This window comes from Aestuarium zhoushanense (genome assembly GCF_056431045.1).
In genome coordinates, this window is sequence record NZ_JBWKMA010000023.1 from 754,425 (window position 1) to 860,308 (window position 105,884).

Annotated in this window: 111 protein-coding genes and 2 tRNA genes (1 of these 113 only partly in view); 59 read left to right on the top strand and 54 right to left on the bottom strand. The window is 55.7% G+C overall.

The window, feature by feature from the left end:
• Window positions 1-100, bottom strand: partial view of a phosphoglycerate dehydrogenase gene (gene serA, locus AC07ED_RS15455; protein ID WP_105236038.1) — the 5' end (the start) only. 1,496 nt of this gene lie to the left of the window's left edge; only the first 100 of its 1,596 coding nucleotides appear in the window; its start codon is at window positions 98-100; the stop codon falls past the left edge of the window.
• A gap of 74 nt (window positions 101-174) precedes the next feature.
• Window positions 175-1,320, bottom strand: coding sequence for a phosphoserine transaminase (locus tag AC07ED_RS15460; RefSeq protein WP_105236037.1), 1,146 nt, complete (start codon window positions 1,318-1,320; stop codon window positions 175-177).
• 223 nt (window positions 1,321-1,543) lie between these two features.
• Between AC07ED_RS15460 and serB the strand changes: the two genes are divergently transcribed.
• The 4 genes from serB to rlmN all read left to right on the top strand — a co-directional run bounded on the left by serB (window position 1,544) and on the right by rlmN (window position 5,169).
• Window positions 1,544-2,419 (top strand): phosphoserine phosphatase SerB, encoded by an 876-nt coding sequence (gene serB, locus AC07ED_RS15465; protein WP_105236036.1) that lies wholly within the window; start codon window positions 1,544-1,546, stop codon window positions 2,417-2,419.
• Window positions 2,420-3,181, top strand: a complete 762-nt coding sequence (locus tag AC07ED_RS15470; RefSeq protein ID WP_105236035.1) for a TSUP family transporter — start codon at window positions 2,420-2,422, stop codon at window positions 3,179-3,181.
• A 174-nt stretch (window positions 3,182-3,355) separates the two neighbouring features.
• The gene (locus AC07ED_RS15475) at window positions 3,356-3,883 is read left to right on the top strand and encodes an invasion associated locus B family protein (RefSeq protein ID WP_067547363.1); all 528 of its coding nucleotides are present in this window, start codon (window positions 3,356-3,358) and stop codon (window positions 3,881-3,883) included.
• A gap of 104 nt (window positions 3,884-3,987) precedes the next feature.
• Window positions 3,988-5,169: a dual-specificity RNA methyltransferase RlmN gene (rlmN, locus tag AC07ED_RS15480; RefSeq protein ID WP_105236034.1), complete on the top strand. Its 1,182-nt coding sequence runs from the start codon at window positions 3,988-3,990 to the stop codon at window positions 5,167-5,169.
• A gap of 16 nt (window positions 5,170-5,185) precedes the next feature.
• Here the strand turns inward: rlmN and AC07ED_RS15485 are convergent, their stop codons facing one another.
• Window positions 5,186-6,034, bottom strand: a complete 849-nt coding sequence (locus AC07ED_RS15485) for an LOG family protein (RefSeq protein ID WP_105236033.1) — start codon at window positions 6,032-6,034, stop codon at window positions 5,186-5,188.
• An 86-nt stretch (window positions 6,035-6,120) separates the two neighbouring features.
• Between AC07ED_RS15485 and dapD the strand changes: the two genes are divergently transcribed.
• Together dapD and AC07ED_RS15495 are read left to right on the top strand one after the other, a co-directional pair.
• Window positions 6,121-6,948, top strand: a complete 828-nt coding sequence (dapD, locus tag AC07ED_RS15490; protein WP_105236032.1) for a 2,3,4,5-tetrahydropyridine-2,6-dicarboxylate N-succinyltransferase — start codon at window positions 6,121-6,123, stop codon at window positions 6,946-6,948.
• Between the two features lie 379 nt (window positions 6,949-7,327).
• Complete coding sequence (locus AC07ED_RS15495; RefSeq protein ID WP_105236419.1) at window positions 7,328-7,663, top strand: hypothetical protein; 336 nt, start codon at window positions 7,328-7,330, stop codon at window positions 7,661-7,663.
• Window position 7,664: 1 nt separating this feature from the next.
• Here AC07ED_RS15495 and AC07ED_RS15500 read toward each other — a convergent pair whose 3' ends face one another.
• The gene (locus tag AC07ED_RS15500; protein ID WP_105236031.1) at window positions 7,665-8,744 is read right to left on the bottom strand and encodes a Hint domain-containing protein; all 1,080 of its coding nucleotides are present in this window, start codon (window positions 8,742-8,744) and stop codon (window positions 7,665-7,667) included.
• A complete protein-coding gene (locus tag AC07ED_RS15505; protein WP_105236030.1) occupies window positions 8,741-10,324 on the bottom strand; it encodes a Hint domain-containing protein in 1,584 nt (527 codons plus the stop codon). The genes AC07ED_RS15500 and AC07ED_RS15505 overlap by 4 nt, the downstream gene beginning before the upstream one ends.
• Before the next feature lie 277 nt (window positions 10,325-10,601).
• Here AC07ED_RS15505 and dapE point away from each other — a divergent pair, with 277 nt between their 5' ends.
• The 3 genes from dapE to AC07ED_RS15520 all read left to right on the top strand — a co-directional run bounded on the left by dapE (window position 10,602) and on the right by AC07ED_RS15520 (window position 15,378).
• Complete coding sequence (gene dapE / locus AC07ED_RS15510; RefSeq protein ID WP_105236029.1) at window positions 10,602-11,750, top strand: succinyl-diaminopimelate desuccinylase; 1,149 nt, start codon at window positions 10,602-10,604, stop codon at window positions 11,748-11,750.
• A 95-nt stretch (window positions 11,751-11,845) separates the two neighbouring features.
• Window positions 11,846-14,104 carry a ribonuclease R gene (gene rnr, locus AC07ED_RS15515; RefSeq protein WP_105236028.1) on the top strand — a complete coding sequence of 753 codons (2,259 nt, stop codon included), beginning with the start codon at window positions 11,846-11,848 and terminating at the stop codon, window positions 14,102-14,104.
• A 92-nt stretch (window positions 14,105-14,196) separates the two neighbouring features.
• Window positions 14,197-15,378: a lytic murein transglycosylase gene (locus AC07ED_RS15520; RefSeq protein WP_105236027.1), complete on the top strand. Its 1,182-nt coding sequence runs from the start codon at window positions 14,197-14,199 to the stop codon at window positions 15,376-15,378.
• Here the strand turns inward: AC07ED_RS15520 and AC07ED_RS15525 are convergent.
• From AC07ED_RS15525 to mbfA, 5 genes are all read right to left on the bottom strand, one after another.
• Window positions 15,375-15,857 carry an RNA pyrophosphohydrolase gene (locus AC07ED_RS15525; RefSeq protein WP_105236026.1) on the bottom strand — a complete coding sequence of 161 codons (483 nt, stop codon included), beginning with the start codon at window positions 15,855-15,857 and terminating at the stop codon, window positions 15,375-15,377. The genes AC07ED_RS15520 and AC07ED_RS15525 overlap by 4 nt on opposite strands.
• Window positions 15,858-15,975: 118 nt before the next feature.
• Window positions 15,976-17,307 carry a S41 family peptidase gene (locus AC07ED_RS15530; protein WP_105236025.1) on the bottom strand — a complete coding sequence of 444 codons (1,332 nt, stop codon included), beginning with the start codon at window positions 17,305-17,307 and terminating at the stop codon, window positions 15,976-15,978.
• Window positions 17,308-17,315: 8 nt separating this feature from the next.
• Window positions 17,316-18,437, bottom strand: a complete 1,122-nt coding sequence (locus AC07ED_RS15535) for a murein hydrolase activator EnvC family protein (protein ID WP_105236024.1) — start codon at window positions 18,435-18,437, stop codon at window positions 17,316-17,318.
• Window positions 18,434-19,957, bottom strand: coding sequence for a 2,3-bisphosphoglycerate-independent phosphoglycerate mutase (gpmI, locus tag AC07ED_RS15540; protein WP_105236023.1), 1,524 nt, complete (start codon window positions 19,955-19,957; stop codon window positions 18,434-18,436). The genes AC07ED_RS15535 and gpmI overlap by 4 nt, the downstream gene beginning before the upstream one ends.
• A gap of 90 nt (window positions 19,958-20,047) precedes the next feature.
• A complete protein-coding gene (gene mbfA / locus AC07ED_RS15545) occupies window positions 20,048-21,025 on the bottom strand; it encodes an iron exporter MbfA (RefSeq protein WP_105236022.1) in 978 nt (325 codons plus the stop codon).
• A 160-nt stretch (window positions 21,026-21,185) separates the two neighbouring features.
• Between mbfA and AC07ED_RS15550 the strand changes: the two genes are divergently transcribed.
• Both AC07ED_RS15550 and AC07ED_RS15555 read left to right on the top strand, forming a co-directional pair.
• Window positions 21,186-21,365: a hypothetical protein gene (locus AC07ED_RS15550; RefSeq protein ID WP_105236021.1), complete on the top strand. Its 180-nt coding sequence runs from the start codon at window positions 21,186-21,188 to the stop codon at window positions 21,363-21,365.
• A 64-nt stretch (window positions 21,366-21,429) separates the two neighbouring features.
• On the top strand, window positions 21,430-22,047 hold the full coding sequence (locus tag AC07ED_RS15555; RefSeq protein ID WP_105236020.1) for a TetR/AcrR family transcriptional regulator: 618 nt from the start codon (window positions 21,430-21,432) through the stop codon (window positions 22,045-22,047).
• A 51-nt stretch (window positions 22,048-22,098) separates the two neighbouring features.
• Here the strand turns inward: AC07ED_RS15555 and AC07ED_RS15560 are convergent, their stop codons facing one another.
• Window positions 22,099-23,211: an S-(hydroxymethyl)glutathione dehydrogenase/class III alcohol dehydrogenase gene (locus tag AC07ED_RS15560; protein ID WP_067547314.1), complete on the bottom strand. Its 1,113-nt coding sequence runs from the start codon at window positions 23,209-23,211 to the stop codon at window positions 22,099-22,101.
• Window positions 23,212-23,327: 116 nt separating this feature from the next.
• Between AC07ED_RS15560 and AC07ED_RS15565 the strand changes: the two genes are divergently transcribed.
• Window positions 23,328-23,627 (top strand): I78 family peptidase inhibitor, encoded by a 300-nt coding sequence (locus tag AC07ED_RS15565; protein WP_211096412.1) that lies wholly within the window; start codon window positions 23,328-23,330, stop codon window positions 23,625-23,627.
• Window positions 23,628-23,868: 241 nt separating this feature from the next.
• Window positions 23,869-24,207 carry a DUF2794 domain-containing protein gene (locus tag AC07ED_RS15570; protein ID WP_105236018.1) on the top strand — a complete coding sequence of 113 codons (339 nt, stop codon included), beginning with the start codon at window positions 23,869-23,871 and terminating at the stop codon, window positions 24,205-24,207.
• Here AC07ED_RS15570 and AC07ED_RS15575 read toward each other — a convergent pair whose 3' ends face one another.
• From AC07ED_RS15575 to AC07ED_RS15585, 3 genes are read right to left on the bottom strand one after another with little or no spacing between them, the layout of a single operon-like run.
• Window positions 24,208-25,011, bottom strand: a complete 804-nt coding sequence (locus AC07ED_RS15575; RefSeq protein ID WP_105236017.1) for a C40 family peptidase — start codon at window positions 25,009-25,011, stop codon at window positions 24,208-24,210.
• A gap of 1 nt (window position 25,012) precedes the next feature.
• Window positions 25,013-26,383, bottom strand: a complete 1,371-nt coding sequence (locus tag AC07ED_RS15580) for a leucyl aminopeptidase family protein (RefSeq protein WP_478242413.1) — start codon at window positions 26,381-26,383, stop codon at window positions 25,013-25,015.
• Between the two features lie 49 nt (window positions 26,384-26,432).
• Entirely contained in the window at window positions 26,433-26,714 is a 282-nt protein-coding gene (locus AC07ED_RS15585) for a hypothetical protein (RefSeq protein WP_478242414.1), read from the bottom strand.
• Window positions 26,715-26,973: 259 nt separating this feature from the next.
• On the opposite strand from AC07ED_RS15585, the gene AC07ED_RS15590 reads away from it, so the two are divergent.
• Complete coding sequence (locus AC07ED_RS15590) at window positions 26,974-27,621, top strand: carbonic anhydrase (protein WP_105236014.1); 648 nt, start codon at window positions 26,974-26,976, stop codon at window positions 27,619-27,621.
• 578 nt (window positions 27,622-28,199) lie between these two features.
• On the opposite strand, the gene AC07ED_RS15595 is transcribed toward AC07ED_RS15590, so the two are convergent.
• From AC07ED_RS15595 to hemN, 4 genes are all read right to left on the bottom strand, one after another.
• Window positions 28,200-29,222, bottom strand: a complete 1,023-nt coding sequence (locus AC07ED_RS15595; RefSeq protein WP_105236013.1) for an aspartate-semialdehyde dehydrogenase — start codon at window positions 29,220-29,222, stop codon at window positions 28,200-28,202.
• A 75-nt stretch (window positions 29,223-29,297) separates the two neighbouring features.
• The gene (locus tag AC07ED_RS15600) at window positions 29,298-30,476 is read right to left on the bottom strand and encodes an MFS transporter (RefSeq protein WP_105236012.1); all 1,179 of its coding nucleotides are present in this window, start codon (window positions 30,474-30,476) and stop codon (window positions 29,298-29,300) included.
• Window positions 30,477-30,478: 2 nt separating this feature from the next.
• Window positions 30,479-31,027 carry a GNAT family N-acetyltransferase gene (locus AC07ED_RS15605; protein WP_211096411.1) on the bottom strand — a complete coding sequence of 183 codons (549 nt, stop codon included), beginning with the start codon at window positions 31,025-31,027 and terminating at the stop codon, window positions 30,479-30,481.
• Window positions 31,028-31,082: 55 nt separating this feature from the next.
• A complete protein-coding gene (hemN, locus tag AC07ED_RS15610; RefSeq protein WP_105236011.1) occupies window positions 31,083-32,438 on the bottom strand; it encodes an oxygen-independent coproporphyrinogen III oxidase in 1,356 nt (451 codons plus the stop codon).
• Window positions 32,439-32,507: 69 nt separating this feature from the next.
• Here hemN and fnrL point away from each other — a divergent pair, with 69 nt between their 5' ends.
• Window positions 32,508-33,245, top strand: coding sequence for a transcriptional regulator FnrL (gene fnrL / locus AC07ED_RS15615; RefSeq protein ID WP_105236010.1), 738 nt, complete (start codon window positions 32,508-32,510; stop codon window positions 33,243-33,245).
• Window positions 33,246-33,276: 31 nt separating this feature from the next.
• On the opposite strand, the gene AC07ED_RS15620 is transcribed toward fnrL, so the two are convergent.
• A complete protein-coding gene (locus AC07ED_RS15620) occupies window positions 33,277-34,119 on the bottom strand; it encodes a universal stress protein (protein WP_105236009.1) in 843 nt (280 codons plus the stop codon).
• Window positions 34,120-34,299: 180 nt separating this feature from the next.
• On the opposite strand from AC07ED_RS15620, the gene ccoN reads away from it, so the two are divergent.
• From ccoN to ccoS, 8 genes are all read left to right on the top strand, one after another.
• On the top strand, window positions 34,300-35,895 hold the full coding sequence (ccoN, locus tag AC07ED_RS15625) for a cytochrome-c oxidase, cbb3-type subunit I (protein ID WP_105236008.1): 1,596 nt from the start codon (window positions 34,300-34,302) through the stop codon (window positions 35,893-35,895).
• Between the two features lie 12 nt (window positions 35,896-35,907).
• Window positions 35,908-36,633, top strand: a complete 726-nt coding sequence (ccoO, locus tag AC07ED_RS15630; RefSeq protein WP_105236007.1) for a cytochrome-c oxidase, cbb3-type subunit II — start codon at window positions 35,908-35,910, stop codon at window positions 36,631-36,633.
• Window positions 36,634-36,645: 12 nt separating this feature from the next.
• Entirely contained in the window at window positions 36,646-36,840 is a 195-nt protein-coding gene (locus AC07ED_RS15635; RefSeq protein ID WP_105236006.1) for a cbb3-type cytochrome oxidase subunit 3, read from the top strand.
• Window positions 36,837-37,769, top strand: coding sequence for a cytochrome-c oxidase, cbb3-type subunit III (ccoP, locus tag AC07ED_RS15640; RefSeq protein ID WP_105236005.1), 933 nt, complete (start codon window positions 36,837-36,839; stop codon window positions 37,767-37,769). Before AC07ED_RS15635 ends, ccoP begins: the two co-directional genes overlap by 4 nt.
• A 269-nt stretch (window positions 37,770-38,038) precedes the next feature.
• The gene (ccoG, locus tag AC07ED_RS15645; protein WP_105236004.1) at window positions 38,039-39,466 is read left to right on the top strand and encodes a cytochrome c oxidase accessory protein CcoG; all 1,428 of its coding nucleotides are present in this window, start codon (window positions 38,039-38,041) and stop codon (window positions 39,464-39,466) included.
• Window positions 39,466-39,933 (top strand): FixH family protein, encoded by a 468-nt coding sequence (locus tag AC07ED_RS15650; protein WP_105236003.1) that lies wholly within the window; start codon window positions 39,466-39,468, stop codon window positions 39,931-39,933. Before ccoG ends, AC07ED_RS15650 begins: the two co-directional genes overlap by 1 nt.
• A gap of 2 nt (window positions 39,934-39,935) precedes the next feature.
• Window positions 39,936-42,113, top strand: a complete 2,178-nt coding sequence (locus tag AC07ED_RS15655; protein WP_105236002.1) for a heavy metal translocating P-type ATPase — start codon at window positions 39,936-39,938, stop codon at window positions 42,111-42,113.
• Between the two features lies 1 nt (window position 42,114).
• The gene (ccoS, locus tag AC07ED_RS15660; RefSeq protein WP_067547259.1) at window positions 42,115-42,273 is read left to right on the top strand and encodes a cbb3-type cytochrome oxidase assembly protein CcoS; all 159 of its coding nucleotides are present in this window, start codon (window positions 42,115-42,117) and stop codon (window positions 42,271-42,273) included.
• 55 nt (window positions 42,274-42,328) lie between these two features.
• Here the strand turns inward: ccoS and AC07ED_RS15665 are convergent.
• The 7 genes from AC07ED_RS15665 to leuC all read right to left on the bottom strand — a co-directional run bounded on the left by AC07ED_RS15665 (window position 42,329) and on the right by leuC (window position 48,854).
• Window positions 42,329-42,405 (bottom strand) — tRNA-Pro (locus AC07ED_RS15665).
• A gap of 62 nt (window positions 42,406-42,467) precedes the next feature.
• The gene (locus AC07ED_RS15670; protein WP_067547256.1) at window positions 42,468-43,445 is read right to left on the bottom strand and encodes a DMT family transporter; all 978 of its coding nucleotides are present in this window, start codon (window positions 43,443-43,445) and stop codon (window positions 42,468-42,470) included.
• 129 nt (window positions 43,446-43,574) lie between these two features.
• Window positions 43,575-44,681, bottom strand: coding sequence for a 3-isopropylmalate dehydrogenase (gene leuB, locus AC07ED_RS15675; protein WP_105236001.1), 1,107 nt, complete (start codon window positions 44,679-44,681; stop codon window positions 43,575-43,577).
• 74 nt (window positions 44,682-44,755) lie between these two features.
• Window positions 44,756-45,802 carry an endonuclease/exonuclease/phosphatase family protein gene (locus AC07ED_RS15680; RefSeq protein WP_158664557.1) on the bottom strand — a complete coding sequence of 349 codons (1,047 nt, stop codon included), beginning with the start codon at window positions 45,800-45,802 and terminating at the stop codon, window positions 44,756-44,758.
• On the bottom strand, window positions 45,685-46,515 hold the full coding sequence (locus AC07ED_RS15685) for a hypothetical protein (protein ID WP_105236000.1): 831 nt from the start codon (window positions 46,513-46,515) through the stop codon (window positions 45,685-45,687). Before AC07ED_RS15685 ends, AC07ED_RS15680 begins: the two co-directional genes overlap by 118 nt.
• 327 nt (window positions 46,516-46,842) lie before the next feature.
• On the bottom strand, window positions 46,843-47,448 hold the full coding sequence (gene leuD, locus AC07ED_RS15690; RefSeq protein WP_105235999.1) for a 3-isopropylmalate dehydratase small subunit: 606 nt from the start codon (window positions 47,446-47,448) through the stop codon (window positions 46,843-46,845).
• Window positions 47,448-48,854 carry a 3-isopropylmalate dehydratase large subunit gene (leuC, locus tag AC07ED_RS15695; protein WP_105235998.1) on the bottom strand — a complete coding sequence of 469 codons (1,407 nt, stop codon included), beginning with the start codon at window positions 48,852-48,854 and terminating at the stop codon, window positions 47,448-47,450. Before leuC ends, leuD begins: the two co-directional genes overlap by 1 nt.
• Before the next feature lie 385 nt (window positions 48,855-49,239).
• Here leuC and rsfS point away from each other — a divergent pair, with 385 nt between their 5' ends.
• Genes rsfS through AC07ED_RS15730 form a run of 7 tightly spaced genes read left to right on the top strand, consistent with a single transcriptional unit; the run spans window position 49,240 to window position 53,883 of the window.
• Entirely contained in the window at window positions 49,240-49,611 is a 372-nt protein-coding gene (gene rsfS, locus AC07ED_RS15700) for a ribosome silencing factor (RefSeq protein WP_231924726.1), read from the top strand.
• Window positions 49,612-49,615: 4 nt separating this feature from the next.
• Window positions 49,616-50,086, top strand: a complete 471-nt coding sequence (gene rlmH, locus AC07ED_RS15705; RefSeq protein ID WP_105235996.1) for a 23S rRNA (pseudouridine(1915)-N(3))-methyltransferase RlmH — start codon at window positions 49,616-49,618, stop codon at window positions 50,084-50,086.
• 58 nt (window positions 50,087-50,144) lie between these two features.
• Window positions 50,145-51,071: an AEC family transporter gene (locus tag AC07ED_RS15710; protein WP_105235995.1), complete on the top strand. Its 927-nt coding sequence runs from the start codon at window positions 50,145-50,147 to the stop codon at window positions 51,069-51,071.
• Between the two features lie 13 nt (window positions 51,072-51,084).
• Window positions 51,085-51,912: an S-formylglutathione hydrolase gene (gene fghA / locus AC07ED_RS15715; protein ID WP_105235994.1), complete on the top strand. Its 828-nt coding sequence runs from the start codon at window positions 51,085-51,087 to the stop codon at window positions 51,910-51,912.
• The gene (locus AC07ED_RS15720; protein WP_211096410.1) at window positions 51,909-52,355 is read left to right on the top strand and encodes a YaiI/YqxD family protein; all 447 of its coding nucleotides are present in this window, start codon (window positions 51,909-51,911) and stop codon (window positions 52,353-52,355) included. The genes fghA and AC07ED_RS15720 overlap by 4 nt, the downstream gene beginning before the upstream one ends.
• Before the next feature lie 2 nt (window positions 52,356-52,357).
• Window positions 52,358-52,978: an HAD-IA family hydrolase gene (locus AC07ED_RS15725; protein WP_105235992.1), complete on the top strand. Its 621-nt coding sequence runs from the start codon at window positions 52,358-52,360 to the stop codon at window positions 52,976-52,978.
• The gene (locus AC07ED_RS15730) at window positions 52,975-53,883 is read left to right on the top strand and encodes an ornithine cyclodeaminase family protein (RefSeq protein ID WP_105235991.1); all 909 of its coding nucleotides are present in this window, start codon (window positions 52,975-52,977) and stop codon (window positions 53,881-53,883) included. The genes AC07ED_RS15725 and AC07ED_RS15730 overlap by 4 nt, the downstream gene beginning before the upstream one ends.
• Here AC07ED_RS15730 and AC07ED_RS15735 read toward each other — a convergent pair.
• On the bottom strand, window positions 53,880-55,115 hold the full coding sequence (locus AC07ED_RS15735) for an MFS transporter (RefSeq protein ID WP_105235990.1): 1,236 nt from the start codon (window positions 55,113-55,115) through the stop codon (window positions 53,880-53,882). The genes AC07ED_RS15730 and AC07ED_RS15735 overlap by 4 nt on opposite strands.
• Before the next feature lie 137 nt (window positions 55,116-55,252).
• Here AC07ED_RS15735 and zapE point away from each other — a divergent pair, with 137 nt between their 5' ends.
• On the top strand, window positions 55,253-56,326 hold the full coding sequence (zapE, locus tag AC07ED_RS15740) for a cell division protein ZapE (RefSeq protein ID WP_105236416.1): 1,074 nt from the start codon (window positions 55,253-55,255) through the stop codon (window positions 56,324-56,326).
• A gap of 33 nt (window positions 56,327-56,359) precedes the next feature.
• Here the strand turns inward: zapE and AC07ED_RS15745 are convergent, their stop codons facing one another.
• From AC07ED_RS15745 to accD, 4 genes are all read right to left on the bottom strand, one after another.
• Entirely contained in the window at window positions 56,360-57,277 is a 918-nt protein-coding gene (locus AC07ED_RS15745) for a LysM peptidoglycan-binding domain-containing protein (RefSeq protein ID WP_105235989.1), read from the bottom strand.
• Window positions 57,278-57,298: 21 nt separating this feature from the next.
• A complete protein-coding gene (locus AC07ED_RS15750; protein ID WP_105235988.1) occupies window positions 57,299-57,934 on the bottom strand; it encodes a rhodanese-like domain-containing protein in 636 nt (211 codons plus the stop codon).
• A gap of 369 nt (window positions 57,935-58,303) precedes the next feature.
• Window positions 58,304-59,581 (bottom strand): bifunctional folylpolyglutamate synthase/dihydrofolate synthase, encoded by a 1,278-nt coding sequence (locus AC07ED_RS15755; RefSeq protein WP_105235987.1) that lies wholly within the window; start codon window positions 59,579-59,581, stop codon window positions 58,304-58,306.
• Window positions 59,582-59,590: 9 nt separating this feature from the next.
• The gene (accD, locus tag AC07ED_RS15760; RefSeq protein WP_105235986.1) at window positions 59,591-60,496 is read right to left on the bottom strand and encodes an acetyl-CoA carboxylase, carboxyltransferase subunit beta; all 906 of its coding nucleotides are present in this window, start codon (window positions 60,494-60,496) and stop codon (window positions 59,591-59,593) included.
• Window positions 60,497-60,627: 131 nt separating this feature from the next.
• Here accD and AC07ED_RS15765 point away from each other — a divergent pair, with 131 nt between their 5' ends.
• The 5 genes from AC07ED_RS15765 (at window position 60,628) to AC07ED_RS15785 (ending at window position 65,597) form a co-directional block, all read left to right on the top strand.
• Window positions 60,628-61,203 (top strand): dihydroxy-acid dehydratase, encoded by a 576-nt coding sequence (locus AC07ED_RS15765; protein ID WP_158664556.1) that lies wholly within the window; start codon window positions 60,628-60,630, stop codon window positions 61,201-61,203.
• Between the two features lie 97 nt (window positions 61,204-61,300).
• The gene (locus AC07ED_RS15770) at window positions 61,301-62,059 is read left to right on the top strand and encodes a DUF6478 family protein (RefSeq protein ID WP_245918089.1); all 759 of its coding nucleotides are present in this window, start codon (window positions 61,301-61,303) and stop codon (window positions 62,057-62,059) included.
• 14 nt (window positions 62,060-62,073) lie between these two features.
• Window positions 62,074-62,439, top strand: a complete 366-nt coding sequence (locus AC07ED_RS15775; RefSeq protein WP_105235983.1) for a hypothetical protein — start codon at window positions 62,074-62,076, stop codon at window positions 62,437-62,439.
• Window positions 62,440-62,511: 72 nt separating this feature from the next.
• Window positions 62,512-64,533: an NADPH-dependent 2,4-dienoyl-CoA reductase gene (locus AC07ED_RS15780; RefSeq protein WP_105235982.1), complete on the top strand. Its 2,022-nt coding sequence runs from the start codon at window positions 62,512-62,514 to the stop codon at window positions 64,531-64,533.
• Window positions 64,534-64,691: 158 nt separating this feature from the next.
• Window positions 64,692-65,597 (top strand): LysR family transcriptional regulator, encoded by a 906-nt coding sequence (locus AC07ED_RS15785; protein ID WP_067547198.1) that lies wholly within the window; start codon window positions 64,692-64,694, stop codon window positions 65,595-65,597.
• A 31-nt stretch (window positions 65,598-65,628) separates the two neighbouring features.
• Here AC07ED_RS15785 and AC07ED_RS15790 read toward each other — a convergent pair whose 3' ends face one another.
• The gene (locus AC07ED_RS15790) at window positions 65,629-66,525 is read right to left on the bottom strand and encodes a cation diffusion facilitator family transporter (protein WP_105235981.1); all 897 of its coding nucleotides are present in this window, start codon (window positions 66,523-66,525) and stop codon (window positions 65,629-65,631) included.
• Between the two features lie 67 nt (window positions 66,526-66,592).
• On the opposite strand from AC07ED_RS15790, the gene AC07ED_RS15795 reads away from it, so the two are divergent.
• Window positions 66,593-67,018: a MerR family transcriptional regulator gene (locus AC07ED_RS15795; protein WP_105235980.1), complete on the top strand. Its 426-nt coding sequence runs from the start codon at window positions 66,593-66,595 to the stop codon at window positions 67,016-67,018.
• On the opposite strand, the gene AC07ED_RS15800 is transcribed toward AC07ED_RS15795, so the two are convergent.
• The 4 genes from AC07ED_RS15800 to AC07ED_RS15815 all read right to left on the bottom strand — a co-directional run bounded on the left by AC07ED_RS15800 (window position 67,007) and on the right by AC07ED_RS15815 (window position 69,938).
• Complete coding sequence (locus tag AC07ED_RS15800) at window positions 67,007-67,867, bottom strand: OmpA family protein (protein ID WP_478242424.1); 861 nt, start codon at window positions 67,865-67,867, stop codon at window positions 67,007-67,009. The genes AC07ED_RS15795 and AC07ED_RS15800 overlap by 12 nt on opposite strands.
• A gap of 62 nt (window positions 67,868-67,929) precedes the next feature.
• Window positions 67,930-68,496, bottom strand: coding sequence for a peroxidase-related enzyme (locus tag AC07ED_RS15805; protein ID WP_478242426.1), 567 nt, complete (start codon window positions 68,494-68,496; stop codon window positions 67,930-67,932).
• A gap of 3 nt (window positions 68,497-68,499) precedes the next feature.
• Entirely contained in the window at window positions 68,500-69,219 is a 720-nt protein-coding gene (locus AC07ED_RS15810; RefSeq protein ID WP_105235978.1) for a GNAT family N-acetyltransferase, read from the bottom strand.
• Complete coding sequence (locus AC07ED_RS15815; RefSeq protein ID WP_105236414.1) at window positions 69,216-69,938, bottom strand: competence/damage-inducible protein A; 723 nt, start codon at window positions 69,936-69,938, stop codon at window positions 69,216-69,218. The genes AC07ED_RS15810 and AC07ED_RS15815 overlap by 4 nt, the downstream gene beginning before the upstream one ends.
• A 41-nt stretch (window positions 69,939-69,979) precedes the next feature.
• Between AC07ED_RS15815 and sfsA the strand changes: the two genes are divergently transcribed.
• The 3 genes from sfsA (at window position 69,980) to AC07ED_RS15830 (ending at window position 72,777) form a co-directional block, all read left to right on the top strand.
• A complete protein-coding gene (gene sfsA / locus AC07ED_RS15820; RefSeq protein WP_105235977.1) occupies window positions 69,980-70,690 on the top strand; it encodes a DNA/RNA nuclease SfsA in 711 nt (236 codons plus the stop codon).
• A gap of 59 nt (window positions 70,691-70,749) precedes the next feature.
• Window positions 70,750-71,562, top strand: coding sequence for a type I methionyl aminopeptidase (gene map / locus AC07ED_RS15825; protein WP_082959376.1), 813 nt, complete (start codon window positions 70,750-70,752; stop codon window positions 71,560-71,562).
• Window positions 71,563-71,730: 168 nt separating this feature from the next.
• Window positions 71,731-72,777, top strand: coding sequence for a TRAP transporter substrate-binding protein (locus AC07ED_RS15830; protein ID WP_105235976.1), 1,047 nt, complete (start codon window positions 71,731-71,733; stop codon window positions 72,775-72,777).
• Window positions 72,778-72,819: 42 nt separating this feature from the next.
• On the opposite strand, the gene AC07ED_RS15835 is transcribed toward AC07ED_RS15830, so the two are convergent.
• The 3 genes from AC07ED_RS15835 to AC07ED_RS15845 are packed head-to-tail and all read right to left on the bottom strand — an operon-like array spanning window position 72,820 to window position 75,232.
• The gene (locus AC07ED_RS15835; protein ID WP_105235975.1) at window positions 72,820-73,461 is read right to left on the bottom strand and encodes an HAD family hydrolase; all 642 of its coding nucleotides are present in this window, start codon (window positions 73,459-73,461) and stop codon (window positions 72,820-72,822) included.
• Window positions 73,458-74,021 carry a 16S rRNA (guanine(966)-N(2))-methyltransferase RsmD gene (rsmD, locus tag AC07ED_RS15840; RefSeq protein WP_105235974.1) on the bottom strand — a complete coding sequence of 188 codons (564 nt, stop codon included), beginning with the start codon at window positions 74,019-74,021 and terminating at the stop codon, window positions 73,458-73,460. Before rsmD ends, AC07ED_RS15835 begins: the two co-directional genes overlap by 4 nt.
• Window positions 74,018-75,232 carry an NAD(P)/FAD-dependent oxidoreductase gene (locus AC07ED_RS15845; RefSeq protein ID WP_105235973.1) on the bottom strand — a complete coding sequence of 405 codons (1,215 nt, stop codon included), beginning with the start codon at window positions 75,230-75,232 and terminating at the stop codon, window positions 74,018-74,020. Before AC07ED_RS15845 ends, rsmD begins: the two co-directional genes overlap by 4 nt.
• Window positions 75,233-75,318: 86 nt before the next feature.
• Here AC07ED_RS15845 and AC07ED_RS15850 point away from each other — a divergent pair, with 86 nt between their 5' ends.
• Window positions 75,319-75,807: a peroxiredoxin gene (locus AC07ED_RS15850; RefSeq protein WP_105235972.1), complete on the top strand. Its 489-nt coding sequence runs from the start codon at window positions 75,319-75,321 to the stop codon at window positions 75,805-75,807.
• A 37-nt stretch (window positions 75,808-75,844) separates the two neighbouring features.
• Here the strand turns inward: AC07ED_RS15850 and AC07ED_RS15855 are convergent, their stop codons facing one another.
• From AC07ED_RS15855 to AC07ED_RS15875, 5 genes are read right to left on the bottom strand one after another with little or no spacing between them, the layout of a single operon-like run.
• Complete coding sequence (locus AC07ED_RS15855; RefSeq protein ID WP_105235971.1) at window positions 75,845-76,690, bottom strand: mechanosensitive ion channel family protein; 846 nt, start codon at window positions 76,688-76,690, stop codon at window positions 75,845-75,847.
• Complete coding sequence (locus tag AC07ED_RS15860; protein WP_105235970.1) at window positions 76,690-76,956, bottom strand: 4a-hydroxytetrahydrobiopterin dehydratase; 267 nt, start codon at window positions 76,954-76,956, stop codon at window positions 76,690-76,692. Before AC07ED_RS15860 ends, AC07ED_RS15855 begins: the two co-directional genes overlap by 1 nt.
• The gene (locus AC07ED_RS15865) at window positions 76,956-78,128 is read right to left on the bottom strand and encodes a GNAT family N-acetyltransferase (protein WP_105235969.1); all 1,173 of its coding nucleotides are present in this window, start codon (window positions 78,126-78,128) and stop codon (window positions 76,956-76,958) included. Before AC07ED_RS15865 ends, AC07ED_RS15860 begins: the two co-directional genes overlap by 1 nt.
• A 31-nt stretch (window positions 78,129-78,159) precedes the next feature.
• Entirely contained in the window at window positions 78,160-78,909 is a 750-nt protein-coding gene (locus AC07ED_RS15870; RefSeq protein ID WP_105235968.1) for a glycerophosphodiester phosphodiesterase family protein, read from the bottom strand.
• On the bottom strand, window positions 78,909-79,370 hold the full coding sequence (locus tag AC07ED_RS15875) for a RidA family protein (protein ID WP_105235967.1): 462 nt from the start codon (window positions 79,368-79,370) through the stop codon (window positions 78,909-78,911). Before AC07ED_RS15875 ends, AC07ED_RS15870 begins: the two co-directional genes overlap by 1 nt.
• Before the next feature lie 263 nt (window positions 79,371-79,633).
• On the opposite strand from AC07ED_RS15875, the gene AC07ED_RS15880 reads away from it, so the two are divergent.
• From AC07ED_RS15880 to AC07ED_RS15890, 3 genes are read left to right on the top strand one after another with little or no spacing between them, the layout of a single operon-like run.
• Entirely contained in the window at window positions 79,634-80,368 is a 735-nt protein-coding gene (locus AC07ED_RS15880) for an MlaA family lipoprotein (RefSeq protein WP_245918088.1), read from the top strand.
• Complete coding sequence (locus AC07ED_RS15885; RefSeq protein WP_105235966.1) at window positions 80,368-80,961, top strand: MlaC/ttg2D family ABC transporter substrate-binding protein; 594 nt, start codon at window positions 80,368-80,370, stop codon at window positions 80,959-80,961. Before AC07ED_RS15880 ends, AC07ED_RS15885 begins: the two co-directional genes overlap by 1 nt.
• Complete coding sequence (locus tag AC07ED_RS15890; RefSeq protein WP_105235965.1) at window positions 80,961-81,308, top strand: hypothetical protein; 348 nt, start codon at window positions 80,961-80,963, stop codon at window positions 81,306-81,308. The genes AC07ED_RS15885 and AC07ED_RS15890 overlap by 1 nt, the downstream gene beginning before the upstream one ends.
• Before the next feature lie 18 nt (window positions 81,309-81,326).
• On the opposite strand, the gene AC07ED_RS15895 is transcribed toward AC07ED_RS15890, so the two are convergent.
• Window positions 81,327-82,382, bottom strand: coding sequence for a saccharopine dehydrogenase (locus AC07ED_RS15895; protein ID WP_245918087.1), 1,056 nt, complete (start codon window positions 82,380-82,382; stop codon window positions 81,327-81,329).
• Entirely contained in the window at window positions 82,357-83,001 is a 645-nt protein-coding gene (locus AC07ED_RS15900; RefSeq protein ID WP_105235964.1) for a histidine phosphatase family protein, read from the bottom strand. The genes AC07ED_RS15895 and AC07ED_RS15900 overlap by 26 nt, the downstream gene beginning before the upstream one ends.
• 276 nt (window positions 83,002-83,277) lie before the next feature.
• Here AC07ED_RS15900 and AC07ED_RS15905 point away from each other — a divergent pair, with 276 nt between their 5' ends.
• From AC07ED_RS15905 to AC07ED_RS15935, 7 genes are all read left to right on the top strand, one after another.
• Complete coding sequence (locus tag AC07ED_RS15905) at window positions 83,278-85,248, top strand: AMP-binding protein (RefSeq protein WP_105235963.1); 1,971 nt, start codon at window positions 83,278-83,280, stop codon at window positions 85,246-85,248.
• Between the two features lie 15 nt (window positions 85,249-85,263).
• Entirely contained in the window at window positions 85,264-86,082 is an 819-nt protein-coding gene (locus AC07ED_RS15910; RefSeq protein ID WP_105235962.1) for an ABC transporter ATP-binding protein, read from the top strand.
• An 11-nt stretch (window positions 86,083-86,093) separates the two neighbouring features.
• Window positions 86,094-87,089: a branched-chain amino acid ABC transporter permease gene (locus AC07ED_RS15915; RefSeq protein ID WP_105235961.1), complete on the top strand. Its 996-nt coding sequence runs from the start codon at window positions 86,094-86,096 to the stop codon at window positions 87,087-87,089.
• A gap of 2 nt (window positions 87,090-87,091) precedes the next feature.
• Window positions 87,092-87,340: a hypothetical protein gene (locus tag AC07ED_RS15920; protein WP_105235960.1), complete on the top strand. Its 249-nt coding sequence runs from the start codon at window positions 87,092-87,094 to the stop codon at window positions 87,338-87,340.
• Window positions 87,340-88,416, top strand: coding sequence for a branched-chain amino acid ABC transporter permease (locus AC07ED_RS15925; RefSeq protein WP_105235959.1), 1,077 nt, complete (start codon window positions 87,340-87,342; stop codon window positions 88,414-88,416). Before AC07ED_RS15920 ends, AC07ED_RS15925 begins: the two co-directional genes overlap by 1 nt.
• A gap of 105 nt (window positions 88,417-88,521) precedes the next feature.
• Complete coding sequence (locus tag AC07ED_RS15930) at window positions 88,522-89,814, top strand: ABC transporter substrate-binding protein (RefSeq protein ID WP_478242435.1); 1,293 nt, start codon at window positions 88,522-88,524, stop codon at window positions 89,812-89,814.
• 62 nt (window positions 89,815-89,876) lie between these two features.
• Window positions 89,877-90,695: an ABC transporter ATP-binding protein gene (locus tag AC07ED_RS15935; RefSeq protein ID WP_067547116.1), complete on the top strand. Its 819-nt coding sequence runs from the start codon at window positions 89,877-89,879 to the stop codon at window positions 90,693-90,695.
• Here AC07ED_RS15935 and AC07ED_RS15940 read toward each other — a convergent pair.
• Entirely contained in the window at window positions 90,692-91,549 is an 858-nt protein-coding gene (locus tag AC07ED_RS15940; RefSeq protein ID WP_478242437.1) for a hypothetical protein, read from the bottom strand. The two genes, AC07ED_RS15935 and AC07ED_RS15940, sit on opposite strands and share 4 nt — an antisense overlap.
• A gap of 145 nt (window positions 91,550-91,694) precedes the next feature.
• Here AC07ED_RS15940 and AC07ED_RS15945 point away from each other — a divergent pair, with 145 nt between their 5' ends.
• Both AC07ED_RS15945 and AC07ED_RS15950 read left to right on the top strand, forming a co-directional pair.
• Window positions 91,695-92,912, top strand: coding sequence for a phenylacetate--CoA ligase family protein (locus AC07ED_RS15945; RefSeq protein WP_105235956.1), 1,218 nt, complete (start codon window positions 91,695-91,697; stop codon window positions 92,910-92,912).
• 10 nt (window positions 92,913-92,922) lie between these two features.
• Window positions 92,923-94,584 (top strand): peptidoglycan-binding domain-containing protein, encoded by a 1,662-nt coding sequence (locus AC07ED_RS15950; protein ID WP_478242439.1) that lies wholly within the window; start codon window positions 92,923-92,925, stop codon window positions 94,582-94,584.
• Window positions 94,585-94,615: 31 nt separating this feature from the next.
• Here AC07ED_RS15950 and AC07ED_RS15955 read toward each other — a convergent pair whose 3' ends face one another.
• The 3 genes from AC07ED_RS15955 to AC07ED_RS15965 all read right to left on the bottom strand — a co-directional run bounded on the left by AC07ED_RS15955 (window position 94,616) and on the right by AC07ED_RS15965 (window position 96,258).
• Window positions 94,616-95,785 (bottom strand): DVUA0089 family protein, encoded by a 1,170-nt coding sequence (locus AC07ED_RS15955; protein ID WP_478242441.1) that lies wholly within the window; start codon window positions 95,783-95,785, stop codon window positions 94,616-94,618.
• A 202-nt stretch (window positions 95,786-95,987) separates the two neighbouring features.
• Window positions 95,988-96,113, bottom strand: a complete 126-nt coding sequence (gene ykgO / locus AC07ED_RS15960) for a type B 50S ribosomal protein L36 (protein WP_008231708.1) — start codon at window positions 96,111-96,113, stop codon at window positions 95,988-95,990.
• A 70-nt stretch (window positions 96,114-96,183) separates the two neighbouring features.
• Window positions 96,184-96,258: transfer RNA gene (locus tag AC07ED_RS15965), tRNA-Val, on the bottom strand.
• Between the two features lie 151 nt (window positions 96,259-96,409).
• On the opposite strand from AC07ED_RS15965, the gene AC07ED_RS15970 reads away from it, so the two are divergent.
• Window positions 96,410-97,267 (top strand): N-formylglutamate amidohydrolase, encoded by an 858-nt coding sequence (locus AC07ED_RS15970; protein ID WP_478242442.1) that lies wholly within the window; start codon window positions 96,410-96,412, stop codon window positions 97,265-97,267.
• On the opposite strand, the gene AC07ED_RS15975 is transcribed toward AC07ED_RS15970, so the two are convergent.
• A complete protein-coding gene (locus AC07ED_RS15975; protein WP_105235955.1) occupies window positions 97,268-98,521 on the bottom strand; it encodes a DNA polymerase IV in 1,254 nt (417 codons plus the stop codon).
• Between the two features lie 66 nt (window positions 98,522-98,587).
• On the opposite strand from AC07ED_RS15975, the gene AC07ED_RS15980 reads away from it, so the two are divergent.
• Window positions 98,588-99,004 carry an NUDIX domain-containing protein gene (locus tag AC07ED_RS15980; RefSeq protein WP_105235954.1) on the top strand — a complete coding sequence of 139 codons (417 nt, stop codon included), beginning with the start codon at window positions 98,588-98,590 and terminating at the stop codon, window positions 99,002-99,004.
• A 56-nt stretch (window positions 99,005-99,060) separates the two neighbouring features.
• Here the strand turns inward: AC07ED_RS15980 and AC07ED_RS15985 are convergent, their stop codons facing one another.
• The 3 genes from AC07ED_RS15985 to AC07ED_RS15995 form a co-directional block, all read right to left on the bottom strand.
• Window positions 99,061-99,312, bottom strand: coding sequence for an orotidine 5'-phosphate decarboxylase (locus AC07ED_RS15985; protein ID WP_478242444.1), 252 nt, complete (start codon window positions 99,310-99,312; stop codon window positions 99,061-99,063).
• A gap of 186 nt (window positions 99,313-99,498) precedes the next feature.
• A complete protein-coding gene (pyrF, locus tag AC07ED_RS15990) occupies window positions 99,499-100,203 on the bottom strand; it encodes an orotidine-5'-phosphate decarboxylase (protein ID WP_478242445.1) in 705 nt (234 codons plus the stop codon).
• Between the two features lie 67 nt (window positions 100,204-100,270).
• Entirely contained in the window at window positions 100,271-100,402 is a 132-nt protein-coding gene (locus tag AC07ED_RS15995; RefSeq protein ID WP_478242447.1) for a hypothetical protein, read from the bottom strand.
• Window positions 100,403-100,614: 212 nt separating this feature from the next.
• Between AC07ED_RS15995 and clpB the strand changes: the two genes are divergently transcribed.
• The 4 genes from clpB (at window position 100,615) to msrQ (ending at window position 105,550) form a co-directional block, all read left to right on the top strand.
• A complete protein-coding gene (clpB, locus tag AC07ED_RS16000; RefSeq protein WP_105235952.1) occupies window positions 100,615-103,230 on the top strand; it encodes an ATP-dependent chaperone ClpB in 2,616 nt (871 codons plus the stop codon).
• 112 nt (window positions 103,231-103,342) lie between these two features.
• A complete protein-coding gene (locus AC07ED_RS16005) occupies window positions 103,343-103,951 on the top strand; it encodes a LysE family translocator (protein WP_105235951.1) in 609 nt (202 codons plus the stop codon).
• A 109-nt stretch (window positions 103,952-104,060) separates the two neighbouring features.
• The gene (msrP, locus tag AC07ED_RS16010) at window positions 104,061-104,948 is read left to right on the top strand and encodes a protein-methionine-sulfoxide reductase catalytic subunit MsrP (RefSeq protein WP_105235950.1); all 888 of its coding nucleotides are present in this window, start codon (window positions 104,061-104,063) and stop codon (window positions 104,946-104,948) included.
• The gene (gene msrQ, locus AC07ED_RS16015) at window positions 104,948-105,550 is read left to right on the top strand and encodes a protein-methionine-sulfoxide reductase heme-binding subunit MsrQ (protein WP_105235949.1); all 603 of its coding nucleotides are present in this window, start codon (window positions 104,948-104,950) and stop codon (window positions 105,548-105,550) included. Before msrP ends, msrQ begins: the two co-directional genes overlap by 1 nt.
• Window positions 105,551-105,884 lie beyond the last annotated feature (334 nt).

Here is a 105,884-nt window from a genome sequence, read left to right on the forward strand (position 1 = left end):
TGCCAAGCTGAGGCTGGAAGTCGACTTCAAGACCGCGATCTTTGAAGATCTGAACGGCTGCGGGGGAGAGTTCGTCGGAAATAAGAACTTTGGGGGCCATGATGGGGCTCCTTTGTTTGTGGGCATCTGCCCGAAAATGGGGGGTAAGGGCGCGGTTAATCGCGCCCCGCAAGATTACGCTTGTGCTTCGATTTCGGCTTCGAATGCCCACTCGAGCCACGGAAGCATTGCTTCGATGTCCGAGGTTTCGACGGTTGCACCACACCAGATACGCAGACCAGCAGGCGCGTCACGGTAGGCACCCACATCCAGCGCAACACCCTCTTTCTCGAGGCGTTTTGCTACGGCCTTGGCAAATGCAGCGCCGTCTTGGATGCGGTCGTCGGTGAACTTCAGGCAAACCGAAGTGTTCGAGCGAATGTCGTCGGAAACAGCAAGGTTGGCGATCCAGTCGCGAGTTTCGCAGAAGTCCCAGATGGCCTGAGCGTTGGCGGTCGAACGTGCGATCAGTGCATTCAGGCCACCGAGGTTTTGCGCCCATTTCAGCGCAACAAGGTAGTCCTCAACAGCCAGCATCGACGGCGTGTTGATGGTTTCACCAACAAAGATACCTTCGATCAGCTTGCCGCCTTTGGTCATGCGGAAGATCTTTGGCAGCGGCCATGCAGGAACGTAAGTTTCGAGGCGTTCAACAGCGCGTGGGCTGAGGATCAGGATGCCGTGGGCACCTTCGCCGCCCATAACCTTCTGCCAAGAGAAGGTCACAACGTCGAGTTTGTCCCAAGCGAGGTCCATCGCGAAAGCAGCGGAGGTCGCATCACAAATGGTCAGGCCAGCGCGGTCCGCAGGGATCGCATCGCCAGACGGCAGGCGAACGCCCGAAGTGGTGCCGTTCCAAGTAAAGACAACGTCGTTGTCAAAGTTCACTTTGGTGAAATCGACGATTTCGCCATAAGCAGCTTTGTGAACGTTTGCGTCTAGTTTCAGCTGTTTCACCACGTCGGTGACCCAGCCTTCGCCGAAGGATTCCCAAGCGACCATGTCGACGCCACGAGCGCCGAGCATCGACCACATGGCCATCTCAACAGCGCCAGTATCAGACGCTGGAACAATGCCGATGCGGTAGTCGGCGGGAACGCCGAGAATTTCACGGGTGAGGTCGATTGCCTCTTTCAGCTTCGCTTTGCCAACAGCAGCGCGGTGCGAGCGACCCATCGGGGCGTCGGCGAGCATGTTGAGTTCGAAGGCTGGAATCTTGGCGCAGGGGCCGGAAGAAAAACGCGCATTTGCCGGACGCGTTGCCGGAGTCTCTTTGACCATTTCTGGTACCCTTTCAGATAAGCGCCTCTCGTTGGGGAGAGGTGTCCCGCTGCTGGACATATGCGGCAGTGCAGAAAGCTGCAATGGGGAAAATGACGCTTGATTTCGGCAAAAGGTCGTAATTGGACCATCCGCGACTACTATCGGAAACTTCGGACCTGCTTGGCAGCGGCTTAGGGATATGCGAAACGCTAGCAAAACCAGTCGTAACCGGAGCTGTCCGATGTTCACCGTCACCCTTCTTTGTGCGCCGTCCGAGCGGAAAATCGAAACGCCATTGGTGGAATCGCTCCGTAATGCGTGGGGCGGCGGCGACGCGATCTGGTTGTCGGTTGATGAGGCAGCGGAGTTCGAAGTGCCTGTAGAGCCGTCGAATTTTTGGGATGTTTGGTCCGACCTGCAGTCGAATGGGATCGATTTGGTGATCCAGCCGACCGAAGAACGTCGCAAAAAGATGCTCCTTGCCGATATGGATTCGACGATGATCCGTCAGGAATGCATCGATGAACTGGCCGCCGAAGCTGGCGTAGGTGAACGGGTCGCAGACATCACAAAGCGCGCGATGAATGGCGAGTTGGATTTCAACGGCGCACTGGAAGAGCGTGTTGGCCTTTTGGCAGGGTTGGATGAGGCTGTTATCGGACACGTTCTGAATACCCGCATCACCCATATGCCAGGCGGTTATGAACTGGTGCAGACAATGAAAGCACAGGGTGGTTATGCGGCCTTGGTGTCTGGCGGATTTACCGCGTTCACATCACGCATCGCTGCAGCGTTGGGGTTTGATGAAAACCGTGCGAATACCTTGATTGCCGAAGATGGTAAGCTGACAGGCAAGGTCGGCTATCCAATCCTTGGTCGCGAAGCCAAAGTTCAGGCGCTGGAAGAGATCACAGCGCGTCTGGGTATCTCAGAGGCCGATGTGATTGCCGTTGGTGATGGTGCAAACGACCTCGGTATGCTCGGTCGTGCGGGCACTGGCGTGGCGCTTCACGCGAAGCCAAGTGTGCAGGCAGAGTGCAACGTTCGTATTAACCACGGCGATTTGACCGCACTCCTCTATCTTCAGGGGTATAAACGCAGCGAGTTTGTATCCTAAGTGCTAGAACATTCTGTCGAACTTCTCGTTCTGCTTACCGGCGCTGCGTTTGTGGCGGGCTTTATCGATTCGATTGCGGGCGGTGGTGGATTGATTACCATTCCTGCGCTGCTGATAGCTGGTCTGAACCCGATTACGGCACTCGCAACGAATAAGGTCCAAGGTCTATTTGGCGCAGGTATGGCCGCGATTAACTATGCGCGGGCTGGGCATGTGAACCTGTTGGCCCAAATGCCCTCAGCGTTGATGTCATTTGCAGCATCGATCGCAGGTGCGTTGCTTGCCTCGTTCCTACCAACGGACGTGATCCGTTTGGGCTTGCCCGTTTTGCTGATCGCAGTCGCGCTCTTCTTTGCATTTAAACCCGGTTTGGATGATCTGGATCGAGTGCAACGCATCAGCCCAGCTCTGTTCATGATCGCGTTCGTGCCCGTAATCGGGTTTTATGATGGCCTCCTCGGGCCAGGCACGGGGGCGTTTTTCATGCTCGGTTTCGTCGCCTTGGGTGGCTATGGCGTGCTGAAAGCGACGGCGCATACAAAACTACTGAACTTCGCATCTAACGTGGGCGCGACGCTTGCCTTTGCGTTGGTGGCTAAACCGCTCTGGGTGACGGGGCTATGTATGGGCGCGGGGCAGATGGCGGGGGCTTATCTGGGCTCCAAACTGGCAATGAAAGTCGGCTCGCGCGTTATCAAACCCGTTCTAGTGATCGCCTCTACAGCGATGGCGATTAAGCTGATTTGGGATGCAATGGCCTGAGTTCGGGGTAGTCAGGCGGGAATCCGCACAATTTCGTGCGCCAATAGGACTTTCCCATAGGCCTCTTTTCTTGGTAAAGATACAACATCGAGAGAATAGATCCGCTGGCGGAACGGTGACGGTAGAGCATCGGGCGAGTGGAAGAAGAGGCAAAAACAGCTTGGAGGCTGTCTAATGATTTCTGGAATGATGCGTGCGGCAGTTGTCGCTCTTGCGCTCGGTACGGCTAGTGTTGCTGTCGCGCAGGACTCTGACAATCGCGTAGCCGCCAACACCGACTGGAGCGTCTTCGAGGGCAATGATCCGCGCGAATGCTGGATCGTTTCGGCACCCAAAGAGACAGTGAACACACGCGATGGCAACGTGGTTGCGGTGCGCCGTGGTGATATCCTGCTCTACGTTTTCTTTAAGCCCTCTGCTGGTCTGAATGGCCAAGTGGTGTTCACGGGTGGGTATCCGTTCGCAGGTGAATCAACTGTGAAGATGGAAATCGGTGGACGCGAGTATGATCTCTACGTTCAGGGCGAAAACGCTTGGCCTGCTAATGCCGAAGCCGATGCACAGATTGTTGCGGCGATGCGTGCTGGCTCTGAAGCGGTCCTGACAGCGCGTTCCGCACGCGGCACCGTAACCAAAGATAGCTTCTCGCTTTTGGGTTTCACGGCGTCGCTGGAAGAGGCTCAGCGCCGCTGCGCTGGTTAATTTCGACCCGCTGCACCATTATTTGACTTATATTGGGGCGGAATTCTTTTGAATTCTGCCCCGAATCCTATATGAGCGCCCATCTACCCGCACCCGAGGCTGCTATGACCGCGACTGCTCCGATTACCCAAGACGTCCTGACAATCCCCCGCAAACTGCCGGAGGGAGCCAAAAACCTTGCTGGCATGACCCGCGAACAAATGCGTGAGGCATTGATCGAAGCAGGTACGCCCGAGAAGCAGGCCAAGATGCGCCTCAATCAGGTGTGGCAGTGGGTCTACCACTGGGGTGTGACCGATTTCGACGTCATGACCAACCTGTCCAAAGACTATCGCAAGATGCTCTCTGAGAATTTCGTGATTGAGCGTCCTGAGTTGGTGACAAAGCTCGTGTCCGAGGATGGCACCCGCAAATACCTCGTTCGTATTGCGGGCGGCCACGAGGTCGAGATTGTCTACATTCCTGAGGAAGGCCGCGGAACGCTGTGCGTGTCTTCCCAAGTTGGCTGCACGCTGACCTGTTCGTTCTGCCATACGGGCACGCAGAAATTGGTGCGCAACCTCACGGCCTCTGAGATCGTTGGTCAGATCATGCTGGCGCGCGATGATTTGGATGAATGGCCCGAGCCAGGCACTGGCACTGGTGATGATGGCCCACGTTTGCTGTCTAACATCGTTCTGATGGGCATGGGCGAGCCGCTCTATAATTTCGAAAACGTCCGTGATGCGATGAAGATCACCATGGATGGTGAAGGCATCGCACTGGGCCGTCGCCGCATCACGCTGTCGACCTCTGGTGTTGTTCCCGAAATCGCACGGACTGCCGAGGAAATTGGCTGCCTTCTCGCGGTATCGTTCCACGCAACGACCGATGAAGTGCGCGATAAGCTCGTTCCAGTGAATAAAAAGTGGAACATTGAGACCCTGTTGGACGCACTTCGCGAATATCCGAAGGCGACGAACAGCGAACGGATTACGTTTGAATATGTGATGCTCGACGGTGTGAACGACACGTTCGAGGACGCCCATCGTTTAGTCAAACTGCTCGACGGTATTCCAGCCAAAGTGAACCTGATCCCGTTCAATGAATGGCCGGGTGCGCCGTATAAACGGTCGTCGAACAACCGTATCCACGCGTTTGCGCGGATCCTGATGGAAGCAGGCTACGCGTCACCGATCCGTACGCCGCGCGGTGAGGACATCATGGCCGCCTGTGGTCAGTTGAAATCCGCCACGGAACGGGCTCGTAAATCACGCGCTCAGATCGAAGCAGAAGCGGGGCTCTAAAGCCCCGCACATTCGGTCAACGTCCCGGGATAGACCCGCGCTTTTGACCCACGTTTTCCCAATTTGCGAGCGCGTCCATCGCCTCTTCGGCTGTTTCAACATAGCGGAAGAGCGCCAAGTCTTGATCCGAGATGGTGCCCGCGTCAGCGAGCGCATCCCAGTTTATGATCTTTTCCCAGAATTTCTTACCGAAGAGTAAGAATGGAACTTGCTCCATTCGACCTGTCTGAATCAGGGTCAAGCTCTCGAACATTTCGTCCAAGGTGCCGAAACCGCCTGGGAACACGCACACCGCTTTCGCGCGCATCAGGAAGTGCATCTTCCGTATGGCGAAGTAGTGGAAGTTGAAACACAGTTCTGGCGTCACGTACTGATTTGGTGCTTGTTCGTGCGGCAGGACGATGTTCAATCCGATTGATTTACCGCCTGCCTCAGCCGCGCCACGGTTGCCAGCTTCCATCACGCCCGGACCACCACCAGTGACGATGACGTTCTCATGGCCCCCATTTTTCAACGAAAGCTCGGTCATCATGCGGGCAAAGCGACGTGCTTCATCGTAGTATTTCGATAGATCAGAGAGCGTCTGCGTCCGCGCCGTTTCTTTGTTTTCGGGCGCTGGAATCCGCGCACCACCGAACAGAACGATCGTTGATTCGATCTGAGCTTCGTCCATCGCCAACTCTGTTTTCAGGAGTTCGAGTTGCAGGCGGACAGGGCGGAGATCTTCGCGACACATGAAATCGGTGTCTGAAAACGCCAGTTTGTAGGTCGGCGACCGCGTTTGCGGAGTGTCAGGGATGTGTTTGGCGGCCTGACGGTCTTCTCCTGAGTGGCGAAGGGGGTGGCGTCGGTTGTCGTCTCTCATCGGTCGTGCCTTTTATTGCTCTTTGGGGGCGAAACGGTCTATAGCCCCACGGAAGGTTCAAACCACATCTAACACCGAGAGGCCACATGTCGAACGTCCAGCTCGAAGCTGCCATCGAAGCCGCGTGGGAAGCCCGCGATACGATCACCCCTGCGACCACGGGCGAAACCCGTGAAGCGATTGAAGATACGTTAAACGCGCTTGATCGCGGTGCGCTGCGTGTTGCCGAACGTCAGGATGACGGCAAATGGCATGTAAACCAGTGGGCGAAAAAGGCCGTGCTCTTGGGTTTCCGTATCAAGGATATGGAGCTTCAGTCTGGTGGTCCGCAGGGTCACAGCTGGTGGGACAAGGTCGACAGCAAGTTCAAAGGTTGGGGCGCTGAAGACTTCCAAGCGGCTGGCTTCCGTGCTGTTCCGAACGCAGTTGTTCGTAAGTCTGCGTACATTGCAAAAGGCGTCGTTCTGATGCCATCCTTCGTGAACCTCGGTGCACACGTAGGTGAAGGCACTATGGTTGACACATGGGCGACTGTTGGGTCGTGCGCACAAATCGGTAAACACGTTCACCTGTCGGGTGGCGTAGGTATCGGTGGCGTTCTTGAACCCATGCAGGCTGGCCCGACCATCATCGAAGATAATTGCTTTATCGGTGCGCGTTCGGAAGTCGTCGAAGGCTGTATCATCCGTGAAGGTTCGGTTCTGGGCATGGGCGTTTACATCGGCCAATCGACCAAAATCGTTGATCGTGAAACGGGTGAAGTTTTCTACGGCGAAGTGCCGCCGTATTCGGTCGTCGTCTCGGGTTCGATGCCGTCTAAGAACGGTATCAACTTGTACTGCGCTGTGATTGTGAAACGTGTGGACGAACGCACACGTTCGAAAACAGGCATCAACGAACTCCTGCGCGATTAATTATCTTTCGCATATTGAGTTTAGGGCGCGTCCATTTTGGGCGCGCCTTTGCTTTTGTCGCGGCCATAAAAAAGCCCCGCGAGCGGTAGCTTGCGGGGCAAAGTCGTGACGTGGGCGTGACGGAGAGTCACCCGCGTCTCTGAAAGACTGAAGCGACACCACATGCGAATGAAGTGTCTCGACACACGCATTAGGGGCTAAATAGGTGAACAGGTCTATTCACCTAAGGGTTATTTTCGGGGATCATTTGAGTAGGTTTTGCCGATTTTCGCGGTGCAAAAGTATAATGCGGTTTGCGGCGCCACTTGAAAATCATCGCGTTCGCAGTCAAACGATCTCAACCGTTAATCATGCGCCGAACAAGGCAAGGGGGGCCGAAATGGTCAAAAAAGACACCAAACAACAGGTCTACACCCTTTTGGTTCAGGTCGGTCGCAAAGAGGGTGACGGTCTGCCAGATGGCAGCACTGGCGCCGCGCTGATGTGCTATTCCAGCGGTGTTGATGAATCTGAAGCCGTCCGCGAAACGGTTGCGATCCTAAAGCAGGCCGACCTCAATCCGCTGGACGTGACGGGTTATGGCACCTTGGATGAACGTCTTGCCGAAGGTCACGATATCGACGAAGACGAACAGGAACTGATGCAGCGCGCGCTTGAAGAAAACAGCGTGATCGTCGCGCAGATGACCCCGTTCTTTGACGAGAACGACGCCTGATCTAGCGGTTCGGGATCAATACAGCTTCGAAATTTCTGAGATGCTGCAGGTCAATTGATGGGCCTGTCGGTAGCAATTCCTGTGGCACGTCGCGCAGGATGCCGTGCTGACGCATTGCAGCGTTTTGGCGGAATGGTGCAGGGTCGAGGCTGGTCAGACGAACACCTGTAAGTTCGAGGACGTCATGGCGGTCGAGCATGACATGGTAATACGTCACAAGATCGCTCTGACTGGTGGCCAGAACCTCGCGTCCGTCTGTCAGGTGGCCAACTTCAGTCAGCACATATTCTGTCAAGAACAGGTATTCGATTTTTGATCCGCCGAGTTCGACATGCTGGCGTGGACCGATGATTAAATCGGTTCTCGCTCCGTAATAGGGTGCGCGAATAATATGTGGTGTGAACATACCGCGGGCAGGCAGCGTTTGCGTGGCGATTGATCGGATCTGAGCCGTTTCTCCATCTGCAGTGACAACCGTTGCCCCTGGTTTCAGTGTTTCAAAACGGACGTGGCCGTTGGGTGTTTCGATGATCGATTGGCCCGAGAGGGTCGCGGGCGGCCCGACAGGTTCGATGCTATCGGCAATCGCAACGAATGTAGTTGCCGCGTCCAGCTGGGTTGCTTGGGGATGTATGCAAATGCGGTCCGCATCCCGAAAACACAGCGGGATCGGGGCAAAGAGATCACAGCAATAGAACTCATTGGTCGAGGTTAGGACAGCCAACAGACCCTTGCGGGCTGGTGCGTCCCATGTGAACCAGATTGCGGCGGTGCCTTTGTGGGTATGTAGGTCGGTTTTCAACGCAAAATCTGCGGTGACCTGTCCCTGCGCCATCAGCAACCGCAAGGTCCCATCGGGGTCCAGCGTCAGCCTTAGGGCGCTGTGCCAAGGTGTATTCGCCGCAAACCGCAACATATTCCGCCTGACCTTGTCGGGGTCGTGGATGGTTTCGATAAGCAGCGTGCCCTTGGCGATCGGGGCATCGGCTGAAACCCGTCTCCCCTTGGTTCGATCACCGATTAACCCACTGGGGTGAAACCGCTGGGTACCGTTGTGATCGCGCAGGCCGATCCAACTCATGCAGCGGCCTCTGCAAGGAGGCGAGCCTCATACGATTTTAGCGAAAGTCGCGCGGCAGGGCCGTGTTTCATTCCAGTCTCTGGCGTCAATTCTGGGAACAGCGTGCAAATTTCTTCGAGCACTTCTGGGTCGAATTGATTTGTTGCCTGCGGGCCGGGGTGGAAACTCTCTGTCGGAAGCCCTTCGGAATAGACGACTTGATGGCGGTCAAACAGGATGTGGTGGTAGGTGACCGTTCCGCCTTCAACGTGGCGAATGGTTGATCCGTTCACCAAATCGCGCGCTTTGACTAACACCTCTTCTTCGCCAAAGAGCAGTGCGGCCAGCGGGTCCCGCATGAGAACACGGTGCTGCGGTGATACCATTAACGCGTCGTGCTCACCGATTGCATTCGCTTCGATCAGGACGGGTGCCATTTTCCCTGTGGCTTCGACTTCGCGATTGCCGATCCAGCGTAAAGGCTGCGGGCCTTCGTCCATGGTGAGGACCATGTCACCAATGGAAAGGTCTTCGACCGGCACCATACCCCGCGTTGTGGAAATCAACGTGCCAGAGACAAAACAGGGAATAACGTCAAGGTTGACTATACCCGTCGAAGTTCCGACGACAGTCGAACCGTCCAAGGCGTCAACTTGGTAGGTAAAGTTGACTGCTTCCCCGTCGCTATCGGCAACAACCGTGATTGTGCCGTTAGCGTTTAAAGTGATCGTTTGGCCTGTTGTCAGTGTGAGTGTGCTGCCTGCCGTAACCGGAACACCGTTGATTTCTGTGATCTGAAGGGTGCCTGAGGTGGCGTTCGTATCGTTGCCAAGCAGGTCAAACGTTTTGGTTCCGTTGGCATACATCGACACATCATCAGTCACGGCGATGAGGGTCGTTTGACCTGAATCCGCAGCGATCAGGATGTTTGAGTCGTAGCTGCTGTCACCAACGTCCGCGATCCCGATCTTAATCGTGTTCAAGATGTTGGGATCGACGGGAATGTTCAGAGTCATGGTGACGGTAAAGCCATCCATTTCCGTATTGTATTGGTCTTGGGTGTTGTCGACGTAAAGGTTGGAACCCGTCGGTCCACCTACGTTGTTCACAGAGGTCGTGCCGTCCCCGATCGATAGGGGAACGTGGACACCATTGACCCATACGCCCACGGCGTCGTTGAACGATGACGTGGTGTATTCTGGAAATTCTTCGGACGCGAAAACAAAGCTCAGCGTTAGTGTGTCGCCTGTCGGGATAAAGCTTACATCTAGCCAAGCCGCATCGTAGGTCGAACCGCCGCTAATCGCGTTGAAGTCGGCGTCATTGTTGACGCCAGACGTGTTCGTTGTGGTGCTGGTGGATGTGTTCGATTGCCATCGGTTCGACGTGGTAAAGCTGGAGGCTTGACCCGTAGACAGGATGACACCCGTGTCTGACGGCGCGACACCGCCAGTGAGATCACCGTTTGTGTAGATCGCAGATGACCTGTTGTCGCCCGTGTAGGAGGCGGACACCACTGTGACGCCATCGCCGAAAATTGTTTCGGCCATCTGCATGGCGCTCGCACCGGTGTTGTAACCGATTTCGACTCCACTAACCATTTTTGCCTCAGCTCTCTGCCAAGGTCAGCGCATGCTTCAAGACGGACACAAAATCCGAACTCTATAAATGTGGCTTTACTGCTCGCCACTGACCATCTTGGGGTCTGCCCTGCCTCGGGTCTCTATTTTGCGACAACCATAACCTGTGCAAAGATTTTTTGTTAACACTTTTGTATAGGTAAATTTACCCATGTGGCATTTTTGTGTTCCAGTCGCCACATTCGCCTGATTGCATCGCCTTTGGGGCTTGGGTAGGGCTGGTGCAAAGGAGACGCTCATGACTGCACCTATCGATCCCGTTGATCTTACCGCTCAACTTGTCCGCTGTCCCTCTGTGACGCCCGCCGAAGGTGGCGCTTTGGTGCTGCTCGAAGAGCTATTGAGTGCATCTGGATTTGACTGCACGCGCGTGGACCGTGGCGGAATTTCGAACCTATACGCGCGATGGGGCCGTAAAGGGGCGAACCGCACGTTCGGGTTCAATGGTCATACGGATGTCGTACCATTGGGTAATCGGGACGACTGGACCGTTGATCCTTTTGGCGCAGAGATCAAAGACGGGTTCATGTATGGTCGCGGTACGACGGATATGAAGTCTGGCGTTGCGGCATTCGTGGCTGCGGCTATTGATTTTGTGAAACAAACGCCGCCCGATGGCGCGATTGCGATCGCCATCACAGGTGACGAAGAGGGTGATGCCGATGATGGCACGGTCGCTCTTTTGGATTGGATGGATCAGCAGGGTGAATCCATGTCGGTCTGTCTGGTTGGTGAGCCGACCTGCCCGAACGAAATGGGCGAAATGATGAAGATTGGGCGCCGCGGATCGCTGACGGCATGGTTCACTGTGACAGGCGTTCAAGGTCACTCGGCCTATCCGCATCGCGCGAACAATCCTATCCCTGCGCTGGCGCGGCTGGTTGACCGTATGTCGTCGCATGAGTTGGACAGTGGCACCGATCACTTTGATCCATCGACGCTGGCTTTCGTCACAGTCGACACGGGCAACCCCGCGACGAACGTGATCCCTGCGCAGACCCGCGCTGCGGTAAACATTCGCTACAACGACCTTCATACCGGTGAAAGCCTGACCGCTTGGATGCAGGGCGAAGCCGATAAGATCGCCGTAGAGTTCGGCGTCAAAGTCGATATGCGCGTGAAGATCTCGGGCGAAAGCTTTGTCACGCCTCCGGGTGAGTTGTCGGATCTGGTGTCAAAATCGGTTCAGGCTGTGACGGGCAAAACACCCGAGCTATCGACTTCGGGTGGCACGTCGGATGCGCGGTTTGTCAAAAATCACTGTCCCGTGGTCGAGTTCGGCCTTGTCGGGAAAACAATGCATCAGGTGGATGAACGTGTCGCGGTTGACCAGATCGGTCAGTTGAAATCCATCTACACCCGAATTCTGAACGATTATTTCGGCTGATCCCTGACTTTCGCAAGACGTTAGATCGGGACCAGAGTAAGGTTTCATCAAAGAAGGCGGGTGCGCTGTGCCCCGTCTGGTGTTAGGGCTGTCGCATGACACGTATTCCTTCAAAAGAGGAAATCCTCGAATGGATTTCCACGAACCCGACCCTCACAGCTAAGCGCGATATCGCTAAGGCCTTTGGCATCAAAGGCTCTGCGCGGATCGATCTCAAACGCCTCTTGCGAGAGTTGGAAAATGAAGGTGCGCTGACCAAGCGTCGGTCGTCGTATCGCGACGCTGAAAAACTACCGCCCGTTGCGGTGCTCCAAGTGATCGACCCTGATCACAACGGTGACCTGTGGGCGCGTCCGCTTGAGTGGCGTGGTGATGGTGCGATGCCGCGCATCCTCATGATCCAGCGCGATACGGATCCCGCTTTGGCACCTGGCGACCGAATTTTGGGTCGGATGACCGAGGTTAAAGGCGAGGACTACGATTACACTGCGCGCATGATCCGTCGGGTTGGGACAAACCCGTTGCGGATTGTCGGTGTATTTCGGCAGAGCCACGAGGGTGGCCGTATAGTCCCCATCGATAAAAAAGCCGACAAACAATGGATCGTTCCAGAGGGCGCGACCGCAGGGGCCAAGGACGGCGAATTGGTCGAAGCAGAGCAGAGCGGCCCAAAAGGGCGGCTTGGCCTGCCAAAAGCGCGCATTATTGACCGACTGGGTGACCCATCAGCACCCAAAGCGGTCAGTCTAATTGCGATCCACCAACACGGCATTCCCGACGCATTTCCTGACGATGTGATCGCGGAAGCGGACAGCGTTAAGCCAGCGGAACTCAAGGACCGCACCGATCTGCGTCATCTGCCGCTTGTCACTATTGACCCAGCCGATGCTCGCGACAGGGATGACGCGGTCCTAGCAATTCCAGATAGTGATCCCGACAACGAAGGCGGTTTCTATCTCTGGGTCGCGATTGCCGACGTCGCTTATTACGTGCGCCCGAACTCCGCCTTGGATCGTGAGGCGCGTAAGCGCGGAAACTCGTCTTATTTCCCTGATCGTGTTGTCCCGATGCTGCCTGACCGTCTGTCGGGTGATCTATGTTCGCTGCATGAAGCCGTTGATCGCGCTTGTATGGCCGTCGAGATGCGGATCGATGCTGAGGGACGAAAGATCAGCCATAGGTTCGTGCGCGGATTGATGCGGTCGGCGGCCTCTTTGGCCTATGAAGAGGCACAAGCCGCCATCGACGGCATGCCGAATGAGAGAACAGGTCCGCTCCTCGAGCCCGTTTTGAAGCCTCTCTACGCCGCCTATGAAGCGTTGAAGAAGGCGCGTGCGGTGCGTCAGCCTCTCGAATTGGACCTGCCTGAACGTCAGATCGTGTTGAATGACGCGGGCGAGGTCACGTCGATCGCGTTCAAAGAACGGTTCGATGCGCACAAATTGATCGAAGAATTCATGGTGCTGGCGAACGTTGCCGCCGCTGAAGAACTGATCAAACACCGCACGCCGTTGTTATTCCGCGTGCACGAAGAACCAAGCCCCGAAAAGCTGGACAGCCTACGTGAGGTCGCACAAGCAAGCGGTCTGGTGCTGGCCAAAGGTCAGGTTTTGCAGACCCGCCACCTCAACCAACTGCTCCGTCAGGCTGAAGGTACGCCGCAGGATGAGTTGATTAACATGTCGACCCTGCGGTCGATGACGCAGGCCTATTACGGGCCGAATAACTTTGGTCACTTTGGCTTGGCACTGCGCAACTATGCGCATTTCACCTCGCCGATCCGTCGATATTCCGACCTCATCGTGCACCGTGCTCTGATCAAGACGCATAAATGGGGCAATGATGGTCTCAGCGATTGGGACATCGAAATGCTCGAAGCGACGGGGCAGCAAATCAGCGATACCGAACGCCGTTCGATGATCGCTGAGCGCGATACGACTGACCGTTATCTCGCCGCGTTTATGAAAGACCGCGTTGGGACGGAGCTACCTGGCCGTATCAGTGGCATTCAAAAGTTTGGCGTTTTCGTGAAATTAGATGAAACTGGCGCAGACGTTCTGGTGCCTGTGCGTTCACTCGGGAGCGAATTTTTCCACTATGATGCCGAAGCCCAACAGCTCTTTGGGTCGCAGTCGGGCATGGTCATCGGCCTTGGCCAACGGGTCACTCTGAAATTGACCGAAGCCGCGCCGATTTCCGGTGGTCTTGTCGGCGAAATTATCTCGATCGATGACTTCATCATGCCGAAGGGCCCAATGCGCGGTGGCCGTGGCCGACCTGTTCGACGCAAAGCGAACGCTGCCAAGAAGAAAGCCGATAAGGTGCGCCGTAAGGTGAAACGAACGCGTAAGTAGATCGGCGTAATCTCGCAGGTCTCTGAGGCTTTTGTTGTAAGTTTTCAGGAGTGATCTACCTTGAAGCTAGGTTTCAAGGTGTGAGTAGTCCTATGGTTTTGTCCCGTCGCGCGATGGTTTTGGGTGCTTTGTCTGTGCCGAGTTTGGCCTATGCGCAAAGCGGTTTTGACGGCTGGGTTGCCAGTTTCAAATCACGAGCGCGTTCGCGGGGTATATCCCAACGAACCATCGACGCGGCCTTTGCAAACGTTCGCTATAACGCCGAAGTGGTCGAGCGGGATCGCAATCAGGCGGAGTTTCAGCGCGAGATTTGGGACTACCTCGACCTTGTTGTGTCGGAGAGCCGCGTCACTAATGGACGCAGGGCGTTCCGCGACAATCGCCGTCTGTTGGCCGAGATTGAGGATCGTTACGGGGTTCCCGCTGCGATCGTTTGTGCGATTTGGGGGATGGAAAGCGCATATGGCGCCCGTCGCGGTGACATTCCAGTGATAGAAGCAATGGCCACTCTTGCTTATGACGGACGGCGCGGTCGGTTCTTTGAGCAACAGCTGATGGCAGCGCTGCGCATCCTTGAGGCTGGCCATGTTCGGCAACGAGATTTCGTGGGCAGCTGGGCCGGCGCGATGGGTCATACTCAATTCATCCCGACAAGCTTTGAGGCTTATGCCGTCGATTTTCGCGGTGATGGACGGCGGGATATTTGGTCCGATGATCCGACTGACGCTCTAGCATCGACGGCTGCTTACTTGGCGCGCTTCAATTGGCGAGGGGGAATGCCTTGGGGCGTCGAGGTGCGTTTGCCATCCACTTTCAATTTTGCTCATGCGGGACGCAGCACCATGCGGATGCCGTCAGAATGGGCGCAGCAAGGTGTTGTTGGTGTCGATGGGCGAGCAGTTCCTGATTACGGGTCGGCAGGGTTACTTTTGCCAGCAGGCGCGCGTGGCGTCGCGCTGATGACATTCGCGAATTTCCGAACGATTGAGCGCTACAACGCATCCGAGGCCTATGTGATCGGCGTCGGGCATTTGGCAGACCGTATTGCAGGGGGCGGTCCGTTTGTTGCGTCGTGGCCCCGTGGCGATCGTGGTTTGACCTCTGCTGAGGCTGCAGAATTGCAGCGACACCTGAATGCTGCGGGGTTTAACGCTGGGTCTGTAGACGGCAGGCCGGGACCGCAGACTAGGGCAGCTCTTAGGGCATGGCAGAGCAGCGTGGGGTTACCTGCGGATGGGCGCCCAACGCTCCATATGCTTGAACGACTGCGTTAGATTTTGGGGCCGAGTTCAGCAAGCACCTGTTCATAAACGGCACGTTTAAACGGGACGATGGAGGCCACAACGTCAGCGGGATCGATCCATTTCCATTGGGTGAACTCTGGATGCTCGGTCGCGATGTTGACCTGATCATCTGATCCGTTGAAGCGCAGCAGGAACCATTTCTGTTCTTGCCCTTTGTAACGGCCTTTCCAAATGTTCGGGACCACATCATGCGGCAAATCATAGGCAACCCAGCCTTCGGTTTCGGCATCGACGGTCACGAGGTCAGATGTAACGCCCGTTTCCTCCCACAGCTCGCGCAAGGCGGCGTCACGTGGGTCTTCACCTTTGTCGATGCCGCCTTGTGGCATTTGCCACGCATCTTGATCGCGGTCGTTGCGTTGACCGACAAAAATCCGCCCCTCTTGATTGACAAGCATAACGCCCACGCAAGGACGGTAGGGGAGTGCAGCAATCTGTTCAGGGGTCATCGGAGGAGCCTTTCAACGGTTTGGCAAAGTCTATCGCGCGGCCACCATAAGGCCAAGCAGACAAACGAAAAAGGGCAGCACGATTAGGTGCTGCCCTTGGGTTTAGAAGAGCGCGAAATTACTCGCGATTGCCTAGTGCGCTCAATCCTCGAAGGATGTCGATTGCGTAGGCCAACTGGTAATCCTCTTCGCGAAGGGCTGCCGTTGCTTCGGCGCGAGCTGCGTCTTCTTCGATTTGGCGGATTTCGTCTTCGGTCAGGCTATCGTTGTTCAGCGCGCCGCGCAGGTCTGCTTCGGACCGCATGTTTGGTGTATCCTCGGTTACCTCATCTGCAGGGCGCGGGCGCGGCTGTTGAACGATGATGTCTGGTTGGATGCCGAGCGACTGGATCGAGCGGCCCGACGGCGTGTAGTAACGTGCTGTTGTCAAACGCATTGCGCCATCATCGCGCAGCGGCATGACGGTTTGTACCGAACCTTTGCCAAACGATTTGGTGCCGACCACGATCGCGCGGCGGTGATCTTGGAGCGCACCTGATACGATTTCCGATGCGGATGCAGAACCGCCGTTGATCAGAACAACGATGGGCATGCCATCAGTGATGTCACCTGGCGTCGCATTGTAGCGGTCGCCGTCAGCCGCGTTGCGGCCGCGGGTCGATACGATTTCACCAGCATCAAGGAACGCGTCAGACACATAGATCGCCTGGTCAAGCAAGCCGCCAGGGTTGTTGCGCAGATCAAGGATAACGCCGCTGACGTTCTCCTTGCCGCCAGCTTCTTCGATCTGAGCCTCAAAGCCAGAGACAAGGTCGTCGTAGGTCTGACCGCTAAAGGTCGCGATGCGGAGGACGACAGCATCGCCTTCGGTCCTTGCGCGAACAGCCGTGAGTTTGATGGTGTCGCGGATGATCGAGACTTCAAAGGGTTCTGTTTCACCTTCCCGCACGACGGTTAGGATGATCTCGGACCCGACAGGACCACGCATCAGGTCAACCGCTTGATCCAGTGTGAGGCCCAAAAGGCTCTCGCCATCGACTTGCGTGATAAAGTCGCCCGAGAGAATGCCCGCAGCATCCGCTGGCGTTCCATCCATCGGGGAGACGACTTTGATCCAGCCTTCTTCTTGGGTCACTTCGATCCCCAAGCCACCAAATTCACCCGAGGTTTGAATGCGCATATCTGCGGCAGCATCGGGGGATAGGTAGCTGGAGTGCGGGTCGAGGGATGTGAGCATCCCATTGATCGCCGCCTCTATCAGCGCGGTTTCATCGACTTCTTCGACGTACTGCGCGCGGATGCGTTCGAAAATATCGCCAAACAGATCAAGCTGTTCATAGACCGTTGAATTGCGGTCTGCCTCTTGAGCGATCAAGGGGCCAGCGATCTGCGTTGTAGCCAGAAGACCAAGAATGGTGCCCGACGCTGCCGCAATGGCGAATTTCTTCATAGTATACCTCACTCCATCGCGAACCAGATCGCGGGGTCTACCGGAGATTGCCCTTCTCGTACCTCAAGATAAAGGGTTTCCGTGGCCCGAATGCCTGATCCGTTCTCTAAATCGGTCAAAATCTCGTCAACTAGGGGTGAATCTCCACCCATCATGCCGACCGGTGATCCAGCGGGCAGGACTTCACCCACTTGGCCAAACGTTTCAGCGAGGCCCGCGTAAACAAAAAGGATGTCTGCGGCGGGCTCCGTTATCACTACGTTTCCATAATCAAGCAGCGGTCCTTTGAACCGTAGCGTGGCTGCGACAGGTGTTGTGACGAGCACGCGTGGCTGCGTCGCCAAAAGGACCCCCGGGCGGCTAATTCCTGCGAGGTCTTCTTCGTTAAAGCCACGAAGGATACGTCCTTGGACAGGGAGCGGGATGTTGCCCCGCATCGACAGTGCGTCGGGCGATGGAATGTCCATTTCCTCACCAATGGTGTCATTCAGACCGCTCGCAAACGCATCGAGTGTTTCGGCAGAGGAAATGAGGAGCGCGGTTTGAATAGCGTCTTCGGTGAAACGCTGCGGTAGGTCGGTGCGGTCGGATATTGCTGCGCTTAATGAGGCGCGAGCGGTCTGAGCTCCGTCCAGCCCTTGGCGCAATTTATCGGCTGCGTTGTCCTGCAGATCGCGCAACAGTGCGACTTCTTCGAGTTGAGAGCGCAGTTTGGTGACGTCTTGTTGCAGGGCAGGGGTCACATCTGCGAGGATCATACCTGACCGCGCTGTTCCCGTCGGCCCGCTTGGGTGCAGCAACAGCACTGGCGCAGGTGCACGGCCCATTGAAAGCAGAACGCCGAGCAATTGCGCGACTTCATCCGATTTTGCGTCCAGTTCGGTCTCGAGCGCTTCTTGCCGAATGGCGGCTTGGCGAAGCCCCGCGCGAAGAGCGACGAGGCCGTCCTCGTAGGCTTTGACCGTTTCAGTCAGAGCGGACACCCTGTCGCGCGCTGTGTCGGCCTCTTGGAGCATAACGCTTGCACCCTCGATCCGTGCCGCGGCAGCAAGGGCTGCTTGGCCCGGATCTGCCTCAGCAAAGGCAGTTCCAGTCCATAGCGATAGGACGAGAGTGGTCGTGCGGATCATCGGATGAGCAGGCTCTGTCCAGTCATTTCTTCGGGCTGCGGAAGTTCCATCAGGTCCAGCAGGGTTGGTGCGAGGTCAGCCAAACGTCCATTGCGCAGCGTCGCACCTTTGGGCCCGCCAAAGACGGCCACTGGAACTGGGTTCAGTGTATGCGCGGTATGTGCGCCGCCTGTTTCTGGATCGATCATCATTTCGCAGTTGCCATGATCCGCCGTGATCACCATCGCGCCACCAGCTTTTTCCAAGGCTTCGACAACTTTAGCCAAGCCTTGATCGACGGCTTCGCAGGCTTTCATCGCGGCTTGCAGGTCGCCAGTGTGTCCGACCATGTCAGGGTTTGCGTAGTTGGTGACGATCAGGTCGTAACCTTGTTCGATCGCTTCGACGAATTTTGCTGTCACCTCGGGCGCTGACATCTCTGGCTGAAGATCATAGGTCGCAACCTTCGGCGACAACGGCATAAAGCGGTCTTCACCGATTTCGGGCGTTTCCTTGCCGCCGTTTAGGAAGAACGTGACGTGCGGATATTTCTCGGTCTCTGCCAGTCGGAACTGGGTCAGACCCTGCTTTGCAACCCATTCACCCAAGGTGTTTACAATCTTGCGTTTGGGGAACACGGTTTCGAACCATGCGTTGTGATCGACGGAATATTCGACCATGCCCAGTCGCGCTGCAAACGGCGGCAGCGCGCCGCGATCAAACCCAGAAAAGTCTGGCTGTGCCATGGCTGCAAGGATTTCGCGGGCGCGGTCGGCACGGAAATTCAAACAGAACAACCCGTCGCCAGATTGAACACCAGTAAATCCTTCGATCACGGTTGCTTGGATGAATTCGTCGGTTTCGCCGCGGGCAAATGCGATTGCAACAGCGGTTGCCGCGTCCGGCGCGGTGAACGCGCCTTTGGCGTCGACCATCGCACGATACGCGGTCGACACACGTTCCCAACGGTTGTCGCGGTCCATGGCAAAGTAGCGACCAGTGACCGACGCAACGGTGCAGCCTTTGGGCAGTCGCGCCAAGAGATCAGCCATGAAAACGTCTGCCGATTTCGGTGCAACATCGCGCCCGTCAGTGATCGCATGGAGGACGACCGGAAGGCCCGCGTCGGTCAGAACCTTCGCGGATGCAATGATGTGTTCGATGTGACCGTGAACGCCGCCGTCCGAGACGACACCCATCAAATGAGCCTGCCCGCCTGTTTCTTTCAACTTGGTAATGAAGGTCAAGATGCCTTCGGTTTTGCCAAAGGAACCGTCCTCCATCGAAAGGTCGATCTGGCCTAGGTCCATAGCAACGACACGGCCTGCGCCAATATTTGTGTGACCGACTTCGGAATTACCCATTTGCCCGCTGGGGAGGCCGACATCAGGACCGTGGGTGATCAACTCTGCCGTGGGGCAGGTTGCCATGATGCGGTCAAAGGTGGGTGTGTCTGCGAGTGCAGGTGCGTTAGCAGTCGCGTCAGGGCCATTGCCCCAGCCATCCAGAATACACAGAACAACGGGTTTGGGTCGGGTCATGGTATGCTCCTCTGGGTTCGGCTCCGTCTTAACGTCCCCTAAAGCCAAGGAACAGCCCTCGCCGCTATGATCGACAAAATTCGGTGTGATCTATCCCGCGCCGATCAAGGCACCTGCTGCAAACACAAGCGCACCGCCAAGGACCACTTGGAACGCGGCGCGCAAGAACGGCGTATCCATATAGCGGTTCTGAATCCAAACGATGGCCCACAGTTCAACAAAGACCACGGCGAAGGCGATCATAGTCGCGGTCCAGAAATGCGGGATCAAATAGGGTAGCGCGTGTCCAAGACCGCCCAAAGTTGTCATCACGCCTGCCGCGATGCCGCGCTTCACTGGGGAACCTCGGCCCGAGATTTGACCGTCATCCGATGCGGCCTCGGTAAAGCCCATCGAGATACCAGCGCCGATAGACGCCGCGAGACCAACGAGGAAAGTCGTATGCGTGTTCTGCGTCGCAAAAGCCGTCGCAAAGATTGGCGCGAGGGTGGAAACCGAGCCGTCCATGAGACCCGCAAGGCCAGGCTGGACCCACGTGAGAACGAACTGGCGGTGGGCTTCGTCTGCTTCTTCGTCGCGCGTCGTTTCCGTCAGGTGCGTTTGTTCGAGCGTGACCGCCGACTCTCCGTGATTGGCCTCGGCCGCGGCGAGATCACCCAGCAATTTACGTGTGCCCGCATCCGAGGTGCGCTTGGCTGCTGCAAGGTAGAACCGTTCGGCTTGTTTCTCCATTGCAGCTGCTTCTGACCGCATGGTTTCGAGGCCTAGGTTTTCAACCAGCCAAATCGGGCGCCGCGCGTAATATCCGGAAACGTGTTCACGACGGATGAGAGGGATCACACCGCCAAACCGACGTTCATGTTCGTCGATTAATCGACGGCGGTGGTCATCTTCTTCTGCTGCCATGCCATCAAAGATCGCCGCGGAGGCAGGAAAGTCCGCCCGAAGCCGTTCGGCATACATGCGATAAATCTGCGCATCATCCTCTTCCGAGGAAATGGCGAGGGCCAGAATTTCTTGCTCTTTGAGGTCGGAAAAGCGGCGTCGGCCTGAAAACCCGGGGATCATTGATCGCTCCATTCTCTGATTGAGGCCACCCTAGACCTTTCTGAGGCAGGTGCAACGGAGACCAGTTGCCGCACGAACTGAACTGATCGGTTCATTTTTGTATTTACAAAACCAAACAGTTTAGTTTAGAAATCGACTCATCCCAGTTATGAGGTCTGATATGAAACTCCTTCCTGCCCTTACCGCTGCCACACTGATGTTCGTCTCTTCGCCTGTCTTAGCGATGGGTGGACCGATGCAATTCCCGAACCTGACGTGGCCGCAGAACCCTGCGCCTGAGACGACGCAAGGTTGTTTCGATGCCACGTCGCTACAAGCTGGCGTTTGCGCTCAAGAATAAGGCGATGCCTTGTTTGATCTGAACCGAGCGGTTTATAATGTGGCTCGGTTCAGACGGAGGCATCATGCCCGACGACAGTCAGGAAATTAAACGAGGACGTAAGTTCGAGCAGGTCCTTGAAGGTGCCCGCGAGATATTCCTCAAAGACGGCTTTGACGGCGCAAGCGTGGATGACATCGCGAAAGCCGCAGGCGTGTCAAAGGCAACGCTTTACAGCTATTTCCCTGACAAACGCCTCTTGTTTATGGAGGTTGCGCGGAACGAATGCGCGGTTCAAGCGGATACGGCGACGGCCAAAGTGAACGTTTCTCTGCCTGCGCGCGACGTTCTGCGCTTTGCTGGGTATGAGATGATCACTATCATGTCTCAGACGTTCAACACGCGTATGTACCGGATGTGCATGGCTGAATCCGAGCGGTTTCCCGAAGTGGGTCGTCAGTTTTACGATTGTGGCCCAGCGCTAGTTCGTTCCCGCATTGTCTTTTTTCTAAAGCAGTACGTTGAGCGCGGTGAACTAAAGATCCAAGATTTTGAGCTAGCCGCCGATCAGTTTCAGGCTCTATGCAAAGTTGAACTGATGGATCGCGTGATGTTTCTACACGATGTGCCTGTCGCTGAGGCTGACAAGGCGCGTGTCGTTGATGGAGCCGTTGAGATGTTCATGGCCCGCTACGGGGCCTAGATCGCCAACTGAACAAATGAAAAGCCCCGCTAGAAGCGGGGCTTTTGTGTTTTAGAATATCACGACCGAACGGATCGATTCACCCGCATGCATCAGGTCGAAGCCTTTGTTGATGTCTTCGAGGGGCATCGTGTGGGTGATCATTGGATCAATCTCGATCTTACCGTCCATGTACCAATCGACGATTTTCGGCACGTCAGTGCGGCCTCGAGCTCCACCAAATGCGGTGCCGCGCCAGCTGCGACCAGTGACAAGCTGGAACGGGCGGGTGCTGATTTCTGCGCCAGCAGGTGCCACGCCGATAATGATCGATTCACCCCAGCCTTTGTGCGCCGATTCCAATGCGGTTCGCATGACGTTCACGTTGCCTGTTGCGTCAAACGTGTAGTCCGCGCCACCTTTGGTCAGCGCAACGAGGTAGGCCACCAGATCACCGTCAACCTCTGTAGGGTTCACGAAGTCGGTCATGCCAAAGCGGGTCGCCATGGGTACTTTGTCAGGGTTCAGATCAACGCCTACAATCTGGTCTGCGCCTGCAAGACGGAGGCCCTGAATTACGTTGAGGCCGATGCCACCAAGACCAAAGACGATTGCGCGGCTGCCGATTTCGACTTTTGCGGTGTTGATAACCGCGCCGATACCCGTCGTGACGCCACACCCAATGTAGCAAATCTTGTCGAACGGCGCATCAGGGCGAACTTTCGCCAGTGCAATTTCAGGCAGAACTGTGTGGTTCGAGAAGGTCGAGCAACCCATATAATGCAGGATCGGCGTGCCATCGAGCATCGAGAACCGCGATGTGCCGTCGGGCATAAGGCCCTGACCTTGGGTCGAACGGATCGACTGGCATAGGTTGGTCTTTGGATTGAGGCAGTATTCGCACTCGCGACATTCTGGCGTGTAGAGCGGGATAACGTGATCGCCTGGTTTGAGGCTGGTCACGCCCGGACCAACTTCGAGAACGACACCAGCGCCCTCGTGGCCGAGAATGGCAGGGAAAAGCCCCTCTGGGTCCGCGCCAGAAAGCGTGAATTCGTCAGTGTGACAAATGCCCGTCGCTTTGACTTCAATCAGGACCTCGCCCGCTTTCGGGCCTTCGAGGTTCACTTCCATAATCTCTAGTGGTTTGCCGGCTTCTACGGCAACTGCTGCACGGGTGCGCATGCGAAACCTCCCTTTTTGCAATTTCCGCAAAGGTGAACGATGCTAAAGTCCTATTCAACGGTATTTTTTCGGTTCGAATGTGGATGCGGATGATTGAAGTGAACTAGATGATGAAAATGACAAAAATGACCCGATTGGTTTTTTCTATTATTGTGTCCTCAATGTTTCTTTCGGCCTGTCAGGATGTTGGCACATCTAAACTGCCAGCCCTCCCAGATGTGGCCCAAGATACCTGTGGTGGTGCTCAGTATGGCGGTCTGATCGGACGCGATGCGACGGTGCTTGAGGGTGTATTGATCCTGCGGCAGGTCCGCGTGTTGCGTCCACATTCCATGATGACCATGGACTATCGTGCCGAGCGTCTGAATTTCCAAGTCGGCGAGGATGGCACGCTGACACGGATTTTCTGCGGGTAGGCTTTGTGAAGAAACAGGAAACCCCGCATCTTGGGGATGCGGGGACCTATTCTTCGCAAGGTGTCCGACGCGGCGAACTGGGTGGGGGCTAAACATCGCCGCGCCGTAGCACTTTGCATAGGTTGGTTATGCGCAATGATTGCGGCGCGACTTTTGCCGGTCGAGGACCTTTGCGGGGTAATTTCTGGGCAACATCAAGGCATGCTTGATTTGTAACGAAATTGCAGCAAATCTTACCGTTATGACGATACAAATACCCACGTCTTTTGCTGCGCAGCCAGAACAGGTTGCCTTCCACCGCACAGAGCTTGCGCCGATCCTCGGGTTATATGGTCGGTTCGTCGCAGCCGGTGAATGGCGGGACTATGGGTTATCGTGCCTGCGTGAGGTCGCCATTTTCTCTGTTTTTCGGCGCACGGCAGAGCATCCACTGTATCGTATCGAAAAGCGACCAAAGCTACGTTTGAAGCAGGGCCAATACGCTGTCATTGGAGCCGAGGGGCAAGTGCTGAAACGCGGAAACGACCTGAAAGCCGTTTTATCAGTGCTCGAACGGAAATTGATCCGAGCGGTTGATTGACTACAGCCGTTTATGCGCAGTTACAGGTCCGATCCGTTCTAGGGCATCTTTGATCGGTTCATAGGCAACGGCCATGTGATGGGCGTTTGCGTGAATGATCCGTTGAGAGTCCGCGACTAGTGCCACGTGGCCGCGCCAGAAAAAGAGGTCGCCTTTTTGCGGGGCGTCATCGACCGAGTTTCCCATAGCGGCCTGTTGCTGGTCACTATCGGCAGGGCAGGGCAGCCCGCAAAGCCGATGAGCCATTTGAACGAGGCCCGAACAATCAATGCCGTCCGCAGAGTTGCCACCCCATAGATAAGGCGTTCCGAGCAATCGTGTTGCAACGGCGACGGTGTCAGTTTCGTACTCGTCACGAGGTCGCAAATGCGAAGTAGGGATGTAGCCGAGAAGGGTATGGGCAAATTCACCTACGAAGGTTTCAACTGGGACTTCCGCGCCCAAAGATAGACGGTGGAGATCCGTCGATTTCATATTCGCGTCGCGATAGGCGTGAGTTGATCTCGTCACAATGCGATGTGTCGGTCGCCATGTTTGGTTTAGCGCAGAACTAAGGACGTAGCCGACGTAGCCGTCGAGATCAGACTGAACGAACGACCAGCCGTGCAAATCCTCGTATACTGTGACCTTGGTGCCAGCCAAAAGTTGTCGATCCCGCTTGCCCCCTGGAATGTCCAAAAGATCGACAACGGGACGCTGGACATAAGTGATTTCACCATCGACGAACTCTGGCGCCTGGACAGTGCCAAGCAAATGGGACGCTGCCACGCGCTCATTTACGGCAGTCGTGCGGCGGTCTGACATGTCAGAGGTCCAGAATATCGTTCAACGCGTGTAGCAACGCCCGCGCGCCTTGGCCTGCGCCACCTTTGGGCCGTCCAGGGGCTGCAGTTGGTTGCCATCCATAGATGTCGAAATGCATGTAGGCGGGGCTTGCAAAACGACGAAGGAACAATGCCGCTGTGATCGATCCGGCCATGCCGCCCGAGGGGGCGTTGTCCAAATCCGCGATCGCTGGTTCGATCAGAGATTCATATGGCGCATGGAATGGCATCCGCCAGACGGGATCAAACAGTGCCTTACCACCACGCGTTAGCGCGTCCGCCGCCTTATCGTCATCGGTGTAGAACGGTGCGAGGTCTGGACCAACAGCGACCCGAGCGGCACCAGTGAGTGTGGCCATGGACACAAGGAAATCGGGTTCATCTTCTGCCGCATATGCGAGTGCATCGGCTAAGACCAATCGACCTTCAGCGTCGGTGTTGTTGACTTCAACACTGAGCCCTTTGCGGCTTGGCAAGACGTCTTGCGGGCGGAATGCATTGCCGGCGACCGAGTTCTCAACGGCGGGGATCAGGACCCGTAGCTGCAGCGGCAAATTGAGCGACATGATCATATATGCGAGGCCCAGCACGGTTGCCGCGCCGCCCATATCCTTTTTCATCAATCCCATTGATGCAGAGGGTTTGATGTCGAGGCCACCCGTGTCAAAGCAGACCCCTTTACCGACGAGAGTTAAGCGGGGTCCCTTTGTGCCCCAATTCATCTCGATCAACCGCGGCGCACGAGGCGAAGCACGCCCAACGGCATGGATCAGTGGGAAATTCTCGGTCAGTAGATCGTCTCCGACGACGGACTGGACGCGCGCGCCGAATTTCTGGGCGAGATCGCGTGTGGCTTGCTCCAGTTCCTCTGGGCCCATGTCACTCGCTGGCGTGTTGATGAGGTCGCGGGTGAGGTATTCAGCGTTTACAAACGCGGCCAGTCTTTCGCCATTTATCGCTTCATTGGGGGCGAGAAGCGCCGGCATTTCGGATTGGGTCCTGTAGCGGCTAAACCTGTAAGCCTCGAGTTCCCACGCAAGTGCGGCTTCAAAAAGATCGTCTCCTTCGAGGCCTTCTAGTTTGTAAGTGCCTTTGGGGAGTTTGGCCGCAGCGGCGCCGACGATAAAACGCTGTCTGATCTTTGCTTTTTCATCGCCCGCGCCGAGGAGTGCGAGGCTGACTTCACCGTGTTCGTTCGGGACGATGACGGCTTGACCAGCGCCTCCATTGAACCCGTGCTGAGTTGCCCAGCTGAGGGCGACTGGCGACAGGTTGGCAGAAAAACTTGCCCAACTTTCTGGCGATACCACCCATGTGGGAATTGGGTGAGAGTCATTTCGCGAAGAGGTCAAGATGCATCTCCTAAAATTTTAGATGACATTATCTGAGTCCGTTGCGGTATCAAGGCTGCTTTGGTCCCATGACCTCTCCAAATATGCTGTGTGCTGCAAATTGGACAGTTCGTTCCAGCCGCGCGATGACGGCGCTGAGCGCTATTAAATCTGGCCGACGTGCGCATTCTGCAATGTGACCTGCGATCAAAGCGGCGTCCCCAAGTCCGATTTCTATGAGGCGTTTAGCTAAAACGTTTGCTAGGTCCGGCAAGGCCGCATGGGCACCCGCCTTATAAAATTTCTCAATTGAAACAAGGAGCCGATCCAGATGCTCAAAGGTTTCGATCAACTTGGCTTCGGCCTCTTCATCGTCGCAATCCTGCAAGATGCGATCGAGGGTTAAGCTAACAGAGAAACATTGGTGTCGTGGCACAAGGCGGACAACGCGCTGTGACCTCGGCATAGCATCAAGCCTATATGAAAACGGATCTTGCATGGGTTGGGTTTACCCAGAGGCGATTGGCAACTGGTTTACAGCAGAATGAAAAATGTCTCGAAATTCGGGAAAATGCCGCCTATTTGTGAAACCGTTCAGAAAGGGAGAAAAGATGGAATTCGTTCGACCACTGCCGGATTACTTGGTGCGCCGCTACCAAGGTTGGAAAGCGACCTCGTATACCGAAAACCGTGCGTGGTATCGGCGACTGGCTGATGAAGGGCAACGCCCGCGAGCCATGGTCATCTCGTGCTGTGACAGCCGCGTTCATGTGACGTCGATCTTTGGTGCAGATTCGGGCGAGTTCTTTATCCACCGCAACATCGCAAACCTTGTCCCGCCGTATAATCCCGATGGCGATCACCACGGCACGTCTGCCGCGGTCGAATATGCTGTGACAACGCTAAAAGTCGCGCATGTGATCGTTTTGGGTCACTCTCAATGCGGTGGCGTGGCTGGATGCGAGGCGATGTGCATGGGGCATGCGCCTGAGCTCGAAGACAAAACCTCTTTCGTGGGCACATGGCTCAACCTGTTGCGCCCCGGCTTTGAGCGTGTTCGCGAACTGCCAGACGAAGATCGTACGACTGCACTGGAGAAAGAGGCCGTTCTGGTCAGTTTGGAGAACCTCGCGACCTTCCCGTTTGTGAAAAAGGCTCTCGATGACGATATGCTGACGTTGCACGGACTTTGGAACAATATCGGCGACGGCACGTTGGATGCCTACGACCCCGCGTCGAAGAAATTCGTAGCTGTTTAATGAAAAAGGCGACCTAAGGGCCGCCTTTTCTACGTCAGGGGAAATTCCCTTAAATAGCGGTAACGCCGCGCAGTACGACAGGCCGTGACGCAATCAATTTGCGGTATCTGGCAAGCAATGCCGCACGGCGACGTTGGCGAGCTTTCATCACAAGTAACATCGTTTTCGTCCTGTGTTGTGGATCAGTGATCCGTTGTGACTGGTGGCTGCGGCCCGAGCTGGGCTTTGGCGGGGTGCTTCACATCCGGCAGCAAGCGAGGATTGGGACACGCTTGCCACCGGACAGAAGAAGGTTCGTCTTGACTGAGGCGATCAATGGTTGGGACATGCTCGCCTCAGGGTTAATCTACCTCAGGATGTTTAATAAATTCATCTGCGCGTAGGGGTGGCTGAGTGAGGGACGTGGGTAGGGCCACCCTATTCAATTGTAGGGGGTGTTTGCCGGATCGGGGCAGAGAACGTCCGTTCTTATTCTGTCTGAGAGATCAGGGTCTTAGCTGATGGCACATTTGATTCGATCTGAAACGAAAAAAGGCCGACCCAAAAGGCCGGCCTCTCATTATGATATAGCGTGGCGCTTAGCCTTTTCTCAGGCAGCGCTGACCGAGGACTTCTGCGATCTGAACAGCGTTTAGCGCAGCACCTTTGCGAAGGTTGTCCGAGACGCACCAGAAATTGATGCCGTTCTCAACGGTAACGTCCTGACGAATGCGGGAAATGAAGGTCGCATAGTCGCCTACGCATTCGATCGGAGTGACGTAGCCGCCAGCTTCACGCTTATCGATAACCATGATGCCTGGTGCTTCGCGCAGGATGTCGGTCGCTTCTTCCCAATCGAGGAATTCTTCGAACTCAACGTTGATCGATTCCGAGTGACCGACGAAAACAGGAACGCGCACGCAGGTCGCAGTCAGTTTGATGTTTTTGTCGAGGATCTTTTTGGTCTCGGTGACCATTTTCCACTCTTCTTTCGTGTCACCCGAGTCGAGGAACACGTCGATGTGTGGGATCACGTTGAACGCGATTTGCTTCGGGTAAACCGACGGAGCGACCTCTTGACCCGGGACATACATCCCCTTGGTCTGGTCCCAAAGCTCGTCAATTGCCTCTTTGCCCGTGCCAGAGACCGACTGGTATGTCGAAACAACAACGCGTTTGATCTTAGCGCGGTCGTGCAGCGGTTTCAGAGCGACAACCATCTGCGCGGTAGAGCAGTTCGGGTTCGCAATGATGTTTTTCTTTGTGTAGCCAACGACATCGTCAGCGTTCACTTCGGGAACGATCAACGGAACGTCTGGATCGTAGCGGTAAAGCGAGGAGTTATCGATGACAACGCAACCCGATGCTGCCGCTTTGGGCGCGTAGGTTTTGGTCGCGTCAGAACCGATTGCAAACAGAGCAATGTCCCAACCTGCGAAATCAAACGTGTCGAGGTCTTGGGTCTTAAGGGTCTTGTCGCCAAAGCTCACTTCGGTGCCCAGCGATCGACGGCTGGCCAGAGCGGCGATTTCATCAACCGGAAACTCGCGTTCAGCGAGGATATTGAGCATTTCGCGACCCACGTTGCCCGTGGCGCCAACGACGACGACTTTATAGCCCATTGGCTTCTCCTTGGTTTAACCAGTGGGGCGTATAGCTGCAAAGGGGGCCAAGTGGAAGAGGTCGATAAAGCCGCACTAGTCCTTTGTGTCTTTTGACCAGAGATAAACGATCAAACCTGCTGCCAAAAGGGCGGCGAAAAAGGCGAAAAGCCTGCTGTAGGATTCGGCGGCTGTCGTCGTCCCGCTCCAAAGTGCGGCGGTGAGTGGCTTTGCTGAGGTTTGGATGAGGCCGACCGCGCCGATAGAGCACAGGTTCATAAGCGTTACCCCGCGACCAACGAGGTGCGGTGGAAGGAACCCGCGTCCATGTGCCATGATCATTGGGTAAGACGCGCCAAAGAAGCCAATTGCAGAGAGCAGGATCGTTGCGCTGAGTAGTCCTTGGTCTGGCCAAATCGCGAGGGCGACGCATGCCAGCATCCCCATAAAGTTCCCGACCCAAACAATCCATTTCCGTGTGCCAAATACGCGGTCCAATGGACCGTAGGCAAAGCTGCCAATGATCATCGCGATGGCCATGAAAAAGGTCACGTTTCCGATGACTGCGCCGTCGACGTTGAAAACCGATTGCAGATAGGGGCCTGACCATAGGCCGCGCAACGCTGCAGACGGCACATAGATCACCATCAAGAACAATAAGATCGGCCAGAGTGCTGGTATCTTTAGAACATCCATCACGCTTCCTTTTTGGCTGTGCGTGACGCGTTCTGGGTTTTCGACAATTACTACGATCAGGACCGCGATTGAGAGCGTCAGTGCCGCTAGCCCCAGCACTGTAGGCCGCCAGCCGAATGCCTCAATAGCCCAAGCAAGCGGCGCAGAACTCATAATATTCCCTAGTGACCCTAGCCCCACCATCATCGCGGCAAGTGAGGCGAACGCGGCGGGCGAATAGGTGCGGGCAAAGATATAGTATGAGGCCATCAGGACTGGAGCGCAGCCGATCCCGATGAGGCCCATCGCAACCGTGATGTGCCACGGCGCGGTCGCCATTGAAAACAATGCGGCGCCCCCAGCACCTCCAACTGCAAACACGACAGCGGCAGTCAGTTTTGGTCCAATACGGTCGAGAGCTTCGCCGATCGGGATCTGCATTGCTGCAAATGTCAGAAACCAAACACCAGACGCCGTGGCGAGTTGTTCGACAGTTGCGCCAGTTTCGGCGGTTAAGGTCGGTGCCAGAACCGCCATGAAAGCTCTGAAGAACTGGCTCATTCCGTAGGCCAAAATCAGGACGATGATGCCGAGACGCATTTTTAGCTGTTTCCCGACGGCAAAGCCGCGTTCCAGTCAGCCTGAGAGACCGTGTAGCATTTCCACGGTTGCACGGCGCCGTCGCCTAAAGAGAGATCAGCGTCATAGCGCCACCTCGCACCGATTTTCACGCTCGCTTTTTGGGAGCGGATATTTGATGGCGCAATATGCAACCAAACCTCGTCGAAGATTTCGAAAACATACTCCAGCATCAGCCGCTTGAACGCCCGATTGGTCGCGCCACCCCAATATTTGCAGTCGATAAAGGTATAGCCGATGGAAATGCTGTTGGGCACATCGGGGGCGGGATAGTAACGAGAACAGCCAATGACTTCCCCTTGTTCCGTGCGGAGAATGACCGTTTCCTTGCTCGCAAGAAGGCTATCGAAATACGGATCAAAGACCTCGCGCTTGTAGCGGTCGCTGGCGGGGTGCCCTGCCCAAGTCACAGGATCCGACGCAGCATGGTAGAGGGCATCGCGATCAGCTTCGGTCATCGGGGAAATAGAATAACCGTAGCCAGAGCGGGTAGGTTGGGGATCAAATGCCATGATGTCCTCAATTTGATCAAATCAAGGACATCATTAGCTGGCAAAATCGAACAGGTCAAAGGGCGCGACTGTGTCGCCCTTCTGGCATCTGATACGCGTCGATCTTTTGAGCGCACAGGCGCGCGATCAGGCGCGCATGTTCGTTCAGGCGGATCACGTTGTTCTTGACTACCATTTGGTCGTGGAACTGATCGATCATCGGTTGGACCATCTTTTGAATGGTTGAAAGCGGCAGGCCATGTTCCGCGGCAATTTCAGCGAGATCGAGTTCAAAGCTGCACATCAACTTTTCAATTATATCGCTGCGCAAAGTGTCATCGTCGCTCATGGCGTGACCACGCGCCGTTGCCAGCTGCCCACTTTCAATCGCAAAAGCGTATTTCGAAGAGGTCGAAATATTCTGCGCGAAACCTTGCGGATATTTCGAAATTGCCGACGCGCCCAAGCCGATTAAGACCTTAGCGGTATCGTCCGTGTAGCCTTGGAAGTTGCGATGCATCGTCCCTGCTTTGTCTGCCGTTGCAAGGCTATCTTCGGGGCGGGCGTAGTGGTCAATGCCGATCTCTTGGTAGCCGTCCCACATGAACAAATCGCGGGCGATGTCGAACAGGTCGAGACGTGTTTCCGCGTCCGGGAGAGCCTCTGCGGGGATCATAACTTGACGCTTAGCCATCCACGGAACGTGGGCGTAACCGTAGAGCGCAACTCGATCTGGCGACAGCGATAGAACGCGCTGAACAGAATCCGCCATCCGTTCGCGGGTTTGGTGCGGAAGGCCATATAGGATGTCCATATTCACCGATTTGATGCCCGCATCACGAAGCATCGTGACCACATCACGCGTTTGATCAAATGTTTGCTGACGGCCTATCGCGTCTTGAACGGCTGGATCAAAATCCTGAACGCCAATTGACGCACGTGTCATGCCGATTTTAACCAAGGCGTCGATGCGGGCTTGGTCGACCTCCGTCGGATCAATCTCTACCGAGAATTGAAGATCGTCGGCCATTGGGCGGAAGGAGTTTACCGCTTCGCCGAGTTCGAGGATCAAATCAGTAGGGAGCAACGTCGGTGTGCCGCCGCCTAAGTGGATTTGACTGATCAGCACATCCTTTGGCAGGTGTGCATCAATCAACGCCAGCTCTTTTTTCAACAATTTCAAGTAGGGAACCAACGGACGGTCCGTGCTTGTCCCTTGTGTGCGGCAAGCGCAGAACCAACACAGTCGTCTGCAGTACGGGATGTGTAAATACAACGAAACCCGTTCGCCCGAAGGAACGGCCTGCAACCATTGCGCGGTCGTGTCGGGAGAGACATTCCCGTTAAAGTGATTGGCAGGTGGGTAGCTCGTATATCGTGGCGCGCGAGCGTCAAAGAGTCCCAATTCCCGCAATCTGCTACGGGTTTCCATTGTGTATCCCTCCAAAAAATGGGTTATAGTAGTTCCTTAATAACTGCGCGAACCAGGATTGTTTTTGCGATGAGTCAAATCTCGCTCGATATTCAGTGCCAAGAATGTCCAATTCGTCATCGGGCCGTATGTGCCAAATGCGATTCAGACGAACTCGAAGCACTGGAGTTGATCAAATACTATCGGAACTACGAGGCCGGTCAGTCGATCGCGTGGGCCGGTGATGAACTGACGTTTGTGGCGTCGGTCGTGCGGGGCGTTGCAAGTCTGAGCCAGACACTTGAGGATGGTCGGACCCAGATGGTTGGGCTGTTGTTGCCGTCCGATTTTATTGGTCGCCCGGGTCGTGCACATTCGCCCTATGACGTCATCGCAGTGAGCGATGTGACGCTTTGTTGTTTTCGCCGCAAACCGTTCGAACAGCTCTTGATGACGACGCCGCACGTTGCGGAACGCCTTCTAGATATGACGCTGGACGAATTGGACGCGGCGCGTGAATGGATGCTGATCTTGGGTCGCAAGACTGCACGCGAGAAAATCGCGAGCCTTTTGGCAATCATTGCACGGCGTGAATCTGTGATTGGAATGTCTTCATTGTCAGGTCAGATTAATATCAATCTGCCGCTCACGCGGGAGGCGATGGCGGACTATTTGGGTCTAACACTCGAAACTGTGAGCCGTCAGATTTCCGCGCTGAAACGCGAAGGTATTATTCATCTAGATGGAAAACGGCGCATTCGTGTCGATGATTTTCAAGCCTTGTTGCTCGAAACGGGCGACGACATGGATGGCGGGATGATCCCATAAAAGAGGCGGCCACTGGCCGCCTTTTTCATCTTTAATGTGACATCAAAAGTGGGATTTCTGTCCGCTCAAGGAGGTCGCGCGTTGCTCCTCCCAAGATTGATTCGCGGAAACGGGAGTGGCCATAGGCGCCCATCACGATCAAATCGCAGCCATGTTCGGTCGCAAACCGTATCATGACATCAGAAACACGCGGCATTGTGCGGGCGAGGATGGATACTTCAGCCCGAATTCCGTGACGCGACAGCATCATGCAGATTGCACCACCGGGATCGGACCGCTCAGGTGAATGGCTTGGCGGATCGATCATTACGATATCGACCTGATCAGCCGCAGCGAGAATCGGAATAGCTGCACGGATCGCAGCAAAACTTTCGCTGCTTTCGTTCCACGCAATCGCAACGCGCTTGAAGGGTTCAACACCTACAGGACCCGTTTCGGGCACCACAAGAACAGGTGCGCCGGTGCCAAAGAGTTCGGCTTCGAGGACATTGACCTGAAGTGGGCCGCGGTTTTTGCCGTAGGGCTTCGAGGCAACGATAAGATCAGAGTAGCGGGCAAGACGCGCAACCAGTGTGTCCAGACCCATCTGAGGAATAACGACCGCTTGCGTTGAAAGCGCGCCCTTTTCGCCAGGTAGATGCTCAAGCGCCCATTTTTCAAGGCTTTCAGCGCGGGCGCGGGCTTCGGCGAGGCCGGTTTCGACCATGATGGCAGAAGTGCCGCCAGGCATTGGGTCGTAGCGTGCGGGGTCGATGCCAACACAATGTACATCTAGATGCGCGTCTAACCGGCCCGCGATTGTATGAGCTGTCACCAGCGCGTCTAAGTCAGCCGCGCTATCAGTTATAACGACCGAAATGGTCTTGTAAGGCATTTCATACTCCCGTGATGGTCATGCTCTATCGGCACGTTTGGACCTGTATTGGGTAGCAAAAGAAGGCTCACGATAACTTGACATGGATCAAGGCAGTTGAGCCGGATGGGTGGGAAACCCCAACCAGAGCAAAAGTCCTGCGAAACGAATCCACGCAGGCAGAAGAAGGGAACGTTTGATATGTGGGATTGGATTAAAATAGTGGTGTTGGGGGTTGTCGCCCTTGCCGCCGCAGTTGCCGCGAACTTCGCGCGCGACCTGGCTTATCAGGTCCATGCGTTGATCGTGATGGCCGTCGCTGCCGGCCTCTTTATTTGGTCGGTGCGTCGCGCCGGCGAACCTAAATCTGCGCCCGAGACCGGCTACATGGACGGCGTCGTGCGGTATGGGGTCATCGCGACCACCTTCTGGGGCCTTGCTGGCTTCTTGGTGGGGACGTTTATTGCGTTCCAGCTTGCGTTCCCTGCGCTTAACTTTGAATTTTTACAGGGCTTCGGCAACTTCGGTCGCCTGCGTCCGCTGCACACCTCTGCAGTTATTTTCGCATTTGGTGGTAACGCACTTATCGCGACATCGTTCTACATCGTTCAGCGCACTTCGGCTGCTCGTCTTTGGGGCGGCAACCTCGCGTGGTTCGTGTTCTGGGGTTACAACCTGTTCATCGTTCTGGCCGCAACTGGCTACCTGATGGGCGCAACCCAGTCGAAAGAATACGCAGAGCCGGAATGGTACGTTGACCTTTGGTTGACTGTCGTTTGGGTCGCATACCTGCTGGTGTTCCTCGGAACGATCATCAAACGTAAAGAGCCGCACATCTACGTTGCGAACTGGTTCTTCCTGTCGTTCATCGTCACCATCGCGATGCTTCACATTGTGAACAACCTGGTTGTTCCAGTGTCGATCTTCGGTTCGCGTTCGGTTCAAGTGATGTCTGGCGTTCAAGACGCGATGACACAGTGGTGGTACGGCCACAACGCTGTGGGCTTCTTCCTGACCGCTGGCTTCCTCGGCATGATGTACTACTTCGTACCAAAACAGGCTGAACGTCCCGTTTATTCTTATAAACTGTCGATCATCCACTTCTGGGCGCTGATCTTCCTGTACATCTGGGCTGGTCCGCACCACCTCCACTACACCGCTCTGCCTGACTGGGCTTCGACCCTTGGTATGGTGTTCTCGATCGTGCTGTGGATGCCGTCGTGGGGTGGCATGATCAACGGTCTGATGACCCTGTCTGGTGCATGGGATAAACTGCGCACTGACCCGATCATCCGCATGATGGTTATCTCCATCGGCTTCTACGGTATGTCGACTTTCGAAGGCCCGATGATGTCGATCCGCGCAGTGAACGCACTGTCGCACTACACCGACTGGACCATCGGTCACGTTCACTCTGGCGCTCTTGGCTGGAACGGCATGATCACCTTTGGTGCTCTGTACTTCCTGACACCGCGTCTGTGGGGCCGTGCATCGCTCTATAGCCTCCGCATGGTGAGCTGGCACTTCTGGCTCGCAACGATCGGCATCGTTCTCTACGCCGCGTCGATGTGGGTAACCGGCATCATGGAAGGCCTGATGTGGCGCGAAGTTGATGCGAACGGCTTCCTTGTGAACTCCTTCGCTGACACCGTTGCTGCGAAATTCCCGATGTATGTGCTGCGTGGCACAGGTGGCATTCTCTACCTCGCTGGCGCACTCATCATGGCCTACAACCTGTGGATGACAGCATTCAGCAAGCGCGTGCCTGCTGCCGCTGCTGTCGCCGCTGCAGAATAAGGAGATCGGGAAATGGGTATCCTTGATAAACACAAGGTTCTGGAAAAGAACGCCACCCTGCTTCTGGTCGGTGCACTTGGTGTAGTTACCATCGGCGGGATCGTAGAAATCGCTCCGCTCTTCTATCTGGAGAACACCATCGAGGACGTAGAGGGCATGCGCCCCTACTCCCCGCTGGAGTTGGCGGGTCGTGAAATCTACATCCGTGAAGGCTGCTATGTCTGCCACTCGCAGATGATCCGCCCGATGCGCGATGAGGTCGAACGTTACGGCCACTACTCGCTGGCAGCGGAATCGCAGTATGACCACCCGTTCCAGTGGGGCTCCAAACGTACAGGTCCTGACCTTGCACGTGTTGGCGGTCGTTACTCGAACGAATGGCATGTGGATCACCTCGTGAGCCCGCAGTCGGTTGTGCCTGAATCGGTTATGCCGAAATACAGCTTCCTGCTGAATCGTGAGCTGGAGCCGACCTATATCGCTGACCTCATGTCCACCCACGCGGTTGTTGGTGTTCCTTACACCGAAGAAATGATCGCAAGCGCTACCGCTGACTTTGAAGTTCAAGTCAATCCGGATGGCGATTGGGATGGTCTGGTAGAGCGCTATCCGGGTGCAGTCGTCGCAAACTTCGACGGCCAACCCGAGCTGACCGAGATGGACGCATTGATCGCCTATCTCCAGATGCTTGGCACTCTGGTTGATTTCTCCACCTTTGAACCTGATGCGAGCCGCTAAGGAGACTGTGAGATGAACTATCACATTTTCCGCGAAATCGCAGACAGCTGGGTGCTATTGGCGATGTTTGTCTTCTTTGTGGGTGCGATTGTTTTCGCTTTCCGTCCGGGTAGCCGGACGGTCCACGACGAAGCGGCAAGCGTGCTGTTTCGGCACGAAGATGCCCCTGCACCTGACACAAACGTTGATCTGGAGGCTCGGACATGAGCACGCGTAATGATAAAAAAGAGGTCGAAACGACCGGCCATTCTTGGGATGGCATCGAAGAGTACAACAACCCGCTTCCGCGTTGGTGGGTCTGGGTGTTCTATGCAACGATCGCATGGGGCATCTGGTACACCGTCGCTTACCCTGCTTGGCCGGGTCTAAAAGAAGCAACTGCCGGTTACCTCGGTTTCTCGACCCGCGCACGGGTTGCGAATGAGATGGCAGCGGTTGATGCAGCAAACGCTGATATGGTCGCCGCGCTGGAGACTGTTGATCTGGCCGCTCTGAAAGACGACGAAAACCTTCACGGCTTTGCTGTGAACATGGGTTCGGCTGTCTTCAAAGCGAACTGCTCTCAGTGTCACGGTTCGGGTGCAGCTGGTGCCAAGGGTTACCCAGCTCTCATCGACGACGACTGGATCTGGGGTGGCCGTATCGACGAGATCGCATATACTGTGACCAACGGTATCCGTAACGAACAGTCGTTCTCGGCTCGTGGTTACGGCGGTGTGATGCCGTCCTTCGCAGACGTTTTCTCTGGCGAAGAAACCAGTGCGGTTGTTGCATACGTTCGCGGTATCTCGGGCCAAGAGCACGACGCAGCTTTGGCTGCTGAAGGCGAAACCCTGTTCCTCGACAACTGTGCATCGTGCCACGGTGACGCAGGTATGGGCAGCCTTGCCGCTACTCGTGAATACGAAGATCCGACCGCACTTTACCCTGATGGTGAAATGACTGGTGCTCTGAACCTCACAGATGCCATTTGGCTCTACGGCGGTGATGAAGCAGCGATCACTGAAACCCTTGTCAAAGGTCGCGCAGGTGTCATGCCTGCGTGGTCCGAAGAGTTCCGTCCTGGTTCTGGCCTGTCGGCTGCTGAAATCAATGCAGTTTCCGCCTACGTCCACCAGCTTGGTGGCGGTCAGTAAAAGAATTTTCGACGCGGTGTTGCAGCCGCCGCGTCGAAATCCATCGGTCTAGCCCCCTGTTCGCGCATGACGCCTGACCGATGACTTCCCTCTGGCGAAAGGGCCACACCCTCGGCTGGTTTCACCGCCGAGGGTGTTTTCTTTTGCGAATTACGAAAAATTTAATCCTGAATCGCTCGTGTGACAATTACTGTTGATCTGAGTCAAAGCGACTTGAATGCTCTCGTTCCAAAAGGGGACAATGCGAACAGCCATATTAGGATTTAATTATGTCTTCTCCTGAGGCCCCAGAACAACTTTACGCCGCCCGCGAACCTGTATTTCCGCGTCGTGTTAAGGGGAAATTCCGTAATCTTAAGTGGCTGATCATGATCGTAACCTTGGGGATCTATTACCTGACCCCATGGATTCGCTGGGACCGTGGACCGGAACTGCCAGATCAGGCGGTTCTCGTTGACCTTGCCAGCCGTCGCTTCTTCTTCTTCTGGATCGAAATTTGGCCGCACGAGTTTTATTTCGTGGCTGGCTTGCTGATTATGGCGGGCCTTGGTCTGTTTCTTTTTACCTCTGCGTTGGGGCGGGTTTGGTGTGGATATGCTTGCCCGCAAACCGTCTGGACCGACCTGTTCATCCTTGTTGAGCGATGGGTTGAGGGCGACCGCAACGCCCGTGTCCGTCTTTGGAATGCAAAATGGAGCGTGAACAAAGCGCGCCTTCGTCTGACGAAGTGGGTGCTTTGGGCGTTGATTGCTCTGGCAACTGGCGGCGCGTGGGTCTTCTATTTCACCGATGCGCCGACGCTTCTTGTTAATCTGGTGAACGGTTCCGCGCACCCGATTGCCTATACCACTGTGTTCATTTTGACCGCGACGACCTTCTTCTTTGGCGGCATCGCGCGTGAACAGGTTTGTATCTACGCTTGCCCGTGGCCTCGTATCCAAGCTGCAATGATGGACGAAGATACCATCACAATCGGTTATCGTCATTGGCGCGGTGAGCCTCGCGGCAAACTCAAAAAACAGGCTGTAGATGCTAATCAAGGTGATTGCATCGACTGTATGGCTTGCGTGAACGTTTGTCCGATGGGGATCGACATTCGGAACGGTCAGCAGATGGAGTGTATCACCTGTGGTCTGTGTATCGACGCCTGCGACGAGATGATGGACAAGATCGGTAAGCCGCGTGGTCTGGTCGACTATCTCGCTCTCAAGGACGAAGAGTCCGAGACGCAGGGCAAACCAACGATCCCGGTGCTGAAGCATATCCTGCGTCCACGCACGATCCTCTACACCGCGCTGTGGTCTATCGTTGGCTTTGCTCTCGTGTTCGCGCTGTTCATTCGTTCGGATATCGATATGACGGTATCGCCTGTGCGTAACCCAACCTTTATCGTGAAGTCTGATGGCACCATCCGTAACGTTTATGAGGTTCGCCTCCGCAACAAACACGGTGAAGCACGTCCATTTGGGTTGGCTCTGAATAATGGCTCCGAACTTAACTTGGATGTTGAGGGCTCTGAGGGCACCATCATCACCGTGAATGCTGATGAAATGAAAAACGTTCGTGTCTATGTTGAAGCTCCAGCAGGCAGCGAGGCCGCCTCGTCCGAGCGTGTGCCGTTCACGTTCTGGGTCACTGATCTGACCAATCAGGAACGTGCGTCTGTCGATACGATCTTTAACGGAAGGAACAATTGATGCTCGGTTTCTTTAAGGCCCCAATCACAGGCCCAAAGTTCTTTGCAATCTTTGCGTCATTCTTTGTGGTGATTATTGCTGTGAACTTGGTCATGGCTTTCAGCGCAATTCGGACGTTCCCCGGTCTTGAAGTGAAAAACTCATACGTCGCGAGCCAAGAGTTCGACCGCGAACGGGCAGAGCAGATTGCCTTGGGTTGGACGGCTGAGGCGCGGGTGGAGGGTGATGAGTTGATCCTTGAGCTAATTGGCGCTGATGGACAACCTGTCGGCGACGCGCAAATCGGCGGCATCTTTGGCCGCCCGACCAACGTGCGTGATGACCAAACGCCAGAGTTTGTGTTCGATGGGCGCGTTTATCGCGCGCCGATCCACTCTGCGCCGGGGAATTGGGACTTCCGTCTCAAAGCCGTCGCCGCTGATGGCACCAATTTTCATCAAAGGCTTCAGGTGAAGTTCGGAAGTTAATCATGAGCACCGCTGAATATCCCGGAGTTGCTGCTTGTCCCGCCTGTGTGGCAACTCCAATCGCCATCCGTCGTGCCGCGAAAGACGCGACCGAAGGTAGTCGCGAATTGCATTTGTCTCTTCCGACGATCCACTGCGCGGCCTGTATCCAGACGGTTGAACGCGGGCTCCTCGCTCGGGAAGAGATCGAGGATGCGCGGGTAAACTTGACCCGCAAACGGGCAACCGTGCGGGTTCCTGCTACCACAAGCGACGAAGACGTCGTCGCGTTCATCGCGGGCCTTGGCTACGAGGCAACTCCGCTGGACAGCGCGACGCTCTCAGTGGGCGAGGCGGACCGTTCGGCGCGTGATCTGGCCATGCGATTGGGCGTGGCTGGCTTCTCGATGATGAACGTGATGTTGCTGTCGGTCGCCGTGTGGTCGGGGGCAACGGACGCAACACGCGATTTGTTCCATTGGCTGTCGGCCTTGATCGCGCTGCCGACCATCGTGTTTTCGGCTCGTCCGTTTTACACCAGCGCATGGCGCGCGCTAAAGGTCGCTCACCTGAACATGGATGTGCCGATCACGTTGGCGATTTTGCTCGCGGCTGGCATGTCATTGTTTGAAACGATCAGCCATGGCGACCATGCGTACTTCGATGCAGCCTTGTCGCTGACGTTCTTCTTGTTGGCAGGTCGTTACCTCGATCAAAAAATGCGCAGTGTTGCGCGATCCGCCGCGACAGAGCTCGCCGCAATGGAAGCACCGACCGCCCTGCGGATTGGTGAGAACGCCGCGGAAACCGTGTCCCTCAAAGACGTTGCTGTTGGCGACCTTCTGCTCGTTCAGCCGGGGGGGCGTGTGCCTGTCGACGGTGAAGTGGTCGGCGGTGCATCCGAATTAGACCGCGCATTCCTCACGGGTGAAACGGATCCCGTTGCGGTCAGTGTCGGCACCGAAGTGAAAGCGGGCGAGGTCAACTTGACAGGCGCACTGCAAATTCGGGCCACAGCTGTTGGTGAGAATACGTTGCTACACGCGCTGGCTGACCTTGTGTCGATGGCAGAGCAGGCGAAGTCCAAATACAATTCTTTGGCTGACCGTGCGGCCCGTATTTACGCGCCACTCGTCCATATACTTGCGTTCGCGGCCTTCGTTTTCTGGCTCTGGATGACGGGCGGGGATGTGCGGCATGCGATGAATATCGCCGTCGCGGTTCTGATCATCACTTGCCCCTGTGCATTGGGTCTAGCGGTTCCTGCCGTCTCGACTGTGGCATCGGGACGTTTGTTCAAAGCGGGGCTACTGGTCAAACATGCGACCGCGCTCGAACGCCTCGCAGAGATTGACGAGGTGGTGTTCGATAAGACTGGGACGCTCACAAAAGGGACGCCCCAGCTCATCACCCAGTTGGACCCTCAAGTGCATGCGATCGCGTCTGCATTGGCCCAAGGGTCGGGCCACCCGCGGTCCAAGGCGATTGTTGCTGCGGGGAGGGACCTTGATCTGCCGTCCGTGACGGTGACCGATATAACTGAGCAGCCAGGCATGGGGGTTCAAGGTCTACTCGATGGTCGGACGGTGCGTTTGGGACGCGCCGAATGGATTGGGGTTGAGGGCGAGAGCGCTACAATCCTCGATATCGACGGGCAAATCTTTGCGCTTCAATTCGAAGATGCGCTGCGCGATGGGGCGGCGGAGTTGATTGCGGGTCTCAAGGCGATGGGAATGCCAGTGACCTTGTTGTCGGGCGACACGACCGCTGCCGTGTCCAAGCTCGCAGATGAACTGTTGATCACCGATTGGCAGGCGGGCGTATTGCCGCAAGACAAGGCCGACGTTCTGCGTGAGAAAGCGGCGCAGGGTAAACGGGTCCTGATGGTTGGTGACGGTTTGAACGACGTTGGCGCGCTGGCTCTTGCTCATGTGTCGATCGCACCAGCTTCGGCGCTAGAGGCTACTCGGGTCGCCGCGGATATGGTGTTGGTGAGTGGGAACCTCTCACGGATCATGGATGGCATCAAAACCGCGAAATCGGCTCGATCTCGAATCCTTGAGAACTTTGCCGTTGCGGCGGTCTATAATATGATTGCTGTGCCGATTGCCTTTATGGGCTTTGCAACACCTCTTGCGGCGGCAATTGCTATGTCATCCTCGTCGATTATCGTTTCACTCAACGCACTACGGACCAAGTAATATGGAAGTTCTGTCACTCCTCATTCCTGTATCGCTGTGCTTGGGTGCCGTCGGTCTATTTGGGTTTTTCTGGACGATGCGGTCCAAGCAATACGAAGATCCCGATGGTGATGCAGCTCGGATTTTGCGGACTGATTACGACGATCATCCGGCAGATTGATTGAGCTGCAGAGCAGACAACAAAAAAGGCGCCCAATCGGCGCCTTCTTCGTAATTGGTCGGAGCGAGAGGATTCGAACCTCCGACCCCCTGCTCCCGAAGCAGGTGCGCTACCAGGCTGCGCTACGCTCCGACCGTGGAGTGCGGGTTACAGTTTCCATAGGGGATTTGCAAGGCCCTTGGAGCCCAATTCGTTTAGGAATTTCCGCCCTGTTTGACCTTGAGAATACGCATCAAAACGGAGACCCGAGGAGAGGTAACAGTTTCGCTCCGAAGGCGGGTTTGGGACACTGGTTTGGTGTTCGATGCGCCACGAGTTTCGCGTAAGACGATGTATATACCAGAGGCGATGATGATCGATGCACCGATGACCGTAGGCGCATCGAGTTTCTCACCGAACAGAAAGTATCCATAAACTGTCGCCCAAATGATCTGACTATATTGCATCGGTGCGACGATCGCAGCCTCACCAGAGCGATAGGCCTGAATAAAGAGGAACGATGCGACCAGACCGAAGAGCGCGATAATGCCGGTCATGCCCAGATGCTCGATCTCCATTGGTTGGTAGACAAACGGCATGGCAATCGCCATCGCCGCGAAGTTGCCCAGCATCGGGTACATCAACATGACGACAGAGCGTTCTTCTGCCCCAATCTTGCGCGAGATGATCGCTACAACGGCGTTGGTCACCGCAGCAAACATCGCTGCGAAATGACCCAGTGACAACTCCGAACTGCCAGGGCGCAGCACGATGATTACCCCGATCAAACCGACGATAACGGCCAGCCAACGATGAATACCTACTTTTTCACCCAACAGGGGGATCGCCAAAATGGTGATCAACAACGGTGAGGCAAAGAGGATTGCGTAGGTCTGCGCCAATTCGAGCACGGTGAAGGCGTAGAAGGCGCAAACGCCCGTATTTACCATGCACGCCATCCGCAGGGCCATCCAGTATGGGTGACGCGGGATGAGGTTATCAGCCTCAGTGTCGCGCATCAGGATGATCGTGACCAATGGGAAGCTCAACAAGGCCGCAAAGAAAATGATCTGGAACGCGCCAAAGCCCGCTTCGCCCAGATACTTCACAACGACGTCGTGGGTTGCGTAGATACCCATCGCGCCCAAGGCATAAAACGCCCCTTTTACGTTGCTCTTTGCGTATTCCGCCATGGTGCCTCCGTTTGCGCTAACCCAGCTATGAAGCGGGTTTTGGCGTGGTGCAAGTGATAAACTCCTGACTTCAGGCAAAAGAAAACGGGCGCTCAAATGAACGCCCGCTTCCTAAAATTTAGATCGCGATTAGAGCGATGCGTCGAGTGCTGCGATGATCTTGTCACCCATTTCCGAAGTGGAAACAGGAACGCCACCTTCAGGGCCGAGCAGGTCTGCAGTACGAACGCCGTCCGCCAGAACCTTCTCAACAGCCTGTTCCAGACGGTCAGCTTCGGCGCCTTGGTCGAAGGAGTAGCGCAGAGCCATTGCGAACGACAGGATACAGGCGATCGGGTTTGCTTTGCCCTGGCCAGCGATGTCCGGCGCAGAACCGTGTACCGGTTCGTAGAGTGCTTTCGGACGGCCATTCGCCATCGGAGCGCCGAGCGATGCGGATGGCAGCATGCCGAGCGAACCGGTTAGCATAGCAGCCGCATCCGACAGAAGGTCGCCGAACAGGTTGTCGGTTACGATCACGTCGAACTGTTTGGGCCAGCGGCAAAGCTGCATTGCGCCAGCGTCTGCATACATGTGCGACAGTTCAACGTCTGGATATTCAGCATCGTGAACTTCGGTCACAACCTGGCGCCACAGGATGCCCGATTCCATAACGTTGGCCTTCTCCATCGAGCAGACCTTGTTGCCGCGTTTGCGGGCCAGTTCGAATGCCGAACGTGCAACGCGTGCGATTTCGGATTCGGTGTAACGCTGGGTGTTGATGCCAACACGCTCGTTGCCTTCTTCGATGATGCCGCGCGGCTCACCGAAATAGATGCCCGAGGTCAGTTCGCGTACGATCATGATATCGAGGCCAGCAACGACGTCTTTTTTCAGCGACGAGAAATCTGCAAGTGCGTCAAAGCACTGTGCTGGACGCAGGTTCGAGAACAGGTCCATTTCCTTGCGAAGGCGCAGAAGGCCGCGCTCTGGCTTCACCGAGAAGTCAAGGTTGTCGTACTGCGGACCGCCAACAGCGCCGAGCAGCACAGCGTCAACGTCTTGCGCTTTGGCCATTGTATCGTCGTGCAGCGGGGTGCCGTATTTGTCGTAGGCGCAGCCACCAACGAGGTCTTCGCTTACGTCAAAAGCGAGGTCGCGCTTGTCGCCGTACCAAGTGATGATCTTCTTAACTTCGCCCATTACTTCAGGGCCAATACCGTCGCCGGCGAGGATCAGGATCGAGGGGTTAGACATCTCGTACTTCCTTGTCTGAAAAGGTCTGGGATGGCCTATCTGTTTGCTGCCCAAGGGTCAAGAAACCAAGGGGTTTATGGCGCTGATAAAACATCTACCCAAACGGGGCGATGCGGTCCGATAGGTGTGTCCTCGATTCCTGCGTTTTGAATTGTCAGAGTGGCGGACGGCAGGACGTAATCGACGCGTAACGCGCCGATGGGATCGGGCCAATACGCTGTGGGCTGGTCGGGAAGTGGGTCGCGTATCCGTGGGTCGTTCAACAAATTAATTATGGCCTCCCGCCGTCCGTCCCCTCGGTCAGGGTCAAGGTTGGCGATGCCTAATGTGACGAAGTCGTCGGGTGGAGGACCAAAGTCGCCGTCCAGAACGTTCCGCCAAAAGCGAATTTCATCCGCGTTTCGCCGCCCATTTCGATCTTCAGGCCCATCGAAAACGGGCGGAGTGGCTGAAAACGCTAGGAGTGTGAGGGGGCGGTTGGGCGTCAAAATCTGAACCTGCCAGTGTCCTACGCTCGATAGCCGCTGGACGCCTCGAAGGGGATCATCTTTGGCCATGAGTGTCTGCGGAAGGTCCGCCCAAAGCGCATCGCTATAGTCGGTGACGGTTCCGATGGGGAAGTTCGACAGAATAGCCATTCCCCCGTCGCCGCTGAACCGCCCATAGCCCATGGCATCACGCGCTTCACCTAACCGTCCGTTTTGATCGGCATCGAAGCCCGTTTGCATGCCGCTGTTTGGTCTCAGTGCAAAAATATGAGGGTAGGGGGTGGACAGGCGGTCATTGAGTGCGCTCAGTGCGCGTAGGTCGAGGTCGTAATCGATATCAGTCAACAGAAGGACATCGGCGGCCAACGCTTCGATTCGCTCGGAAACCTGCACGATCTCAGGTGTTTCATTCAGGATGTCGGCAAGCAAAAGCCCCGGTCCATTTCTGGACAGGGGCGCTGCATAGGTTGCGATACGAATGGTGTCCGCCCAAATGGGCGATACACCGAGGGAAATCAGGCAAGCTGCAAGGAATCGTCGGACAAGGTGCGACGACGTTTGTCTTCGATCAGTTGTGCCACGCGCCCCATCGCGATCCCGCGCATTAGGAGTGACGCAGGTAAGAACGCCCATGCCGAAACCGTCCAAATCAACGTGTGCGGCTCTGCTAAGCTGATCGGGTCAATAAAGTCCGACGCCAGCTTTACGAAGGCCGGAAGGACAAATGGCAGGAGAAATCCAAAGATAATGTTAACTTGGCCATCGCGTTGAAGGCGTTCCACAATGTCCCCACCTGCTGTCGGATCGAACGTCGGCATGTTGGTCCAGACGTTGAAGCCACTTGTGCGCGACGGCCATTGGTTCATGCGCAGGGCGAGAACAAAGCTCGCCAAGGACACGATGGAAACAAGGTATGAGATGCCCGCCGCGGTGCGTAGCGATTGGATTAGGTCCAAATCGGCGTCTTGGGGTAGCATCAGAACCATCAAGCGGACGGGGGAATACGGGAAATCGATCATCTCGGACAGGCGATGCCCGACAGCCGAGATAAACAGTGTCAGCGTGGTTTGTTCGAACTTTCCGCGTGCGATCAACGTGATGAAGAACACGCTCAGGAACAGTGCGATGAATCGGATGCGGTTGAATGGCGGTGCATCGCGGAATTCGACCAAGCTCGGATAGTCCGAGTTGTATTCCACGAACGTAAAGACAGCCGCGATCAGCGCCACAAGGGCGACGATTTGGGTGGTGTCTGAATGGGTGCCCGGTAACAGCATTGACGGAGTCGCAACAAGCAACACCACAAACGCTGCACGCAGAACTGCCCCTGCAATTCGCGAAAACACTACTCTTTTTTCCTCAATCCGGCCGGACCCGATGCTTTGCCGTGTCCTGTTTCCAGTTTGACCTCGTGCGAGATGCACGATCTGCCTCATCTTTGACATAATGTTGCCCATTTTCGGACCCCGCTGCAACTAACGGGTTAATATGACGAAATCTATTGGGCGGTTTTGCGGCATGAGTGGTGCGAGAATGCAACCATTTCAAAGCGGTGCTTTGGCGGGCGAAACTGTGGCACGAAATGTGGCAGACTACATTTGTCCTGTATCCAAATGTATAGCGGGGACCGCCTTTTGGACGATCCCCGCTAAAGTAACGCTATATCTTGTGGCTTAGAGCCACGGACGCTCTGCGTTGGACTTTGCTTCGAACGCGTCAATCGCCGAAACATGCTCCATGGTTAGGCCGATATCGTCCAAACCGTTCATCAGGCAGTGTTTTTTGAACGCGTCGACTTCGAAGGCGAACTCTTGGCCGTCCGAAGTGGTGACAACCTGATTCTCAAGATCAACGGTCATACGAGCGTTAGAGCCCTTTTCCGCGTCTTTCATCAGAACATCGACAACATCCTGCGGGAAGACGATCGGCAGGATGCCGTTCTTGAAGCAGTTGTTAAAGAAGATGTCTGCGAACGAGGTCGAGATCACGCATTTGATGCCAAAGTCAGCAATAGCCCACGGCGCGTGTTCGCGCGACGAACCACAGCCGAAGTTGTCGCCAGCGACAAGAATCTGTGCGTCGCGATACTGCGGTTTGTTCAGGACGAAATCAGCGATTTCGTTGCCCTGACGGTCGTAACGCATTTCGTCGAACAGGTTTACACCCAGACCCGAACGTTTGATCGTCTTAAGAAAGATCTTTGGGATGATCATGTCGGTGTCGATGTTCACCAACGGCATCGGTGCTGCGATACCCTGAAGTGTTTCAAACTTTTCCATTACATCATCTCCCGAACGTCGGTGAGTTTACCGGTGATTGCAGCAGCTGCAGCCATTGCCGGCGAAACGAGGTGGGTGCGGCCTTTGTAGCCCTGACGGCCTTCAAAGTTGCGGTTGGAGGTGGATGCGCAACGCTCGCCCTCGGCCAATTGGTCGGGGTTCATCGCGAGACACATGGAGCAACCAGCCATACGCCATTCAAAGCCAGCATCGATAAAGATCTGCGCGATGCCTTCTTCTTCTGCCTGAGCGCGGACGAGGCCCGAACCCGGAACGACCATAGCACGCATGCCGTCTTTGACTTTTTTGCCCTTCAGGATTTCTGCAGCGGCGCGAAGGTCTTCGATACGGCCGTTGGTGCAGGACCCGATGAACACGGTGTCGATTTCGATATCGGTCAGTTTCTGACCAGAGGTCAGACCCATGTATTCGATCGCGCGTTTCGCAGCTTCGACTTTACCGCCTTTGAAGTCTTCCGGCGACGGAACGACAGCAGAGATCGGCAGAACGTCTTCGGGCGAGGTGCCCCAAGTTACAACGGGTTCGATCTCTTCACCTTTGAGGGTCACAACTTTATCGAAGTGTGCGCCTTCGTCGGTGAACAGGGTTTTCCAGTATTCAACAGCTGCGTCGTAGTCAGCGCCTTTCGGAGCATGCGGACGACCTTTGACGTAGTCGAAGGTTTTCTGATCAGGAGCGATCAAACCAGCGCGTGCGCCGCCTTCGATTGCCATGTTGCAGACAGTCATACGGCCTTCCATCGACAGATCGCGGATCGCTTCGCCGCAATATTCGATGACATAACCAGTACCGCCAGCGGTGCCAGTTGCGCCGATCACAGCCAGAGTGATGTCTTTCGCGGTCACACCCGGCATCAGTTTGCCAGTGATTTCCACTTTCATGTTCTTCGACTTCTTCTGGATGAGCGTCTGGGTCGCCAGAACGTGCTCAACCTCGGACGTACCGATGCCATGTGCCAATGCACCAAATGCACCATGGGTCGCAGTGTGGCTGTCGCCACAAACAACGGTCATTCCCGGAAGGGTCCAACCCTGTTCTGGGCCGACGATGTGCACGATGCCCTGACGAACGTCGGACACTGGGTAGTAGTTGATACCGAACTCTTTTGCGTTCTTATCGAGCGCAGCAACCTGAATGCGGCTGTCTTCGGTCATGGTCGCTGGGTCCGCACGGTCCAGAGTGGTCGGAACGTTGTGATCCGGAACAGCGATGGTTTTTTCCGGAGCGCGCACTTTGCGGCCAGCCATACGCAGACCTTCGAATGCCTGTGGCGAGGTCACTTCGTGAACGAGGTGGCGGTCGATGTACAGCAAGCAGGTGCCGTCTTCGGATTGTTGGACGACGTGTGCGTCCCAGATTTTGTCATAGAGCGTCTTGGGCGACATGGCTCTTACCTTTGGAAATGTTGAAAGTCAGATCGTGAGGACAGGCGCAACGGTGCTGCGCCTCGCGCAACATTACAGTCGGGCGAGGATCGAACGGCTTTCGCCGTAAAACCGTTCACGCAAACGCGCGCGGTCATCCATGTCGAAAACTTGGATCATGGGCGGTCACATAGTTATTTTTGGTGAGTCTCGCAAGGAAACTCTGCGTGGGTGGAATGTCACATATGTGAATCTATGCGTTGTTTGCTGTTGCGGTCCTGTTCTGTTGAAAATAAAGCGATGCGCTGCTACCTTTAGCACAGGCCCAGCGTCGGGGTTTGGACGACGCGCAACCCCGGAGGACAATGACCTGTCTTTCAATACCTCGGCAGATGCGACTGCCCACATGGAGCCAGCGATGACCGTGGCTTCTAATAACGTAACGAGCGATGACATTCTCGCCGCTGTCGTTGCGTCTCTCGAAGACGACAAAGCCGAAGATATCGTGCAGATCCCTCTGCGCGGTAAAACTGAAATGGCTGACTTCATGGTGATTGCATCTGGCCGTTCGACCCGTCAGGTCGCTGCGGTTTCGGAAAAGCTCACCGAACGAATGAAGCAAGCGTTCGGCATTATTTGTAAAGTCGAGGGCGCAGAGATTGGCGACTGGGTTCTGGTCGACTGTGGCGACGTAATCGTCCATGTCTTCCGTCCCGAAGTGCGCGAATTCTATCAGCTGGAAAAAATGTGGCTCCCGACAGGGGCTGCTGAAGCCTGAACTGATGCGCGTTCATATAGTTGCGGTCGGTCGCCTTCGGGCGGGGCCGGAACGTGACCTTATCGACGATTATCTAACACGGTTTGACCGAACAGGACGAGCGCTTGCGCTCGGTCCTGCGAACGTCATTGAGGTGGAGGATAAAAAGAACGCGGGTATGGGGGCTGAGGCCGCCCTGCTTGAAAAAGCGATCCCGAATGGCGCTCTCATTTGCATCATGGATGAGCGTGGAAAGGTCATGACCTCTCCCGACTTTGCCGACCAACTTGGGGGCTGGCGCGATCAAGGGCGTCAGGACATCGCCTTCGTCATCGGTGGCGCGGATGGTCTGGACCCTGCCTTTCGTGCCAAAGCGGATGCTGCGTTGTCCGTTGGCAAGATGGTTTGGCCCCACATGCTGGTGCGCGTGATGCTGAGTGAACAGCTCTACCGTGCCGCGTCGATCCTGTCTGGTTCACCCTATCACCGCGCCTAATCTGGCTTAGCAAAGAAGGCGGGTTCCGTTCCTTCACATGCCATGCTAGCCGTTTCGCATGTGGGCAATTCTTCTTCAAACACTCCCGTTCTTTATGTTGATCGCGCTGGGCTATGGGTCAGGGCGAACGGGCTTCTTTTCGTCCGAAGCGACCTCGTATCTCACCAAGTTCGTTTTCTATTTTGCCCTATCGGCGATGCTGATCCGGTTCTCGGCAAACCTGTCGTTTGACCAGTTGATCGATTGGCCGTTCATGGGGGCATATTTGGTTGGATCGATGGCGGTCTATTTGCTGGTAACGACGGTCGCCATAGTCCGAAAGCTTGGCACCGCTGAGGCCGCGGTAGAGGCACAGGTTGGTGTGATCGGGAATACGGGCTTCCTCGGTATTCCGATGTTGTCCATGCTCCTCGGCGAGGAAGCCATCGGCCCGATTATGATGGTGCTGGTTGTCGATCTGATCGTCTTTTCGTCGCTCATCGTGATCTTGATCTACGGTAGCCGCCACGGACGTTTGTCGTGGAGCGTGTTTGGCACCGTCGGCATTGGTCTTCTGAAGAACCCGATGATCGTTTCTATTGTGGTTGGCATGTTGATCTCGGCATCTGGCTGGTCGATCCCGCGGCCAATCAATGATTTCCTGACCATTCTTGGCGCTGCAGCTACTCCAGGTGCTTTGTTCGCGATCGGTGCGTCGCTGGCGAGCAAATCTGCGGAACGGTTAGTTGTCGCGGGTTGGCTCAGCTTTGCCAAGTTGGTGCTGCATCCAGCATCCGTTGCTTTCGCTGCGTTTGTCCTGTTCCGAGTTGATCCCTTCCCGGCCTCGGTTATGGTTGCGGCGGCATCGCTGCCCGTTGCGGGCAACGTTTATATTCTAGCGCAGCACTACGGGGTTGCCCCCGCGCGCGTGTCAGCGTCGATCCTTGTTTCGACGGCGCTTAGCATTTTAACGGTCTCGGCTGTGATCGCCTGGGTCCAAGTCTAATCGGAGGTCATCAATGGAAACGATTTCGCAAAGCAAATGCTACGGCGGTGTTCAAGGTGTGTATCGGCACGCATCAGACGCGACTGGCACCGATATGACATTTGGTCTGTTCCTGCCCGAAGAGGCTGAACATGCGCCCGTTCCCGTCCTTTGGTTCCTTGCGGGTCTGACCTGCACCCATGAGAACGCGATGATCAAAGCGGGTGCGCAGGTTTGGGCAGCAGAGCACGGTATTGCGCTGGCGTTTCCTGACACCTCGCCGCGTGGCGAAGGTGTAGCGAATGATGATGCCTATGACATGGGGCAGGGCGCTGGGTTCTATGTGAACGCAACCGAAGCGCCGTGGGCACCGCATTTCCGTATGTTCGACTACGTCACGGAAGAACTGCCGCGTATCATTGCCGCGAACTTCGCGGTCGATGAGGACCGCCAGTCGATCACTGGACACTCAATGGGTGGTCATGGTGCGCTGACAATTGCGATGAACGTGCCGCGCTATCGCTCGGTCTCCGCGTTTTCGCCGATCTGTAACCCTACCGCTGGCGACTGGGGCCGCCCGCAGTTCACGGCCTACTTGGGCACCGATGAAAGCAAATGGGCAAAGCATGACGCGACCCTGCTGATGCGCGACGTTGGCCTCAATATCCCGCTGCTGGTCGATACGGGCGCGAATGACCAATACGCCGACTATCTGATGACCGAGAAGTTCTGGGCCGCAACCGCAGAGCGCCGGATCCCAGCAACCCTCCGTCTGCAGCCGGGATACGACCACAGCTATTTCTTTGTGACCTCGTTCCTCGAAGATCACATCGCATTCCACGCAGAGGCTCTCTACGCGTGATCTACGTTGATGCCGATGCCTGCCCGGTTAAGGCCGAGGTAGAGCGGGTCGGAACCCGTCATCAGACACGCATGTTTATCGTGTCGAATGGCGGGCTTCGTCCGTCGCAAAACCCTCTGGTCGAAACGGTGATCGTTCCCGAGGGACCTGACATCGCCGATATGTGGATTGCTGATCGTGCAACCAAGGGCGATGTGGTTGTTACAGGCGATATCCCACTGGCCGCCAAATGCGTCGCAGCTGGTGCGCGGGTCCTTAAACACAACGGCGAAGCTCTAACCGAGGCCAATATTGGCAACGTCCTCGCAACACGGGATTTGATGGCGGATCTACGGTCGGCTGATCCCTTCCGTCAGGGCGGTGGTAAACCATTCTCCAAGGCAGACCGATCACGGTTCCTCGACGCCCTAGAGCGCGAGCTGCAACGTATAAAAAGAGGCTAATCATGGGTATCGAAGCCGTCGTTTTTGACATTGGCAACGTGCTGATCGAATGGAATCCCGAACGTGTTTATGACCGCGTGATTGGGGTGGAGCGTCGCAAGGCGATGTTCGAAGCCGTCGACCTGCACGGCATGAACGATCAGGTGGATCGCGGTCAGAATTGGTATGATGCTGTGTCGGAATGCGCAGCGCAGAACCCTGACTGGCACGACGAAATCATGATGTGGCACGAGCGTTGGCTCGAAATGGCGTCACCAGCAATCGACCACTCGGTGCGTTTGTTGCGAGCCCTTCGATCTAAAGGTGTTCCAGTGTTTGCGCTGTCGAATTTCGGCATTCAGACTTTTGAAATCGGCGAGCGAGAATATCCGTTCTTGGAAGAGTTCGACCGTCGCTACATCTCTGGGCACATGGGAGAAGTGAAACCAGAGCCCGAGATTTATCGCATGCTAGAAGACGATTGCGGTGTTGCGCCAACGGCGCTTTTATTCGCCGACGATCGGGCTGATAATATTGCTGCGGCCGCTGCGCGTGGGTGGAACACGCATCTCTTTACTGATCCGCAGGGATTTGCAGATCGCCTTGTTGCCGAAGGGCTGTTGAGCGATGAGGACGCGAAATGATCGACATCGTTCCTTTCGACGAAGGTCAGGCGTTGCTTGACTGGATTGGACTAACGGACGCTATTGCTGAAGGTCATACTCTGCCCAAGGCAGAGATCGCCGATACGTTTCTCTATCGCGGTGATGATACGCTCCTCACACGTAGCGCATGGATTGATGGTCTTGGGATTGCGGTCAAAGCCGCCACGATTTTCCCAATGAACAATGAAAAGGGACTGCGTAACGTAAACGGCGCAATGAACCTTATGTCGGATGTGACTGGCGACCTAGAAGCGGTTATTGATTTCGGCCTTGTGACAAAATGGAAAACGGCAGGGGATAGCTTGTTGGCGGCTCGACGTTTGGCGCGACCAGAGAGCGAGAACATCGTGATCATTGGCGCAGGAACGGTCGCTGCATCGTTGCGCGAGGCATATGGCGCGTTATTTCCGAACGCTCATTTTATTATCGCAGGGCGTCGGTTAGAAACCGCATCGGCCCTTGCTGCACAGTATCCCGCGACTGAGGCCACTACGGATGTTGAGGCCGCCGTTCGTGCCGCCGATATCATCACCTGTGCGACACCAGCCAAACAGATCGTGCTCAAAGGCGAATGGCTCCACGCGGGTCAGCACGTCGACCTAATCGGCGCGTTTCGACCTGACCTGCGTGAGGCAGACACCGAGGCGCTTCTGCGGTCACGTGTGTTCATGGATAGCCGTGACACCGTGCTCCACGATATTGGCGAACTGCGCATCCCTATTGAGTCAGGGGAGTATGATCCTGCGAACGTCGTGGCCGACTACTATACGTTGGATGCTTTTACCCGCGCTCCCGATGACATCACCCTGTTCAAGAACGGTGGTGGTGCTCACCTCGATCTTATGACTGCGCGGTATATCTTGGATCGGTGGCGCGCGCGTTAAGCCGCGAGCGCCGTCCGCTTTTCTTTGATTGGAAGGTGGACCAAGGCCGAGAACGCGCCCACGCCGACACCAACCCACCACACGTAAGTGTAGGTGCCATAGATGTCGTAGAGTTTGCCGCCGAGCCATACGCCCAAGAAGCTACCTAGCTGGTGGGAAAAGAACACGATCCCGTAGAGCGTACCCATGTAGCGCAGCCCATAGAGGTGCGCGACGAGACCCGAGGTGAGCGGAACAGTGGCGAGCCAGAGGCTGCCCATAACGATCGAGAATACGATAACGGTGAGGGGTGTCATCGGCGTGAGGATGAACCATGCGGCCACGATAGTCCGCGCGGCGTAAATGCTCGCCAGCAGATATTTCTTTGAATACCGTTTGCCGAGGTAACCCGCCAACAGCGTCCCCATGATATTTGCCAAACCTATCAGAGAGATCGCAGCAGCACCGAGGGCAGAGGTCGAGTTGATGCCCATTCCAGCCAAGAAAGTGCCCCCTGCAATCGGTCCGCAGCTTTCCGCAACGAAAGCTGGGAAGTGGGCGGTGACAAAGGCGAGCTGATATCCGCAGGAAAAGAACCCAAGGAAAATCATTGTGTAGGACGGATCGCGGAATGCACGGCCCAAAATGGTGCCCATGCTTTCTTGAAGTTCAGCCTTTGATGCGACCTGAGGTGCGCGCATGAACGGCAAAAGGAAAAGCGTGGCGAGGATTGCAGCGGCAAACCACAGGAACACGTTTTGCCATGACATGGACTGCAAAAGGAACTCTGCAACTGGGGCACCGAACACTTGGCCCGCAGATCCTGCAGCCGTCGCAATCGCGAGGCTCATGGAGCGGTTTTCATCCGAACTGGCGCGACCAACAACGGCGAGAATGACGCCGAAGCCCGTGCCTGCAATGCCAAAGCCCACGAGAATTTCATACAGCTGATGCTGAATCGGGAGCGTCGCACCCGCTGACAGGATCAAACCAGCAGCATAGGCCAGCGCGCCCAGAATAATGGCCTTACGATCGCCGACCTTTTCGGCAACAGCGCCGAAGATCGGCTGCCCTATGCCCCATGCGAGGTTCTGGATCGCAATCGCGAGGCTGAAATCAGACCGAAGCCAATTGAATTCCGTGGCGATGGGAATTTGAAACACCCCAAACGACGCACGAATTGAGAAGCCGATCATGACGATGATGCAGCCAGTGATCAGGACGGGTGTAAAGAGGGGTGCGCTTTTGTTCATGGCGCGACAGTGTCGGGCCGTTTGATCGCCGTCAATCGGCTGCTTTAGATTTTCGATGACATTTTGTGCGGCCCTACATTGCCGTCCGAAATGCGGCGCGGCTTTTCTTTGGCCATGCTGCGGGCTATGTGCGGTTTATGACTGGTATCATTGATGCATATCGTACGGGCGTTGCCGAAGGCCGCCTGAAACCCGACCCCGCTCAAGAAGCGGTTTTGGACGCGCTCGAACGTGTTCAAACTGAACTAGCGCAGCCGCCAGTTAAAAAGGGCTTCTTCCGTAAGGCCGCTCATACACCTGTTCGCGGACTTTATCTCTGGGGCGGCGTCGGGCGCGGAAAATCCATGCTCATGGACCTGCTCTATTCCTTGGTCGATGTACCGAAACGGCGTGAGCACTTTCATGCGTTTATGCAATGGGTCCATTCTGAAATGGCAAAGGCGCGTGCGCAGGGCGTGGATGATGCCATCGTTCCTGTTGCCGATGCCTTGGTTAAAGATGTTCGGCTCCTCGCGTTCGATGAAATGCAGATCAGCGATATTACTGATGCGATGATTGTTGGCCGTTTGTTTGAAAAACTCTTCGAGGCTGGTGTTACGGTTGTGACCACCTCGAACCGGGTTCCAGATGACCTCTATAAAAATGGTCTGAATCGCCAACTTTTCCTGCCCTTCATTGATCTGATTAAGGATCAATTGGAGGTGCGCGAGTTAGTCAGCGAGACGGACCACCGTCAGGGTCGGTTGCATGACGAGAAACGGTATTTCACGCCGATTACGCCAGACGCACGAGCATCAATTCGGGCGATTTGGACCGATTTTGCTGGGGATAGTGCGCACCCTCTCGTTCTTAAAGTTAAAGGTCGTGATGTGACGCTGCCCGGTTTCTGCAACGGCGTGGCGCGGGCGTCGTTCTTTGACTTGTGCGGGCGGATGTTGGGGCCAGCAGATTACCTTGCTGTTGCAGATGCCGTTCGTGTGCTGATCCTCGAAGATATTCCTGCGCTCAGCCGCAATAACTTTAACGAAGCGAAACGGTTCGTCACATTGATCGACGCGCTCTACGAGGCCAAGGTTGAACTGATTTGTTCCGCGGCATCGGAACCAGAAACACTCTACCTCGAAGGGGAGGGGGTCTTCGAATTCGAACGCACCGCCAGTCGCCTGAGGGAAATGCAGGACAAGACTTGGGGCAAACAGGTTGACGAATAAATGAAGGGCGGGGATTTCCCCGCCTTTCTTCTTTTACCCTAGCTCTGGGATAACCAATCGCTGGCCCGTTTGGATGCGATCAGGGCTGGATAGGATGGTGCGGTTCGCTTCGAAAATGCGGGGGTAGTATTCAACCGACCCGTAGAATTTTACCGAGATCGACCCCAAGCTGTCGCCCGAACCAACGGTGTAGAACCGGAATTGTTCGGTTTCACCCGCGCGCTGAACCACGCGAACCTCAACGCCATCCGACGGCCCCAACGGTGTGGTTGGAACGGCTGCGCGTTGGCCTGTCGTGGCGGCGGTGGCCTCTTGAACAATCGACGCAAGGAGGGTGGCGGTATCTACACGACCGTCAGAAGTCACAAGCATGTTTGGAACGGTGATCTGACCAGCCGATGCGGCCTCGTTCAAAAGCGCATCGATATAGGAATCCGACTGACCTTCTTTCAGCGCCCACGCGACCAGCGTTTGCAGATCGTTTTGTTGAGGTGCTGCGGCGGCGGGTTGTCCCGTTGCGCCGCGGATGCCCGACAGAACACTCGCGGTCATGTTCATCATTTCATCCCCGCCTAGCTCTGCGGGAGTTGGCGCAGGTGCCGCGCCTGTTGCCAGACCAAGTGCCGCCAGAACGCCGGCGGTCGTGTCACCGATAGAACTCGTGTCGGTTTGGATCTTTAGCTCTGGTTCTTGTCCCGCGCGGGATGCCGCCAGAATGCGGGCCGCAGCCTGACCCGCAACACCAGGGGCTGGGGCGATGGCTTCGGCGACGCCAGGTGCCAAAGTGCCCGTTGACCCAATCGGCGTAGCCACGGGCGCAGTCACGTTGCCAGTTTCATTGCGTGTTACGTCAATCGTGGCAGGTTCGTCGTCTGACGAGAACGGTGCCAGAATAATCACGATGCAGATCGTCAAAGCCGCGATGAAAAAACCTAATACGGTGCGGATCATAATACTCTTCTCCTAAGCGGCTTAGCCGTCATTCGACGGCGTAACAGTTGTCAGGCCAAGCATGACCCAATCTTGCACACCACCACGGTAATAAAACAGTTTTTCGGCGGGGTATCCCGCCTCTAGTAGTCCTCGGATCGCGCGGGGCGATTGATCACACCACGGGCCGTTGCAATAGAGCATGAGGTCGAGGGCGTTTGTGAAATCCAAACCACCGCCAACCTCAACTGCGCCGAGCGCTTTGATGATGTCAGTGCGATAGGGGTTCGAGGCTTCCAGTGTTGTGAACGGCACATTGATCGCACCGGGAATTGCGCCGCGAACGAAAAAGTCAGGGACGCGGCTGTCGATCAGCAAACCACTGCCAGCGGCGACTTTGGTCGACAGGAAGTCGATGACCTCCAGTTCGCCAACAGTTTCCACACCATCCGCAATGGTTATCGGGTGAATACAAAACGGTGGGCATGGGCGAGATGTCTTCGTGAAATCGCCCGTCAAAAGGTTCTCTGTATCTTGAATACGGCTGATCGTGACTGTCGTGCCGTTCAGGTCAATGACCGCCTCGGGCAAATTGTCGGTGATCTTTACATCTTGAGCCTGCGCGGCGCCAAAGCCCACGCAGAGCCCGATCGCTATACTGCTAAACAGTCGCAACATCTTCTGTCCCCCAATCTTCGAAACACATCTTGTTGTTATGCGCTGGCAGGCGCTGTGTGTTCCGTCGCTTTGACCGCATTTTGGAGAATCAGGTGACGCAAGTCAAACGTGCGAATCGCCTCAACGGGTTCATCCATAAAGAGATTCACAAAAATGATTCGGTATCAGTGTGTTACAAACAGAAAGACGAGCCAAAAATAGCCCGCCTCCCCGCCCTGCCTGGCCGGTATGCTGTCGCGCGTTGGCGTCTAACAGCGAATTCTACCGTGAATCTAGCGGTCTAGGTGATTCGCGGTCAAGGGGAGCGATTCGAATCGAACGTATATTTTGACGCTGGATTTCGTGCCATCCGAGTAGGGGCAGCCGCCCTTACCCGTTGCTGCGCAGAATGTGACCCGCCAAATAGAGCGAGCCGCAAATCAGAATACGAGCAGAGGGATCGGTTTTGACGATCTCTGCGATTGCGTCGGCTGTCGAATTTGCGGTTTTCACTTTGGCGAAACCTGCCTCACGTGCTGCATTCGCTGTTGTGTCTGCGGGAAGAGTATTGATCTCATCGGGGATCGAAATTGCGGTGAGACTTTGCGCGACATCAGCCAGCGGGCGCATGTAGCCCGTTACGTCCTTAGTGTTCAGCATGCCGCAAATCAGATGGGTCGGGCGCTGCGGTAGGCGGGACAGTGTTTTAGCAACGGCTTCGCCACCCGCTGGGTTATGCCCGCCGTCCAGCCAGAGCTCACAATTGCCAGCCAAATCGATAAGCGGCCCCGTTTTCAGACGCTGCATCCGTGCGGGCCATTCGGCTTTGGTCACAGCGGCCTCAGTCGCAACGCTCGACATGCCAAGCATTCGCAAAGCTGCAATCGCTGCGCCAGCGTTCTGGATCTGGTGCGGGCCAGGCAGGTTGGGGAGCGGTAGATCGCAGAGGCCCTGTTCGTCCTGATAGACGATGCGGCCATGCTCTTCGCCAATGTGCCACTGTTGGCCGTAGGCAGAGATCGGCGCGCCGATGCGGCCAGCCGTTGCTTCGATCACGTCCATGGATTCATCTTGCTGCGGGCCCACGATGACAGGCACGCCGCGTTTAATGATGCCTGCCTTTTCGCCGGCAATCGCAGTCAGGGTCGAACCGAGGAACTGTTCGTGGTCAATCGAAATTGGTGTCAGGATCGAGAGCGCTGGTTTCGCCACAACGTTCGTTGCGTCCAGACGACCACCTAAGCCGACCTCTAGCAGAGTGTAGTCCGCAGGTGTGCGTGCCATCGCTAGGATCGCGGCGCAGGTGGTGATTTCGAAATAGGTAATCGGCTCACCGCCATTGGCGGCGTAGCATTCGTCCAGAACTTCGGTGAGGTAACTTTCCGAGATCAGCTCACCAGCCAACCGAATGCGCTCGTGGAACCGTGCGAGGTGCGGCGAGGTATAGGCGTGAACCTTTTTACCTTCCGCCTCTAAGCCAGCGCGGATCATGGCCTGCGTCGACCCTTTGCCGTTCGTTCCAGCAAGGTGGATGACGGGCGGCAAATCATCCTGCGGATTGCCAAGAGCATCCAGCAAACGCCAAACGCGGTCCAAAACAAGGTCGATGACCTTGGGGTGCAAGGCCATCATCCGTTCGAGGATCACATCCGAAGTCGGAGCAGTCATTTGATTTGGTTATTCCGCTTTTGCAGGTTGTTCAGCAGGCGCAGGAAGGTCAGCCGCGACAACAGCATCCATGCCCATAAGCATTCGGATGATTTGCGCTAGTTCTTCCTTTTGCTTGCCACGCGGTGTCACGCGGTCGAGCATGCCGTGGTCCAGCAGGTATTCAGCGCGTTGGAACCCTTCGGGCAGTTTCTCGCGAATAGTCTGTTCGATAACGCGCGGGCCTGCGAAACAGATCAGTGCGTTCGGTTCTGCGATATGGACATCGCCGAGCATCGCGTAAGATGCGGTGACGCCACCTGTGGTTGGGTGTGTCAGAACCACAATGTAGGGCAGGCCCGCTTCTTTGAGCATATCGACCGCGATGGTCGTGCGGGGCATTTGCATCAGCGAGAGGATACCCTCTTGCATACGTGCGCCACCAGCAGCGGAAAACAGAACCAGTGGACGGCCAAGCTCGACAGCGCGTTCAGCGGCAGCAATGATCGCGTTGCCGACATACATCGACATCGAACCACCCATGAAGCTGAAGTCCTGAGCAGCAGCCACGATCGGTGTGCGGAAAATCTCGCCCTCGGCAACCAGCATGGCTTCTTTTTCGCCAGTGGATTTTTGCGAGGCTTTCATCCGGTCCACGTATTTCTTTTGGTCGCGGAATTTGAGCGGATCGTCGATTGGGGTTGGAACCTTCACCTCTGTAAAGACGCCGCCATCAAAGAGAGCGGTGAAACGGTCGCGCGGTGTAATCGCCATGTGATGATTACAGTTTGTGCAGACGTTCTGATTGTCAGCCAATTCACGGTGAAACAGCATGGTTCCACATTCGCCGCACTTCGTCCAAAGGTTCTCTGGAACCTCACGACGAGAAAAGAGCGAGTTGATCGTCGGGCGGACGTAATTCGAAATCCAGTTCATCGCGCTTGCCTTTGTTCGCTATTGGTGACCGAAATAAGCCGCGCCGCCCTGAATTGCAATCAACGCTTCTATTGGTTGATGCCAAAGGTATCGTCGCCTAAACCGCAATGGGCTACGACCCGGAGGCGATTATGAATTTGAAGATGCGCGTAATGGCTGCTTTTTGGGGCGCTTCGCTACTGGTGTCTGCATGCACTTTGGACGACGGTTTGGCTTATGGGCCCAAGTCTATTGATGTTTTGGGCGGCGAAATCGCCGTTGTTGCACCTGAAGGCTACTGTTTCGATCGAAGAGCAAGTCGTCTGGTAGAAGGCTTTACAGTGGCAACTCCCTGTGGTGCGTCTCGCCTTGCTTTGATCACGACACAAATCGGTGAAGCGGATAGCGCCGCCGTCTTTGGGGCAGAAAACGCGCTGTCGCAGTTGATTCAGCATCCTGATGGTCGAGCTTTGCTGAGTGGGGCAGGTGATCCTTCGACGATATTTGTGCATCACGTTCAAGTTCACGATCACCGAGTTGAGGTGTTCTTTAGCGATACCGCGTCGTCCTTGTCGGATGGGTTTCAGGCGACCCAGTGGCGCGCCTTCTTTGATTATCAGGGCAGGATGGCCACGGTTTCTGTGCGGTGGTGGGATCAATCGCCTCTTGATCAATCGCAGGGGCTGGCAGTTTTGCGGGCGGCGGCGACTGCTCTGATAGGTGATTGATGTTTCGACAAAAGTGCCGACTGTGGCTTGACGGCATGACCCAACTCGGGGGATTGTCGGCATGGTTGTGCCAAGACAAAAGGGACATTCGGGCAGGATGAACCTGATCGACAAATTCATGATGCGCCGCCTGATGCGCTATTTGGCGCAGATGGTCAAAGACGCGAAGACCAGCAAACTGGACTTGGTGCGGCGGCGGCTGTTCTCGGCTCTCGAAGTGCGCGCACAGATGGATGAGTTCATCTATGTCGCGAACGAACGTCTTGCTTTGCCGATGATCGGTGCAAACCGCTTTCCGACCCCTCGTGGCACGGATTGGGCGTGGCGCCCGCAATTGTGGCGTGGTCCTTTGGGTGTCAAAGGCATGGCCTCGGCGCCGTCTAAGACGATGATTGGCGAAGAGGTCACGCTCTATCACGATTGCCAAATTAGCGAACTGACGCTCCGCCAATTGCGCAATACTCGCGAAGCCGATCTTGCCCCGTACGGATTGCGTATGGATGTTTTCAAATTTGACGGCACCTATCTGAGCCTCGCCATCGATTTTCCAGATGAGGCCTGCCACGGCCTCACGATGAAGCATCTTGTCCGCTGTGACCCGATTATCGAGACGGAAAAGCCGCTCGAGATATTTGCGCGTTTGAACATCAAACACGGCCCCAACGTTGAACAGATTGTCCGCGAACTGCCGTTGGGGACAAACAGCCAAATGGTCGAGTTTGATCTTGGGTATTCAAAGCTCAATGAGAAGCGGATCGAGAAAGTTTGGATGGACCTCATTTTCGAAGGTCCGTCTATGAATCAGGTAACGGTGCGTGACCTCACGCTCTGCCGTTATCCTCGTGCTGAATTCTAATCAAAGGGACCGCGATGAGAACTCCAGCCCTGACAAAAACCCGCTTGTTCGAAGGCGTCTGGGAAGGCGTCCTAACCGTCTCGACACAAACAGCGCCGTCCATTGTTGTTACGCATTTGGCGCGTGAGATTTCTGGCGTTGACGTGACTGGTGCCGAAGGCGGCTGGGTTGTCCGCGTTCCTGTGCCTGCGGATGTGCTGAGCGATGGCGTGCAGACCTTTATCATCGCAGACCGAGATAGCGGTGAAACCCTCGCCACCTTTTCCGTCATCTGCGGTGAACCCGTAGCCGAAGATATTCGTGCAGAGTTGGACCTCTTGCGGGCCGAGCTCGACCTTCTGAAAAAAGCGTTCCGTCGTCATTGCGTAGAAACGATGTAACTCGGTGACGCCGCGTTGTAGGTGACGCGCTGGGAAAGTCGCTGCATTGTGCCCCCGAATAGGGAGGCCACTATGACGAAATATCCGCACCTGCTTGCTCCACTTGATCTGGGATTTGTGACCCTAAAGAACCGCGTTCTGATGGGGTCGATGCATACTGGGCTGGAGGAGACCAAGGATTGGAACCGCGTTGCCGAGTTTTACGCAACACGGGCGCGGGGCGGTGTGGCTCTGATGGTCACAGGTGGCATGGCCCCAAACAAAGAGGGCGGTGTTTTCCCCGGTGCGGCCGGCCTATTCACTGACCAAGACATCGCCAATCATCGTATCGTGACGGACCGTGTGCACGAGGCGGATGGCAAAATCGCAATGCAGATCCTCCATGCGGGTCGGTATGCCTATGGACCAGACTGTGTGTCTGCTTCTGCGATCAAATCTCCTATTTCGCCTTTTCCTCCTAAAGAGATTGATGAGGAAGGGATCGAAAAACAGATCGCCGATTTCGTAACCGCCGCGACCCGCGCCAAAGAAGCGGGCTATGATGGGGTCGAGGTGATGGGGTCCGAGGGGTACTTCATCAACCAGTTCCTCGTCTTGCATACCAATAAACGCACGGATCGCTGGGGCGGGGACTATGAGAACCGCATGCGACTGCCCGTCGAAATCGTGCGCCGCATCCGCGAGGCCGTTGGGACTGAGTTTATCATCATCTATCGACTGTCGATGATCGATTTGATCCCGAACGGATCATCCTTTGATGAGGTGATCCAACTCGCCAAGGCGATTGAGGCAGCAGGGGCAACGATCATCAACACTGGGATCGGTTGGCACGAGGCTCGTATTCCGACGATTGCGACCAGCGTACCGCGCCGTGCTTTCTCTTGGGTCACAAAAAAGCTGATGGGTCATGTGAGCATCCCCGTCATCACATCGAACAGGATCAATACGCCCGACGTTGCAGAAGAAGTCTTGGCCGATGGGTGCGCGGATATGGTAAGTATGGCGCGTCCGTTCCTCGCTGATCCGAATTTCGTTGCCAAAGCGGCGGTGGATCGGGCCGATACAATTGCGCCCTGTATTGCCTGCAATCAGGCCTGTTTGGATCATACCTTTGGCGGCAAGCTGAGCAGTTGCTTGGTGAACCCGCGTGCTTGTTTCGAGACAGAGTTGGTTGTTGCGCCTGCAAGTGAGGCGAAAACGATCGCTGTGGTCGGCGCTGGTCCTGCAGGACTATCAACTGCTTTGACGGCCGCCGAACGTGGGCACAAGGTCACAATTTTTGATCGCAGTGACCGTTTGGGCGGGCAGCTCAATCTCGCAAAACAGGTTCCCGGTAAAGAAGAGTTTCATGGCCTCGTCGATTGGTTTGGTACTGCGATTGCCGAAGCGGGCATTGAACTACGTTTGAATGAAACGGCTACCGTCGATACGCTGCGGTCATTTGATGAGGTCGTCATCGCAACGGGCGTTGTGCCGCGTGATCCAGAAATCGAAGGTCAGGATTTGCCGCATGTTCTGTCCTACATTGACGTCCTTCGTGGTGCCGAAGTGGGCAAGCGCGTTGTTGTCATCGGTGCAGGTGGCATCGGTTTTGATGTCTCGGAATTCCTCGTCACGGGCGAAAGTCCCACGATAGACCTGCCAGAATGGCTCCGTGAATGGGGCGTGACGGACCCGTCGGAACAGCGGGGTGGTCTCGCCCCCGAAGGCCCGCTGCCTGATGCCGCAATCCGCGACGTGACCCTTCTGCAGCGTAAGGCTGAAAAGCCAGGGCGCCGTTTGGGTAAGACGACGGGTTGGATCCATCGTGCCACGCTCCAGATGAAAGGCGTTACGATGAAGGGCGGTGTAAACTACGAACGCATCACGCACGAGGGTATCTGGGTATCGACGGGTGAAGCTCGTGAAAACCCAACACTGATCCCATGTGACAACGTTGTCTTGTGCGCTGGGCAGGTGTCCGAAAGGTCTCTGGCGGATGCGTTGGAAGCCGAAGGGATTCCCTGCCATGTTATTGGTGGCGCGGATGTTGCGGCAGAATTGGACGCAAAACGGGCAATTGATCAAGGCACGAGATTGGCTGCAACCCTCTGATTTCATAAGGGATGATCTACCCGATCGGCCTTGCGGACTATTCCTATGCATTAGGAATTGTCCGCGAAAATCCCCGATATTGTCCGCTCATGGCCCAGATTGTGCCCGATTTGGCGACGATACCATGAGCCTAGGAATTAGTATCAAAGGGTCGAGTAATGGATCGCCTTACCGAAATGGAAGCCTTCGCCACTGTCGTGGATCAGGGCGGTTTTACGGATGCCGCCAAAAAGATGGGGATTTCGAAATCCGCTGTCTCGAAGCACGTATCCGCACTCGAAGCTCGCCTTGGCGCGCGCCTTCTGAACCGAACGACGCGGCGTGTTAGTCCAACTGAGATTGGTCTAGCCTATTACGACCGCGCCCGCCGCGTTCTCAACGATGCTGGCGAAGCGGATTCACTCGTCACCTCGATGCAATCTGCGCCGTCAGGTCTGTTGCGGATATCTGTGGCCACCGATTTCGGTGTGAACCACCTGTCGCCGATCTTAGGTGAGTTCCTGCAGGAATTCCCTGACATCACCGTCAATATGGTGCTCAACAACCGTTATGTAGAGCTGATCTCCGAAGGCTTTGACATGGCGATCCGTATTGGTGAGCTAGAAGACAGCACACTTCGGGCGCGCAAGCTGACGGAAACCAACCGTCGGATGATCGCATCACCGCATTACTTCCAGAAATACGGTCGTCCGCAAAAGATTGATGATCTGAACGATCACAAACTGCTTCACTATTCGAACCAAGCAAACAGCGCGGTTTGGAAGATCACAGCGCCAAGCGGTGAGAAACGTCAGGTTCGAACTGCTGGTTGGCTCACTGTGAATGATGGCCAATCGCTTTTGAACGCTTGCGTCTCGGGCCTTGGCATCGCTTACCTCCCGTCGTTCCTATACGCGGACGCGATGAAGCAGGGCCTCGTTGAAGAAGCTATTCCCGATCTGCCTGTCGAAACTCAAGGTATCTATGCCGTCTACCCGCCGGGCCGCTTTACCCAACCGAAGGTGCGCGCGTTCATTGATTTCCTCGTGCACGCCTATGCGGAAAAAGGGCCAGATAGCTGGTAATTTGCTATACAAGTCGATCCATTCAGCGGCGTCAGGGGCAAACCTCTGGCGCCGTTTCCAATTCAAGCGTCACCATTTCGATCCCATGAACGTCGTGAAGCGTCGTGCGGATGTTCTGCCTGATCCAAGCGACATTCCCCCAAGCGCTTTGTGCGATGACGATATGGGCGGTGAGTGCGGTTTCGTGTTCTTGGGCGGACCAGAGCTTCAGGTGATGGAGGTCGCTCACGCCCTCTACCGCCATGATCGTTGCCTTCACGTCTTGGGGTGACAGATGCTCTGGCGTGCCGAGCATTAGGATGCGGATCACGCCTCCCATTTCGCCCCATGCCATCCACAGAATATAGGTGGCGATGAGCAGCGTGATCGCAGGGTCAATCCACACCCAGTCGAAAACAAGAATGGCTATTCCCGCAACGATGACGGCAACTGACCCTAAGGCATCAGCGACGTTGTGCAAGAACGCAGCGCGGATATTCACGCTGTCTTTTGCCATGTGAAACGTCAGCCATGCAGTTACGAGGTCTATCACAAGCGCAAGGCTGGCTAAACCTACAACCAACCAGCCATCAACGGGCTGGGGATCCAGAAATCGCATGACCGCCTCAAAAGCCAGCCACAGCCCGACGAGTATCAGCGAGGTGTAGTTGATCAACGCGGCAACGACTTCAGCGCGTCCGTAGCCAAAGGTCATGATGTCATCGGCGGGCCGACGCGCAATCTTGCGTGCAAAGAACGCGATGAAAAGCGATAGCGCGTCTGATAGGTTATGCAGTGCATCCGCGATGAGGGCGAGGCTGCCCGATAGAATGCCGCCAATGATCTGAGCCACCGTGAGCAATATGTTCACACCGACGGCCAGCGCCATACGGCCATCACCGGATTTGGGATCAATGTGATGGTGATCATGGTGGTGAGAATGGGCCATTTTATACCTTGAAATACTTGTCTCCTTCCATCCTAATTCCTCTAGTCACTAGAGGTTCAAGGGTAAAATGTACTCCATCGGCGAATTATCAAAACGCACGTCCGTAAAGGTCCCAACGATCAGATATTATGAGGAAATCGGGCTGATAGAATCGTTCGATAGGACGTCAGGAAATCAGCGGCGCTACGATGCTGAAGGTTTGCGTCGGTTGACGTTTATCAAACACGCGCGGGATTTGGGGCTGCCTTTGGATGCCGTGCGCGACTTGATCGCGATGGAGGATACGCCGAGGCGGCCCTGCGCGGAGGCTCATGCAATTGCGCGAACACATCTGGATCATATCCGTGAACGCATTGCCCGCCTACAGCGGCTAGAAGCGGAACTGGCGCGGATCGCGATGACCCATGATCATGGGACTATTGAGACTTGTGGGGTGCTAGAAGCTCTCGGCGACCATCACGGTTGCTCGACAGATCACGGTTTACTCGGTTGAGAGTAGTACAGCCTCAACGCGCCGATTGGCTTCGCGTCCCTCAGCGGTCAGGTTGGATGCGATTGGGGCCAGATACCCCGTTCCATCCGCTTCGAGTTGGGTCGCAGGCACGCCATAGGCTTCGATAAGGCGGGTCTGGACCGAGGTTGCACGTTGTCGGGACAGGGCAATATTCCCCTCAAGCGAGCCAGAGCTGTCGGTGTGGCCAACCAAAGCAATCCTTCGATCTGGGTTTTGGAGTAGATAGTTCGACAGGGTCGCAAGGCTATCGAATGGACCAGCTCCGAGGGTCGAGGATCCGCTTTCAAACCGCAGATCCGAGAGCGCCACATGTCCCGTATTTTCCAAAATTGCTGCCAAACCCTCTTCGGTTGGGGCCACTAATTCAGGTAAAACCGATTGAAGCGTTTCTGTTGTCGCATCAGCCAATGGTGCTTCACCAGCTCCAATGCGTGTGATCTGTACAAACCCTGCTGCTGCTGTTTTGCTGATAACAAGAGCGACCGTGTCCGAAGGGCCTGTGGCGGCGATATATCGGAAATCACCCAAATCGACGCGCATATCGGGCGGCGCCGCGACATCGATTGCAAAGCGGAAATCGAAGCCGCCGCAATCTTCGGTGCGGCATTCATAAATCACGTCATAGCCTTCGGCGTCCAACTGCTGCCTGAAGGGCGACAGGATTTGGAGCGTTGTCAGCCCAGCGGCATCAATCGTCCACACCTCTGTCTTAACGGTGCCATCAATGATCTGCATTGGGACGGATTGACCATCCCAAGGACCCGTTGCGACGTTAAAGCTCTGAAGTGGGGTGTCCACCAGAGCGGTCCGCGACGCATTCGCAGGCATATCTATCGACAACGCTAAACCGAACGTCGGACTACACAACAAAACGAAAGATAAGAAACGGATCATCGGGCCTGCGAATGGTATTCGTCGTTAGGACGCATATCGGTGGCCGAAGCGATCCGGTTGGTCATGTTAAAGAAGCCAGCGACCGACGCGATGTCCCAGATGTCACGGTCTGTAAAGCCAGCATCGCGAAGGGCTTGGCGATCGCGCTCGGTTACCTTGGCGCTGGAAACGGTGATGAGTTCGGCAAATTCCAACATCGCGGTTTGCCGCGCATCCAAATCTGCCGCTCGCCAGTTCATGACGAGCATTTCACCCAAAATCGGATTGCCTGACAGTTCGCGAACGGCAGCGCCATGCGCCGTAAGACAGTAGAAGCATTTGTTCACCGATGACACCACAACCGCGATCATCTCACGCTCTAACTTGCTGAGGCCAGAGGCGGCGAGCATGATGTCGTTATACATCCCCGTAAAAGCATTTAGCTTTTCGATATCAAATGCATAGGCTTGCAGGACGTTAGGGATCATCCCCAGTTTGTCCTGACAGATATCGAAATATTTCTGAGTTGCCTCGGGCAGCGGATTGACCATTGGCAGGTCGAGCGCGGTCGGTTTTTGTGTCACGGTCTACTCCGGTAGAATTCGATAATGGTAGTGTCCCACAACGTCGAACCCGAGGGAAGCATAGAGCGCGTTTGCCCCCACATTTGCCTCGGTCACGACCAAGGCAAAATGGGTCGCGCCGTTGGCCTTTGCCCAGAACGCCATCGCGCGGATCATGTGGGCGGCCAATCCCTGACGGCGGAATCGCTGCGCAACTTCGAGCGCGTGGAACATTGCGATGCCGTTGCAGATCCCGACATAGGCCGTGCCTGCCGGAGTATCGTTTAGTCGCCCGAGGATAGTAGTCTTCTGGCAATCGGCTCGTTCCATCACGGCAAGGCGGGCAGGCCCAATTCCACCCTCTGCCCAGATGTCAGCTTGGATCGCTAAGGCAGGCCAAACTTCAAAGGTTGTGACAGGGGGCGGACGATGCGTGGCGATCCGATCAATCGGCGCGGCGTAGAGCGTCACTGGATCCTTGATCCGATACCCTTTGCCCGCCAGCATCGCGTCAAAATCAGCCTCCCCGTCGCGTATCATGAACTGGCATGGTTGCCCCAATGCGCGCATCGCCTCTTCGGCGAGGGGGAGGTCTGCTTCGCCAGCAGGCCCCGTTGCAGCAGAAACGCGGCTTCCCCCACCTTGGCCTTCGCGAATGATAAAGGGGCCGACGGTGGTGCGATTGGCAGTGGGCCAAGTGTGTTCGATGACGTCGTAGAGTTCGGCAGCTGTTGGGTTGCTCATGCTGGAAACAGTCCTGCGAGTTTAACGATAGCCTGATCGACGCGTGCACCGTCCGAGCCACGTATCACGATATTTGACCCGTGAACGCCATCGATGATGAACGGATAAGAGCCGATGGAAAGGTCAGAGAATTCGGCGGCCAATTCCGAGAGCGGCCCCGCAATGGTCCCTTCACCCTGATTGATCCGGTAGGTTTGGGATAGCAATGGCGCACCGCCAGTCAGTGATGGCAGGACGGAGGCCACCATGGCTTGAAAGACTGAGGGGACCCCTGCCATGACATGCACATTCCCAAGGCTGAACCCAGGCGCAGTAGAAACAGGGTTTTCGATAAGGCATGCCGTGTCAGGAATGCGAGCCATGCGTTGGCGGGCTGCGTTAAATTCTTGCCCGCGGGCATCGTAGTGCACTTTGAGCAGGTCATAGGCATCCTGACGAATGTCGATCTCCACGCCAAACGCGGCTGCAATACAGTCCGCCGTAATATCATCATGCGTTGGCCCGATTCCGCCAGATGTAAAGACCGAACCATATGTCTCGCGCAGAGCATTGACCGCAGAGATGATCGCCTCGCGGTCGTCAGAGACAACGCGGACTTCTTTTAGGTCGATGCCGACTTCGGTCAGCCGCCCAGCCAGATAGTGCATATTGCTGTCGCGGGTGCGCCCTGACAGGATTTCATCTCCAATGATGAGAATGGCGGCAGTTGGGTTTGGCATCGGCTTCTCCATATCCTTCAGAATGGGTATAGAACTGGACTATGCAGTTTTCCACACCATTGATCCCCGCTCGCCTCATCCGCCGCTACAGACGGTTCCTCGCGGACTGTCGTTTGGAAGATGGGCGTGAGGTAGTGGCACATTGCGCCAACCCCGGTAGCATGATGGGCCTTGCGAATGAGGGGAGCAAGATATGGCTCGAACCCAATGACGACCCCAAAAAGAAACTCAAATATGGTTGGCGTCTCGTGGACCACGAGAACGGACATTTCACGGGCGTTGATACTTCGGTTCCGAACCGTGCGTTGAAAGAGGCGCTCGAAAAGCGCGAGATTGCGGCGCTTTCGGGTTACTCGGTGGTCAGGCCTGAAGTGAAATACGGCGAAAATAGCCGGATCGATTTTCTATTGTCTGGCGACGGTGTGAGAGACGCTTGGGTTGAGGTCAAATCGGTTACTCTGTCCCGACAGACGGGACTAGCCGAGTTTCCCGATAGCGTGACTGCGCGCGGGGCAAAGCACATGGGGGAGCTGGCTAAAATGGCAGAGGCAGGAGACCGCGCCATTGTTTTGTTTCTCGTTCAGAGAACAGATTGCGACCGCATGGTGCCAGCTGCCGATATTGACCCCAAATACACAAAAGCGCTGGGCGATGCGGTAGCAGCTGGCGTCGAGGTCGTCGCGCTTTCGACCCGCATTTCACCAAAAGGTGTCGAGATCGCGGGCGAGATCCCGTTTTCGCTGTCAGTCTGAGGTCTGGCCCTTTTCGGGGAAGGCTAATAAAGAGGTCAGCAGAAACAAGGAGACTGACCGTGACCGAAGATCTGCGTGGACGACTGACCAAAGACGGAATTCGCATTTATGAAGATGCCGATTTTGCTGGTATGCATGCGGCGGGCAAGGTTGCAGCACAGATCCTTGATGACATCATTCCGTTCATCCAGCCGGGTGTGACGACGGCAGAACTCGACGCAAAGATCACCGAAATGGTGAACGACAGCGGCTCGACCTCGGCTACGATTGGTTACAAAGGCTATCAGCACGCCAGCTGTATCAGCATGAACCACGTTGTTTGCCACGGTATCCCGAGCGAGAAGAAACTCAAAGACGGTGATATACTGAACATCGACGTGACCGTGATCGTTGATGGTTGGTTTGGCGATACGAGCCGCATGTATGTTGCGGGTTCGATGTCGCGTAAGGCCGAACGCCTGATCCAAGTCACCCACGACGCGCTTATGTTGGGCATTGAGGCAGCAAAACCGGGTAATCGCTTTGGCGACATCGGTCACGCGATCCAGAGCTATGTCGAAAGCCACCGTATGTCTGTGGTGCGCGACTTCTGTGGTCATGGCTTGGGACGTGTTTTCCATGCTGCGCCGAACGTGCTGCACTACGGTCGTCCAGGGACTGGACCGCTTCTCGAGGAAGGCATGTTCTTTACCATCGAGCCGATGGTGAACCTTGGTCGTCCTGAGACCAAAGTGCTCGCTGATGATTGGACCGCTGTGACCCGTGATAAATCGCTGTCTGCGCAGTTCGAACATTCGGTTGGTATCCGCGCAGATGGTGCAGAAATTTTCACGCTCTCGCCCTCGGGGAAATTCCACCCAACTTACCTATGATCGGTAGGGGAGTTTTCCTCTGCTTTTCAATCGTTTGGTAAAATAAAACTTGCGGACGGTTGCGCTAAACCACTTGCATCACCTTGCAATTTTAAGGTGCAAGGCATAGGTGAAGGGTGTCGCTAGCGGCGGCATCCCCCTGACATTCATCATCTTAGGAGGTCTGAAATGACACTAAAGAGTGCTGCGTTTGCGGCTGTGATGGGCTGTGCGGTGACGCCTGCTGTAGCCCAAGAATACACCCTACATTTCCAACACTTTGTATCGCCCCTTTCGGCGAACCCGACCTATTTCATGGAGCCGTGGGCAAAGGCGATTGAGGAACAATCGGGTGGTCGTCTAAAAATCGTTTTGCACCCGTTCATGGAATTGGGCGGTGCTGCGCCTGAAATGTACGACATGATTGCTGATGGCATCGTGGATGGCGGCTGGGTGATCCCCGGATATGAGGCTGGCCGTTTTCCCGAAGCTGAGGCGCTCGAATTACCTTTCATGACGACCAAATCGGCGGAAGAAGCCTCGGCGGCTGCGTGGGAGTATACTCAAGAGTTCCTGTTGGATGATTTCGCCGATGTTCATCTGATCGCCGCGCACATGCACGGGCCCGGTCTGGTGCACAAACGTGGCCCGCTGATTGAAACGGTTGAAGACTTCAACGGCCTGACGCTCCGCGGGCCGACCCGCACGGCGACGATGCTTTTGGAAAAATTGGGTGCAACAGCGGTCGGTATGCCCGTGCCTGCGTTCCCTGAGGCGCTTGCGAAGGGCGTCGTTGATGGTGGTGCGATCACGTGGGAGCAATCCCCGTCGCTCAAGCTCGATGAATTGACGGACAGTCATTCGGATGTCGCTGGCGATCACGCGCTCTACAACCTCTACTTCCTGTGGGCGATGAACCAAGACGTCTACGACAGCCTGCCTGCTGACCTTCAGGCGATTATCGACGCCAACTCGGGTCTCTATGCGAGCCGTTGGGCGGGTTATGCGCACGACACAGGTGACGCGCTGGGCCGCGAGATCATGGCTGCCGCAAACGACATTGGCGAAATCAGCGAGGCGGAAACCGCACGTATGATTTCACTGGGTGACGAGGTTGTTGCGGAATGGATCGCTGAGATGGATGCTAAGGGCTTTGATGGCGCGGCATTGGTCGAGGCAGCACGGTCCGATGTTGCTGCAGCGGCAGGAACCAAAGGTGCCTTTGTTCAGAACTGATTGTGTCTGAAATGACGAAGGGGGCCGCGCTTGCGGCCCTTTTTATTTGACCAGCCGTGCGCGAAGGTCTGCCATCGAATAGGCGATATCGACCCCAAGAGGTTCGAGCTTATCTGCTCCCCCATGTTCAGAATAGCCGATAAACTGGGTTCCTGCCGCGACGGCTGCGCCTGCCCCAGCGGTGCTGTCGTCGATCATGAAGGTACGCTCTGGCGATGCGTTCGCTTGCTTCATCGCGGCGACCAACATACCCGCTTTGGGTTTTGGCTCTTGAACGTGGCCTGAATACATACGGTCTTTGAGGCGATCGAAAAGCCCGTATGGCGACAGGGTCACGCGCATTTTGTCGATGGCCCCGTTCGACGCGATGGCGATGCGGGTGCCTTGTGCTTCGAGCGCGTCAAAGAGGTCAATCACACCGTCCGAAAGCGGAACACCTTGGCCCAAGACTTCGAACATCTCGGCATAGAGATCACTGACCCAATTGTCAGGCAGTGCCAGCCCACGTTCACGTCCTGCCCGATGAATGTCATGCAGTGTCTGCCCCACAAACAGTTCATGAACTCCAGCTTTGTCCAATGGAAACCCAAAGCCAGTGAGGTTCTTCGCGATTGCGTCACAGGTCGGACCTTCACTGTCGACGATCACACCGTCGCAATCGAAAATAACCAAATCAGGGATCATAACTGTCTTTCGAGAATAGAAATATACGTGTCGCCATACCGTCTTTGATCCAAAAGCGCAAAGCCAGCAGGTGTGACCTGCGGTGCGTTTTCTTCCCAAACGATGATGGCATCATCGGTGATCCAGCCGCCGTTCAAGGCCGCGTCGAGGGCTTTCTGGCCCATCGCCTTTCCATAGGGCGGGTCGAGAAAAACAAGTTGAGCGGGCTCGCCAACATTGGGGCCCAGCTTTGTCGCATCGCGTCCAATGAGCGTGCAATCAGCCGAACGTTTTAGCTTGGCGATATTCTCGCGGATGAGCTTTTGTGCGACGCGACCATCATCGACAAAGCTTACATGGGCAGCACCGCGTGACAGGGCCTCAAGCCCCAATGCTCCGGTGCCCGCAAATAGATCTAGGACATGTGAGTCTTCAATTGGATCGCCAAATTTTCCTCCAAGTAGGACATTGAACAAGCTTTCGCGAACGCGATCCGTCGTCGGGCGAAGGTGCGCGCCTGCGTCCCCTTTCCCAACAGCGGCGAGGGCGTGACCTCTATGCGCTCCGCCAATGATCCTCACTTCAACAGTGCCTTCAGGTCGGTCGTTTCATCGACCATGACCTCGGGCGCGGGTGATTTGCCGGCTTCGATGAGGCGTTTGCCGACCATGTAGTCGCGGCCGGCGTTGATGGCGTCGACGGCGATGAGGGTGTCGCCTTGGTAGTACCAGTGGACGCGGGCGTCGGGGGTGTCGGCGTAGGTTTTGACGTGGACGGCATCGTAGCCGATGTTGAGGCCCGCGATCTGCAGTTTCACATCGTATTGGTCCGACCAGAACCATGGTTTGGGCGTGTAGTCGACCGATCCGCCCATCATGTTTTTGGCGACAACCTCGGCTTGATCGATGGCGTTGCCGACGCTTTCGATGCGCAGGCGCTGGCCTTTGAAGGTCAGGTTCGCGCAATCGCCTGCGGCCCAGATATGCGGAACGGTCGTGCGGCCATGGGAGTCGGTGTCGATGCCGTTCGAACAGGTCGCCCCTGCAGCCTCAGCGAGGATGGTTGCGGGCATGATCCCGACGCCAACAATCGCAAAATCAACGTCGAGTTCGGTACCATCCGCGAGAACCGCACCCGTCACGCGGTCGGTGCCCACCAGATGATCGAGGCCGACGCCTTCGACGATGTTCACGCCATGTTGGGTGTGGAGATCGCGGAAGTAGTCGGACGTCTCAGAACAGGCCACGCGCTGTAGAATGCGCGGCGCCATCTCAACGAGGGTAACTTCGCAGCCCTTTTTCGCGGCAACGGCGGCAGCTTCGAGACCGATATACCCGCCGCCGATGACCAAGAGCTTGCGACCCGCCGTGAACTCTGGCGCCATGGTGTCCGCGTCCTTGAGGTCACGAACCGTGTAAACACCGTCCAAATTTCCACCAATCGCCGAAGGCAGCGTACGCGGGTGTGACCCCGTGCAGATCGCCAATTCGTCATATGCCATCTCGACCTCACCCTGCAGGGTGATGGTCTTGGCCTCGGCGTTCACACCCACAACGCGTGTGTCGAGCATCAGGTCGATGTTGTTCTCCGCATACCACTCAGGCGCACGCAGCAAGAGGCGCGAGAGCTCCATCTCGCCAAGCATATAGGCTTTGGACAGAGGCGGGCGCTGATAGGGATGGACAGGCTCCGCCCCGATCAAGGTGATCTTTCCCTCAAACCCATCGGCCCGCAAACGCGCAACAAGCGTTGCACCCGCTTGGCCTGCGCCAATCACGACAAAATGTTGCATCGCTGCCTCCGATTTCTATGGTCTCTTTTTAAGCGGAGCCTATATCTTAGCGCGTGCTGCATGCAATTCAGAACAGGGGAAATAACATGTCGATTTCGGTAGGGGATAAGCTTCCCGAGGCAACTTTGTTGCGTATGGGCGAAAACGGGCCAGAGCAGGTTGCTCTGTCGGGGCTTACTGCTGGCAAAAAAGTTGTAATTTTCGGTTTGCCGGGTGCCTACACAGGCACATGTTCGACCGCCCACGTGCCGAGCTTTGTTCGCAACAAGGCGGCGTTGGACGAAAAGGGCGTCGATGCCGTGATTTGTGTGTCCGTGAACGATCCATTCGTGATGAAAGCATGGGGCGAAGCGACCGGCGCAACGGCAGCAGGTTTGCATTTCTTGGGTGACGCGTCGGCTGAGTTTACCAAAGCGATCGGGCTTGACTTCACGGCCCCACCGGCTGGTTTCTACGATCGCTCCAGACGGTTCACGCTATTGGCTGAAGATGGTGTTGTGAAGATTCTCAACCTCGAAGAAAGCCCGGGGGTTTGTGAGTTGTCGGCGGCTGAAACGCTTCTCGACCAGCTTTGAAATGACAAAATGGCGGGGATTTCCCCGCCGTTTTCATTTAAGCCTGATTGTTCAGAACTGTTCGTGTCGGGAATGGAATGTCGATGCCAGCTTTGTCCAGCGCTTCCTTCACCTGACGCTTCATGTCGGCCTGATATTGGAAGTAGTCGCTCGATTTCACCCAAACTCGGCAGAGGAAATCGACTGAAAAATCACCCAAGTTGTTGACCTGAAGAAATGGTGCAGGGTCAGCCAATGAGCGCGGATCGGCTAGAATGGTATCGCGGATCACCTGTTCAGCCAGTTTCAGATCAGCCCCATAGCCGACACCGAAAACCCACTCTGCGCGACGTGTTTGGTTGACCGAGAAGTTGGTGATCGTGTTCCCCCAAACCTGCGCGTTGGGCACGATGACCTGAACGTTTCCAGCGTCGGCAAGCTCTGTGTAGTTCAAGGAAATGTCTTTGACGGTGCCAGACACGCCGCTCACTTGAACGAAATCACCGATCTTAATCGGGCGGAACAGGATGATCATTACGCCCGCGGCTACGTTCGATAGCGTGCCCTGAAGGGCCAAGCCAATTGCCAAACCTGCCGCACCGATTAGAGCAACGAGCGATGTTGTCTGGATGCCGAATGTGTTCAGGACAAAGAGTGATGCAAATGCGAGGATCAAGTAACGCACGATGTTGCCCAAGAAGTTGAACAACGTGACATCGAGATGTTTGTTTCGGCCGCCGATCGCAACGATACGCCGCCGCACCCAACCCGACAGCACAAACCCCAACACGATGATCAGTACGACTGAGAGGATATCCCCAGCGAGGCCCGCGACAAATTCGAGTGTTAGGTAGTCGGCAATGGTTTTGCCGTTGTAGATTTCGGTTTGCAGCAGGTCTTGCATCATCGTCCTTCAAGTTCTTCCATTTTTTCGGCCAGCTTGATGTCCTTCTCCGTCAGACCGCCGGCATCATGTGTGGTGAGTTTCACAGCCACCGTTTTGTAAGAGTTAGACCATTCGGGGTGATGATTCCACTTTTCCGCCCAAAAAGCGGCGCGGGTCATGAAACCAAAGGCATCGACAAAGTTGCGAAACACGAAAGTTTTTTGGATCGCAGTGCCGTCATCGGTCTTCGTCCAGCCTTTGGCGGCAAGGGTGGTGATGTCCATTATTCTTGCTCCTCGATTGTCGTGGATTTGAATGGTCCGTAGTCCGTCAGGATCTCCATTTCTTCGTCGATCAGCTGACGTTCATGGTCGAGAAAATCTGACACGGCGGCGCGAAACGATGGGTTGGCGATCCAGTGAAGGGAATGTGTCGGAGTCGGTAAATACCCGCGCGCCAGTTTGTGTTCACCCTGGGCGCCAGCTTCGACCCTTAGGCCGCGGGCGATCGCATAGTCGATGGCTTGATAGTAGCAGAGTTCGAAATGAAGGCAGGGGTGATGTTCGGTACAGCCCCAATATCGGCCAAAGAGGGTGTCGCGACCGATGAAGTTTAGTGCGCCAGCGACAGGGCGGTCATCGGATAGAGCCAGTACCAGCAGTATATCGTCCCTTAGTGTATTATGGGCAATGTCGAAAAACGCGCGAGCCAGATAGGGCGATCCCCATTTGCGACTGCCCGTGTCTTGGTAAAACCGCCAGAAATAGTCCCAGTGTTCGGCCTGTATCTCATCGCCCGTGAAGCTTTTGATCTCACCACCGAACCTCTGCGCCTGTTCGCGTTCTTTGCGGATCGCTTTGCGTTTGCGGCTGGAGAGGTCGTTCAGGAAATCGTCAAAGCTGTCATACCCGTGATTTTCCCAATGGAACTGCTGTCCAACACGGTGGAGCAATCCCATTGATTGACCCGCGATGGCCTCGTCCTCAGTGCAAAACGTGACGTGCATGGATGACAGACCATTGTCAGAAGCCAGTTGAACCGTGCCTTGTATCAAAGCCGAGAGTGCCTCTACCTCATATCCAGCTCTTGTTAGAAATCGCCGACCTGTGGCGGGGGTAAACGGCACCGCGATCTGAAGCTTTGGATAATACTGACCGCCCGCCCGTTGCAGCGCATCGGCCCAGCTGTGGTCAAAGACATATTCCCCTTGAGAGTGGCTTTTGACGTAGAGCGGCGCAACACCAATAATCTGGTCTGCTTTAGTCGCGACGAGGTATCGTGGGTCCCATCCTGTCCCGCGTCCAACCGAACCGCTTAGTTCTAAGGCTGACAGAAACCGATGTGTCGTGAATGGATCAATAGGGCGGCCACCAGACGGATTTGCGCAGGCATTCCAGTCCTCTGCTGGGATGTCGGCTATGGCGCTTCTCATTGATATTTCAATCACGTCGGTCATGGCTACAAAACTGTGCGGCCTGTTCGCGTGGTCAAGCGAGATACCCTTCGAAAGTGATGTTATCCGCGATTTGGCGGGCGTTTTTTTCCTGTTCGGCGGAACGGATCGTCCAGCACAGGATTTTTGCCCCCATTTCGGCCAACTCCGCTACGCGCTTGGCGTCCAATTCGTCGTGCTGATGACTAATGAAACAAGCGCCTGCCGTTTCATAATCAGGGATCAACGCAAGCCGCTCTCGTGTGACCTTGGGGATCGTTGGCCAATCTTCGGAAACATAATTGCAAGTGGTTAGGCCGCGAGGAATATCGGGCAAGACAGTCGCCATATGGGCCACGGAATGTGGGTTGAACGACATGACCGCCACGGGGCCTTTGTAGCCTTTCAGCAGCGCCGCAGTTGCGTCTTCCAACGGGCCGACCTTGGGGCCTAGCGCGCCATCCTGATCCTTAATCTCGATCAACAGGGGCACACGGCCAGACACTTGTTCCAGAACCTCTGCAAGGGTCGGAATAGTGTCTGTGCTACCTGTCAGGGTGATCTGTGACAGCTCGTCTGCGGTTCGTTGGGCGACTGCACCCGTTTCATTTGTCAGGCGGTTCAGCGCGTAGTCGTGAAAAACCATCGGCACGCCATCTTTGGACAGTTGGAGGTCGATCTCGATCCCGTAGCCCTTGTCGATGGCGGCCTGAATGGCGCTTGGGCTGTTTTCGACCCGACCGGCCGCTTTGTCGTGCAAGGCGCGATGAGCAATAGGGCGGGTCAGAAAATCAGCCGGTAGCATTATGCGATCTCGAATACAGCGTCGATTTCGACGGCGACGCCCAAGGGCAGCGCAGCAACGCCCACGGCCGAACGTGCGTGGCGGCCAATGTCACCCAGAGCTTCAACGAGGAAGTCAGAGGCGCCGTTCACGACCTTAGGCTGGTCATGGAAATCGGGGGCCGATGCGACGAAGGCGTTCAGTTTTACAACGCGCACCAGACGATCAATGTCACCACCGCAAGCTGCTTTTAGCTGAGCGAGGAGTGCAATCGCGCAGGTCTTCGCAGCCTTTGCGCCATCCTCGACCGACATGGTGTCACCCAGACGACCCTTGATCAGCCCGTCTGGGCCGTTCGAGATTTGGCCAGACACATGGACGAGATTGCCCGACTGAACAAACGGGACATAGTTCGCAGCAGGAGCTGGTGCGTCGGGTAGGGTCACACCCAGTTCAGCGAGTTTGGTTTCGATGGTGCTCATGGTTCACTCCGGTCATCTGATTTGGCGTGACGCTAGCTTTGGTCGGTGCGGGGTGCAATCGTTCCGATGCGATAAGGCGCGTAAAACTGCCATTCTTTGGCTGACATGTTCACGTTACAGGATTGGTATGATAGTAAGGGTTATTGTCTCCTTTGGGTCACGGTTAGAGCGTAGTTTCTAGTGGGCTGTTGGATTGTTTAGATTGGCGCTATTTGGTGCCGCAAAGACGTGAAATCAGAATCGATAAGCCATTGACCAAGTTATTGACGATCACTGCCGTGTCGGCCTCGCTTTTCCTTGTTGCGTGTTCGCAAGCGCCCGAAGGTGTTGCGATCCATGACCCTTACGAGGCAACGAACCGTAAGGTGCATGAATTCAACGTTGGACTGGACCGCGCCATTTTGCGCCCCGCGTCCCGTGTGACCGCTGCGATGCCGATGGAGATCACTGGTCCCGTTACGAACTTTGCCGAAAACGTCGCTTTGCCTGGGATGATGGTAAACGGCGTTTTGCAGGGCGATATCAAAGGGTTCGGTACGAACTCGATGCGGTTTATCGTGAACACGATCTTTGGCATCGGTGGTTTGTTTGATCCTGCGGATGCGATTGGCCTTTACGAAGGAAAGACGGACTTTGGCGAAACGCTGTCGGTCTGGGGTGTGCCTGAAGGCGCATATGTCGAACTGCCCGCGCTCGGCCCATCGACTGAACGTGATGCTGTCGGTGAGTTGGTGGATTTCTTCATCAACCCGCTGGGCAATTGGGTCCACGACGATGTGAAACCTTATCTCCCTGCTGCGCGTGCTGCGGATATCGTGATCGCGCGGGGGCAGTTGGGGTCAACGATCGATTCCGTGTTGTATGAAAGCGCGGATAGTTACGCTCAGACACGGATTATTTACCTCGACAACCGTCGGTATGAGCTCGGAACTGTGGTACAGGACGCCTATATCGACCCATACGCCGACCCCTATTTCGATCCATATGAGGACCAGTAATGGCCACGCTTGTTACCCGTCGTTCCCTGTTTGCCGTTGCAGCCGCCGCAGCTGTTTTCCCCCATGCCGCATTCGCGTTAAGCACAGCGCAGGCGACCACATTGGTCGATGCACTGGTTGGCGATATCAATAAGGTCATCGGCTCAGGTAAATCCGAGGCAGCGATGATCTCGGATTTTGAGACGATTTTTGACACCTACGCTGACGTGCCGATCATTGCACGGACCGCATTGGGTGCGGATTGGCGTCGCGCTACCGATAGCCAGCGCACGCGGTTTGTCACTGCATTCCGCAGCTATGTCGCGTCGAAATATGGTCGCAGGTTCCGTGAGTTTATCGGTGGCCGTATCGAGGTGCGCGAAGCTGCCACCGTTCCGAACGGTGTAGAAGTTCGCGCAATGGCAATCCTGCAAGGTCAGGCGCCGTTCGAGGTGAGCTTTGTGATTTCAGATGGCTCTGGACGTCCAAAATTCATCAACCTCTTTATCGAGGGGATCAACATGATCACCTCAGAGCGCACCGAGATCGGTTCGATGCTCGACCGCCGTCGCGGTGACATTGATGGTCTGATTTCGGATCTGGAGGCGCTCTGATGCGGTGCGGCCTCATCGCCGCACTAATCATGTTGCCGATGGTAGCTGCGGCTAATCCTTTCGATGGCGTTTACCGTCAATTTGCGAATGCGGACTGCGGGTTGGTCGGCGTCGACGGTGGTGCGCTTAGGATCGCGGACAACATCTTTTACGGCGTCGATATGGAGTGCCGCATGACCCATCCGGTTAATGTGGTCGATATGGATGCGACGTTGTTCACCATGCAATGTTCGGGCGAAGCCGACATTTGGACCGAACGCGCCATGATCATGGATGCCAAGGACACCAATGGTATCATCATGGTCTGGAACGGTTACGCGTTTAAATACGAGCGCTGCCCCGAATAGGGCAACGCTAGCCTCCTTTTAGAGATGTGCGTCGAAGGTCGCTTTTGCGCGGCCCCATACATCGTGGTCGATCTGGTCCAAGGTCGCGAGGTGAGCGAACAATTGTCCCGCGTAATCTTCTGAACTTTCACGAGGTAAAAGCGACGGAAGGTTGTCGATAGCCATAACGTCCAGCGGTGGATTGTCGTGCACGCGGATGATTGGCGCGTCCCAAGTGGTCGTGCGATCGTAGACCTTGATCGGTGAAAAATCACTGTCAGGATCACAAGCAATATCGCCAATCGCGCGGAGTTTGCGGGGATCGGTCGGTGTGCTGGCGGGCACAAAAACGGGCGTCCCCGGTCGTGCTAAAATGCAGTTAAAGAACAGATCGTGGTCGAGAATTTCGGGGAACGGTCCGCCGCTTGCTGTTTCAGCCATATCCCATTTTGTGACGCTAATGCCCGCAGCTTCGCAGAGCGCTGCAGCACCAGACCCAACGCGACCCAACGCGCCAATGATCAACGCTGTCTTTGGGCGACCATTCAGTGCATCGCGCACCGTATTCGCCATGTCTGTCGCACTCGAAAATGTGGTGACGGGCGCACACTCAGCAGGTTGCGCAGCGAGGGCAAGAGCAGTGACAGCCGCCCCTGCATAGCCAGCCCAATAGCCAAATGCCGCCACACGACGGCCATCCTCGAAAGTGAGGTATTCGAGGTCATAGAGCGTGCCGCCGCCTGCTTTAAAACGGTCAAGGAGAACACGCCCAGAAGGCTGACCCTTGTAGGCGTGACCGAACATGATGTGGCGATGCCGTAGCGGCGTGCCCGTTTCGGGTAACTCTTTTAGCCCAAAAATGATTGCATCGCTCGGGGCGGTTTCCCACGACCCTTCGGGTGCGATGTCGCAGCCAGTGTCGCGGTAATCCGAAATTGGAATGACCCGCTGAGTGCTTTCTTCGACCGTGACTTTGAACCCTTTGGCCAAGAGTTCAGCGACCCCATTTGGGGTAATCCCAACCCGTTCTTCGTTTTGGCGCTGCTCGGCGCGGACCCAAAGATGGACGTTAGAAATGAGTTCGGGCGTGGGCACGAGAAGAGGCCTCCAAATGGGGAATAGAATTAAACCCTGCTAGGATAGGCCCGACCGGCGAGACATGCACGCGGTGAATTGACGTATTGAAGATCGGAAGCGTCATGTAGGCCATTCGCCGTGGATCGAGGTCGAGAAGGTGCCGCATGATCATCGCAATCACTCCGCCTGATGTGACACAGAGCACGTTGCGACCTGGTTGGAGCGCTTCATCCAGAATGCCGCTGACCCGATCTTCGAACGATTTAAAGGTTTCGTTGCCCATGATTTCCGCGCGATGCCACGCCTCCATCACTTGCGGGACATGTTCGGCAAACCCATCGCCGTCAGGCATCGGGACCCCATGAACGTCCTCCATGGCACGACCGAGGTTGAAATAATCCATCTCGTTCAGGCGGGGATCAACCAGCGGATCGGCAAACCCCATACCCGCAGCGGTTTCTTTGTGACGGCGAAGGCTCCCCGCGATGACCTGATCAAAGGCTTCACCTTGAGCGCTGAACCAATCACCTAGCCATTCTGCTTGCTGATGGCCCAGTTCTGACAGTCGGTCATAGTCTTCTTCTGTTTTCGCGTGCGAATTGGCCTGTCCGTGGCGAATAAAGGTGATCGTGCCCATAAAAATCTCCGTACTCTGAAACGGAGGGGTAGGGGGCAGGCCTGCGAATGGCAAGTAAAGCTTCGGTAACAGTGGAATGTGGTAACCCGATATACCGCAACGTAAATAATTCAAATAACCATGTAAATTAGGGCTATTACGATGGTTTGGAAATTAAATGAACGCATGTTCAAAAAAACTAATTGACGGAACCGACCTGTCCGTTTCAGTATCCTAACAAGACTCGGCCAAAGTGTCGGGCACGCTGGAGGGAGACCAGCGAAGGGAGGATAATCTGTGACGAAATCATCTGCGCCTAGCGGGGCGCCGATCAATGTCCCGCAACTACTTGCACGGAACGTGGCTCGGTTCCCGAACAAAGCCGCCTACCGTGAAAAAGAATTCGGGATCTGGCAAAGCTGGACTTGGGCACAAGCTGCCGAAGAAATTGAAGCAATTGCGATGGGTCTTTTGGCTCTTGGCCTGAACAAGGGCGACTATGTTGCTCTTATCGGTCGAAATCGCCCCGCGTTCTATTGGTCTATGGTCGCAATCCAGAAGTGTGGTGCGGTTCCCGTTCCGCTCTATCAGGATGCTGTGGCCGAAGAGATGGCCTATGTTCTCGAGCACTGCGGTGCACGTTTTGTGATCGTTGGCGATCAGGAACAGGTCGACAAGGTTCTTGAAGTTCAAGAAACCGTCCACGGGATCGATGAGGTTATCTACCTCGATAAACGTGGGATGCGTAAATATGACCATACCCACATGAACGCGTTGGATGACGTTGCCGCCGAAGGGCGCGCGGGTCACCACCGTTTCGAAGCCATTTTGAAAGAGCGTGAAGCAGAGCTGGATTATGACAGCACCTGCGTGATGCTTTACACTTCGGGCACCACGGGTAAGCCGAAGGGTGTGGTTTTGTCGAACCGCAACATTATCGAAACATCCAAAAACAGTGCTGATTTCGACCATCTAAAAGCAGACGATGAAGTGCTTGCTTACCTGCCGATGGCTTGGGTTGGTGACTTCATCTTCTCGATCGGTCAGGCCATGTGGACAGGGTTCTGCGTGAACTGCCCAGAGAGCGCTGAAACCATGATGACCGACATGCGTGAAATCGGGCCGAGCTACTTCTTCGCTCCGCCGCGCGTGTTCGAAACTCAGCTAACGAACGTTATGATCCGCATGGAAGATGCGGGCGCCCTTAAGCGTAACATGTTCAAGCGCTACATGGATGTTGCGCGTCGCGTCGGTCCTGCGATCTTGGATGGCAAGCCTGTTAGCATTGGCGATCGTTTGGCCTATGCGCTGGGCAATATCTTTGTATACGGCCCATTGAAGAACACGCTCGGCTTTAGCCGCGTTCGTGTTGGCTACACCGCTGGTGAAGCGATCGGTCCAGAGATTTTCGATTTCTACCGCTCGCTTGGCATCAACCTGAAACAGCTCTACGGTCAGACCGAAGCGTCGGTGTTCATCACGCAGCAGCCTGATGGCGAGGTTCGTTCTGACACTGTTGGTGTTCCGTCTCCAGGTGTTGAGATCAAAATCGCTGACAACGGTGAAGTCTTCTACCGTTCACCGGGTGTCTTCGTGGAATACTATAAGAACGCAGACAGCACCGCAGACACCAAGGATGCAGAAGGCTGGGTTGCAACGGGCGATGCAGGCTTCTTTGAAGATGGCTCTGGTCACCTGCGTATCATCGACCGCGCGAAAGACGTCGGTAAGATGGCTGACGGGTCTATGTTCGCGCCAAAGTTTGTTGAGAACAAACTGAAGTTCTACCCGAACATCCTTGAGGCTGTTGTCTTTGGTAACAACCGTGATCGCTGCGTTGCCTTTATCAACATCGACCTCACGGCTGTTGGGAACTGGGCTGAACGCAACAACATTGCTTATTCTTCCTATCAGGAATTGTCGCAGCACCCCAAAGTGCTTGAGATGATCCGCGAGCACGTCGAAGAAGCGAACGCGAGTGTTGCGCAAGACCCGATGCTGGGTGGCTGTCAGATCCATCGCTTCCTCGTTCTGCATAAAGAACTGGACGCAGATGATGGCGAACTGACCCGCACACGTAAGGTGCGCCGTCGGATCATCGAAGAAAAGTTCGATGACCTGATCACGGCTCTCTACGACAACAAAGACAGCATCTATACCGAAACCGAAGTCACCTACGAAGACGGCCGCAAAGGCAAGATCAAGGCAACGCTCGATTTGCGCGATGCTAAGGTTCAGCGGGTCGCTCGTGCGATGGCAGCAGAATAAGAGGGAGGAGAGATCATGTTGGATGATACGGAATCCTATGTAACCGCTGACGGCCGCACGATTGGTGGTGTTGTTCTTGACCTCAAGAGCATCACCCTGCGTTTCGGTGGTGTTGAAGCGATCAAGAACATCAGCTTTGACATTCGCGAAGGCGAGATCCGCGCGATCATCGGCCCGAACGGCGCTGGTAAGTCGTCCATGCTGAACGTCATCTCGGGCTTCTATGTCCCGCAAGAGGGCGAAGTCTGGTTCCGCGGCGAGCGTCGCCCCCAGATGAAACCTTATCAGGTTGCACAGCAGGGCATCGCACGGACCTTCCAGAACATCGCTTTGTTCGAAGGTATGTCGGTTCTCGACAACGTTATGACTGGTCGTCTGAACAAGATGAAAACGGGTCTTTGGTCTCAAGCTCTCTGGAAGGGCAAGGCCGAGCGTGAAGAAAACGAAAACCGCGAAGCTGTCGAAAAGATCATCGACTTCCTCGAAATTCAGTCGATCCGTAAGACACCAGTTGGTCGTCTGCCCTACGGTCTGAAGAAACGTGTGGAGCTTGCTCGCGCATTGGCGGCTGAGCCGACCATTCTTCTTCTCGACGAACCGATGGCAGGTATGAACGTCGAAGAAAAAGAGGACATGTGCCGCTTTATTCTCGATGTGAATGATGAATTCGGCACCACAATCGCGCTGATCGAACACGATATGGGCGTGGTTATGGACCTCTCTGACCGCGTCGTCGTGATGGATTACGGCCGTAAGATCGGTGACGGAACCCCCGATGAAGTTCGCAACAACCAAGATGTGATCGACGCCTACCTCGGCGTTTCGCATGACTAAGGAGACACGTCATGGGTGCTGATTTTTACTACACGATAGAAGTTATCCTGAACGGCCTGATGGCTGGCGTTCTCTATGCTCTGGTGGCATTGGGCTTTGTTCTGATCTTCAAAGCGTCGGGTATCTTCAACTACGCTCAAGGTGTGATGGCGCTGTTCGCGGCGCTAACCCTCGTGGGCATCATGGAAGGGCAAGTCCCTTTCTCTCACTTGATCAACGCGGTCTTTGGAACGCAAATCCACGACTTCGGTTGGCACATTCCAGCATTGCTGGCGATCATTCTGACGATGGTTGTGATGGTCGGCTTTGCGTGGCTCGTTCAGAAATACATTTTTCGCCATCTCGTTGGTCAGGAACCGATCATTCTGTTCATGGCGACCATCGGTCTTGCTTACTTCCTCGAAGGCGTGGGCGACCTGATGTGGGGTTCCGATATCAAAACTCTTGATGTTGGCCTGCCACAGGGTGCGAGCCTCTGGATCGAAGAAAACACCGCGTTCCTTGGGGGTGATGACTTCTACGGCTTCTTCATTGACCAGCTCGACGTTGTCGCTGCAATCGTCGCGGCGATCCTTGTGGCTGTTCTCGTTATCTTTAGCCAATACACCAAACAGGGACGTGCGATGCGCGCTGTGGCCGACGATCACCAAGCAGCACTGTCTGTTGGTATCTCGCTCAACTTCATCTGGGTTCTGGTCTGGTCGCTCGCTGGTTTCGTAGCTCTCGTGGCTGGTATCATGTGGGGTGCGAAGTCTGGCGTTCAGTTCTCCCTGTCGCTCATCGCTCTGAAGGCTCTGCCCGTTCTGATGCTCGGTGGCTTTACCTCGATCCCTGGTGCGATCGTTGGTGGTCTGATCATCGGTGTGGGTGAGAAACTGTTCGAATACTCCGTCGGCCCAATGATTGGCGGCGCGACCGAGAACTGGTTCGCTTATGTTCTGGCGCTGCTTTTCCTCGTCTTCCGTCCGCAAGGTCTGTTTGGCGAGAAGATCATCGAAAGGGTCTGATCATGCAGAAACTCGTCGCAATCGTGAACGTAGTTGCATGGTCTGGGTTCTGGGCATTCGGCTACCTCGCACTGTCCGCGGACATTACGAACAGCGGACAAATGGTAACCGCGGCTATCCTTGCCTTTGTTGGGGCAGCAATTGGGGTCGTCGCATACTTCTGGCTGGTGCGTCATTCGGAAATGACCGGCTATTCAAAATGCAGCAATCAAGTGCCGCGTGAGCACCATCGTGAAGGAGGAATTGTCTGATGTTCTACCGTGAAGCAGGCGACTTTAAGACAAGCTACGGTGCGGATAACCAAACCTTCCCGATCAAGTTTGACCGTTATCGCTACTACGCCGTTCTGGCGATTGCCTATCTGGTGATCCCGTTCATCATCAACGACTACTGGGCAAACGCGCTGTTTGTTCCGTTCCTGATCTACGCGATTGCTGCAATCGGCCTCAATATTCTGGTCGGTTACGGTGGTCAGGTATCGCTCGGCACGGGTGGTTTTATGGCTGTTGGCGCTTATGCCGCGTACAAGCTGATGACGGCCTTCCCTGATGTAAGCATTATGATCCACGTGATCCTTGCGGGTGGTATCACTGCAATTGTGGGCGTTCTCTTCGGTCTGCCGTCGCTGCGGATCAAAGGGTTCTACCTCGCTGTGGCGACCCTCGCCGCGCAGTTCTTCCTTGTCTGGCTCTTTAACAAGGTGCCGTGGTTCTACAACTACTCGGCTTCTGGTCAGATCAACGCACCAGAGCGCACTGTATTTGGCGTGCTCGTCACTGGTCCGAACACCGAAGCATGGGCGAAGTACCTGATCTGCCTCGTCTTCGTCACGGCTGCTGGCATCATCGCACGCAACCTGACTCGTGGTTCGGTTGGTCGTAAGTGGATGGCGATCCGTGACATGGACATCGCGGCAGAGATCATCGGTGTGAACCCGTTGACTGCAAAACTCTCGGCTTTTGCTGTGTCGTCCTTCTTTATCGGCGTATCGGGCGCACTGTTCTTTGCAGTTTACCTCGGTGCGGTCGAAGTGGGCGAAGCCTTTGGCATCAACAAATCGTTCCTTGTCCTGTTCATGGTCATCATCGGTGGTCTGGGCAGCATCTTTGGGTCGTTCGCTGGCGCAGCCTTCCTTGTGCTGCTCCCTGTTGCGCTCAAAGTCGTTGGCGTGGACGTGCTGGGTTGGCCGACAGACATCGTGTCTCACTTGCAGCTCGTTATCGTGGGTGCCTTGATCGTGATCTTCTTGATCGCGGAACCACACGGTCTTGCGCAGCTCTGGCGCGTTGCAAAAGAAAAACTGAGATTGTGGCCGTTCCCGTACTAGGATGACCACATGCGGTGACGGGGGAAGGAGGAGCCCCCGCGCCCACTAAACGACCCGATAAATCGGGCACACTTAATCGGTAACCAACTTGGGAGGAAATAACCGATGAAAATGAAGAAAATTGCAGCACTGGCATTGACCAGCGCACTGGTTGCCGGCCCCGCGATGGCGGACCTCGTGTTCCCGTCGCTGTCGTACCGGACCGGCCCTTACGCTGCGAACGGTATTCCGTTTGCGGATGGCTACATGGACTACTTCACCATGCTGAACGAGCGTGACGGTGGTATCGGCGGCGTTCGCATCGACGTTCCAGAGTGCGAAACTGGCTACAACACCGAAAAAGGCGTTGAGTGCTATGAATCGACCAAAGACATCGGCGCTGGCGCTCTGATCTATCAACCGCTGTCGACTGGTATCACTTATCAGCTGATCCCCAAAGTTTCGGCAGACGGTATTCCGCTCCACACCATGGGCTATGGCCGCACGTCGGCAATGGACGGGGCGACCTTCCCTTGGGTATTCAACTATCCAGCTAACTACTGGGATGGCGCATCCATCGCGATCAACCACATCACTGACCTCGAAGGCGGCAGCCTCGAAGGTAAGTCGATCGCTCTGGTCTACCACAACTCTGCATACGGTAAGGAACCGATCCGCACCCTGCAGGACCTGTCGGCTCAGATGGGCTTTAAACTGACCGAGATCCCTGTTGACCACCCGGGTCAGGAACAGAAATCCCAGTGGCTGCAGATCCGCCGCGAACGTCCGGACTACGTTCTGATGTGGGGCTGGGGTGTTATGAACCAGGTCGCAATTCAGGAAGCCTCGAACATCAACTTCCCGATGGATCACTTCATCGGCGTATGGTGGTCGGGTTCTGAAAACGACGTAGTGCCTGCTGGCGCAGGTGCAGACGGCTACAAAGCTCTGAACATGCACGCAATCGGCACCGATTTCCCGGTCTATGCTGACATCCAAGCCCACGTTGTAGACAAGGGTCTGGCTGCTGGCGCTGGCGACCAAATCGGCTCCGTTCTCTACTCGCGCGGTGTATACGCTGCGATGCTCGCGGCTGAAGCTGCACGCACAGCACAAGAGATCGCAGGTCATGGCGATATCACCGCTGCTGAGATGCGTGCAGGTATGGAAGCACTGTCCATCACCGACGCTCGCATGGAAGAGCTGGGCATGGCAGGCTTCGGTCCGGCATTCGACGTATCGTGCCAGAACCACGGTGGTCCGGGTCTCGCTTACATCCAGCAGTGGGATGCAGACACCCAGACTTGGAGCCTCGTAACTGACCTGATCGCATCTGATCGTGAACTGATCGGTAAATTGGTGGAAGAAGACGCAGCCGCATACGCTGCTGAAAACAACATCACACCGGCCTGTAACTAAGCCAATACGGCGCGGGCGGGCCAATCCGCCCGCGCCATTCTGACCGAACGGAGTGCACATAAATGTTGGATGCAGGCAAAACCGAAACACTGCTTGAGGTGAACAACATCGAGGTGATCTACAATCACGTGATCCTCGTTCTCAAAGGTGTGTCGCTCACGGTTCCCAAAGGGGGCATCACAGCCCTTCTCGGCGGAAACGGCGCTGGCAAGACCACAACGCTCAAAGCGATTTCGAACCTTTTGCATTCCGAACGTGGCGAAGTCACTAAGGGAAGCGTCCAGTATCGCGGCGAAGCTGTGCATCAACTGTCGCCCGAAGATTTGGTGAAGAAGGGCGTAATTCAGGTGATGGAAGGCCGTCACTGTTTTGAACACCTGACCATCGAAGAGAACCTTTTGACGGGTGCTTATACCCGTCGTGACGGCGGCTCTAAGGTCGCTGACGACCTTGAGATGGTTTATAATTATTTCCCGCGCCTCAAAACGCGTCGCAAATCACAGGCTGGCTATACCTCGGGTGGTGAACAGCAGATGTGTGCTATTGGACGTGCGCTCATGAGCCGCCCCGAAACGATCCTTTTGGACGAACCGTCGATGGGTCTTGCGCCGCAGCTCGTTGAAGAAATCTTCGAGATCGTGAAAGACCTCAACGAACGCGAAGGCGTGTCCTTCTTGCTGGCGGAGCAGAACACCAACGTGGCGCTTCGTTATGCGCACCACGGCTATATTCTGGAATCTGGCCGGGTCGTGATGGAAGGCCCTGCCGCAGAATTGCGCGAGAACCCAGACGTGAAGGAATTCTATCTGGGCGTCTCTGAAGAAGGCCGTAAATCCTTCCGCGACGTGCGGTCCTACCGCCGCCGTAAACGCTGGCTCTAAGCGCTTTGCGCGGCCTCGGCCTGCATTTCGGCCAAACGCGCAAGGGCTTCGTCCCGCGTGTTGCGAATGTTGGGCCGTGTGCCGCGGCTTTCGTGCCGCAGTCGGATGTCGGTTTCGGTTTCGCTGCCCACAGCAAACCGAACCGCACCCAAGGCGCAGGTTTCGCGAAACTGCCGCGCGCGCGCGTCGTATTGCACCCAAGCCGCCGACTGAATCCGCGTATCGTTGTAGTTCCACAGAACCCACCACGGCTGACGGGTTTGGCGGATCAACTCTTCGATCCAGTTGAAGATGTCGTTCACATCGCGCGAGTGTTCAAAGCTGATCCCATGCAGATCGATCTCGCAAATCTGCTGAGCGCGGTCGAAATGAACACGTTTGACGATCTCGGGCTTTTGGTAGTTGGGCGACCGAAAGATGCGCTCGCGACGTTTGGACGGCAAGGACTTCAAGTAGGTAACTGCGTCGTCACGCGTGGTAAAATTGGTCGGATCGTGTTGGTCGGTGCCTTTGGTCTTTGCAACATGTTTGATGTTAAAATCAGACATGTCGTAATGGGCGAGCCCCATCGCGTGATACTCTTTCATATCAGTGCCGCGCTTCGTGAACGCAAACCATGCGTCGCCATCAATTCGGTAGTCGGTCGAGTTTACCAAGAAGAACCAGAGCGGTTCGCCCGTTTCCGCAAGCCGTTCTTCGACCCGATCAAAAAAGGCGTTCGCGTCACCCGACGTATGAAAATACAGTCCTTCGTAGACCAATTCGCAGATCATCAGCGCTTCGTGCAAGATGATGCGGTTATCCAGTTTGTCCCCCATGAAATCGGGGCCGATGGGCGGGAAGGTCTGCTTCATAACTCGTCCTGTCGTTTTGGCGATCATAGCCGCAACACGAACGGCAGGAAATGGCCCAGTTTGAGGCGCCGTAATCGGCGCTATTGATAATCAACCCGCAGTTGGCCCAGCATGAGGACAGCTGCACCGATCAGGAGATGCAGAGATGAGCAGGTATTTTAGTGATTTGGAAACGCGGTCTAATGCAGATCGTGCCGCAGCGATTGCCAAAGAGCTTCCTGAACAAATCCGCCGTGCACAGGCGTTTCCAGCTTATGCGACGACTTTGGCTGATGTGTCAGCTGACGCGATTAAATTGGTCGATGACCTCGCTGCTCTTCCTGTGACACGCAAATCAGCTCTCGTTGAGGCGCAAAAACAGAATGCTCCGCTCGGTGGTTTCACGGGTCCGATCACTGGTTTCGCGCATGTGTTCCAATCGCCAGGCCCGATCTATGAGCCGGGGAATACCAGCCACGACTGGTGGCGTATTGGCCGCTTCTTGTCTGCCGTTGGCATTGGTGAGGGTGATATCGTTCAGAACTGTTTCGGCTATCACCTTACACCTGCGGGTATGATCTTTGAAAACGGTGCGCGTGCGGTCGGTGCGACCGTATTGCCTGCGGGCGTTGGCCAAACGGAACTGCAAGTGCGTGCGGCTGCTGATATTGGCACGACAGCTTATGCGGGCACACCTGATTTTCTCAAGGTGATCCTCGAGAAAGCCGATGAGATGGGCGAGACGCTGAAGATCACAAAAGCCGCAGTTTCTGGCGGCGCGTTGTTCCCGTCCTTGCGTCAGTATTACCATGATCGCGGTATTAAATGTCTGCAGTGCTACGCGACGGCGGACCTTGGAAATGTGGCATATGAGGCGATCGAAAACGATGGCCTGATTATTGATGAAGGCGTCATTGTTGAGATCGTCACCCCAGGGACGGGTGATCCTGTCGCGGTCGGCGAAGTGGGCGAGGTGGTGGTGACTTCGTTGAATCCTGACTACCCATTGATCCGTTTTGCGACAGGCGACCTAAGCGCGATGATGCCGGGGCAGAGCGCGTGTGGCCGCACCAATACTCGTATCAAAGGCTGGATGGGTCGTGCCGACCAGACGACCAAGGTCAAAGGCATGTTTGTGCGTCCGGAACAGGTCGCAGCGCTTGTGGCAAAACATCCTGATGTGGCCCGTGCACGTGTCGTTGTGGACCGCGAAGGCGAGACGGACGTCCTCCATGTCTTGGTGGAAACGCTCGCTGGTAACGTGAACGAGATTTCACAATCGGTTCATGAAACGCTCAAACTAAAGGGGCGGGTTGAGATCTGCGCGATGGGTAGCCTTCCCCGTGATGGCATCGTGATCGAGGACCGCCGTAAATACGACTGATGAGGATTATATGCGCCGTTATCTACTGACCTCCGCCGCTCTTGCCGTCATGGCAGGGGCTACATGGGCCGATGATGCGGCGCTCCTCTTGGGGAACGATAGCTACGAGCGACTGGGATCGGTTCCGCGCGCGGCTGACGTGTTGGATGCTGCGAACGGGCTAGAGGCCTTGGGCTTTAGCGTCACGGCGCTCCGCAATGGTCGGGTTGATACAACAGCAACATCGTTAGAAGAGTTCGCCACCGCGACCGCAGAGGCGGATCGCATCGTTGTCGCGTTGTCTGGTCGTTTTGTCACCGACGGCCAGCGGACGTGGCTTCTGACCGCCGACGCGGCAGAGCCGTCGTTCCTAACGCTGGGATCGACGGCGGTCTCTGTCGATAGCCTGTTGACGGTCATGGCTGGTGCGGCGGGCGAGGCCATTTTGCTGTTAGGTGTTGATGCAGAAACTGCGCAATACGATCCATGGATTGCCGCAGGTGTCGGGGCCTTGTCCATTCCGCAGGGCGTTACCGTGGTGTCGGGCTCAGTCCGCGACGTCGCATCCTTCGCAGAAACGGTGCTGACCCAACCTCAAGAAGACATTGTTCCTTACTTCAAAGATTACGGCCTCACGGTCAAAGGATACACACCACGCAGCCATGTGATCATGCCGATGCGTCCGTCTGTAGTGCCCGTGCCGCAAACTCCACAGGTGTCCGACACTGGAGCTGATGATGCCCTTTGGGAAGGGGCGCAGGCGCTGGATTCTGCGGATGCTTATCGCAATTACATTCGCCGTTTTCCGAATGGCAAACACATCGCGGATGCTGAACGGCTGATCAACGAGATCATGACCGAGCCAAACCGTCAGGATCGGTTGATCGAAGAAGCCTTGGGCCTAAGCCGCGATGCGCGGCGCGAAATTCAGCGCGACCTGTCCCTGCTCGACTACAACACGCGCGGGATCGACGGGATTTTCGGGGCAGGGACGCGGCAAGCCATCACGAATTGGCAGCAAGAGAACGGCTATTCCCAGTCGTCCTATCTGACCCAAGATCAAATTGCGCGTCTCGATGCGCAAGCCGCCCGACGGTCCGCCGAGCTGGAGGCAGAAGCCGAACGCCGCCGTCGCGAGGCAGAGTTGTTGGATCGCACATATTGGGATGAAACGGGGGCGGTTGGTGACGAACCTGGGCTGAGAGCCTATCTGGATCGCTACCCTGACGGTGTCTTTGCTGAACTGGCCGCCGATCGGCTTGCTGCAATCCAAGATGGCAAACGTCGTGCGGCTGAGGCGGCAGAAACGGCCGCGTGGGATCGGGCATCGGGCGTCGATGCTGTGGGAGCGTATCAGGAATACCTCTCGGTCTACCCTGAAGGCGAATTTGTTGGCGAAGCTCAGGCACGGATCGCCGCCCTGACCGAGGAACAAGAGATCGCGCCAGAGTTGGAGGCCGCACAGGCAGCAGAAGCTGCGTTAGAGTTGAACGCGCTGACACGTCGTTTGGTGGAACTACGCCTCGGGCAGATGGGACTATCGCCAGGTGTGATTGACGGCACATTTGATGACGATACGCGCCGTGCCATTCGCAGGTATCAAACCAATTCCGAAGTCGACGGGATCGGCTATCTGAATGAGGCAACGCTGGTGCGGCTGCTTGCCGATGCGGTTGGAAACCTCGGGCGATAAAAAAGCCCCCTGAAAAGGGGGCTTTTTAGAGTTACCGTGCTGGGACGTAGCGTTCGATCACCATTCGTACTGGTGATCCAGCGCCGTCGCCATATTCCCCAACAGCCAGCAAATAAGTGCCTGTGGTGATCCGTGCTGTTACTAGCGGGTCCAAACCGTTGGTGTCATCGTTGTAAGCAATCTGCCGCCCTAGGTCATCGAACAGCACTAGATATGGATCGCCCTCTCCATTGACCGAGATCGCTTCGGCCAGCACGAGACCACCGTCATAAACGTCGAAACTATACCACGTGGCTGTCGCGCTGTTTTGCAGGTCCACACGCTGGCGGGTTTTCAGTTCCCCGAGCGCGGTCACTGGATAGCTTCCGTCGAGTGGCGGAGCAGCTTCGGCGCGGTCGTATGAGCCACGCATTGCGGCTTCAACATCCAGTTCTTCTACGGTTAACGTGATCGGCAATGTGCTGTCCGACAGAGCCGTGAGCGCGATACAGTAGTTGCCAGCTTCGAGCGGGTTCATCAGTTCCAGACGGGAGTTCAGGCCATCCCAGTCATCGTTCTCGTCAATATAGCCACCGTCATTGCTGTAGAGGGTGATGTAGGGGTCAGCGTCGCTGTTCTCAGCGGTGATGACGACAGGCATCGCGGTATCAAGTGTGAAACGCCAGTATGGGGCGTCGTTGGCTGAGCCCGTCATTGGGGTGCCAAATGGCAGTTGGTTCGCGAGGGTAGAAGAGTCGCAGTAAGTAGACCCGCTATCACCATAGCCGCCATCCGACATGCCAGTGGTGAGGGCTTCGTGTTCATAGCGGCCGACGCGGACAAAGCCCGTCATCGGGGCGGCGTCGAAACTCCGCATTGCAACGCAATAGGTGCCTGCATCCAGTGACAGTTCCGCGCGGGATGCGCCGTCGCCACCGGAATCGTCATCCGATACCACCATTGCGCCAGTAGCATCATAAACGTCGATCACAGGGTCGCCGCCCCCGCGACCTTGTGCTTCGATACGGACATCGGTCGGTGCGCTTAGGGAAAACAAGGACACATAGTTATTACCGCCGAGCACCAGCGCCATCTGTTCTTGGAAATCAGTTGTCGTCGAAATGTCTGAGGCGGACTCATCGCCGCCGATCCATTGGCCGTTCGACCCGATGCCTCCGCAGAAATCTTGGGCAAAGGCCGCGCCAGTCGAACCGACAGCCAAGCCTACTCCCACTACGAGAGGTCTAAAGAAAGGTGTCATCGAATTACCCCGCACTGAAATGGATTTGACCAAATGGTAACGGGCGAGGTGGCGTCTGGCTACCACTTAACTCTGCTAAAGGTGGTTTTCCCGACCTCGCGCGGGGCAAAGAAAAAGGCCGCGTTCCTTTCGGAACACGGCCTCTAATCCGGTGTTGCTTCGATTAGCCCTGACGAGCTTTGAAGCGACGCTGCGTCTTGTTAATAACGTAGACGCGGCCCTTACGGCGCACGATGCGGCAATCGCGGTGGCGCTGCTTGAGCGAGCGGAGGGAGTTGCGAACTTTCATGGTTCATCTCCTAGTCGCGGCGCGGCGATTGCGCCTGTGTTTCGTTTAAGCCCGAAGGCCAGTGATTCCATGGTGGGCGGTACTGGGATCGAACCAGTGGCCACTACGATGTCAACGTAGTGCTCTACCGCTGAGCTAACCGCCCATGACCCTTGCATTTCTCATACGTCTTGAAAAAACAAGACGCGGAAATCCGCGTCGGGTGAGCGGCTCTATAAAAGGAGTCGGAGGGGGGATCAAGGGCTTTCGGTAAAACAGATTCATGCTCTATTCTATTTTTATAAGCCGGAGTGATGATGACCCTTACGCCCTTTGTCCTGAATGAGCCAGTAACGCGCACAACAAGCGTTGTTTTTGCGTCTCCGCACAGCGGAAAGGCGGATTTGGCGTTGTTCGGTGGGCAGGCGGTTTTGGACCATCAAACGATTCGGTCATCTGAGGATGCCCACGTCGATCGCCTGTTTTCTAAGGTGATTGGCTATGGTGCCCCGTTTTTGGTGGCGCAGGTGCCACGGGCATTTGTGGATTTGAACAGGGCTGCGGATGAACTTGATCCTGCATTGATCGAAGGTGTGCGCCGAAACGTTCACAATCCGCGCGTCGGATCGGGGCTGGGTGTGATTCCTCGTGTCGTCGCAGGGGGGCGGTCAATTTATCGCGGGAAACTGTCGTTAGAAGAGGCGCATTCGCGGCTTCAAACCTATTGGTATCCGTATCACAATAAACTGACGGCCCTCTTGGATCAGAGTTTTAGGCTGTTCGGAGAATCAATCTTGATCGATTGCCATTCGATGCCGCGTGAGGCGCTGGATGCCGGGCGGAAGTCAGGCGAACGGCCACATGTCGTGATCGGGGATCGGTTTGGGGCGGCGGCTTCGGCGCGGTTGGTAGATCAAATTGCAGCCGCGTTTGAGGGGCAGGGGCTTCGGGTTGCTCGAAACGCGCCATTCGCAGGCGCCTACAGCACGGTTGCCTATGGTCGCCCCGTTCGATCCCAGCACGCGGTGCAGGTAGAGATTGATCGTTCTCTTTATATGAATGAGGCGACGCTTGAGATTTTGCCAGAGTTTGACGAATTGCAGTCGAAACTCTTGGGAGCAGCGTCTGAGATTGCCGCGTTGGGATCGCGAAAAATTCCGTTAGCTGCAGAATAGTCAGCGCAGGGCACGTCCCTTTTTGATCGCGTCAGTCCCAAACTTTGCTCGGATTTTGTCGGTCGCGCGTTCCGCGTTGGCCCGACGGCCTGCATCTGGATCCAAAAGGTCCCCTTCGCGATCGGCGTCTTGGGCTGCGGTTAGGTCGCTTATGCCGACGCCAATCAGTCGAAACGGTCCTGTGTTGCCAGCCGCGTCATAAAGTGACCGCGCGACGCGATAGATCGTATCGGCCATTTGTGTGGGCTGATGAAGGCTTTGCCGTTTGGTGATGGTCTTGAACGCTTTGGTCTTGAGCTTCAGCGTCACTACGCGGCCTGCTTTGTCCTTTGCCTTGGCGCGTGCACTGACTTGTTCCGATAGCCGCCAGAGGTGGCCGTCTAGGACATCGGGGTCAGAAGTATCCTCAAAGAACGTGGTTTCTTTTGAGATACTCTTCACAGGTGCGTTCGGAGAAATCCGTCTGTAATCTTCGCCACGTGCTAAATGAAAGAGACGTTCGCCTGTTTGCCCGAACCGTTCCGTAAGTTGATCTTTTTCCCAGCGATGCAGGTCGCCGATGGTATGGATGCCTGCCTTGTCGAGTGAGGCTTGAGTGGCTGGGCCGATCCCCCAGATCAGTCGAACAGGTTTGGGTTTTAGGAAGTCTACGGTCTCCGCCCGACCGATCACCGAAAACCCACGGGGTTTGTCGAGGTCGGAGGCCACTTTGGCGAGGAATTTGTTGTGGGATAACCCGATTGATCCGCTGAGGCCCAGTTCGTCCTTCATCCGTTTAACAAGACGGGCCAGCATGATCGCTGGCGGCGCGCCATGTAATCGGGCGGTCCCCGTCAGGTCCAAGAACGCTTCGTCCAACGACAATGGTTCGATCTGGGGTGTGAGTTCATCCATCAGAGCGCGGACCGCACGGGAGGCTTCGGCGTAAGCGTCCATCCGTGGGCGGACCACCACTGCGTCAGGACAAAGCTTGAGGGCCTGAAACATCGGCATTGCCGAACGGACGCCTCGTATGCGGGCGATATAGCAAGCGGTCGAGACGACACCGCGTTTGCCGCCTCCGATGATAACGGGTTTGTCCCGCAGCTCTGGATTATCCCGCTTTTCTACGCTGGCGTAAAAGGCATCGCAGTCCATATGTGCTATCGACAAATCCCACAGTTCATCATGCATCACGACGCGCGGACTGCGGCATGATGGGCAGCGCGAGCCGCTGTCGAATTGAGTCAAGCAATCTTTACAAAGGGCTGGCATCTGGATGCTTCATGGCTATCTTCGCAGTATAGCCTTTCACCGATCCGAAGGGCCAGCGGGGCGGTTATGTTTGACGATAGTTTTGATGGCGCAAAGGTTGCTATCCTGCGGGGCAACGATGTGCTCGTTATTCGTCGAGACGATAAACCGAACATTCCGTGGCCAGATTGCTGGGACTTCCCGGGCGGTGGTCGTGAGAACGATGAAACGCCGTTTGAAACCGCTCATCGTGAAACACGCGAAGAGGTCGGTTTGACCCTCTCAGAGCATCGCGTGTTCTACCATAGCCAACAACCCGGACCCACAGGTGATACCGTGCATTTTTTTGCGGTGCTTTGGGGAGACCTGACTGAGGCCGATGTGACCTTTGGACGAGAGGGGCGGGAATGGCGGTTTATGCCTGTGCACGAGTTTCTTGAATTGCCAGATGCTATCCCGTCGTTGCAGGTCAGACTTCGGATGGCGCTGACGACTTTATACTAGTCCCTTCCGGCTGTGGGGTTGCCAGAAGGGACCAGTGCGCCGCTGGGAGGCGGGGATCACGCTTGCGGCACTGGTCCTGATACGAAAGTCGTCAAAATTTCCGGCGAGGGTTTGTGCCAAAAAGTATCGGACATTCCCAAGGCCTGACGCACCAGCCCCATTTGGACCTGATCACGTTCTAGACCGCGTGGGCCTTTGAAGAGGCAGGGATAGCGATAGGTGCCTTGATCGCGTTGCACGTCGACGCGGGCCTCGTAGGCTCCAATGGCGTCATTATAGTAAATTTCACCTAGAGTGATGGTCTGCATCACACGTCTCCGTAAACACAACTCAAACGATACTCGTCTTTCGCATAACGGTATCAGAATGAACTGATTGGACGAAGCTACCCAGTGGAGCAAACCGCCTGTCGCGGTTGGCGATGCAACTTATACGTTAGGTTAGGGGTGCGGCGACCTCAGGGTGGAAATCGCCGCGTTGTCAGTGCACTACGGTCACGCTTTGAGCGCGGCGGCGATCTCTGCGTTGACGGCGTCGGCTGCTGCGCGAGGATTTTCGGCTGTCCAGATCGGGCGGCCAACAACTACATGGTCCGAACCATTCGCAATGGCTTCGCCCGGGGTCATAACGCGTTTTTGGTCGCCCAATGCGGCGCCTGCGGGACGGACGCCTGGGGTGACGATAAGTTTGCCAGTTGCCTCGGGTAGGGCCCGGATCAACGCCGCCTCATGCGGAGAAGCGATCACGCCGTCAGCGCCAGCTTCCATTGCACGCGCTGCGCGTTCCGTCACAATGTCGGCAACTGTGCCGTCTTTGTAGCAAGAGGCATCAAGGTCAGCGCGATCAAGAGACGTTAGGACAGTTACAGCGAGGATTTTTAGGTCTTTGCCGGCAGCACCTTCTTTTGCAGCGCGGACGACATGCGGGTCGCCGTGGACGGTAAGGAAGTCCAAGTCGTATTGGGCGATGCCGCGAACGGCAGCTTCGACCGTTGCGCCGATGTCAAAGAACTTCATGTCGAGGAAAACGCGTTTGCCGTATTCCTGTTTCAGCTCGTTCGCGAGGGCCAAGCCGCCGCCAGTGAGCATCCCAAGGCCGATTTTGTAGAAAGAAACGGCGTCGCCCAATTCTTTGGCAAGCTCGAGACCTTGAATGACGTTCGGGACATCGAGGGCAACAATCAGGCGGTCGTTCGACATGGGAAAGCTCCTTGAGGATGGGTTGGCCTCTCTTGGGGCTCTGCTTTCTCTATGTCAAGGAATGGGCTTATGGCTTGGCCTGCTTGGGCATGTCTTTTGGCTTTGTTTTCGCGGGGACCTCGGCCAAGTCGGCAAGCGTTTTGTCATAGGCCGCGATAATCAGGCGGCCTTTTGGGCTAATGTGATCAGCTTGACCCATAGCACCCTCCTACCTTTGCGATACCTTGATAATAACGGCAGACCGAAGGGGTAGTCTTAGCTGTCGTGTCGAATAGAAACCCGCCGATTTTTAAGCACTGGAATCTTGCAAGATGCGCCGTTGCTCCCCATCTTATTAACGAAGGCCCGATACGATCCGTGCCGCTTAGTGGGCGGATCAAATTGGCGGGTGCTTAGAGAAGGAGAACTGCGATGAACTTAGAGAAGTTCACGGAGCGGTCGCGCGGCTTCATCCAAGCAGCGCAAACGATCGCAATGAGAGAGAGCCATCAGCGGCTCGCCCCCGAACATGTGTTGAAAGCTTTGCTGGACGACGATCAAGGTCTGTCCGCGAACCTCATTACGGCTGCTGGCGGTAATGTGGCGGCTGTCGTTGAGGCGAATGACCTATCGCTCACCAAGATGCCAAAGGTGTCGGGTGATGCTGGTCAGGTGTATCTGGACAGCGCGACGGGCAAAGTTTTGTCCGAAGCCGAGACGCTCGCGCAGAAGGCGGGCGATAGCTTTGTCCCCGTGGAGCGCATTCTGACCGCGTTGGCGATTGTGAAATCTGCCGCTGCGGATGCGCTGAAAGCTGGGAAAGTGACGGCGCAGGGCCTGAACGCAGCTATTAATAACGTGCGCAAAGGTCGGACTGCCGACAGTGCGTCTGCCGAAGAAGGCTACGACGCACTCAAGAAATATGCACGTGATCTAACCGAAGCTGCAGAGCAGGGGAAAATCGATCCGATCATTGGTCGGGACGAAGAAATTCGCCGCTCGATGCAGGTTCTGTCCCGTCGGACCAAGAACAACCCAGTTCTCATTGGTGAGCCGGGTGTTGGTAAAACCGCGATTGCAGAAGGACTCGCCCTTCGGATCGTGAATGGTGACGTGCCTGAATCCCTGCGTAACAAAAAGCTACTCGCGCTCGACATGGGTGCGCTGATTGCTGGTGCGAAATACCGCGGTGAATTCGAAGAGCGTCTCAAGTCGATTTTGAAAGAAATCGAAGCTGCTGCCGGAGAGATCATTCTCTTCATCGACGAGATGCATACGCTCGTTGGGGCAGGTAAGTCGGACGGCGCGATGGATGCGGCCAACCTGATCAAACCTGCGCTTGCGCGGGGTGAATTGCACTGTGTTGGTGCGACGACCCTCGATGAATATCGCAAGTATGTAGAAAAAGACGCAGCTTTGGCGCGGCGGTTCCAACCTATTCAGGTTGAGGAGCCGACGCTTGAGGACACGATTTCGATCCTGCGCGGTATTAAAGAGAAGTATGAGCTGCACCACGGCGTTCGTATCTCGGACTCCGCTCTGGTCGCTGCGGCAACACTATCGCACCGTTATATCACGGATCGTTTCCTGCCGGATAAGGCCATCGACCTCGTGGACGAGGCTGCAAGTCGTCTGCGTATGGAAGTAGACAGCAAGCCCGAAGAGCTCGACGCGCTGGATCGTCAGATACTGCAAATGCAGATCGAGGCGGTTGCTCTTGAGAAAGAGGATGACGACGCGTCGAAGACACGTTTGGACAAGTTGCGTCAGGAACTGTCGGACCTGCAGGAAAAAGCGGACGCTATGACTGCCAAATGGCAGGCAGAGCGGGACAAGCTGGAAGGTGCGCGTGCGTTGAAAGAAAAGCTCGACAAAGCGCGGGCTGATCTGGAAATCGCAAAACGCGAAGGTAACCTCGCGAAGGCGGGTGAACTGTCTTACGGCGTCATCCCGCAGTTGGAACGTGACTTGTCCCAAGCTGAGGCGCTGGAAGGCGAGCAAATGGTCGAAGAGGCCGTTCGCCCTGAACAGATTGCCGAAGTCGTTGAGCGTTGGACGGGTATCCCGACCAGCAAGATGCTGGAAGGTGAGCGTGAAAAGCTGCTCCGCATGGAAGACGGCCTGCACAAACGGGTCATCGGACAGAAAGCCGCCGTTCGTGCTGTGGCAAATGCTGTCCGCCGTGCCCGTGCGGGTCTGAACGATGAAAATCGTCCGCTTGGGTCGTTCCTGTTCCTCGGGCCGACGGGCGTGGGTAAAACCGAACTAACCAAAGCAGTGGCTGAGTTCCTCTTTGACGATGACAATGCGATGGTCCGCATCGATATGTCCGAGTTCATGGAGAAGCACGCGGTTTCCCGTTTGATCGGCGCCCCTCCGGGGTATGTCGGTTATGACGAAGGTGGTGTTCTGACCGAAGCGGTTCGTCGACGTCCCTATCAGGTTGTCCTCTTTGATGAGGTCGAAAAGGCGCACCCTGATGTGTTCAACGTACTGTTACAGGTTCTCGACGATGGCGTTTTGACGGATGGTCAGGGCCGCACTGTGGACTTTAAACAGACGTTGATCATTCTGACATCGAACCTTGGCGCGCAAGCTCTGAGCCAGTTGCCCGATGGTGCAGATGCGGGGCAGGCGAAACGCGACGTGATGGACGCGGTGCGGACGCACTTCCGCCCCGAGTTCCTGAACCGTCTGGATGAGACGATCATCTTTGACCGTCTGGGCCGTGCGGATATGGGCGGCATTGTCGATATCCAACTGGCGCGTCTGCAGAAACGTCTTGCTGGTCGCACGATCTCGCTCAACCTTGATGAGGGCGCACGCAAGTGGCTGGCGGATGAGGGCTATGATCCCGTCTTTGGGGCTCGACCACTGAAACGCGTCATTCAACGCGCCTTGCAAGACCCGCTGGCAGAACTTCTGTTGGCTGGTGATGTGAAGGACGGCGACACGATAGCTGTGTCTGCTGGCGCAGAAGGGTTGATCATAGGCGATCGGGTTGGCGGAAGTAATCGCCCGAAACCAGACGACGCGGTCGTTCATTAAGACATCAGACGGCGGGGAATTCCCCGCCGTTTTTGTTCTGAGGTCTGGGTACTGGTTTGTTGACACAACACACTGCATCGTCAAAGCTACTCCCGTATTTGGGGTGTTTGTGATGTCGATTGAGTTTTTCCTAACTTCGCTCGTGGTTGTTCTGCTGCCAGGAACAGGAGTGATCTACACATTAGCGATTGGTTTGGAACGTGGTTCGATGGCTAGCGTCGCGGCTGCCTTTGGCTGTACCTTGGGAACCGTACCTGCGGCATTTGCTAGTATCGTGGGGCTGTCGGCTCTCTTGCATACCAGCGCCTTAGCCTTTCAGGTGATTAAATTTCTAGGTGTGCTTTATCTTTTCTACATGGCTTGGACCATTGTCAGGGACGAAAGCAAAATCGACCTCGGCGCCTCAAAGCCTGTCCGAAGCTATCGCTCCATTGCGTTGACAGGCACTTTGATCAATGTGCTGAATCCAAAACTCTCACTCTTCTTTTTGGCTTTCCTGCCTCAGTTCACCACCCCGAACGTGACGAATGTTACGGGCGAACTCGTTGGACTTGCGGCGGTATTCATGGTGATGACCTTTGTGGTGTTCATCGCATACGGCGCTTTTGCATCGCTCGCGCGTGAATATGTCATCGCAAGACCTAGAGTAATGACATGGATTAAGCGGGCTTTTGCTGGCTCTTTTGGCCTATTGGGTATCAAACTTGCGGTCAGTGACTGACCCGCGCACTAGGCCGTAGCTGTTCGTTACAAATCCCCAACGGCATCGTGACGCGCCGAAACACCGAAATGGACTATATGTATCCAAAGCAAAACATGCGGAGGAACACATGGCCTTTCGTTGGAAAAACGACCTGACTGAAAAAGACATCACGCCCAAACAGCTTTGGCTTAATCGCCGCCAGATCATCGCGGCAGCGGGAGCGTCCTTTGTCGGGATGCCGGCTTTGGCGCAGTCGCTAGAGCCGAATACCCTCTCGGATATTCGCAGCTACAATAACTACTACGAGTTCGGCACGGGCAAAGAAGACCCCGCGCAGAACGCCCATAAGCTCGATACGTCGAATTGGACGATCAAGGTCGATGGTCTGGTCGATAATCCAGGTGACTATAGTCTGGCTGACCTCTTGGGTGGTTTGACCGTTGAAGAGCGCATCTATCGGTTCCGCTGTGTAGAGGCGTGGTCGATGGTCGTTCCGTGGAATGGCGTAGAGCTGGCGGATGTGCTGGATCGCGTTGGCGTGAAATCCTCGGCCAAGTATGTGGCCTTTGAAACGGTCGTGCAGCCTGACAACATGATTGGCGTCCAGCGCCGTGTTATTCCATTCCCCTATGTCGAAGGGCTCCGCCTTGATGAAGCGCGCCATCCGCTGACGCTGCTCGCAACAGGCATCTACGGAGAGCCGATGGCGAACCAGAACGGTGCGCCGATCCGCTTGGTGGTGCCATGGAAGTATGGGTTTAAGTCGATCAAGTCGATTGTTCGGATCACGCTGACTGATAAACAGCCACCTGCGACGTGGAACCTGATTAATGCTCGGGAATATGGCTTCTATAGTAATGTGAATCCAAACGTGTCGCATCCGCGCTGGTCACAAGCCTCGGAACGTCTGATCGGTGGAGGTCTCTTTGCAAGCCGTCAGGATACTCTGATGTTCAACGGCTATGAGGAGGTCGCCAGCCTTTACGATGGCATGAACTTGGCTGAAAATTTCTGATGGTCGTCGATCGTATCAATCGGGCCACGCGCAAGATCCCCGCTTGGCCGATATATATAGTGGGGAGCTTATGGGCGGGCTGGCTGTTCTGGCTCGGCCTAACGGGTGGGTTGGGTCCGGAGCCGATCAACGCTTTGGAACGTGAATATGGCTCGGCGGCTCTGCAGCTTCTCGTGGCAGGGCTCTGTATTACCCCCCTTCGTCGATACGCCGGATTGAACCTTATCAAGTATCGCCGTGCTTTAGGTGTTACTGCCTTCTTCTTTGTTCTGGCTCATTTGACAGTCTGGATGGTTCTGGATGTCCAATCGCTGTCCCGTGTATGGGAAGACATTCTGAAGCGTCCTTATGTGACGATCGGAATGGCGAGCTTCATGCTGTTGGTCCCCTTGGCGATCACATCTAACAATATCAGCGTCCGTCGATTGGGCGCTCAATGGCGGTCCCTCCACAAACTGACATATCCAGCGGTTTTGCTGGGCTCTATTCACTTTATTTGGCTGGTCAAAGGCTGGCCGATCGAACCCTTCGTGTATTTCGGCGCGATTGTTTTGCTGTTCGCGGTACGACTCAATGTGATTCAGCGCATGAGTCGGGGGTGATTCAGGGCGCTAACGCCGCCAATAGTATGGAGCGCTGTGGATAACTCTATATCTGGATGGGGCGAATTACTGCGGCGCAGCAATTATCGGTCGTGCGACCTTGGGTTCCGTGAAGTGAAATTGCTCAAACCTATGAAAACACACAAAAAATCGGGTGATGTGTAAGTTTTTTGAACTTTCTGTAAAAAACCGCTTGCGGCTTCTTAGTGATAACCTTAGAACCCCCTTCACCGGCGGCGCTGAGGCGCGGTTGGGGCGGACGGAACGGTCGGAAGGCTGGGAAGTTTGGAAAAAATTAGAGGTATTTCGGGCGAGGCGCGCCGTTCAAGTTAGG

Bases quoted from the DNA above. Each gene is read 5' to 3' on its own strand.
- AC07ED_RS15485 (WP_105236033.1), bottom strand. From the start codon at position 6,034: ATGAGAGACGACAACCGACGCCACCCCCTTCGCCACTCAGGAGAAGAC.
- AC07ED_RS15890 (WP_105235965.1), top strand. From the start codon at position 80,961: ATGCGGTGCGGCCTCATCGCCGCACTAATCATGTTGCCGATGGTAGCT.
- AC07ED_RS15925 (WP_105235959.1), top strand. From the start codon at position 87,340: ATGTTCTACCGTGAAGCAGGCGACTTTAAGACAAGCTACGGTGCGGAT.
- AC07ED_RS15860 (WP_105235970.1), bottom strand. From the start codon at position 76,956: ATGGACATCACCACCCTTGCCGCCAAAGGCTGGACGAAGACCGATGAC.
- serB (WP_105236036.1), top strand. From the start codon at position 1,544: ATGTTCACCGTCACCCTTCTTTGTGCGCCGTCCGAGCGGAAAATCGAA.
- ccoS (WP_067547259.1), top strand. From the start codon at position 42,115: ATGGAAGTTCTGTCACTCCTCATTCCTGTATCGCTGTGCTTGGGTGCC.
- AC07ED_RS15575 (WP_105236017.1), bottom strand. From the start codon at position 25,011: ATGTCAGACCGCCGCACGACTGCCGTAAATGAGCGCGTGGCAGCGTCC.
- AC07ED_RS15600 (WP_105236012.1), bottom strand. From the start codon at position 30,476: ATGCGTCTCGGCATCATCGTCCTGATTTTGGCCTACGGAATGAGCCAG.
- AC07ED_RS15830 (WP_105235976.1), top strand. From the start codon at position 71,731: ATGACACTAAAGAGTGCTGCGTTTGCGGCTGTGATGGGCTGTGCGGTG.
- AC07ED_RS15785 (WP_067547198.1), top strand. From the start codon at position 64,692: ATGGATCGCCTTACCGAAATGGAAGCCTTCGCCACTGTCGTGGATCAG.
- AC07ED_RS15985 (WP_478242444.1), bottom strand. From the start codon at position 99,312: ATGCAGACCATCACTCTAGGTGAAATTTACTATAATGACGCCATTGGA.
- AC07ED_RS15795 (WP_105235980.1), top strand. From the start codon at position 66,593: ATGTACTCCATCGGCGAATTATCAAAACGCACGTCCGTAAAGGTCCCA.
- msrQ (WP_105235949.1), top strand. From the start codon at position 104,948: ATGGTCGTCGATCGTATCAATCGGGCCACGCGCAAGATCCCCGCTTGG.
- AC07ED_RS15590 (WP_105236014.1), top strand. From the start codon at position 26,974: ATGGAATTCGTTCGACCACTGCCGGATTACTTGGTGCGCCGCTACCAA.
- AC07ED_RS15790 (WP_105235981.1), bottom strand. From the start codon at position 66,525: ATGGCCCATTCTCACCACCATGATCACCATCACATTGATCCCAAATCC.
- AC07ED_RS15560 (WP_067547314.1), bottom strand. From the start codon at position 23,211: ATGCGCACCCGTGCAGCAGTTGCCGTAGAAGCCGGCAAACCACTAGAG.
- AC07ED_RS16005 (WP_105235951.1), top strand. From the start codon at position 103,343: ATGTCGATTGAGTTTTTCCTAACTTCGCTCGTGGTTGTTCTGCTGCCA.
- ccoN (WP_105236008.1), top strand. From the start codon at position 34,300: ATGTGGGATTGGATTAAAATAGTGGTGTTGGGGGTTGTCGCCCTTGCC.
- accD (WP_105235986.1), bottom strand. From the start codon at position 60,496: ATGAACTGGATTTCGAATTACGTCCGCCCGACGATCAACTCGCTCTTT.
- AC07ED_RS15710 (WP_105235995.1), top strand. From the start codon at position 50,145: ATGTGGGCAATTCTTCTTCAAACACTCCCGTTCTTTATGTTGATCGCG.
- AC07ED_RS15775 (WP_105235983.1), top strand. From the start codon at position 62,074: ATGAGAACTCCAGCCCTGACAAAAACCCGCTTGTTCGAAGGCGTCTGG.
- AC07ED_RS15875 (WP_105235967.1), bottom strand. From the start codon at position 79,370: ATGAGCACCATCGAAACCAAACTCGCTGAACTGGGTGTGACCCTACCC.
- pyrF (WP_478242445.1), bottom strand. From the start codon at position 100,203: ATGTCGAACGACCGCCTGATTGTTGCCCTCGATGTCCCGAACGTCATT.
- AC07ED_RS15930 (WP_478242435.1), top strand. From the start codon at position 88,522: ATGAAAATGAAGAAAATTGCAGCACTGGCATTGACCAGCGCACTGGTT.
- AC07ED_RS15800 (WP_478242424.1), bottom strand. From the start codon at position 67,867: ATGCCTGCGAATGCGTCGCGGACCGCTCTGGTGGACACCCCACTTCAG.
- AC07ED_RS15550 (WP_105236021.1), top strand. From the start codon at position 21,186: ATGAAACTCCTTCCTGCCCTTACCGCTGCCACACTGATGTTCGTCTCT.
- AC07ED_RS15980 (WP_105235954.1), top strand. From the start codon at position 98,588: ATGTTTGACGATAGTTTTGATGGCGCAAAGGTTGCTATCCTGCGGGGC.
- AC07ED_RS15910 (WP_105235962.1), top strand. From the start codon at position 85,264: ATGTTGGATGATACGGAATCCTATGTAACCGCTGACGGCCGCACGATT.
- AC07ED_RS15735 (WP_105235990.1), bottom strand. From the start codon at position 55,115: ATGAACAAAAGCGCACCCCTCTTTACACCCGTCCTGATCACTGGCTGC.
- AC07ED_RS15635 (WP_105236006.1), top strand. From the start codon at position 36,646: ATGAACTATCACATTTTCCGCGAAATCGCAGACAGCTGGGTGCTATTG.
- AC07ED_RS15520 (WP_105236027.1), top strand. From the start codon at position 14,197: ATGGTTTTGTCCCGTCGCGCGATGGTTTTGGGTGCTTTGTCTGTGCCG.
- AC07ED_RS15570 (WP_105236018.1), top strand. From the start codon at position 23,869: ATGACGATACAAATACCCACGTCTTTTGCTGCGCAGCCAGAACAGGTT.
- clpB (WP_105235952.1), top strand. From the start codon at position 100,615: ATGAACTTAGAGAAGTTCACGGAGCGGTCGCGCGGCTTCATCCAAGCA.
- AC07ED_RS15595 (WP_105236013.1), bottom strand. From the start codon at position 29,222: ATGGGCTATAAAGTCGTCGTCGTTGGCGCCACGGGCAACGTGGGTCGC.
- zapE (WP_105236416.1), top strand. From the start codon at position 55,253: ATGACTGGTATCATTGATGCATATCGTACGGGCGTTGCCGAAGGCCGC.
- AC07ED_RS15495 (WP_105236419.1), top strand. From the start codon at position 7,328: ATGGTCAAAAAAGACACCAAACAACAGGTCTACACCCTTTTGGTTCAG.
- AC07ED_RS15565 (WP_211096412.1), top strand. From the start codon at position 23,328: ATGACAAAAATGACCCGATTGGTTTTTTCTATTATTGTGTCCTCAATG.
- AC07ED_RS15835 (WP_105235975.1), bottom strand. From the start codon at position 73,461: ATGATCCCTGATTTGGTTATTTTCGATTGCGACGGTGTGATCGTCGAC.
- ccoG (WP_105236004.1), top strand. From the start codon at position 38,039: ATGTCTTCTCCTGAGGCCCCAGAACAACTTTACGCCGCCCGCGAACCT.
- ccoP (WP_105236005.1), top strand. From the start codon at position 36,837: ATGAGCACGCGTAATGATAAAAAAGAGGTCGAAACGACCGGCCATTCT.
- rnr (WP_105236028.1), top strand. From the start codon at position 11,846: ATGACACGTATTCCTTCAAAAGAGGAAATCCTCGAATGGATTTCCACG.
- AC07ED_RS15525 (WP_105236026.1), bottom strand. From the start codon at position 15,857: ATGACCCCTGAACAGATTGCTGCACTCCCCTACCGTCCTTGCGTGGGC.
- AC07ED_RS15780 (WP_105235982.1), top strand. From the start codon at position 62,512: ATGACGAAATATCCGCACCTGCTTGCTCCACTTGATCTGGGATTTGTG.
- AC07ED_RS15505 (WP_105236030.1), bottom strand. From the start codon at position 10,324: ATGGTTAGTGGAGTCGAAATCGGTTACAACACCGGTGCGAGCGCCATG.
- AC07ED_RS15765 (WP_158664556.1), top strand. From the start codon at position 60,628: ATGAATTTGAAGATGCGCGTAATGGCTGCTTTTTGGGGCGCTTCGCTA.
- fnrL (WP_105236010.1), top strand. From the start codon at position 32,508: ATGAGTCAAATCTCGCTCGATATTCAGTGCCAAGAATGTCCAATTCGT.
- AC07ED_RS15500 (WP_105236031.1), bottom strand. From the start codon at position 8,744: ATGAGTTGGATCGGCCTGCGCGATCACAACGGTACCCAGCGGTTTCAC.
- msrP (WP_105235950.1), top strand. From the start codon at position 104,061: ATGGCCTTTCGTTGGAAAAACGACCTGACTGAAAAAGACATCACGCCC.
- AC07ED_RS15670 (WP_067547256.1), bottom strand. From the start codon at position 43,445: ATGGCGGAATACGCAAAGAGCAACGTAAAAGGGGCGTTTTATGCCTTG.
- AC07ED_RS15650 (WP_105236003.1), top strand. From the start codon at position 39,466: ATGCTCGGTTTCTTTAAGGCCCCAATCACAGGCCCAAAGTTCTTTGCA.
- AC07ED_RS15915 (WP_105235961.1), top strand. From the start codon at position 86,094: ATGGGTGCTGATTTTTACTACACGATAGAAGTTATCCTGAACGGCCTG.
- ykgO (WP_008231708.1), bottom strand. From the start codon at position 96,113: ATGAAAGTTCGCAACTCCCTCCGCTCGCTCAAGCAGCGCCACCGCGAT.
- AC07ED_RS15870 (WP_105235968.1), bottom strand. From the start codon at position 78,909: ATGCTACCGGCTGATTTTCTGACCCGCCCTATTGCTCATCGCGCCTTG.
- leuD (WP_105235999.1), bottom strand. From the start codon at position 47,448: ATGGAAAAGTTTGAAACACTTCAGGGTATCGCAGCACCGATGCCGTTG.
- AC07ED_RS15975 (WP_105235955.1), bottom strand. From the start codon at position 98,521: ATGCCAGCCCTTTGTAAAGATTGCTTGACTCAATTCGACAGCGGCTCG.
- AC07ED_RS15745 (WP_105235989.1), bottom strand. From the start codon at position 57,277: ATGATCCGCACCGTATTAGGTTTTTTCATCGCGGCTTTGACGATCTGC.
- mbfA (WP_105236022.1), bottom strand. From the start codon at position 21,025: ATGATCCCCGGGTTTTCAGGCCGACGCCGCTTTTCCGACCTCAAAGAG.
- sfsA (WP_105235977.1), top strand. From the start codon at position 69,980: ATGCAGTTTTCCACACCATTGATCCCCGCTCGCCTCATCCGCCGCTAC.
- leuC (WP_105235998.1), bottom strand. From the start codon at position 48,854: ATGTCGCCCAAGACGCTCTATGACAAAATCTGGGACGCACACGTCGTC.
- AC07ED_RS15885 (WP_105235966.1), top strand. From the start codon at position 80,368: ATGGCCACGCTTGTTACCCGTCGTTCCCTGTTTGCCGTTGCAGCCGCC.
- AC07ED_RS15900 (WP_105235964.1), bottom strand. From the start codon at position 83,001: ATGGGCACGATCACCTTTATTCGCCACGGACAGGCCAATTCGCACGCG.
- AC07ED_RS15620 (WP_105236009.1), bottom strand. From the start codon at position 34,119: ATGCCTTACAAGACCATTTCGGTCGTTATAACTGATAGCGCGGCTGAC.
- AC07ED_RS15655 (WP_105236002.1), top strand. From the start codon at position 39,936: ATGAGCACCGCTGAATATCCCGGAGTTGCTGCTTGTCCCGCCTGTGTG.
- gpmI (WP_105236023.1), bottom strand. From the start codon at position 19,957: ATGACCCGACCCAAACCCGTTGTTCTGTGTATTCTGGATGGCTGGGGC.
- AC07ED_RS15730 (WP_105235991.1), top strand. From the start codon at position 52,975: ATGATCGACATCGTTCCTTTCGACGAAGGTCAGGCGTTGCTTGACTGG.
- ccoO (WP_105236007.1), top strand. From the start codon at position 35,908: ATGGGTATCCTTGATAAACACAAGGTTCTGGAAAAGAACGCCACCCTG.
- AC07ED_RS15535 (WP_105236024.1), bottom strand. From the start codon at position 18,437: ATGATCCGCACGACCACTCTCGTCCTATCGCTATGGACTGGAACTGCC.
- AC07ED_RS15555 (WP_105236020.1), top strand. From the start codon at position 21,430: ATGCCCGACGACAGTCAGGAAATTAAACGAGGACGTAAGTTCGAGCAG.
- AC07ED_RS15935 (WP_067547116.1), top strand. From the start codon at position 89,877: ATGTTGGATGCAGGCAAAACCGAAACACTGCTTGAGGTGAACAACATC.
- AC07ED_RS15945 (WP_105235956.1), top strand. From the start codon at position 91,695: ATGAGCAGGTATTTTAGTGATTTGGAAACGCGGTCTAATGCAGATCGT.
- AC07ED_RS15810 (WP_105235978.1), bottom strand. From the start codon at position 69,219: ATGAGCAACCCAACAGCTGCCGAACTCTACGACGTCATCGAACACACT.
- rsfS (WP_231924726.1), top strand. From the start codon at position 49,240: ATGGAGCCAGCGATGACCGTGGCTTCTAATAACGTAACGAGCGATGAC.
- AC07ED_RS15530 (WP_105236025.1), bottom strand. From the start codon at position 17,307: ATGAAGAAATTCGCCATTGCGGCAGCGTCGGGCACCATTCTTGGTCTT.
- rlmN (WP_105236034.1), top strand. From the start codon at position 3,988: ATGACCGCGACTGCTCCGATTACCCAAGACGTCCTGACAATCCCCCGC.
- AC07ED_RS15950 (WP_478242439.1), top strand. From the start codon at position 92,923: ATGCGCCGTTATCTACTGACCTCCGCCGCTCTTGCCGTCATGGCAGGG.
- AC07ED_RS15680 (WP_158664557.1), bottom strand. From the start codon at position 45,802: ATGGGCGTTCTTACCTGCGTCACTCCTAATGCGCGGGATCGCGATGGG.
- AC07ED_RS15770 (WP_245918089.1), top strand. From the start codon at position 61,301: ATGAACCTGATCGACAAATTCATGATGCGCCGCCTGATGCGCTATTTG.
- dapD (WP_105236032.1), top strand. From the start codon at position 6,121: ATGTCGAACGTCCAGCTCGAAGCTGCCATCGAAGCCGCGTGGGAAGCC.
- AC07ED_RS15920 (WP_105235960.1), top strand. From the start codon at position 87,092: ATGCAGAAACTCGTCGCAATCGTGAACGTAGTTGCATGGTCTGGGTTC.
- fghA (WP_105235994.1), top strand. From the start codon at position 51,085: ATGGAAACGATTTCGCAAAGCAAATGCTACGGCGGTGTTCAAGGTGTG.
- AC07ED_RS15845 (WP_105235973.1), bottom strand. From the start codon at position 75,232: ATGCAACATTTTGTCGTGATTGGCGCAGGCCAAGCGGGTGCAACGCTT.
- rlmH (WP_105235996.1), top strand. From the start codon at position 49,616: ATGCGCGTTCATATAGTTGCGGTCGGTCGCCTTCGGGCGGGGCCGGAA.
- AC07ED_RS15755 (WP_105235987.1), bottom strand. From the start codon at position 59,581: ATGACTGCTCCGACTTCGGATGTGATCCTCGAACGGATGATGGCCTTG.
- dapE (WP_105236029.1), top strand. From the start codon at position 10,602: ATGACTGCACCTATCGATCCCGTTGATCTTACCGCTCAACTTGTCCGC.
- AC07ED_RS15725 (WP_105235992.1), top strand. From the start codon at position 52,358: ATGGGTATCGAAGCCGTCGTTTTTGACATTGGCAACGTGCTGATCGAA.
- leuB (WP_105236001.1), bottom strand. From the start codon at position 44,681: ATGTCTAACCCCTCGATCCTGATCCTCGCCGGCGACGGTATTGGCCCT.
- AC07ED_RS15605 (WP_211096411.1), bottom strand. From the start codon at position 31,027: ATGGCATTTGATCCCCAACCTACCCGCTCTGGCTACGGTTATTCTATT.
- AC07ED_RS15855 (WP_105235971.1), bottom strand. From the start codon at position 76,690: ATGCAAGACCTGCTGCAAACCGAAATCTACAACGGCAAAACCATTGCC.
- AC07ED_RS15995 (WP_478242447.1), bottom strand. From the start codon at position 100,402: ATGGGTCAAGCTGATCACATTAGCCCAAAAGGCCGCCTGATTATCGCG.
- AC07ED_RS15940 (WP_478242437.1), bottom strand. From the start codon at position 91,549: ATGAAGCAGACCTTCCCGCCCATCGGCCCCGATTTCATGGGGGACAAA.
- AC07ED_RS15475 (WP_067547363.1), top strand. From the start codon at position 3,356: ATGATTTCTGGAATGATGCGTGCGGCAGTTGTCGCTCTTGCGCTCGGT.
- AC07ED_RS15460 (WP_105236037.1), bottom strand. From the start codon at position 1,320: ATGGTCAAAGAGACTCCGGCAACGCGTCCGGCAAATGCGCGTTTTTCT.
- AC07ED_RS15815 (WP_105236414.1), bottom strand. From the start codon at position 69,938: ATGCCAAACCCAACTGCCGCCATTCTCATCATTGGAGATGAAATCCTG.
- AC07ED_RS15750 (WP_105235988.1), bottom strand. From the start codon at position 57,934: ATGTTGCGACTGTTTAGCAGTATAGCGATCGGGCTCTGCGTGGGCTTT.
- AC07ED_RS15970 (WP_478242442.1), top strand. From the start codon at position 96,410: ATGACCCTTACGCCCTTTGTCCTGAATGAGCCAGTAACGCGCACAACA.
- AC07ED_RS15865 (WP_105235969.1), bottom strand. From the start codon at position 78,128: ATGACCGACGTGATTGAAATATCAATGAGAAGCGCCATAGCCGACATC.
- AC07ED_RS15850 (WP_105235972.1), top strand. From the start codon at position 75,319: ATGTCGATTTCGGTAGGGGATAAGCTTCCCGAGGCAACTTTGTTGCGT.
- hemN (WP_105236011.1), bottom strand. From the start codon at position 32,438: ATGGAAACCCGTAGCAGATTGCGGGAATTGGGACTCTTTGACGCTCGC.